This is a genomic window from Limnohabitans sp. INBF003 (assembly GCF_055396645.1).
The window spans coordinates 53,685-150,000 of sequence record NZ_AP029222.1; the positions used below are offsets into that span (position 1 = coordinate 53,685).

Sequence of the window (96,316 nt, forward strand, 5' to 3'; positions counted from 1 at the left end):
GCCTTGCGGTGTCTGGCGCAGCACATCGGCCAGCGCCATCAGGGTGGACTCGGGGCCGCTCAGCAGTTCAAGTTCCAGCTCCAGCAGCGGCTCACTCAAATCGGTGCCGGGCACATGAATGCGGCCCTGGTCGAGGGCGACTTCTATGCTTGCCGCCGCGTGGGTGATGACCCAGCGCTGGCGTTCAAAGTCGGTGCAAAACAGCGCCCGCAAGTCGGGGCGCAAGGCCATCAGGTCGGCAGCCAGCGCGGCGTCGTCCATCAGCGTGTCGAAGGCCAAGGTGCCCGGGGTGGTTGGGCCTTCCCATTCCTGTCTGCGCGACAAGTCGTTTTGGCTTTGCCCGGCAGTCTTGACGGTCAGCAACCACTGATCGCCCGCCAGCCGTTCGCGCACCGCCATGCGGCGGCGCTGCAAGGCCAGATCGGGCGTGTCGAAATAGGTGTTGAGCAGGCGTTGCGTGCTGCCTGCCTCCGCCAGCAGCGGGTGGGCCAGCAGGCGCGGCAGGTCGGGTGCGGACAGGCTCAGTTTGAGTTCGGTTTCCATCCTCGGTGATCATATTAAGCGGCGAGCGCGGTAAAGCGCTCGCGCAGGTAAGCCACGATCGCCCCCGAATCTTGCAGCCAACGGGTTTGCCCGTTGGCGTCAGTGATTTGGAGGCAAGGCACTTTGGTGGCTCCACTGCCTTGCAACAGTTGTTCGCGGTTGGCCGCGTTGTGTTGCGCGTCACGCTTTTCAATGGGCAGCGACAGGCGGCGCATTTCCTGGCGCACCTTGATGCAAAACGGGCAGGTGCTGAACTGGTACAGCGTCAGGCTTTGGCATTGCAGATCCACCGCAGCTTGTGCCGTTGGCTCACGCTGCACACCTGCGGGTTGAGTCAGACGCTCTTTGAGCAGCATGAAAGGGCCCAGCACAACGCGCAGGGTTCTGAAAAAGGCACGGATCACGGTTTTCATAGGGGTATTCAAAAATTCGAAAATGGGTTGGACAAACAATGCAAAGGATCTGGGCAGTCGGATGTCATGACAGCAAACGCGCCAAATAATGCCCCGTGAAGCTGGCCTTGTTCTTCGCCAGCTGCTCCGGCGTCCCCTCGCCCAGCACCGTGCCACCGCCAGCGCCGCCTTCCGGCCCCATGTCGATCAGCCAGTCGGCGGTTTTGATCACGTCGAGGTTGTGTTCGATGATGACAATGGTGTTGCCCGCATCGCGCAGCTGGTGCAGCACTTTGAGCAGCAGGTCGATGTCGGCAAAGTGCAGGCCGGTGGTGGGTTCGTCCAGGATGTAGAGCGTGCGGCCGGTGTCGCGCTTGGACAATTCGAGAGCGAGCTTGACGCGCTGCGCTTCGCCGCCTGAGAGCGTGGTCGCGCTTTGGCCCAGGCGGATGTAGGTCAGGCCCACATCGAGCAGGGTTTGCAGTTTGCGGGCGATGTTGGGCACGGCGCTGAAGAATTGGTGCGCGGCTTCCACCGTCATGTTCAGGATCTGAGCGATGTTCTGGCCCTTGTATTGCACTTCCAGCGTTTCGCGGTTGTAGCGCATGCCGTGGCACACGTCGCAGGGCACATAAACATCGGGCAAAAAGTGCATTTCCACCTTCACCATGCCGTCGCCTTGGCAGGCCTCGCAGCGGCCACCGGTCACGTTGAAACTGAAACGCCCTGGGCCGTAGCCGCGCTCGCGTGCAGCAGGTACCTCGGCCATCAGCTCGCGGATGTGGGTGAACAGGCCCGTGTAAGTGGCCGGATTGCTGCGCGGGGTGCGGCCAATCGGTGACTGGTCGACGTTGATGACCTTGTCGAAGTGCTCCAGCCCTTTGATCTCTTCGTGGGCGGCTGCTTCGTCGTGTGCGCGGTGGATCTGGTGCGCCGCAGCGGCATAAAGCGTGTCGTTCACCAAGGTGGACTTGCCCGAGCCCGACACGCCGGTCACGCAGGTCAGCAGACCCACGGGGAACTTCACGTTCACGCCCTTGAGGTTGTTGCCCGATGCACCAACGATCTCGATGAAGTCCTTACCCGCCTTGTGACGCTTAGGGATCTCGATCTTTTTGCGGCCCGACATGTATTGGCCCGTCACCGAATCTGGCGCGGCCAAAATGTCGGCGCAGGTGCCTTGCGCCATCACGCGTCCGCCGTGCACGCCCGCGCCCGGCCCCATGTCGATCACGTGATCCGCCACGCGGATCATGTCTTCGTCGTGCTCGACCACCAGCACGCTGTTGCCAATGTCGCGCAGGTGTTGCAAGGTGCCGATCAGGCGGTCGTTGTCGCGCTGGTGCAGGCCAATGCTGGGCTCATCCAGCACATACATCACGCCCGTGAGGCCCGAGCCGATTTGGCTGGCCAGGCGGATGCGCTGCGACTCGCCGCCCGAGAGCGTGTCGGCGCTGCGGTCTAGGCTTAGGTAGTTCAGGCCCACGTCGTTGAGAAACTTCAGGCGCAGCGCAATTTCGCGCACCACTTTGTCGGCGATTTCGGCTTTGGCGCCGTGCATTTTCAGGCCTTGAAAATACTGTTGAGACTCCCCCAGCGTGATGTGGCTGATTTCGTAAATGGCGCGAGCTTGCGCGCCTTCGCCGATGCGCACATGGCGCGCTTCGCGCCTCAAACGCGTGCCTTGGCAATCGGTGCAGGCCTGGGTGTTGCGGTAGCGGGCCAGGTCTTCGCGCACGACCGACGAGTCCGTCTCGCGGTAGCGCCGCGTCATGTTAGGAATGATCCCTTCAAACGGGTGCTTCTTGCTGACTTTTTTGCCTTGCGAAGCACCGGACTCCATCACGTAGCTGAACTTGATCTCTTCGTCGCCAGAGCCGTGCAGCAAGACCTGCTGGTGTGCGGGAGCGAGTTTTTCAAACGGGGTTTCGATGTCGAACTGGTAATGCCTGGCCAGGCTTTCGAGCATGCTGAAGTAAAAGCCATTGCGTCGGTCCCAGCCCTTGATGGCCCCACTGGCCAGACTGAGTGAGGGGAAAGCGACGACCCGCTCGGGGTCAAAAAATGCCATGGTGCCGATGCCGTCGCAGGTGGGGCAAGCGCCCATGGGCGAGTTGAACGAGAACAGGCGGGGCTCCAGCTCGCTGATCGAGTAATGGCACACCGGGCAGGAGAACTTGGCGTTGAACAGGTGCTCGGTGCCGGTGTCCATCTCCAGTGCCACAGCCCTGTGCTCGGCCAGGTGCAGTGCGGCCTCAAAGCTTTCGGCCAGGCGTTGGCGCAGGGCGTCTCTCGCCTTGGCGTCCTCTTCAGATCGGATCTTGATGCGGTCTACCACCACATCGATGTTGTGCTTCTCGGTCTTCTTGAGCGTGGGCAGGTCTTCCACCTCAAAGGTCTGGCCATTGATGCGAAAGCGCACATAGCCCAGCGCCTGCATCTGCTCAAACACCTTCTCAAACTCGCCTTTTTTCTCGCGCGCAATGGGCGCCAGGATCATCAGCTTGGTGTCTTCGGGCAGGGCCAGCACGGCGTCCACCATCTGGCTCACGGTCTGCGCCTGCAAGGGCAGCTCGTGGTCGGGGCAGTACGGCGTGCCTGCGCGGGCGTACAGCAGGCGCAGGTAATCGTGAATTTCAGTGACCGTGCCCACGGTGGAGCGTGGGTTGTGGCTGGTGGCTTTTTGCTCGATGGAAATGGCGGGCGACAGGCCCTCGATCAGGTCCACATCGGGCTTGTCCATCAGCTGCAAAAACTGCCGCGCATAGGCCGACAGGCTTTCCACATAACGGCGCTGGCCTTCGGCGTACAGCGTGTCAAAGGCCAGGCTCGACTTGCCCGAACCCGACAGCCCGGTGATCACCACCAGCTGGTTGCGCGGGATGTCGAGGTCGATGTTTTTCAGGTTGTGGGTGCGGGCACCGCGCACGCTGATGTGGGTTTGCCGCAGCGCTGACGCCAGATACCGCGCTTGTTCGGGTTCGTCGGGCAAGGAAGGGGGGGCAACAAGGTTCACGGTGGGCGGCCAGATCAGCAAAACCTTTGATTATCCCCGTCGGGGCTGTTTTTGGCACCGGGGCTGGCCAATCAGGGACAATCACCCCTTTCCTGACCCACCGCCGCTGGCTGTTCCGCGTGACCGAAACCCCTGAAAAGCAATCTGCTCCCTCGTCCGTGTCCATGACGCCCATGGAGCGGCGCGCCAGCGCTTCGCTGGCGGCCATTTTTGCGCTGCGCATGCTGGGCTTGTTTCTGGTGTTGCCGGTGTTTGCCCTGGAGGCACGCAAATACCCGGGCGGCGATGACCCGGCCTTGTTGGGTTTGGCCATGGGTATTTACGGCCTGACACAAGGGGTGTTGCAGTTGCCTTTCGGCATGGCGTCGGACCGCTTTGGCCGCAAGCGGGTGATCGTGTTGGGCTTGATCATTTTTGCGCTGGGCAGTTTTTGGGCGGCGGCCGCGACCGATTTGACGGGTTTGCTGGTGGGGCGCAGCTTGCAGGGCGCAGGGGCTGTGTCTGCTGCGGTCACGGCTTTGCTGGCCGATTTGACCCGCGACGAGGTCCGCACCAAAGCCATGGCCTTGGTGGGGGCCAGCATCGGCCTGATGTTTGCCTTGTCTTTGGTGGTGGCACCTGCTTTGGTGGTGGTCATTGGTTTGTCCGGCTTGTTCGGCTTGACGGGGGTGCTGGCTTTGTTGGGTGTGGCCGTGGTGGTCTGGGGTGCGCCCCCGGCACCGCCCCAGATGAAGGGCCAGGCGCGGGGCCGTCTTGCAGATGTGCTGCGCCATGCGGGCTTGATGCGCCTGAATTTCGGGGTGTTTGTGTTGCATGCGGTGCAGCTGGCCATGTGGGTGGCGGTGCCGGCCTTGCTGGTGCAATCGGGTTTGCCCAAGGCCGCGCATTGGCAGGTTTATTTGCCCGCCGTGCTGGCGTCGTTTGTTTTGATGGGCGGTGTTTTTGCCCTGGAGCGGCGGGGGCACCTCAAAAAAGTGTTTTTGGGTGCGATTGCCTTGATCGCGTTGGTGCAAGTTGGCTTGCTGGTGCAATCGTCGGGCACCTCCAGCGTGACGGCCATGGCGGGGCTTTTGTTTGTCTTTTTCTGCGGTTTCAATGTGCTGGAAGCCACGCAGCCCAGCATGGCGTCGCGCATGGCACCCCCGGCGGTGCGGGGCACGGCATTGGGCGTTTACAACACTTTGCAGTCGCTTGGCTTTTTTGTGGGCGGCTGGTTGGGCGGTTGGCTGGTGAAAAGCTGGGGCAGCCCGGCGCTGTTTGCTTGCTGCGCTGTGGCCATGTTGGTGTGGTGGCTGGTCGCGCTGTCCATGCAGACGCCAGGGCGTGCTGCACCCGTTCAGGCCAGCGCGTAAAAGCCGCATAATCCGGGTCTTATCGAGGAGTTTTCATGGCATCCGTCAACAAAGTCATCATCGTCGGCAATCTGGGCCGCGATCCCGAAACCCGCTATTTGCCCTCTGGCGATGCTGTGAGCAACATCAACGTGGCCACGACCGACCGCTACAAGGACAAAGCGACCGGCGAGATGAAGGAAGCCACCGAGTGGCACCGCATCAGCTTTTTTGGCAAATTGGCCGAAATCGCAGGCCAGTACCTGAAAAAGGGCTCGCAGGTCTACGTTGAAGGCAGCTTGCGCACACGCAAATACACAGACAAAGACGGCATCGAAAAATTTGCCACCGAAATCCGTGGCGAAACCATGCAGATGCTCGGTGGCCGTCAAGGCATGGGCGGCCCGTCTGATGACGGCGGTGGCGGCGGCGGTTATGCGCCTCGCCAGTCGGCACCGGCTGCACGCCCGGCGGCAGCACCTGCCCAGCGCCCAGCGCCCGCACCCAAGCCAGCGGCCAGCAGCTTTGACGACATGGACGACGACATCCCGTTCTGATTGCACTGAACCGATGGTTTCCCCAACCCGTGGCCAACACCACGGGTTTTTTTACGCCAATGAAAGACCACCACGCCATGATTGAAAGTCGCTCTGCGTCATCTGTGCAGCATTTGAGTTTTGCGTGGTTTGCCATGGTCATGGGCTTGTGCGGTCTGTCGCTGGCTTGGCAGCGTGCGGTGCCCCATTGGGGGCCTGTGGCCCTGCAGGTGTCGGTGGGGGTTGGCGTGTTGGCAGGCTCGGTGTTTCTGGCCTTGCTGCTGGCTACGCTGTGGCGGGCGATCCGCTTTCCTGCGGCGGTGTGGGACGATGCGAGCCATCCGCTGCGGCACGTGTTTGTGGCGGCCCTGCCCTCGTCTTTTGTGCTGATCGCCACCGTGGGCGTGGTGCATGGCGGTGCCAGTGGGTGGGCCAACGCTTTGTGGATGCTGGGTTCGTCGGGCTTGCTGTTGGTGACCGTGGGGGTGGTTCAGCGGTGGTTTCAGCCGGGGCTGACAGCGGCCCATTTTTGGCCGGCCATGACGCCGGCCTTGTTCATTCCGGTGGTGGGCAATGTTCTGCCCGCTTTGGCGGGGGTGAGTTTGGGGCACCCGGTGTGGGCGGCTGCGCAATACGGCATTGCGGCGGTGCTGTGGCCGGTGGCTTTGGCGCTGGTTTTGGTGCGCATTGGCACCGTGGGCATGTGGCCGCAGCGCTTGTGGTCCGCCACTTTCATCACCATCGCACCGCCTTCGGTGCTGGCTTTGTCGGGTTTGCAGTTGGGCGCGCCCGAGGTGCTGGTGCACATGCTGTGGGGCGTGGCTTTGTTGTTCACGCTGGTGTCCATGACGGTGTTCAAGCGCTGTTTGGCGCAAGCTTTTGGCATGCCTTTTTGGGGCATGTCGTTTCCATTGGCCGCTTCTGCGGCATTGTCTTTGCACTTGTCTCCTGCGCAGGGCGGGGTGCAGGCCCTGGCCTTGGGCTGGCTGGTCTTTGTCTCGGGCGTTATCGGGGGCCTGCTGCTGGCCACACTGCGTGGCTTGTGGCTGGGTCGTTTGTTGGTGCCGGAAGCACCTGCACAACCGCCCGTGCTGCCTTGAGGGCCTGTGCCGTGGTGCATGGCCAGTGGCTTGCCGCGTTTATGTCTGTGCGGGTTGAAACTGTTTCGTTCCGGGTACGTTGACCGTTTGGCAATGCAGCGGTTCAAAATGAGGGCATGAACGAAATCACCTCGCGCTATTTGCCGGTGGACGATGCCCAGCGGCGGGCTTTGCACAACGAAGTGCATGCCCGACCATCGGCCCGGGTGCGCTTGCCTGCCTTGATTGTTTATGTGGCGGTGCTCAACGAGGGCATCAGCCGCGAACAGGAATGGCAGCACCTGAGAAATTTGCCCGGTCATGCCGACTTGGCGCTGGACCAGTTGAACGGCAACTTTTTGCGTTTGCGCTGCGATGGTTTCACCGTCAAGTGGGAGCGCCACACCGAGTTCACCCGCTATTCGATTGTTCAGGCCTTGCCGGCGCATGCCGGGTGGGGCGCAGCTTCGCCGGAGTTGGCGTCGCAAGTGGTGACGGGCAGCGAGTGGCTGCGGTCCATCCCGGGCAAGACGGTGGCCGCCATCCACTTGGGTATGCTGGCGGCCAATTTGGATGCACCTGATACCGTTGCGCGAGCACAGGCCTGGTTGGGCGAGGGCGCTGTGGTGGGCTCCCGCATGGGCAACACCACCGAAGGTTTGCCGCATTCTTGCGTGTTGACCCATTTCCGGCTGGGTGCCGATGGCTTTGAGCGCATGCTGGTGCTGGCCCCGGCGGACACCAGCGAGGCCCGTGCCGGGCGCATTTCACAGCGTTTGCTGGAGCTGGAAACTTACCGCTTGATGGCGCTACGGGGTTTGCCTGTGGCCAAAGCCTTGTCGCCTGTGTTGTCCGATGCCGAGGCCCAACTGGCCGACATCACGGCCAGGCTGGAGCGCAAGGGCGACAGCGACCAGGCGTTGCTGGATGTGCTGGTTTCGTTGGCGGCCCGCATCGAACGCGCCACGGCCGAGCACGGTTACCGGTTCTCGGCCACGCGGGCGTATGACACTTTGGTGAGCCAGCGCATTGCCGAGTTGCGCGAACGCCCCATTGCAGGCACCCAGACGGTGGGCGAGTTCATGCAGCGCCGTTTGTCGCCCGCCATGGCCACGGTGGCGGCCACGGCGCATCGTCTGGCGTCTTTGTCTGAGCGGGTGTCACGCACCAGTGCCTTGCTGCGCACGCGGGTGGACATTGCCACCGAGTCGCAAAACCAAGTCTTGCTGGAAAAGCTCACCAAAGGGCAGGCGCTGCAACTGCGTTTACAAAGCACGGTGGAAGGCCTGTCGATCGCAGCCATCTCTTATTACGTGGTGAGTCTGTTGCTCTATGGTGCCAAGGCCCTGAAGGCGATGGGGGTGCCGATTCAGCCGGAAGTCGCCGTGGGTGTGATGGTGCCCTTGGTGCTTTGGGGTGTGTGGCGCACCACCCGCAAAATCCACGAGAAGCTGAAGGCTTCAGACGCTTGAACATGTGCTGACCAGCGCGGCCCATTCAGGCCGTCAAAGTGGGTGCGCTGTGGATCACGCCACCGCCCAGGCACACGTCGCCATCGTAGACCACGGCGCTTTGTCCGGGCGTGACTGCCCATTGGTTCTCGCTGAAGTTCAGCTCAAAACCGGCTTGTCCATCGGCCATGTGCATGTTTTGCAAACTGCAGGGCGCATCGGCCTGGCGGTAACGCGTTTTGGCGGCGTAGCGGCCAGGCTCTGGCGCTGTGCCTGCACACCAGCTCACGTCGGTGGCTTGCAGCATGGGCGATTGCAGCCACGGGTGGTCGTGGCCTTGCACCACCCAGAGTGTGTTTTTTTCGATGTCTTTGCGGGCCACAAACCAGGGCGTGTGTTCGCCGCCGCCACGCTGCGCCCCCTTGGCCTTGATGCCGCCAATGCCCAGGCCCTGGCGTTGGCCCAGGGTGTAAAAACTAAGGCCCACGTGTTGGCCGATGGTGCGACCCATGGGGTCTTTGATGGGGCCGGGCTCTTTGGAGATGTAGCGGTTGAGGAACTCCCGGAAAGGCCGCTCGCCAATGAAGCAGATGCCGGTGGAGTCTTTCTTTTTGGCGTTGGGCAGGCCGATTTCTTCGGCGATGCGGCGCACCTCGGTCTTGTGCAGTTCACCCACCGGGAACAAGGCTTTGGACAGCTGTGCCTGGTTCAGTCGGTGCAAAAAGTAGCTTTGGTCTTTGGAGGCGTCGAGCCCCTTGAGCAGCTCGTGCCGACCTGTGGAAGTGTTCAGCCGCACGCGGGCATAGTGCCCGGTGGCGATTTTTTCAGCACCCAGCCGCATGGCGTGGTCCAGGAAGGACTTGAACTTGATTTCGGCGTTGCACAGGATGTCCGGGTTGGGTGTGCGCCCGGCCTGGTATTCGCGCAAAAACGCCGAGAAAACGCGGTCTTTGTAATCGGCCGCAAAATTGACGTGCTCGATTTCAATGCCCAACACATCGGCCACGGCCGCTGCATCGACAAAATCGATGTTGGAAGAACAGTATTCGCTGTCATCGTCATCTTCCCAATTTTTCATGAAGATGCCAATGACGTCATAACCTTGTTGCTTGAGCAAATAGGCGGTGACAGCTGAATCGACGCCGCCGGACAGGCCGACGACCACGCGAGGGAGTTGGGACATGCCCCAATTATCCCGTGTATCCCGTGACTGCCCACGCTGTCTGTCGGGGGCAAAAATTTATAATGCGAAACTGGTCAAAATTCATGAGCCGAACCTGCACTTGGTGCCAACACTTCAGAACATTCTTGCGCGATGTCGCGCATGGCCTGTTCGTCATCACCCACAGTGGTTTGGCCATGGTGGGCCTGACCGTGGCTGCCTTGGTGATGGCGTTGTGGCTCAGGCCGGACTGGTTGCGTGCTGCAGAGGGCGAGGTTTTCAACTGGCTGCGTGAACGGCAGGTCTTGCTTTCGTGGTTGCCAGAGAACACGGCCGAGCGGGCCACGGCCGTCGAGCTCAAGGATTTGCCGGCCGACCAAGCCGCTGTGGCGCAGTGGCTGGGTCAAAAATACCGCATCGCACCTGAGCCATTAGCGGCCTTGGTGGCCGAGGCGCACGTGTTGTCGAAGACGCACAAGTTTTCCCCCTACCTGATTCTTGCGGTGATGGCGATCGAGTCAGGCTTTCACCCGTATGCCCAGAGTTCGGCAGGGGCCCAGGGGTTGATGCAGGTGATGACCGAAATTCATGTTCAGCGGTATGCCGCGCATGGCGGTCGGATGGCTGCTTTTGACCCCATTGCCAACATGCGTGTCGGGGCCGATGTTCTGGCTTATTGCATCCGCACCAAAGCGGGCGTGGTGGAAGATGGCTTGCGCTATTACCTGGGGGCAGCAGAGTCCACGGACGATGGGGGCTATGTCGCCAAGGTCTTGTTGGAGCAAGACAGGCTGACCCAGGTGGCGAACGGGGTCAAGAACGTTCCGATTCAATGAGTGGTGCTTGGCACCACATTCAGAATCGGGCGCCGCGGGCCAGCAAGGCGTTTTGCGTCGACATCCAGGCTTGTTGTTGATCGGCGCTTGGATAAGGGGCAACGTTCGGGATGGCGGCTTGAGCTGGGCCAGGCTGACTCAATAAGGGCGCAAGGCTGTTGGCGATGGCCGAGTAGTTTCTGGGGTGGTAGCGGTCTGCGGGCTGAAATTGGGCCAGATCAATGGTTTTGTCCCCATGCTCCCGAGCAACAGACTGCACCAGTGCCCGTGCTTTTGGGTCATAGGGCAAGACCCAAACCCTTTCTTTGGCATTGAGCTCGGTGCGAATGCGTTGCAGGTTCTTGGTGATGCGTTCAGGCGTGTAATACCCATTGACCGGGCTGTTGACAAAATCATTGGTGCCCACAGAAATGATGGCCAACTCGGCGTTCTTGACCCCGGGGTTCTTGTTCAGTTGGTCCAGAATTTGAGGGCTGCTGTGACCACCCACGGCGTTGATCGCGAAGCTGCCTTGGATTTGTGTCAGAAATTTTCGACCCGGCGCAAATTCGGGGGTGATGCCACTTTGCTGCAGCACGGCACCGCCAATGCCCACGGCGATGCTGTCTCCTACGACGGCGACTTTGGGGCCTGTGTTTGCAGTCCATGCGGCGCTTGGGGTTGGCATGGGCGCAGGTGTTTGCAATGTAGCCTTGCCCGCTGAAGTGGCGTTTGCCGTGGGGGTGGTCACGGTTCCCTTGGATGTCAATGCCGAATGGGCTGCAGAGAATTTGAGGGTTTGACCCGTGTGGATCAGGTCGGGGTTGGCGAGTGCATTGTTTTTGGCCACGGACATGGCCATTCGATGGACTTCCGAGGCTTTCGGTGCCTGTCCGTGCTCGTTCAGATACTTTCGGGTGAGTCCGATGAGGGTGTCTCCGCGTTGAACCTGAACCCGTTCACTGGCCGTAGAGGCCGAGGGCTGGATTTGAGCGAGGGTTTCCCGGAAGTTGGTGCGCTGGGGATTGCTGCTGGCGTTGTGGGCTCTTGTTTCGGCGCGCGCAGGTCCTCCTGCGTCCGCCATGGCGGGCGCGGTAGCTTGAAATGGCCCCACGGACTTCATAGAAAGAGATTCAGTTTCGTTTCAACGCAGGAACATCGTTTTTTTGACACCTGAACACAGGTAAAGCAATATGTGTGCCCAAGTTTGGTGTGCTGTGATGCTATGGGGGCTCAAAATAACGATGCCCACTTACAATGCCTTGCCACAGGGGCCATGGGGCCCGAAGGTGTTTTGCCCATTGATCATGCTGTCCTTATGTCCCGCGATCATTTTTTATCAAGCTGGATGCATCGGTTTTTGAGGCTGTGCATCTTTGGCGCTCTGTGTCTGATGCACCAGCCATCGGCCTGGATCGATGCGCTTGATGGGGCGGTGCCTGACCGGTTTGATGTGGTTTCAGATGAGTTCGAGGCCCGTGGCCCTGTGGATGCGGCTTTCGTTGAGCGTGTTTTCGAGACCATTTGCAAGTCCGGGGTCCGCCATCCACGGATCGTCATGCGCCAAGCCATTCTGGAGACGGGCTGGTTCCGTAGCCCGTTCTTGATGACGCGCAACAACTTGTTTGCGTTCAGACGCGGTCATTACCTGCGTTTTGACCAATTCGGGCACAGCATCCTGTTTTACAAAGCATGGCAAGACAAGAATATGCCGGGCGTTGTGGGCGACTATTATCTGTTTCTGGACCGCATTCAATATGGCAGTCCCGACTACACTACCCATCTCAAAAATATTACCTGGAACAGGGATTGCTGATATTCCTTGGTTCCGATAGAGCAGTGACATGGTTTTTTCGAGCCTGACGTTTCTTTTTTTCTTTCTTCCCGCTTGCCTGATTTGCTACTACGCCTTTCCCCAAAGGCCGGTCCGCAATTTTATTTTGACGGTGTTTTCGCTCATCTTTTATGCATGGGGTGAGCCGATCTGGGTGAGTTTGCTGATCATTTCCTGTGTCTGGGATTTCTTCAACGGGCTGTTCATTGATCATTTCAAAAACAGGAAGGCGATTGCGCGCTTCGGTGTGATCAGTTCCCTGACGGTCAATCTGGCATTGCTGGCCTCTTTCAAATATGCCGACTTCATTGTCGAAACGGTGAATGCCTTGACGGGCATGGGTTTCAAGGCGCCAGGAATCTTGTTGCCTATCGGAATTTCTTTCTACACCTTCCAAACCATTTCGTACACCATTGATGTGTATCGGGGTGAGGTGCCTGCGCAGAAAAATTTCCTGAACTTCATTCTTTTTGTGGTGTGCTTTCATCAGTTGGTGGCAGGACCTATCGTGCGGTACTCACACATCGCCCGTGAAATCGAAGAGCGTGTGTTCAGCTTGCCTGACTTCAGCAACGGGGTGACCCGCTTTTGCAAGGGCTTGTTCAAAAAGGTGTTTATCGCCAACACCGCAGGGGAGTTGTGCTTGCGGTTTTTGGGCCAGGACATGAGCCAGACCACGGTCGCAGGTGAATGGTTTGGCCTGTTGATGTACAGCTTGCAGATTTATTTCGATTTTTCCGGCTACTCCGACATGGCCATTGGTTTGGGCTGGATGTTCGGTTTTCATTACCACGAGAACTTCAAGCACCCCTATACGGCGACTTCCATCACCGACTTCTGGCGCCGCTGGCACATCTCGCTCGGCACATTTTTCAGGGACTATGTTTACATTCCGCTGGGCGGAAACCGGCGGTATCCCATTCGCAACATGTTCATTGTTTGGGGGCTCACGGGCATCTGGCATGGGGCCAGTTGGAACTTTGTGCTTTGGGGGCTGTACTTCGGCGTGATCCTCTGGCTCGAAAAGCAGCTGTTGTTGCGGGTGCTGGAGGCGTTGCCGAACTTCCTCAAGCACGTGTATGCCATTTTCTTCATTGTTTTGGGCTGGGCCATCTTCTTCTTCACGGATTTGGGCCGTCTGGGCAGCACCCTCAAAATCCTGTTCGGGATGGCCGATGTGCCCCTCTACAGTTTTGAGCTGGATGCGGCGTTCTGGGCCAATGCCTATTGGCTGGCATTTGCCTTGATCATGTGTGCTCCCTTGTATGCGCGCATGCATGCCTGGCTCAAGCAACGCCTCACCGTGATCACCTACCAATGGACCGTGGCTGCCCAGAACCTGGTGTTCCTTGGGGTCAGTGTGGTGCTTCTGGTGGGGCAGACCTACAACCCCTTCATTTATTTCCGATTCTGACCATGCAGCACCATCATTCCACCCCTTTCATGGACTGGACGCAAACGATTGTGTTCTCAGGGTTGTTGATTGGTTTGGGCGTTTTCTTTGTGATGTCACCCAAAGATGCGGTCTCTGAAGGTGAGAAGCGCAAACTCGCACAGCTCCCGGAATTTTCTTGGTCAGCCATGGGTCAAGGGACCTACATGAAGCAGATCGACGACTTTGTGGCCGACAATTTTGTCTTCAGGTATGTTTTGACCGATGCGGCCGGACAAATCAAGCAATGGCGAGGCTGGGCTCAAGACGATATCCAGGTGTTCTCGGACAAGGGTGCTCACCAAGGCGGTGCCACATCGGCCTCTGCGTCGTCTGCAGCACATGAGCAGCATGTCGCCCCGGCACGCTCACCTGCTGGCGTCGCTGTTTCAAGCCAGGCACCGCAGTCACAGATGGGGGGGGATCGCGCGGGCAACCCTCGCCCGGCTGAACGAGCCGTTGGCCATGCGGACGGAGAAGCCACTGCTGTGTCTCAGGCAGAAGATGCGCCCTATCAGAACATTGAGTCCGTCATCATCTACAAGAACCGGGCGGTGCAAATGCTGGGGGGCTCTCCCCAAATGGCGGCACCCTTTGCCTCGGTGATTGGGCGCTACCAGCAGGAGTTGCCGCAGACCACCATTTACTTCATGCCCATTCCCATTGGGGCGGACTATTACTTGCCGAGCAAAGTCAACAAAGGGGTGATGCGTGAAAAGTTGGTCATTGACCATGCGTTGAGCTTGTTGCCATCACAGGTGCGGCCTGTGCATGCGTATGAAAAACTCGCGCAGCACACATCCGAGTATGTGTATTTCAATACGGACCACCATTGGACAGGCTTGGGCGCTTACTACGCCTATACCGCTTTTGCCGAGGCCGCCCACATCACCCCCTTGCCCTTGAGTGCCCTGACCAAAAAAGAAATCCCCCATTTTCTGGGAACTCTTTACCATCGCACGCTGTCTCCAGTGCTCAAAAGCAAGGGCGATACGGTGGAGTACTACAAGGTGCCGGTTCATACCGGTGTCAAGTTTTATTCAGCGGGCTCACGTCAGGGACAGCCGACGCAGTTGTATGCCGAATACGCGCGCGGAGCGGGGGCTTACGGCGTCTTCCTGGGCGGTGATTACCCCATGATGAAAATCACCAGCGACGTCAAGAATGGGCGCAAGATCGTGATGATCAAGGACTCGTATGGTAATGCGTTTGCCCCTTATCTGGCATCCCACTACGAAGAGGTTTATGTGCTTGATTACCGTCATTTCAACGGCAACATCAAGACCCTGATTCAGGAAGAGGGCATTCAGGAGTTGTTGTTTGCCCACAATTCATATGTATTCCTCAGTGGTTACACGGCTCAACGTGAGCGCGGGTTCTTGAGTGGCGGAGCGCCTGTGGCCCGCAAGGTGTCAGTTTCTGAGGCTGCGCGATGAAAAGGAGTTTTTCCATGTCGTTTTTGATTCGAACCCTGCCGGTTCGTGGTGTGGTCGGTGCGGCGCTTTGCGCCTTGTTGGCGGCGTGCGCGACCCATCAGGCCGAGCCTGTGAAGGTTGCCACCACGCTACCAGCGATGCCTGTTGCGCCTGCACCTTCGCCCATGGTTGCTCAGGTGCCCAAGAGCGTGTCTGCTGTTCAGATCCAGCGTCGTGCGGTGCTTGCTCCTGGGCAAGAGGGGGCCCCCAAGCCCGCCTTTGCATGGAAAACATTGCCTGACCTCATTGGCGGCGAGAAAGCCCAGCTTTTGACAGCATTCGTGACGGCAGATGTGAACACGCTGGAGGCGGCCAACCCGCAGCTTTTGCAACGTTTGAAAAACAAGTGGGAGGGTGCAGCGCAGGGGCGTTTCACGGTGCTGCATTTTGGTGACTCTCATGTCCAGGGCGGCTACGGGGCTCAAATCTCTCGCCACAAATTGCAGTCGCTTGCGGGCAGCGCGGGGCGAGGCATGGTGTTTCCCTATGCCATCGCCAAAACCTATTCGCAAAACGACTACAAATCGAGTTTCGAAGGCGAGTGGATCACAGCCAACAGCATTCAGGTCTACCCCAAACTGCCTTTGGGTGTGTCTGGTTTTGTGGCGCGCACGGCCAGTGCAGAGGCCTCGTTCACACTACAGTTCAATCAGCAGTTCGAGTCAGGACCCAAGGTGCTCAAATTCATGTACCGGACCAGCTCTGCAGCGTACCGCTTGCGGATGCAGTCGGGAGATTTGTTGTGGGAAAGTGAGCTCCAAAGCGATGACGGGTCTCAGGGAAACTCCCGCATGGTCGAGATTGCCGTGCCCCAGCTGTCTGACACCATCCGCTTTGATGTCGTCAACGCCGATCCCAAGCCGGAAGACACCTTCGAGTTGCACGGTGTGAGCATCGAGAACAAGACGCCGGGCGTGATTTATCACAACCTCGGCGTGGGCGGAGCGGCTTATGGTTCGCTGCGCTCACAGGCCTACTTTGAGGCACAGTCCAGCTTGTTGGCGCCAGATCTCGTGATCTTGGATTGGGGCACGAACGACCTGATTTATAAAAACACGGTGCCGGAACAGTTGGAGGCCACGATGGTTGAAACCATCCGGAAAGTGCGTGCAGAGCACCCGGATGCCCTGATCTTGCTGACCAGCGTTCAAGACACCTACTTTCGAAAGCAGCCCATTACGGCGGCTTGGGATTTCGCGCAGCTGGTTCGACGTCTTGCCAAGGAAAACGATTGCCTGTTTTATGACTGGTACCGTGTGGCCGGCGGTGAGGATGCCATGCGCACTTGGTATGCCTATGGCTTGGCCCTGCCTGACCATGTGCATTTGAGTGGCACGGGCTATGCCATCAAGGGCGATTTGTTGGCGCAGGCGATGCTCAATGCGGTGGCCTGGCGCATGAAATACCCTGAAAAGACCAGTCTGTGGATGGATGCGCAGAAAGCCGAAGTGCCAAGATCGGTTTCTGCCTGGCTCAAGGCTTTGCAACCTTTTCAGCGGCGCCCTGATCTGATTCGTGTGAGTGCGCCAGCCAAGGCCAAAGCCACGACCGCAGGCGGCAAGTCGGCTGCACGCAGCGGGGCCAAAGAGCCCCAGGCCAAATCGCGTACTGCGACCAAGTCAACCGCCAAGTCCAAATCTGTCAAACCCAAAAAGGCCCATTGAAGCCGCCTCGAAAGAGGTGGTGATGACCGACAACACACTTCAATCGTTGGCTGTCGCCGTCGATGGGGTTTCGACCCCAGGGCTTGTCTCATCGCTGCCTGAGGGTGTTTCGGGGCATGGTTTTTCCCACTGTATCTTGCCCAAGTGGGCCATGTAGCCAGGGCTCGCATATCGGATGCTTTTCAGAAATGCAGCGTAGTCCTTGTGCGCTGTCGCGGTGTAGTTTTTGTCTTGCCATGCTTTGTAATAAGCGATGCTGTCTTTCCAGTGATTGAAAATCAGGTATCTGGAATTTCTGAAGCCGAAAAGGTTTTGTCTTTGCATCAGAAAGGGGGCTCGCATCCAACCGGTTTCTAGGATGGCCTGGCGAATCACCGTTTGCGGTTGTTGAATTTGTAGCCTGCAAATTTCGATGAACACGGCTTCAACCAACGCAGGGTTGACCTTGCCCAGTCGTTGGACTTGTGCACAGGTCGCGGCGATGGGCAAGACCCCCAAAAGGCAAGCCAAAATGCGTTGACGCCAATCGATCACGTGCATGACTCCTGTGAATGGGGTGTCGTGGCCGCAGTGCATGTTGCGCTTCGGATGGGGGACCACCGGGGTAATTCGCACAGTCGCCTGGTTTCAGATGCGGATGCTGATGGGAGTGGTGACTGCGGCATCGGTGTAGATCAGGTCAAGTGGATAACGGCGACCGGCCAAGTGGTCTTCAATGCAACGCAACACCAAAGGGCTCCGATGGCGGTCTGCACTGGCGCGCACTTCCTCCGGGGTCATCCAAAGGGTCCGAACGATCCCCTCATCCAGGCTCAAATGGGGCTGCAAGTCGCCGATGTCGCCGCAAAAAGCCATCCGCACATAGGTGATGTCCTCACCTGTGGCAGCGCGCTGAAAGCGTGACAAATAGATGCCGACCAAGGCGGTTGGCTTGAACGGGTGGGCTGTTTCCTCCAGGGCCTCGCGGGCGCAGCCATCGGCGGGTGATTCGCCTTCGTCCAGGTGTCCGGCCGGGTTGTTCAGGCGCAAGCCTTCCTGGGTGTGTTCTTCGATCAGCATGTAGCGGCCATCTTTCTCAATGATGGCGGCCACGGTGACATTGGGTTTCCAGCGTGTGTCCATGGGGTGATTATCGGTGTGGTGCCGAATGGCGATGCCTGGGATTGACCTGATCCGGCGCTTGTAAGTTTCGGTATATATTTAAGCGCTGATTTGCCCTGCCCGGTGCAAGGCCTGCGATTTCTATCATCATCTGGAGACAAACCATGCGCATAGGCGTGCCGCGAGAGATATTCCTCGGTGAAAAACGGGTGGCCACTGTGCCCGATGTGGTGACCAAACTGGTCAAGCTTGGATTTGACGTGTCGGTGGAGCAGGGTGCAGGCGAACTCGCTGACCTGTCTGATGGTGCATATGTCGAAGCCGGTGCGACCATTGCACCGAGCGCTGCTGAGCTTTGGAGTGGCAGCGACATCGTCTTCAAGGTGCGAGCCCCCACAGCCGACGAAGTGGCCCTGATGCACGAAGGCCAGACACTGATCGGTTTTTTGTGGCCGGCCCAAAACTCCGATTTGATGCAGCAGCTGGCGGCCCAAAAGGTCACGGCGCTGTCGATCGACTCGCTGCCCCGCACATTGAGCCGCGCCCAGAAGATGGACGCCCTGACCTCGATGGCCGGTGTCAGCGGCTACCGCGCCGTGGTCGAGGCGGCCAATGCTTTTGGCCGTTTCTTCAACGGCCAGATCACGGCCGCAGGCAAGGTGCCTCCGGCCAAGGTGTTCATCGCCGGTGCCGGTGTGGCCGGTTTGGCCGCCATTGGCGCGGCCGCCAGTTTGGGGGCCATCGTGCGTGCCAACGACACCCGGGCCGAAGTAGCCGACCAGGTGGTGTCGCTGGGCGGTGAGTTCGTCAAGGTGGACTACGAAGAAGAAGGCTCGGGCGGAGGCGGTTACGCCAAGGTCATGAGCGAAGGCTTTCAGGCCGCGCAGCGCGAGATGTACGCGCAGCAGGCCCGTGAGGTGGACATCATCATCACCACGGCGCTGATCCCCGGCAAACCCGCGCCCAAACTGATCACCGCCGAGATGGTGAAAAGCATGAAGCCCGGCAGTGTCATCGTGGACATGGCCGCCGAGCAAGGCGGCAACTGCGAACTGACCGAGCCCGGCAAGGCGGTCGTCAAACACGGCGTGACGATTGTGGGTTACACCGACCTGGCTTCGCGCATGGCGCGCCAGTCGTCCACGCTGTACGGCACCAACCTGTTCCGCTTGACGGAAGAGTTGTGCAAGACCAAGGACGGTGTCATCAACGTCAACATGCAAGACGATGCCATCCGGGGCCTGACGGTCATCAAGGACGGTGAAATCACCTGGCCCGCGCCGCCGCTGGTGGTGGCCCCCAAACCTGCGCCCAAACCCACGGTGGCGGTCGCCGAGAAAAAAGGCGGCCACGGCCACGGCAGCAGCGGGCCCATGCCCGCCAAAACCCTGGCGGTGGTGTTTGGCTTGGGTGCCTTGGCGTTTTGGGCGATTGGTGCTTACGCGCCAGCGGCTTTTCTGGGCCACTTCACGGTGTTTGTGCTGGCCTGCTTCATCGGCAACATGGTGGTGTGGAACGTGACGCCTGCGCTGCACACGCCGCTCATGAGCGTGACGAATGCCATCTCCAGCATCATCGTGATCGGTGCGCTGGTGCAGATCCTGCCGCCCGAGGCGGGCACCAACGGGCGGCCCGATCAGCTCATCCAGTGGCTGGCTTTTGCCGGCATCGTGCTCACGGCCGTCAACATGTTTGGTGGCTTCGCCGTGACCCGCCGCATGTTGGACATGTTCCGCAAGTGAACTGAGACCATAACAACAAGGAATCATGAACATGTCTCAAAGTCTCATCTCTCCCAGCCTGGCCACAGCCGCCTACCTCGGCGCAGCCATTCTTTTCATCCTCAGCTTGGGTGGTCTGTCCAACCCTGAAACCTCGCGCCGAGGCAACCTGTATGGCGTCATTGGCATGGCGTTAGCGGTGCTGGCCACCATCGTGGGGCCACGTGTGGCCGCTGCGGGCATCCCCTGGATCATCGGTGCCTTGCTGATCGGCGGCAGCGTCGGTCTGTACGCCGCCAAAACCGTCAAGATGACCCAGATGCCCGAGCTGGTCGCGCTGATGCACAGCCTGGTGGGCCTGGCGGCTTGTCTGGTGGGTTTTGCCAGCTACGTCGACACCTCGGTCCAGTACCAAGGTGCCGAGAAGGCCATTCACGAAGTCGAGATTTACGTCGGCATCCTGATCGGTGCGGTCACTTTCTCCGGCTCGCTCATCGCGTTTGGCAAGCTCAACGGCAAGATCGGCGGCAAGCCGCTCTTGCTGCCCGCCCGTCACTGGCTCAACCTGCTGGGCTTGTTGGTCGTGGTCTGGTTTGGCCGCGAGTTTGTGAACGCGCACGATGTGCAAAGCGGCATGACCCCGCTGATCATCATGACCGTGATCGCCTTGTTGTTCGGTATCCACATGGTCATGGCCATTGGCGGTGCCGACATGCCGGTGGTGGTGTCCATGCTCAACAGCTATTCCGGCTGGGCCGCTGCGGCCACCGGCTTCATGCTGAGCAACGACCTGCTGATCGTGACCGGCGCGCTGGTGGGCTCGTCGGGGGCCATCCTGTCTTACATCATGTGCAACGCGATGAACCGCAACTTCATCAGCGTGATCGCTGGGGGCTTTGGGGGTGGGGCACCTGCCACGCCCAAAGCCGATGGCGCTGCGGCCGAGCCGCAAGGCGAAGTGGTGCCGGTGAGCGCCAGCGAAACAGCGGAGCTGCTGCGCGACGCCAAGAGCGTGATCATCGTGCCGGGCTACGGCATGGCGGTGGCGCAAGCCCAACACACGGTCAACGAAATCACCAAGACCCTGCGCGAGCGCGGCGTGACTGTGCGCTTTGGCATCCACCCGGTGGCGGGCCGCATGCCGGGCCACATGAACGTGCTGCTGGCCGAGGCCAAAGTGCCTTATGACATCGTGCTGGAGATGGACGAGATCAACGACGACTTCCCGGACACCGACGTGGTCATGGTCATCGGGGCCAACGACATCGTCAACCCTGCGGCGCAGGAAGACCCGACCAGCCCGATCGCCGGCATGCCCGTGCTCGAGGTCTGGAAAGGCCGCACCAGCATCGTCATGAAGCGCTCCATGGCCAGCGGCTATGCGGGCGTGGACAACCCGTTGTTCTACAAGGACAACAACCGCATGCTGTTTGGCGATGCCAAGAAGATGCTCGACGAAGTGCTGGTGGCTTTGAAAATGTGAACCCGGGAAATCCAGTAGCTCTGCGAGTCAGTTTGCCGTCAGTAGTGCGGTAGACTGACCCGCAGGAGAATCTGAAATGAACTTGAATCCCGTTTGGCTGAACAGTTATCCCGAGGGTGTTCCAGCTGACATCGATCCCACCCAATACAGCTCTCTGGTGGGCTTGCTTGAAGAGAGTTTTTCCAAATATGCCGCCCGTTCTGCCTATAGTTTTTTGGGCAAGGACATCACTTACGCACAGACCGACCGGGAAAGCCTGGCCATGGCGGCCTACCTGCAATCTTTGGGTCTGAGCAAAGGCGATCGCGTCGCGATCATGATGCCCAATGTGCCTCAGTACCCTGTGGCTGTGGCTGCCATCTTGCGTGCAGGCTTTGTGGTCGTGAATGTCAACCCGCTCTACACTGCTCGCGAACTCGAGCACCAACTCAAGGACTCTGGCGCCAAAGCGATCGTGATCATCGAGAGCTTTGCCGCCACGCTTGAAAAGTGCATGGCGCAAACTCCCGTGCAACACGTGGTGTTGGCATCCATGGGCGATCGCCTGGGTTGGCTCAAGGGCAGCTTGGTCAACTACGTGGTGCGCAATGTCAAGAAGATGGTGCCTGTCTTCCATTTGCCGCAGGCGGTCCGGTTCAATGATGCTTTGTCCAAAGGCCGTCAGCAGGCGTTTCGCAAACCCGAACTCTCGGCCCATGACATTGCAGTTCTTCAATACACCGGTGGCACCACCGGCGTGTCCAAGGGCGCGGTGCTGCTGCACCGCAACCTGATTGCGAATGTGCTGCAATCCGAGGCCTGGAACGAACCGGTGATGAAGCGCGTGCCGACAGGCGAGCAACCCACCTCCGTGTGTGCTTTGCCGCTGTACCACATCTTCGCGTTCACGGTGAACATGATGCTGTCCATGCGTTCGGGCGGCAAGACCATCCTGATTCCTAATCCGCGTGATTTGCCTGCAGTGCTCAAGGAGTTGTCCAAGCACACGTTTCACAGCTTCCCTGCGGTGAACACCTTGTTCAACGGCTTGGCCAACCACCCGGATTTCAACACCGTCAATTGGTCCAACCTCAAGGTGTCGCTGGGCGGCGGCATGGCGGTGACCCCCAACGTGGCCAAGCTTTGGCTTGAGAAAACCGGTTGTCCGATTTGTGAGGGCTATGGCTTGTCCGAAACCAGCCCTTCGGCCAGTTGCAACCCGACCACCAGCACCGAATTCACGGGCACCATCGGGGTGCCCTTGCCGGGCACGTTCATGAAGCTGCTGGATGACGATGGCAACGAAGTCACCACCTCCGGCACGCCAGGCGAGATCGCCATCAAGGGCCCGCAGGTCATGGCGGGTTATTGGCAGCGTCCGGATGAAACCGCCAAGGTCATGACCGCTGACGGGTTTTTCAAATCGGGCGATGTGGGCATCATGGATGCGCGCGGCTTCTTCAAAATTGTGGACCGCAAGAAGGACATGATTCTGGTCAGTGGCTTCAACGTCTATCCCAACGAGGTGGAAGAGGTGGCATCTGCCTGCCCTGGCGTGATGGAGTGTGCCGCGATTGGTGTGCCCGACGACAAAACCGGTGAGGCGGTGAAGTTGGTGGTCGTCAAGAAAGACCCGGCGTTGACGGAGGCGCAAATCCTGGCCTATTGCCGTGAGAACATGACCGGCTACAAGCAGCCCCGTGTGATCGAGTTCCGTGATGAGTTGCCCAAAACGCCAGTGGGCAAAATATTGCGGCGCGAATTGCGCAACAAAACCTGAGGTGCTTGCCAGGCTTCATTGGGGCTGTCTGCCCGATACACTTCAAAGCGGTCCGCGTGGCCGCTTTTTCAATCCAGCTGCAAAGGAAGCCCCATGGCGGTGATCGGCATCATGAGTGCCATGCACGAAGAATTGGCCGCTGTGCTGGCACAGATGCCGCACGAGCAACGCGTGTCGGTGGCGGGTCGTGATTTTTGGGTGGGGCACTGGCATGGGCACGAGGTGGTTGCCGTGCTCTCGCGCATTGGCAAGGTGGCTGCCGCCACCACCGCCACGGTTTTGTTGGAGCGTTTTCATGTGGACACCTTGGTGTTTACAGGTGTGGCCGGAGGCCTGGGTGCGGATGTGCATGTTGGCGATGTGGTCGTGGCGACCGGCTTGGTGCAGCACGACATGGACGCATCGCCCCTGTTTCCCCGCCACGAAGTGCCCTTGTATGGCCGTGCCCGTTTTGAGACCGATGTGGAACTGGTGGCGCAGCTGGCTTCGGCCACCCGGCAAGTGCTGGGTGATGCCCGGCAGCATTTGGGTGCAGAAACGGTGACCACATTTGAATTGAGCGAAGCGCAAATGCACCAGGGTTTGGTGATCAGCGGTGACCGTTTTGTGGCCACATCAACCGAAAGCAGGGCGTTGCGTCAAGCCTTGCCCGATGCCTTGGCGGTCGAGATGGAGGGCGCCGCAGTGGCGCAGGTCTGCCATGACTATCGGGTGCCTTTTGCTGCGGTTCGCACGGTCTCAGACCGTGCCGATGACGAGGCCCACACCGACTTCAACCGCTTCATCCGCGAAGTGGCCAGCCGCTACAGCCTGGCCATCTTGTCGCAGTGGCTTGCGAGCCGTCAGCCTGGCTGAGTGGGTTTTATTTGAGCCAGCCGCGCCGGCGGAAATACCACATGGGCACCACCGCACTGGCCACCATCAAGGTCAGGGCATACGGGTAGCCCCATTTTTGTGACAGCTCGGGCATGTACTGAAAGTTCATGCCGTAGAGACTGGCGATCAGGGTGGGCGGCAGCAAAGCCACGCTGGCCACCGAGAAGATCTTGATGATCTTGTTCTGGTTGATGTTGATGAAACCGACGGTGGCATCCATCAAGAAGTTGATCTTGTCAAACAAAAAGGCCGTGTGCGAATCGAGCGAGTCGATGTCGCGCAGAATCTGGCGAGCTTCCTCGAACTGCTCGGCGTTGAGCATTTTGGAGCGCATCATGAAGCTCACCGCGCGGCGCGTGTCCATCACGTTGCGGCGGATGCGGCCATTCAAGTCCTCTTGCCGTGCAATGGCGCCCAGCACTTCACCGGCCATGGCGTCGGTCACATCGCCCGACAGCACTTTTTTGCCAGCGGTTTCGAGCTTGTCGTAAATGCCTTCGAGCGTATCGGCCGAGTATTCGGCATCGGCATCAAACAGCTTGAGCAGCACTTCCTTGGCGTCTTCGATGAGACCTGGGGCGCGGCGCGCACGCATGCGCAGCAGGCGGAACACTGGCACGTCTTCGTCGTGGATGGAAAAGAGCACACCCTGGCTTTTCAGGTCGGGGTTGTGCTGGTTCAGGATGAAGGCGCAGCGCACTGTGCGGGGCTCGTCTTCGTCGGCGATCAAAAAGTCGGAGCGGATGTGCAGCTCGCCGTTGTCTTCTTCGTAAAAGCGCGCGGATTCCTCGATGTCCTCGTCCATCGCGTCTTCCGGGATGGACAGGCCGAAGTACTGTTTGATCCAGCGTTTTTCTTCCAGCGTGGGCGACTCCAAGTCGACCCAGATGGGCTGGAAACGGGAGAGTTCTTCCAGCGATTCGATCTCTTCTTGAAAGAGACGACCGTTGGCGAGGGTGAAGATGTTGAGCATGGCGAATCCAAAAAATGGCCAGATGCCAAAAGTTCAAAGGGGCGGCGAAATGGGGTTTGCTGCAGCTTTCGAACGATGGGCCAAGTGCTCAATGCGTCCGAAAGCTACCGACTCGGGGTAGTTTCCACGGCAGTGTGTCTCCAGAATGAATCGGCGGATTATCGCACCGGTTGGCTGGGCTGGGGGCTCAAAAAAGCCAGGATTTCATCGGCTTTGGTGTGCACGTCTGCTTGGCCGAGTGCCATCAAGGCCTGGATGAAGCCGGGTTCAAACAACAAATAACTGGCCAAAGCGGCACCGCTGCCTCGCAGAGCCCCCAAGCCCTCGAGCACCCGGATGATCGGTTTGGGCAAGGCGTGGGCGTGTTCTTGAGCCAGTGCATCCAGTGAGGCGCTGGGCTGCAGCGCCAAAACCTGCACCGATCTGAAAGGCAACTCGGCGCGGACAGGGTCAGGCAGCCTGCTCAGTGATTGGTTGACGCGGTTGATTTGCGCGACATCGGCATCCAGGGTGTCATGGAAAACGCTGGCCATGGCGTGTCCTGCAATGGCGCCCAACGAAGGCCGTCCGTGGGTCGGGAATGGGGTGCCAAGACCTGTCCGTTGAGGCTGCCCCACGCCAATGGCCAATATCCGGTCTGCGCCCAGGTGCACGGCAGATGACAAAGGCGACAGCTGTCGCATGGAGCCGTCCCCAAAAAACTCCATGCCGCCATCCACCCACAGCGGCGTCGACGGAAAAATGAAGGGGATGGCGCTGGAGGCCATCAGGTGCTCAATGGTGATGGGTTGTTGCTCCGCTCGCCGACCGGGGCGGCTCCATGGGATGGGCTGGCCATCGCGGGTTTGGCAAAAGGTCCAGTGGGCCCCACTGGAGTAACTGGAGGCGGTGACGGCCAGCGCCTGCAACACCCCGTGTTGCAAGGCTGTGTCAATGCGTTCGAGTGCAATCGCACCATGCAAGGTGTTGACCAAGGCCAGGCTGTCCATGAGCGCGGCAGATTCCCGGGCCGACAGCACCAGGCCCAGGGCGGTGGCCCATCGGCTGAGTTTGGCCAAGGGGGTTTGGGGCAGGTGGTAGACCGCCTCTGAGCGCAGGCCTTTCCAAAATCGGGCCAGGTCATCCAGACCGCTCAGTCCATTCATCGCCTTGCTGGCCAGAAATGTGGCGTTCAAGGCCCCAGCCGAAGTGCCCGCCAGCACCTGAAATGGGAAGGTTTGGGTTGCGCTGCCGCCCTGGTTCCCCAACAGTTCGCCGATGGCCTGCAGTGCGCCAGCTTGGTAAGCGGTGCGTGCACCGCCCCCCATCAACACCAAGCCATGGACGGGGTGGGTGTTTGTTGCATGGGGCTGGGGCGTCAGGCTGTCGAGGGGCATGGGCTGGGGGTTTTGACGCAGGGTGTTAGATTCAGTCAATTCACTTGCATTGTTTCATGACCCCACATTTGACTCCACGGCGAGAGCGCTGGCTGCTCTTCACGCTGGCCGGCATCCAGTTCACTCACATCCTCGACTTCATGATCATGATGCCGCTGGGGCCGCAGTTCACGGCCCTGTTTGGCATCAGCAACGCCCAGTTCGGCCTGCTGGTGTCGGCTTACACCTTGTCGGCGGGCCTGTCCGGCCTGATGGCCGCCACCTACATCGACCGTTTCAGCCGCAAACGCTTGCTGCTCGTGATGTACATCCTGTTTGGATTGGCCACCCTGGCTTGTGGTTTGGCGCCCGACTATGTCTGGTTGATGCTGGCCCGTGTGGCCGCAGGTTTGTTTGGTGGCGTTTTGTCCGCCTTGTCCCAGACCATCGTGGCCGACGTGGTGCCATTTGAGCGCCGGGGGCGCGCCATGAGTGTGGTCATGACCTCGTTTTCCGTGTCCACGGTGGCGGGGGTGCCCCTGGGTTTGTTTTTGGCAGCGCATCTGAGCTGGCACGCGCCGTTCTTCGGCATAGCCGCACTGGTGGGCCTGCTGGCGCTGGGGGCCTGGCAAACCTTGCCCCGTCTGGACGCGCACCTGCACCACCCCGAACGGGTCAGTGTGTGGCGCGGCATCGGTCAGGTGCTGGCCGAGGCCAATCACCTCAAGGCCTTCGGGGTGTCGGGGTTGATGATGTTCGCTGCGTTCACCGTCATTCCTTACATCACCATTTATCTGCAGTCCAATGCGGGCATGCAGGCGGCGCAAGTGCCCTGGATTTACCTGTGCGGTGGCGTGGCCACCTTGTTGAGTGCGCGCCATTTTGGCCGCCTGACGGACCGGGTGGGCAAGGTCAGGATGTTTCAGCGCCTGGCTTTGGCCGTGACTGTGCCCTTGATGGCCACCACGCTGTCGCAAGGTTTGCCGCTGTGGGGTTTGCTCACCATATCGACTTTGTTTTTTACCGTCATGAGTGGCCGCATGATTCCCGGGATGGCGATGATTTCATCGGCCGTCGAGCCACGTTTGCGCGGCACTTTCATGACCCTCAACTCGGCGGTGCAATCCGCCTCTATGGGCATGGCCGCTTTGGTGGCGGGCCTCATCATCGGGCGCGATGGCCAAGGACAACTCACGTTTTACTGGGTGGCGGGTTTGCTGGGGGTGGTGGCCAGTTTGCTCAGCGCCTGGCTGGCAGGGCATTTGCGCTTGCATGGCGCGCCCGTCAAGGCAGCTTGATGATTGCCCGAGCGGCCTTCGGGGGCGTGAAGGCGGTGGTGTTGAGAGTCTCGCTTCAAGTCGGACGATAGCACCGAAAAGTCGGTTCCGGGGCAATGGCCCGGGCCTCTGGGGGTTTACCTTGGGGTGTCTTGCTTTTCAGTGATGGGCGGCGCATAGTGGGGTTGAATCACCTGAACAGGTGGTTTCGGAGCCCCGCTTCGGCGGGGCTTTTTCTACCCTGAATCTATGGAGGCGACGACTATGAATTTAACCATCAGCGGGCACCATCTGGAAGTGACCCCGGCCTTGCGCCAGTACGTCACAGGGAAGCTCGACCGCATCACCCGGCATTTCGATCAGGTGGTCGACGTCAAAGTGCTGCTGACCGTCGAGAAGCAGAAAGAAAAGGAAAAGCGCCAGCGCGCTGAATGCAACATCCACGTGAAAGGCAATGACCTGTTTGCAGAAAGCGCCCACGAAGATTTGTACGCCGCCGTCGATGAACTGGTGGACAAACTGGACCGCCAAGTGGTCAAGCACAAAGACCGCATCACCGATCACCATCACAGCGCCCCCAAGCGCATGATGTGACGGGGTTAACCGATCTATTGAAGGCCGCCAAGAGCGGCCTTTTTCATGCATAAACGGGGCGGTGGGGTTGGCCTGGCGGCTGGGTATGCCGGCTTGGGCCTGAGGCCAGATACATCTTGCAACCTTTGCGCCCCGGACGGGTGCATAATCCGGCCTCGACCATGAATCGCCTCTCATCCATATTGCCTGTTGCCCAAGTTCTTGTGGGGGTGGAAGCCACCAGCAAGAAACGTGCATTTGAAGAAGCCGGACTTCTCTTTGAGAACCTGCATGGGCTTTCCCGTGCATTGGTCACAGACAGCCTGTTCGCCCGGGAGCGTCTGGGCTCGACAGGTCTGGGGCACGGTGTGGCCATTCCGCATGGCCGCATCAAGGGCCTGAAAGCCCCCATGGCCGCTGTCTTCCAGTTGGCCCAGCCGATTGGTTTCGATGCCCCTGATGAGCAACCCGTCAGCCTGCTGATTTTCTTGCTGGTCCCTGAGGCCGCCACCCAAAAGCACCTGGAAATTCTGTCCGAGATCGCCGAGTTGCTGAGCGATTCCGCGCTGCGCGAGCGCATCAAGAGCAGCACGGTCCAAGAGAGTCTGCACCAACTGATTGCCCAATGGCAGTCGGCTCAAACCGTCTGAGCGGGCCAAAGCCTGGGCTTTTGCGATGAAACCTTCCGTCATCAGCGCCGATGTCTTGTTTGAGGACCACCGCGGCAAACTGAAGTGGCAATGGGTTGCGGGCTTGGGCGCTTCGGAGCGTCGGTTTGACGAAGTGGCCGTGCGCGAAGCCCGTTCGGGTGCCGATTTGGTGGGCTACCTGAACTACATCCACCCTTATCGGGTTCAAATTCTGGGGCCGCGTGAAGTGGCCTACCTGAGCAATGCCACGCCCGAAGACTGCGCACGCAGAATCGCGCGGATTGTCACGCTGGAGCCGCCCGTTCTGGTGTTGGCCGATGGCCAGATTGCACCAGACGCGTTGCTGTCGATGTGCGAACGGGCTCAGATTCCGATGTTCTCGACCGAGCAGTCGTCGGCGTTTGTCATTGACGTGTTGCGTGCTTATTTGTCCAAGCACTTTGCCGACCGCAGCACCATGCACGGCGTGTTCATGGACATTTTGGGCATGGGCGTGTTGATCACCGGCGAATCGGGGCTGGGCAAGAGCGAGCTGGGCCTGGAGTTGATTTCGCGCGGCAACGGTTTGGTGGCCGACGATGCGGTTGATTTGTACCGCATCAACCAAACCACCATCGAGGCGCGCTGCCCCGATTTGCTGCAAAACCTGCTCGAAGTGCGTGGCATCGGTCTGCTCGACATCCGAGCCATCTTTGGCGAAACAGCGGTGCGCCGCAAGATGCGCCTCAAACTCATCGTTCACCTGGTGCGCCGTGAGACGCTGGAGCGGGATTACGAGCGCATGCCTTCAGAACCCCTGGTGCAAGATGTGCTGGGCATCCCCGTGCGCAAAGTCGTCATTCAGGTGGTGGCAGGCCGCAACATCGCCGTGTTGGTGGAGGCCGCTGTGCGCAACACCATTTTGCAAATGCGCGGCATTGACACCTACCAGGACTTCATTGAGCGCCAGCGGCGGGCCATGGAATAAGCGTCCTGCGTCAGCTCAGCGCTGGCGGTGAGGGCAGGGGTTTTGTGTGCAATGGGCATACAGGCTCAAAGCGTGGTCTGCGATCACAAAACCTTTGGCTTGGGCCACTGCCTGCTGGCGTGATTCGATTTCCGGGTCATAGAACTCTTCCACCCGTCCGCAATCGAGGCAAACCATGTGGTCATGGTGCTGGCCTTCGTTGAGTTCATAGACCGCTTTGCCGCTTTCAAAGTGGTTGCGATTCAAGATGCCGGCTTGCTCAAATTGGGTCAGTACCCGGTACACCGTTGCCAGGCCGATGTCGATGTTTTCGCGCAGCAGGTGGCGAAAAACATCTTCTGCCGTCATGTGGCGTTGAGCGCCGCTCTGAAAAACCTCCAGAATTTTTAGCCGGGGCAGCGTGGCTTTCAGACCATTGTTTTTCAGTTCGTCGATTTGGGTCATGTGAAGGGTATCTGGGTATTCAAAACCGATGTGGGCGTGAAGCTGCCGCTACAATGACCCGATCATATCGGCCAGCCCTCAATCATGACAGCATCCCTGACTTTTTCCTTGACAGGCAACCGCCTGGCCATGCTCTTTGTGTGCGCAAGTTTGGCGGGTTGCGGGAGCATGTCCGGCTTCACCAGCGACACGTTCAAGCCTTATGTGCCTGAGGTGGTGCAAGGCAACTTCGTGTCCAAAGAGCAGCGTCAGACCATCAGCCCGGGCATGGCCCGCGCGCAAGTCAAAGACATTTTGGGCACCCCCTTGGTCACCAGCTTGTTTCATGCCGACCGCTGGGATTACGCGTTCAGCATTCGCCGCCAAGGTGTGCCGCCCCAGAGTTTCCAGCTCACCGTGTTTTTCAAGGGTGATGTGGTGGCCTCGGTCGAAGGCGGCGACTTGCCCAGCGAGTCTGAGTTTGTCGAGCGCTTGGTGCAACAGCGACAGGCCGCCAGCGTGCCCAACTTGCAAGCCAGCGAAGAAGATCTGAAGAAGTTTGCGGTTCCCAAAGCGCCCGGTGACACCCCGGTGTCTGTGCCGCTGCCGGCCAGCTACCCCCCTCTGGAGCCAACACCCCGTTAACGGGTGTTCGGGTCATGTGCCCGATGGCGTGCGTATCTTTCATTCAAAAATGACATGACTCAATTGACCGACTTGCCCATCACCGTTGCCGGGGCCTCTGGCCGCATGGGGCACATGCTCATCGAAGCCATCATGGCCTCTGGCGATTGCCGCCTGGCAGGCGCGCTCGACATCCCCGCCAGCCCGGCACTGGGCCAAGATGCCGCAGCCCCCTTGGGCAAATCCAGCGGCGTGCAGGTCACGTCTGACCTGCACGCCGGTTTGAAGAACTCGGGTTGCCTGATCGACTTCACGCGCCCCGAAGGCACTCTGGCGCACCTGAAGGTGTGCCGCGAACTGGGTGTCAAAGCGGTGATTGGCACGACCGGTTTCACCGAAGCCCAAAAAACCGAAATTGCCGAGATCGCCAAAGACATCGCCATCGTGATGGCCCCCAACATGAGCGTGGGGGTCAACGTCACGCTCAAGCTGCTGCAAATGGCCGCGCAAGCCATGTCGACCGGCTACGACATCGAAATCATCGAAGCCCACCATCGCCACAAGGTGGACGCGCCTTCGGGCACCGCCCTCAAGATGGGCGAAGTCATTGCCGAAGCCATGGGCCGCGACTTGAAAGACTGCGCGGTGTACGAGCGCTACGGCCACACGGGCGAGCGCGATCCGTCCAGCATCGGTTTTGCCACCATCCGGGGCGGCGACATCGTGGGCGATCACACCGTGCTGTTCGCAGGCATTGGTGAGCGCATCGAAGTGACCCACAAATCCTCCAGCCGCTCCACCTACGCCCAGGGCAGCCTGCGCGCCGTGCGTTATCTGGCCACCCAGCAGCGCGGCCTGTTTGACATGTTCGACGTGTTGAGCCTGCGTTGATGGCCCAAGGCCTGCTGCCATGAACCTCAACGACTTTTTGCTACACAGCGACCTCGTCAGCCGTGTGCTGGCGCTGGCCTTGCTGGTGCTGTCGGTGGGCAGCTGGGTGGTGATGGTCTGGAAATGGCGTTTGCTGTCGCGGGTAGGCCTGGACATGCGCCGCAGCATCGCGGCCTTTTGGCAAGCTCCTGCATTTGACGACGGCCGCCAGCGCGTGGCCCAGTTTGACCGCGATGCCTGCATCACCCCCTTGCTCGAAGCCACCTTGTTGCCCGTGGGCGGCACCTTGGCCTCCGCCGGAAACCGCCACCCCCAGCTGACGCGGGTGTTGCGCGATGCCCTGCAGGGCGTGGTGCGCCGCTTGCAGTGGGGCCAGGTGTGGTTGGCTACCGCCGGGTCCATCTCGCCTTTTGTGGGTCTTTTGGGCACGGTCTGGGGCATTTTCAACGCCCTGACCGGCATGGCCGAGGCCGGGCAGCTGACGATTGACAAGGTCGCAGGCCCCGTGGGCGAGGCTCTGATCATGACTGCGGCGGGCCTGGCTGTGGCCATTCCGGCGGTGCTGGGCTACAACGTGTTGGGCCGCAAAGTGAACCAGATTGAGGCCGAGCTTGAAGGCTTTGCCCACGATCTGCGCGGCTTGCTGGCCGATCCGCAGGACTGAGCCATGGCCTTCGGTCGCCTGGAATCCCGCCAACCGGACGCCCCCATGAGCGAGATCAACGTCACCCCCATGGTGGACGTGATGCTGGTTTTGTTGGTCATTTTCATCCTCACCGCCCCCTTGATGACCAGCGCCATCCGGCTGGACCTGCCCCAAAGCGAAGGCGGCGAGGCCGGTGCCGTGCCGCAGGCCGTGTCTTTGGTGGTGGACGCCCGGGGGGACTTGTTTCTGAACGACAAGCCCATCACCCCTGAAGCCCTGCGTCAGCGTTTGTCGGACGCCGCCCGGCGCAACCCCAACACCGAGCTGGAACTGCGCGCTGACCAGTCTGTGCCCTATGGCCGTGTGGTCGAGGCCATGGGCCTGGCCCAAAAAGCAGGCTTGTCGCGCATCGGCTTTGTGGCGCAAACAGCCCCGGCACCTGCCCGCTGACATTCTCTGGGGGAGGCCGCCCCTCTACAATCGCAGACTATGCAAGACAAGTACAACCACCTCGAAGTCGAACCCGCAGCACAGTCCCGCTGGACGGCCCGCGATGCCTACCGCGTCACCGAAGACGCCAGCAAAAAGAAGTTTTACGCCTGCTCCATGCTGCCCTACCCCAGCGGCAAGCTGCACATGGGTCATGTGCGCAACTACACCATCAACGACATGCTCACGCGCAGTCTGCGCATGAAGGGCTTCAACGTCCTGATGCCCATGGGCTGGGACGCGTTTGGCCTGCCGGCCGAAAACGCCGCACTCAAGAACAAGGTGCCGCCCGCTAAATGGACCTACGAAAATATCGCTTACATGAAAAAGCAGATGCAGGCGATGGGTTTGGCGGTCGATTGGTCGCGCGAAGTGGCCACTTGCGACCCGACTTATTACAAGTGGAACCAGTGGTTGTTCCTCAAGATGCTCGAAAAAGGCATCGCCTACCGCAAGACCCAGGTCGTCAACTGGGACCCGGTGGACCAGACTGTGCTGGCCAACGAGCAGGTGATTGACGGCAAAGGCTGGCGCACCGGTGCCCCGGTCGAAAAGCGCGAGATCCCGGGCTACTACCTCAACATCACGCAGTACGCGCAAGAGTTGCTGGACCATGTGCAGATCGGCAACGACAAGGCCACGCTGAACGGCTGGCCCGACAAAGTGCGCCTGATGCAGGAAAACTGGATCGGCAAAAGCGAAGGCGTGCGTTTTGCGTTCCCGCACAGCATCACAGGCGCTGACGGCGCTTTGATCGGCGACGGCAAGATGTACGTCTTCACCACCCGCGCCGACACCATCATGGGCGTGACCTTCTGCGCCGTGGCGGCAGAACACCCGCTGGCGCTGCATGCCGCGGCCAGCCAGCCCGCCTTGGCGGCGTTCCTGGAAGAGTGCAAGAGCGGTGGCACCACCGAGGCCGAAATGGCCACGCAAGAGAAAAAGGGCATGGCCACGGGCCTTTTCGTCACGCACCCGCTCACGGGCGCGCAGGTCGAAGTCTGGGTGGGCAACTACGTGCTCATGAGCTACGGCGATGGCGCGGTCATGGGCGTGCCTGCGCACGACGAGCGTGACTTTGCGTTTGCACTCAAGTACCAGCTGCCTATTAAGCAGGTTGTTGAACAACTTGACAATATTGCCAACAAAAAAGCATTGAAAGATGGCGATGCAAATGTCAACGATCCTGATGGGGTCAAAGATCCCGTTCGTCATTCCGAACGTTGGCTTATGGCAGAACCATTGGCTGCTAATCAATTCTCCAGTGAAACTTGGAAAGACTGGTACTCCACCAAAGACGGCGTGTGCGTCAACTCGGGCGACCTCGACGGCCTGAACCAGAAAGCCGCCGTCACCAAAGTGGCCGAGCTGCTGGCTGCCAAAGGCTTGGGCGAGAAAAAGACCACCTGGCGTCTGCGCGACTGGGGCGTGAGCCGCCAGCGCTACTGGGGCACACCGATCCCGATCATCCATTGCGACGAGCACGGTGCCGTGCCCGTGCCCGAAAAAGACCTGCCCGTGGTGCTGCCGCAAGACTGCATCCCCGACGGTTCCGGCAACCCGTTGCACAAGCACGAAGGCTTCCACGCGGGCGTGACTTGCCCGGTGTGCGGCAAACCCGCCCGCCGTGAGACCGACACCATGGACACCTTTGTGGATTCGTCCTGGTACTTCATGCGCTATTGCGACCCGAAGAACACCGAGAAGATGGTGGCCGAGGGTACCGATTACTGGATGCGTGACCAGAACCAAGCCACTGGTGGCAGCGGCATGGACCAGTACATCGGCGGCATCGAGCATGCGATCCTGCACTTGCTGTACGCGCGTTTCTGGACCAAGGTCATGCGCGATCTGGGGCTGGTCAAGGTCGATGAACCTTTCACCAAACTGCTCACGCAGGGCATGGTGCTGAACCACATCTACTCGCGCCGCACCGCCAAGGGGGGCAAAGACTACTTCTGGCCTCACGATGTGGAGCATGTGCTCGACGAGACCGGCAAGATCGTCGGCGCCAAGCTCAAGAACGAAGCCGACAGTGGAGATGGCCGCTTGCCCGTGGGCACCGCCATCGACTACGAAGGCGTGGGCACCATGTCCAAGTCCAAAAACAACGGCGTTGACCCGCAAGACCTGATTGAAAAATACGGCGCCGACACCGCCCGCCTGTACACCATGTTCACCGCGCCGCCCGAGGTGACGCTGGAGTGGAACGACGCTGCCGTGGAAGGCAGCTACCGCTTCTTGCGCCGTGTGTGGAACTTCGGCGTCAAACACGAAGCGGCTTTGAAGGCTGGTATCGCGGTGGACCGCAGCCAACCGGTGGAGTTCAGCAAAGCCGCCAAAGCGCTGCGCCTGGACATTCACACCGTGCTCAAGCAGGCCAATTACGACTACGAGCGCATGCAATACAACACCGTCGTCTCGGCGGTGATGAAGATGCTCAACACGCTGGAAGACGCGGCCCTGTCTGGCAGCGCCGAAGACGCAGCCGCTCTGGCCGAAGGCTTCTCCATTCTGCTGCGCGTGCTGTACCCCGCTTGCCCGCACATCACCGAGCAACTGTGGACCGAGCTGGGCTACGCCGCTTGCTGCGGCGAACTGCTCGATGTGGCCTGGCCCGGCGTGGACGAGTCGGCCCTGCAGCGCGACGAGATCGAGCTGATGCTGCAGATCAACGGCAAACTGCGTGGCTCGATTTTGGTACCCGCTGCGGCAGACAAAGCGCAGATCGAGGCCGCAGCCTTGGCCAGCGAAGCTTTCATCAAACAAGCCGAAGGCGCTGCACCCAAAAAGGTCATCGTGGTGCCGGGCCGCTTGGTCAACGTGGTGCTTTGAGAGAACGCCCCGAATGAAACCCTCACGCCGACTCTTTTTGACTGCTCTGGGCCTGGGCACCATGCCCGCTTGGCTCGCGGGCTGTGGGTTTCAGCTGCGCCAAACCAACGACTTCGCGTTCAAAACCCTGTATGCCAATTTCTCGACCACGTCGCCTTTGGGTGTGGAGTTGCGGCGCAATTTGTTGGGCTCAGGTCGCATTGAGCTGTTGACCGAGCCCAAGCAGATGCTCCAAGCCGATGCGATCCTTGACATCCTGGGTGAAGAGCGCCAACAAGTGGCGGTGGGCGTGAACGCGGCGGGCCAAGTGCGCGAACTGCAGCTGCGCTTGCGCGTGCAGTTTCGTTTGCGCACGCCGCAAGGGGTGGACCTGATCGAGCCCGTTTCATTGGCCCAACAGCGGGACTTGAGCTTCACCGAAACAGCGGCGTTATCCAAAGAAATCGAGATGGGCATTTTGTACCGCGACATGCAGACCGACATCGTGCAGCAGATCATGCGCCGTTTGTCGGCGGTCAAGCCGCGCAGCTTGCCTGTGCCTGCGCCGGTCACAGCGCCAGAGGCGGTGCCTGCCCCAGCCCCCGATTCGGTGGCCAAGCCCTGATGCCCATTTTCTGAACGCACCCATGCAATTGGCCCTTCCACAGTTGGCGGCGCACCTGCAAAAGGGCTTGCGCAGCCTGTATGTTTTGCATGGCGACGAGGCTTTGCTGATCCAGGAGGCGGCCGATGCCATCCGGGCGACTGCCCGCGCCCAGGGTTACACCGAGCGCAGCGTGCACACCGTGTCGGGTGCGCATTTTGACTGGAGCGAAGTGTTGGCTGCAGGCGGCTCGCTCAGCCTGTTTGCCGACAAACAAATTGTGGAAGTGCGCGTGCCCTCCGGCAAGCCGGGCAAAGAAGGCAGCACGGCCATTCAGCAATTGGCCGCGTCTGCCCAGGGCAACGACAGCACGCTGACCCTGTTTTTGCTGCCGCGCTTGGACGCTGCCACCCGCAAGGGGGCCTGGTTCGGGGCTTTGGAAAACTCGGGTGTGTCGATCCAGGTGGACCCGGTGGACCGCAATGCCTTGCCCCAGTGGATCGCGCAGCGCCTGCAGCAGCAAGGCCAGCGTGTGTTGGCGGGCGAAGAAGGCCAGCGCACTCTGCAGTTTTTTGCCGACCGCGTGGAAGGCAACCTGCTGGCCGCACACCAAGAGATTCAAAAACTCGGCCTTTTGCACCCGCAGGGCGAACTCAGCCAGGAACAGGTGGAGTCCGCCGTGGTCAACGTGGCCCGCTACGACGTGTTCAAGCTGTCCGAGGCCGTGTTGTCGGGGCAGGTGGCCCGCGTGCAGCGCATGCTGGACGGCCTGCAGGCCGAGGGCGAAGCTGCGATGCTGGTGCACTACACCTTGGCCGAAGACATCCGCGCCTTGAAACGCGTGAAAGACGCCATCGCCAGCGGCAAACCCATGCCCATGGCGCTGCGCGAACAGCGCGTGTGGGGCCCGCGTGAACGCCTGTTCGAGCGCGTGTTGCCCCGCATGACGGAAGCCCGCCTGAACGGCCTGCTGCAAGCGGCGCACCAGGTGGACGGCATCGTCAAAGGCCTGAAAGTGCCCGAATGGCCGACCGATGGCTGGCAAGCCTTGCAGCGGTTGGCGGTGCGTTTTTCACGGTTTTGCATCGTCCGCTGATTCGGCCCGCCCTTCTCTTACCCGGTTTGACCGGGTATCCATGACAGCCGAAGGCATGGACCCCCGATCAAGTCGGGGGTGACGTCTCTGTGGGAGATGGTATGGATGCCTCCCTCCTTCGGGAAGGGGCAGTGGATTGGGGCAGATGACGGCAACCAGATGGGGTGGACCCTCTGGCGGATACGGCATCAAAGTGCCCAAATCGTGATAGACCAGAGTCTTCACTAACACCGCAGAGGATCCGACATGAATCGTAATACAGGTATGTACGCAGGCCAAGTCATTGGCTGGATGGGTGGACTCCAAGTCGTGGGCATGGACATCGCCAAAAGCGTGTTCCAGCTGCACACGGTGGACATGCACACGGGCGAACTGCAGGACAAGCGTCTGTCGCGCGACAAGGTGCTGGCGTTCTTCAGCAACCGCCAGCCCTGTGTGGTGGCCATGGAGGCATGCGGCGGGGCCCACCACTGGGGGCGCAAGCTCCAGCAAATGGGGCACCAAGTCAGGCTAGTGCACGCCAAAGCGGTGCGCCCCTTTGTGCTGGGCAACAAGACCGATGTGACGGACGCCCGGGCGATCTGGCTGGCGGCGCAGCAATCGGGCATGCGCTTTGTGGCCGTCAAGACCACCGAACAGCAAGCCACGCTGGTGCTGCACCGCCAGCGCCAGTTGCTGGTGAAGATGCGCACGATGGAGCTCAACGCGCTGCGGGGCATGCTCTACGAGTTCGGGGCGGTGTTTCCCAAGAGACGTGATGCGTTGCTGGGGGAGGTGCAGCAGGCGCTGGACAAGTTGCACGATGTGCTGCCCCAAGCGGTGCGAGACAGCCTGAGCGAGCAAGTCCAGCGCATCCGCTGCTGCAGCGAGGCCATTGCGGCCACGGAAATCCGCCTGAAGCAACAACTGGCTGCAGACGAGCAAATGCAGCGGTTGGTAAGTATCCCCGGGGTGGGGTTGCTGACCGCGACGGCGGCCATTGCCACGATGGGCCAGGCCAGCCAGTTCAAGTCGGGGCGGGAGTTTTGCGCCTGGCTGGGGTTGGTGCCAAGGCAAGAGGGCACGGGAGGCAAGGTGCGACTGCTGGGCATCAGCAAACGGGGAGACAGTTACCTGCGCACGCTGCTGGTGCACGGGGCGCGTTCGCTGGTGTGCCGAGGCAAGACACCCAGTGCGTGGCAAAGCGAATTGCTAGAGCGCAGGCACAAGAACGTGGTGATCGTGGCGCAGGCGGCCAAGACGGCGCGGATCATTTGGGCGGTGACGGCCAAAGGACAGGCGTACCAAGGGGGGCATCAAAGCAGCAGGCCAGAGCAAAAGCAGGCTGAACAGGAGAGTGCGATGGCGCAGAGCTGAGAACCTGAAGCCTAAAAATCGAAGCAAACAAAGCGATACAGCCTTGAAAGGCTGACGGGCAGCAAAGCAAGATCATGTGAAACAGGTCAGACCGGGGCAGGCCAAACCTGAGAGGCTCGCGGGACGAGAAAAGTCCGGGTGGGAGATTAAGGCGCTTGCCAGCGGATATCCATGAGGGCCACGGACGAATGTTCGAAACAAGGCCGAATATAAGGATGCAGCCGACTTCTTTACAGAAATCATGCAAAGGTGCTTGTCAACCGGGAGGCATCCATATAAGCGAGCCCCCGCTCGCGAATGTGTGCCTGGCTCAGGCGGGTCTGTGTGGCCATGCAGACATTCGGCCGCAGGGGCAGCCTCCCACAAAAAACCGGTCCGCATCTGCGAAAATGACCCAATGACTGAATTGAACACTGCCGAACACGTCCAGACCCTGGGCCAGCAGGCCAAAAAAGCCTCCGCCCTGATGGCCAAGGCATCGGCTGCCACCAAAAACAAGGCTTTGCGCCATCTGGCCGCCTTGTTGCGCGCCAACACCGACGCCTTGCAACTGGACAACGCCAAAGACCTGGAGCGTGCCCGCGCAGCCGGTTTGGCCGAGCCGATGGTGGACCGCCTGAAACTCAGCCCCCAAGTGCTGGAGACTTGCGCCCAAGGCTGCGAGCAGTTGGCGGCCATGCCCGATGTGATCGGCGAGATCATCGGCATGAAGCAGGTGCCCAGTGGCATCCGCGTGGGCCAGATGCGCGTGCCGATTGGCGTGTTCGGCATGATTTTCGAGAGCCGTCCCAACGTGACCATCGAGGCGGCGAGCTTGTCGATCAAGAGCGGCAACGCCTGCATCTTGCGCGGTGGCTCCGAGGCCATTGAGTCGAACAAGGCCTTGGCCAAGCTGGTGCAGCAGGCGCTGACGGACAGCGGTTTGCCGGTCGATGCGGTGCAGCTGGTGCAAACCACCGACCGCGCTGCCGTGGGCCAGCTGATCACCATGCCTCAGTTTGTGGATGTGGTCATTCCGCGTGGCGGCAAGGGCCTGATCGAGCGCATCAGCGCCGAGGCCAAGGTGCCGGTCATCAAGCACCTGGACGGCAATTGCCACACCTATGTGGACGATCCGTGCGACATCGACATGGCCGTGAAAGTGGCCGACAACGCCAAAACCAACAAATACAGCCCCTGCAACGCCAGCGAGAGCTTGCTGGTGGCACAGGGCGTGGCCGCCGAGTTCTTGCCCAAGATCGGTGCCATTTATGCGTCCAAAGGCGTGGAGATGCGCTGCTCCCCCAAGGCCAAGGCCATCCTGAGCCAAGTCCCCGGGGCCAATTTGAAAGACGCCACCGAGCAGGACTGGTTCGAGGAATACCTGGCCCCCATCATCAGCATCAAGGTGGTTGAAGGCGTGGATGAAGCGATTGCCCACATCAACCACTACAGCAGCCACCACACCGACGCGATCATCACCCGCGACCACATGCACGCCCAGCGTTTTTTGCGCGAGGTGGACTCGGCCAGCGTCATGGTCAACGCCAGCACCCGCTTTGCGGATGGTTTTGAGTATGGTCTGGGGGCCGAGATCGGCATCAGCACCGACAAATTCCACGCCCGTGGCCCGGTGGGCATCGAAGGACTGACCTCACTCAAGTACGTGGTGCTGGGCGAGGGCGAGGTCCGCGGCTGAGCCCGGTCTTTTTGTGGCGTGGTGCACAAGCCCTTCGCTTCTGTCTGGTCAGTGCTTGCAATGGCGCCGACCGGCCCCATATGATTCCTTTGTTTTTGTCATTTCAGCCCCATAAAGGTCGCCCATGGTTCCCCATCTTGTCACTGCCCTGACCGGCCCCATCAATGAGCTGGAGCAGCGCATCCTCGACTCCATGCCCGCGATCGAACGCTGGTTCCGGCTGGAGTGGATGGAGCACACCCCACCGTTTTACACCTCGGTCGACATCCGCAATGCCGGCTTCAAGCTGGCCCCGGTGGACACCAACCTTTACCCCGGCGGCTGGAACAACCTGACCCCCGAAATGCTGCCTTTGGCGGTGCAGGCAGCCCAAGCGGCCGTCGAAAAGATCTGCCCCGAGGCCAAAAACCTGCTGATCATTCCGGAAAACCACACCCGCAACACCTTCTATTTGACCAATGTGGCGCAGTTGCAGCGCATCTTCCACATGGCCGGTCTGAATGTGCGCCTGGGCTCGATCAACCCTGAGATCAAGGAGCCCACCACCATCGAGCTGCCCAATGGCGAAAGCGTGACGCTCGAACCCGTGGTGCGCAGCAAGCACCGACTGGGCCTGAAAGACTTCGACCCCTGCACCATCTTGCTCAACAACGACCTGTCCGCCGGTGCCCCGGGCATTCTGGAAGACCTGCACGAGCAATATCTGCTGCCGCCCCTGCACGCGGGCTGGAGCGTGCGCCGCAAAACCAAGCACTTCCAGAGCTACGAAGAGGTGGCCAAGCGCTTTGGCAAGCTGCTGGGCATCGACCCGTGGTTGATCAACCCCATGTTCAGCCAATGCGGCGATGTGAACTTTGCCGAAGGCACGGGCATGGACTGCCTGCGCAGCAATGTGGACGCGCTGCTGACCAAGATCAAGCGCAAATACAAGGAATACGGCATCAACGAGAAGCCGTTTGTGGTCGTCAAGGCCGACAACGGGACGTATGGCATGGGCATCATGACTGTGCGCGATGTGGCCGACCTGGATGCGCTCAACCGCAAAACCCGCAACAAGATGAACGTCATCAAGGATGGCCAGACCGTCAACGACGTGATCATCCAGGAAGGCGTGCTGACCAACGAACGCATCAACGACGCCGTGGCCGAACCGGTCGTTTACATGATGGACCGCTATGTGGTGGGCGGTTTTTACCGCGTGCACGCCGAGCGCGGGGTCGATGAAAACCTGAACGCCCCCGGTGCCAGTTTTGTGCCCCTGGCCTTTGCCGACACCCCGCACCTGCCCCAGCCCGGCGTCAAACCCGGTGCCAGCGTGCCCAACCGCTTTTACATGTATGGCGTCATTGGCCGTCTGGCCATGCTGGCGGCCAGCTACGAGCTGGAAGCGACCGACCCTGAGGCTGAGGTGTACGATTAAAGTTGCTGCACTGCAACAAAATCCCCAAAAGGACGGTGACACGGGGCTGTAATCGGGCGCAAAATAGCCCACTTGTTTCCCATCCGGCTTGACCCGCGTCAGGTCATTGCCCGTGTCTTCTACCCGTTCCTCACTCGTCGCACTGACTTTGGGCGCCATTGGCGTCGTTTATGGCGACATCGGCACCAGTGTGCTGTATGCGATGAAAGAGGTCTTTGGCTCCGGCCATGTGCCTTTCACGCATGAAAACGTCTACGGCGTCCTCTCCATCTTTTTCTGGACGCTGACCACCATCGTCTCGGTCAAATACGTGGTGTTGGTGCTGCGGGCCGACAACCACGGAGAGGGCGGTCTGGTGGCCATGCTGGCGCTGGCGTCTCAATCGGTCAAAGACCGGCCCCAGTTGCGCAAAGTGCTGCTGGTGGTGGGCATCTTTGGCACCTGCCTGTTTTATGGCGACGGGGTGATCACCCCTGCCATTTCCGTGCTGTCGGCGGTCGAGGGCCTGGAAGTCATTTCCCCCACCTTCAAGAAATCGGTAATTCCGCTCACCTTGGTGATTTTGTTCCTGCTGTTTTGGGTGCAAAAGCGCGGCACAGCCGGCATTGGCAAGTTCTTCGGTCCCATCACGCTGGTCTGGTTCGCAACCATTGCGGTGCTGGGGGTTTCGCACATCGTGCAGCACCCCGAAATCCTGTTCGCCATCAGCCCGCATTACGCTTTGGGCTTCATCTGGCACAACCCCGGCATCACCTTCATCATCTTGGGTGCTGTGGTCTTGTGTGTCACGGGCGGCGAAGCGCTGTATGCCGACATGGGCCACTTTGGGAAAAAGCCGATCCGCTTGGCCTGGTTCAGTGTGGTCATGCCTTGCCTGACCTTGAACTATTTTGGCCAGGGGGCCTTGTTGTTGACCAATCCCGATGCCAAAAGCAATCCGTTTTTCATGATGGCCCCCGATTGGGCCTTGGTACCCTTGGTCGGTCTGGCCACCATGGCCACGGTCATCGCCTCGCAGGCGCTGATTTCGGGCGCTTTCAGCGTGACCAAACAAGTGATTCAGCTCGGTTACCTGCCCCGATTGCAGGTGCAACACACCAGCGAAACCGATACCGGCCAGATCTACATGCCCTTTGTGAACTGGGGCCTGTTCGTCGCCATCGTTTTGGCGGTGGTCATGTTCAAGTCGTCCAGCAACCTGGCGGCCGCTTACGGCATTGCCGTGTGCACCGACATGCTGATCACCACCGTGCTCACTTTCTTCGTGATCCGCTACGCCTGGAAGCTGCCGCTGGCGCTGTGCATCGGCGCCACGGGTTTTTTCTTCGTGGTGGATCTTGCTTTCTGGGCCTCCAACCTGCTCAAGCTGTTTGACGGCGGCTGGTTCCCCTTGTTCATCGGTGCAGCCGTGTTCACCCTCATGCTGACCTGGCACGATGGCCGCCGCTTGCTCAACGACTCTTTGCGCTCGGACGCCCTGAAACTGAGCGATTTTTTGGAAGCTGTGTTCATTGCACCGCCCACCCGCGTGGAAGGCACGGCGGTGTTTTTGACCGCCGAAACGGGGGCCGTGCCCAATGCTTTGCTGCACAACCTCAAGCACAACAAAGTGCTGCATGAGCGCAACCTGTTTGTCACCGTGCGCAGCCATGAAGTGCCCCGCATCGACGCAGACCAGCGCCTGGAGGTCACACCGCTGGGCAATGACTGCTGGCAAGTCATCGTCAACTACGGCTTCAAGGACAACCCCGACTTGCCATCTGCACTGGCCAATATCCAGGATGACGGCTACAAGCTCGACCCGATGATGACCAGCTATTTCCTGTCACGCGACATCGTGATCCCGACCATTGGCGGCGGCATGGCCACCTGGCGCGAAAAGCTCTTCGCCCAGATGCACCACAACGCCAGCGCTGCGGCCGAGTTCTTGAACCTGCCCACCAATGCGGTGGTCGAGCTGGGCTCCAAAATCGAAATCTGAGTGCGTGCGTGCAGCGCCTCTGCGCAAGCAGGCAGTGTGGCTTTTGTGGGAGGCCGCCCCTGCGGCCGAATGGGCGCTGTGGCTCATCAGTCATTCGCGAGCAGGGGCTCGCTCCCACAAGCCATCGGGCTCAGTACCTGATTAATTCAAGGCGCCCATCGCCTCACCCATGCATATGGGCCGTGTCGGGGTCCAGTCCTTGTTGAACTGCATCACCCCTTGGGGGAACAGCATCACCACGGTGGAGCCGAGCAAAAAGCGGCCCATTTCTTCGCCTTGGGCCAGGCTGATGTTGCCCATCTCATAAGCCCATTCGCGCACCGTGCCCGGACGCGGTGGGTTGACCACCCCGTGCCACACGGTCGCCATGCTGCCCACAATGGTGGCACCCACCAGCACCATCACAAACGGTCCGTGCTCGCCTTCAAACACGCACACCACACGCTCGTTGCGGGCAAACAGGCCCGGCACACCGCGTGCGGTGGTCGGGTTGACCGAAAACAGGTCGCCCGGCACGTAAATCATGCGCGTGAGCCGCCCTGCGCAGGGCATGTGGATGCGGTGGTAGTCGCGGGGGCTCAGGTAAAGGGTTGCAAATTCGCCATCCCGGAACTGCGCCGCCAGCGCCGCATCACCCCCCACCAGGGCTTGCGTGCTGTAGCTGTGACCTTTGGCCTGAAACACCCGGTCCCCCACGACGGGGCCGCACTGGCTGATCGCACCGTCCACCGGGCTGACGAAGGCCGCCGCCGCCAACGGGCGGGCGCTGGCTTTGAGCGGGCGCGTGAAAAATTCATTGAAGCTCTTGTAGCTGGCCGTGTCGGGGTTGGCCGCCTCCATCATGTTCACGTTGTAGCGCTTCACGAACCAGTCGATGATGCCGGTGGTCGCGCCGCCCCACTGGCTGCCCGCCACCCAGCCTGCAAAAGCGGTCAGGGCTTGTTTGGGGATCAGGTACTGCGGCACGACCGCCAAGCGGTCAGAAAAGGAACTGGACATGAGGGTGCCGCCGGGGCGGTTCAAGAGAATGCCCTGATTTTATCGGGCAGCCCGCTCGGGTTTCCCCTTGTGGGTGCCCGCCCCTGCAGCCGAAAGCGTGCAGTTGACGGATCAGTCATTCGCGAGCAGGGGCTCGCTCCCACAAAAGTCTGTGCTGTCCCTGTGGGAGGCTGCCCCTGCAGCCGAATGTGAGGGCCACAGCAGGCACAATCCAGCCATGAACACCCCTTTGCTTTCGGTCGAACACCTGGTCAAGCGCTACGGCGACGCCACGGTGGTCAATGACCTGTCTTTTCACATCGAGCCCGGCGAATGCCTGGGCGTGATCGGCCCCAACGGCGCGGGCAAAACCACCACCTTGCGCATGTGCCTGGGTCTGTCGCAGCCCGACGGCGGCGACATCGTTTATTTCGACGACCAGCAAATGCCGCGAGACGCGTTGGCCATCAAGGCCCGGCTGGGCGTGGTCGCGCAGATGGACACGCTGGACCCGGACTTCACTGCCGAAGAAAACCTGCTGGTGTTTGGCCGCTACTTTGGCCTGCCCGACGCCGTGATCCGCGAGCGCATTCCGCAGCTGCTCGAATTTGGTGCCCTCAGCCACAAAGCCCAAGCCAAGCCCGGCGAGCTGTCGGGCGGCATGAAGCGGCGCTTGAGCCTGGCCCGTGCCCTCATCAACCATCCCCAACTGTTGATGCTGGACGAGCCCACCACGGGCCTGGACCCGCAGGCGCGGCACCTGATGTGGGAGCGCCTGCAAGTGTTGCTGCAAGAGGGCAAATCCATTTTGCTGACCACCCACTTCATGGACGAAGCCGAGCGCCTGTGCAGTCGCCTGTTGGTGCTGGACCAGGGCCGCAAGATCGCCGAAGGCAAACCCCGTGACCTGATCGCCGAGCACCTGGAGCCAGAAGTGGTGGAAGTGTTTGGCCAAGGCGCGGTGGCGTTGGCGCACGAAGCCAGCTTGAAAGCCCTGGCCGGGCGCGTTGAGGTCAGCGGCGAAACGGTGTTCTTCTACACCGAGGACAGCCGCGCCTTGATGCACGCCCTGGAGGCCTGGCCCGCGCTGCGCACCTTGCACCGACCTTCTAATTTGGAAGATCTGTTTTTGAAATTGACCGGACGCCAGATCCGGGAGGAAGGCTGACCATGAGCCAAATTCAAAACAACATCTGGGCTGCGCCCCGCCTGTCCATGCGCTGGTGGCCTGTGTTCCAGCGCAACTGGCTGGTCTGGAAAAAGCTCGCCATTCCCAGCCTGGTGGGCAACATTGCCGAGCCGCTCATGTGGTTGGTCGCCTTTGGTTACGGCCTCGGGGCCTTGGTCGGGCAGATCGAGCTGGGCGGCGAAAAAGTGCCTTACATCCTGTATCTGGCCAGCGGCAGCATTTGCATGAGCGCCATGAATGCAGCCACCTTTGAGGCGCTGTACTCGGCGTTTTCGCGCATGCATGTGCAAAAAACCTGGGACGGCATCATGAACGCCCCGGTGCGGCTCGATGACGTGGTGCTGGCCGAAATGCTCTGGGCCGCGTTCAAGGCCCTGTTCACCGTGACCGCCATTTTGGGCGTCATGCTTGCCTTGGGCATCAGCCACAGCTGGAAGCTTTTGGTGGCCTGGCCCGTGCTGCTGGGCGTGGGCATCACCTTCAGCTGCATGGCGCTGATCTTCAACGCGCTGGCCAAAGGCTACGACTTCTTCACCTACTACTTCACCCTGTTCCTCACGCCCATGATGTTCCTCTCGGGCATCTTTTTCCCACGTGAGCAGTTGCCCGGTTTCGTGCGTGTGATCGCCGATTGGCTGCCGCTGTCGGTGGCGGTGGACTTGGTGCGGCCCCTCTTCATGGACCGCTGGCCAGACCAACCGCTGCGTCATGTGATGGTGCTGGCGGGGTTTGCGGTCGTGTCGTTTTGGGTGGCGTTGGCGTTGACGCGCAAGCGGTTCAGGAGCTGACCAGAAACCTGGCCGATGCGGCGCGATCAATGGGCGCGCTTGAAAGGCAATAACAGGTTTGCCCTGTCTTTCAGCTCAGGCATGCGGCTGGCGTTTTGACCGACATGTACAGCACCCACAACAAGATCATGCGTGCTAGCAGGAGCACGGTGAATAAAGGTGTGGGATTGGCCAGTCGCTCTGGGTAGACCATGAACATGTCAGAGACCAAATTGGTTAGGCCGGCTAGCAAGGCTGCACTGAAAAAGATCGCTGGGTACCAGTTCCTGAGGTATGAATAAGAACCCAGCGCCAAACCACAGATCATGAACCATCCTCTGAAGTACAGGAAATTCTGCAGACGGGCCTGGTTGAGTGGGTCTGCGGTGAGCGATTGGGCCAAACGATTGGTATCGAAAAGCAACCAAATTGCGGCGGAAAAAATAACCAAAAACGCATAAAAGAACCGGGCTGGAAAAAACTTATCCACCGATTGACTGGGCATTTCTCCCCAGCCTTGTATGAGCGCTTCCAGTTCTTCTGCGCTGACCAGCGGTTTTGGCTCTCTCATGGCATAGAAATTTTAAATTGATATTTATTTATTATATAAGATTAATTTGTAGCTATTGTCAATTTGATGACTGTGTGAATTGTTAACTCAAGACCCTGAATGACAAGGTTGTGCATGTTTCGTCAGTGATCTACCAGCCCGTTAAGCCACGCCATCTGCCTCGGCAAACACCGAGTCTCCAGATCGTAGTTTTCCACCGCAAACGCCCGCGCCTGCGCGCCCAGCCGCACCCGCTCTGCCGGGTTCTTGCACAAGTCAATCACCTGCTGCGCCAGCGCCGCAGCATCAAAGAAGTCCACCAGTCGTCCGGTCTCACCATGGCGAATCGCTTCGCGCACCGGGGCGGTGTCGCTGGCCACGATGGCGCAGCCTGCACTCATGGCTTCCAGCAGGCTCCAGCTCAGCACAAAGGGGTAGGTCAGGTACACGTGCACGGTGGACACCTGCAGCACCCGCAAGAAATCGGCATAGGGCACCTTGCCCACAAAGTGCACGCGTGACAGGTCCAACTCGCCTTTGACTTCGTTCAGGAAAATCTCGCGCCACGTTTGAGGTTGGCCATCGGGCCCTGGAGGCGGCGCAGCGCCGTAGCTGACTTCGTTTCCACCGATGATGACCACGCGGGCTTGGGGGCGGGCTTTCAGGATGGAGGGCAGTGCCCGCATGAATTGGTGGTAGCCGCGGTAGGGCTCCAGGTTGCGGTTGACGAAGGTGATGACTTCGTCGTCACGGCCTAGTTGCAAAACGCCTTGCGCGGTTTGCACCCTGATGTGGGCACTGGGGTCGGGCTTGATCTGGTCGGTGCGGATGCCGTCGTGAACAACGGCGATGCGCGAGGCAAAAGGCTCGGGGAAGAGCGAGGCCTGCCAATGTGTGGGTGCGATGCCCGCGTGCGCACGCGCGAAGTGCAGTTCGTAGTTGGCGTTTTTCATCTGCAGACGGCAAGCGCTGTCGGCCTCAGGTGGGTTGAACTCCGGGTCAAACCCGGTGTCGGCTCCTTGGGCTTGGTAAAAAAACTCGCAATAAATGCCCAGCCGGGCTTGCGGCCAGACATGCTGCAAAAACAGGCTTTCGCCCCAACCGGGGTGGGCCACGATGACATCGGGCGCAAAGCCTTGTTCGCGCAGCTTCAGGGCGGCTTGCCAGGCGGCTTCGCCCCGCAAGGTTTTGACTTCCAGGTCGGCCAGCCAGCGGTGTGTGCCTTGCCCGGGGCGAGCTGTGACGCCGTAACGTACCAGCTCCACGCCCGGCACAGGCGGGCAGGCATTGATGTGCAGGGCCGCCACGCGGTGACCCTGGCGTGCCATGGCGGGGGCCAGGTGCTTGAACTGGCCAGGGAAATTCTGGTGGACGAAAAGAATGTTCATGGGGTCTTGTTTGAGCGTGAATCATCGCATGTTGACAGGGTGTCAGGGAGGTGTGAAGCCGTCCCGTTAAGATGGCTGTTGAACCCATTTATCCAGTTTGAAAGGAAGAACATGAGCATCCAGACCGTAGGCATTATTGGCGCAGGCACCATGGGCAATGGCATCGCACAGGCGTGTGCGGTGTCGGGCATTCAGGTGGTGATGGTCGACATCTCGGACGCGGCCGTGGCCAAAGGTGTGGCCACCGTGGCCAGCAGCCTGGACCGTCTGGTCAAGAAAGAAAAAATCAGCGAGGCCGACAAGGCCGCTGCGCTGGCCCGAATCCAGGGCTCTAGCAACTACGATGACCTCAAAAGCGCCCAGCTGGTGATCGAAGCCGCCACCGAGAACCACGAACTCAAGGTCAAGATCCTGAAGCAGCTCGACGCACTGCTGGCCCCCAATGTGATCATCGCGTCCAACACCTCGTCGATCTCGATCACCCAGCTGGCCGCCGCCACCCAGCGTGCGGACCGCTTCATTGGTATGCACTTTTTCAACCCCGTGCCCATGATGGCGCTGGTCGAGATCATCCGTGGCCTGCAGACCAGCGACGCCACGCACGACGCGGTGCACGACATGGCGCTGGCGCTGGGCAAGACCCCGATCACCGTGAAGAACGCCCCCGGCTTTGTGGTCAACCGCATCCTGGTGCCCATGATCAACGAAGCCTTCTTTGTGCTGGGCGAGGGCCTGGCCGAGGCCGAAGCGATTGACGCGGGCATGAAGCTCGGCTGCAACCAGCCCATTGGCCCGCTAGCGCTGGCCGACATGATCGGTCTGGACGTGTGCCTGGCCGTGATGGAGGTCTACCTCAAGGAGTTCGGCGACAGCAAGTACCGCCCCAGCCCGCTGCTCAAAGAAATGGTGGCCGCAGGCCGTTTGGGCCGCAAGACCGGACAGGGCGTTTACAAGTACTGAGGCACCAACAGACGGTTCTTTGTCCCCTGTGGGAGCGAGCCCCTGCTCGCGAATGTTTGACACGCCCAGACCATCGATCGTCCAAGCGTTCGGCCGCAGGGGCAACCTCCTACAGAAACCCAACTGAGAGAGCGCCATGACAACCACCCCCCACCCCGAAGGCCAGATCGACTGCACCGTGCACGGTGCAGTCCTTCAGATCAGCATCAACCGCCCTGCCAAGCGCAACGGCTTCACGCCCAAGATGTTCCGTGAGCTGGGCGAGGCCTACACCCGGCTCGACGATGACCCCGCCCTGCGCGTGGGGGTGTTGTGTGCGGCGGGTGACCATTTCACCGCCGGGTTGGATTTGCCGACGATTGCGCCGCTCATGCAACGCGGCGAAAAAGCTGTGCCGCTGGGTTTGGTGGACCCGCTGAACCTGGGCATGGAAGGGTATCGGCGACGCACCAAACCCATGGTGGTGGCGGTGCAGGGCATCACCTACACGCTGGGCATTGAACTCATGCTGGCCGCCGACATCGTGGTGGCGGCCGACGACTGTCGGTTTTCGCAGCTGGAGGTGCAGCGCGGCATCATGGCCACGGGCGGTGCCACCCTGCGCATGGCCGAGCGTGCCGGCATGGGCAATGCGCTGTTGCACTTGCTCACGGCCGATGTGTTTGACAGCGCCGAAGCCCTGCGCCTGAACTTTGTGCAAAAGGTGGTGCCTGCCGCGGGTTTGCTGACCGAGGCCATGTGCATTGCCGACATGATCGCGGCGCAAGCGCCGCTGGCCGTGGTGGCCACGCGGCAAAACGTGCTCAAAGGCGTGGAGCAAGGGCCATTGGTGGCCATGCACGACTTCATCGGGGTACAGCAGCGCTTGTCGACCAGTGACGATGCAGCCGAAGGCGTGCGCTCGTTTGTGGAAAAGCGCGCAGCCCGTTTCACCGGACGCTGAATCGGGTCAAGCGCTCGGTCACAATCGGCGCATGACCGAACCGAACGCTTTGCACCCTTACGCCGAACTCACCCCTGACCGGGTGATGGACGCTTTGACCGAGCTCGGGCTCTGGCCCGATGGCCGTTTGCTGGCGCTCAGCTCTTACGAAAACCGCGTGTACCGTGCGCATTTGGATGAACCCGTGCAAGGCGCGTCGGCGGTGGTGCTGAAGTTTTACCGGCCCGGCCGCTGGAGCCGTGCGCAGATTCAAGAAGAGCACGACTTTGCCGCTGAACTGGTGGCTGCCGAAGTGCCCGTGGTGGCGCCGATGGCCCTGAATGGGCAGACCCTGCACCAAACAGCAGGCTTTGATTTTTCGGTCAGTCCTTTGCGCGGTGGCCGCCCGCCGGAGCTGGACGACTTTGAAGTGCTGGAGTGGATTGGCCGCTTTCTGGCACGCATTCACACCGTGGGTGCGGCCAAGCCCTTTGTGCACCGCCCCACGCTCGACGTGCAGACTTTTGCGCTGGAGCCTGCCCAATGGCTGCAAACCCACCAGATGATTCCGTTGGAGGTGGAGCGTGAATGGCGCGATGCGCTGGTGCCCGCGCTGGCTTTGATTGAGGCAGCGTTTGCGCAAGGGGCCGCTGACCGCAAGTTGCTGCGCCTGCACGGCGACTGCCACCCCGGCAACATCTTGTGGACGCCTGCCGAGCTGCCGGGCGGTGGCCCGCACTTTGTGGACCTGGACGATGCCCGCATGGGTCCGGCGGTGCAAGACCTGTGGATGTTGCTGTCCGGCGACCGCCGTCAGCGCACGCAGCAACTGTCGGCCTTGCTCGATGGTTATGAACAGGTGCGCGACTTTGACCGCGCCGAGTTGAACCTGATCGAGCCGCTGCGCACCTTGCGCCTGATCCACTACAGCGCCTGGTTGGCGCGGCGTTGGGAAGACCCGATTTTTCCGATCAACTTTCCGTGGTTCGGCACGCCCGACTATTGGCGCGGTCAGGTGCTGATGCTGCAAGAGCAGGTCGAGCAAATGCAGGAAGCGCCGCTCAGCGTTTGAATTCAGCGCCGCGCAGGCTGCACGCCCAGCGCCATGGCGCAGCCAATCAGCGCGGGTTGTTCGGCGCGGATGACGTAGGTCGGGATGCGCTTCATGTAGCTTTCAAAGCGGCCTTTGGCCTCAAACGCGGCCCTGAAACCCGACTGCGCAAAGTAGTCGCCCAAGCGCCCGATCACGCCGCCGCCAATGTAGATGCCGCCGCGTGCGCCCAGCGTCACGGCCAGGTTGGCGGCGGTATGGCCCAGCAAACGGCACATGCGCTCCAGTGCTTCTTCGCAGGCCACATCTTTTGCGGCCAAGGCGCGTTCGGTCACTTGTGCGGCCACCAGGCTTTCGGCCTCGGTGCCGTTCAGTTCGCAAATGGCGCGGTACAAATTTTCCAGGCCCATGCCCGAGATGACGCGTTCGGCGGACACATGCGGGTAGGTGCGCCAGAGTATGCGCAAGATGTCGGCCTCGCGTTCACAGCTGGGCGACAGGCTCACATGCCCGCCTTCACCGGCAACAGGCACCCAGTCGCCTCGGCGCGAGCGCACCAAAGACGACACCCCCAGGCCCGTGCCCGGACCGATCAGGCCTTTGGGTGCATCGGGCACGGGTTCGCCCGAGCCGATTTGTTGCAGGTCGCTGCCATCCAAGGCCGGGGCCGCCATGGCCATGGCTTCCCAATCGTTGAGCATCAAGAGGCTGTCCAGCCCCAGTGCCTGGCGTGTGGCCTCAATGGAGAATTGCCAGTGGTTGTTGGTCATCTTCAGCACATCGCCGTCAATCGGGTTGGCAATCGCGATGCAGGCTTGACGCACCTCGGCTTGGCCCACTTGCTGCAGATAGGTCTGCGCGGCCGCGGCCAGATCAGGAAACTGCCCAGTGGGCAAGGTGACTTCTTGCATGATGGGGGCGCCGTCGCCGTGCACCAGGGCGAAGCGGGCATTGGTGCCGCCGATGTCGCCCAGCAGGCAAGGGGTTTGAGCGTGACGTGAATTCATGAAGCAGGGTTCAAGTTGAAGGTGTGGGAGACAGGGGCAAGCGGATTGACACGCACAGGCCGTGGGGCTGCACCGCATCCAGCTGGACCTCGCCTTGGTGGCGCTCCACGATTTCCTTGACGATGGCCAGGCCCAGACCACAGCCTTGGCCCGCATCGCTGGCGCGCACAAAGCGCTCAAACACCCGTTCGCGGTCGGCAGGTGCCAGCCCGGGTCCGGTGTCGGAAACTTGCAGCAAGGCGAGTGGCGTGGCGCTGGTGTGGTCAGCTGTGACCCGCACCGTGACCTGGCTGCCGGTGCCAGCGTAGTGCAGTGCGTTGTCGATCAGGTTGGTCAGTGCCTCGCGCACCAGCAGCTCGTTGGCTTCGATCCAGACGGGCGCGGTCGCGCTGTCGTCCAGACCCAGGTCAATGCCCGCGCGCAAGGCACGCGGCACCCATTCGGCGGTGAGGGTTTGTGCCATGCGGTGCAGGTCAAAGCGCTTGCGGTCCTGTGCCATCACAGATTCAGGTTCGGCCCTCGCCAAAGTCAGCAGCTGGTTGACCAAGTGGGCGCTGCGGGTGGCGCTGTCGTGCACCCGCTGCAGCCGGGCGCGCAGCTCGGGGTCGGTGGTCGATTGCAGGGCGATTTCGGTTTGGCTTTTGAGGCCCGCCAGGGGTGTTCGCAGCTGGTGCGCGGCGTCGCCAATGAAGCGCTTTTGTGTGGCCACATTGTTTTGCACCGCTGCCAGCAAGGTGTTGAGCGCGGTGGCCAGCGACCACAGCTCACGCGGGGCCGAGGCCAGTTGCAAAGGGGCCAGGTCGGTCGGGTTGCGGCCCTCAACCTGCTGGCGCAGGCGGCCCAGCGGGGCCAACCCGGCCCGGATGCCCAGCCACATGATCAGCGTCATCAGCAGCACCAGGCTCGACATGGGCAGCAGCATGTCCACCAGGATGCGCCGCGCCAGCTCTTCGCGGTTCGCGCTGCTGCGGGCCACTTGCACCAGCATGGTTTGCGGTGCATTGGCCTCGTCACCAAAACGCAGGTACAGCGCCACCAGCCGCAAGGCTTGGCCTGGCGGCGCGTGCAATGCGGCGCGGCCATTCACGGGCATGGTGCCATCGTAAAAATAAGGCGTGTTCAGTTCGGGGTCGATCGGAACGCTGTCTTCGGTGGGCAGGACCGGGGCGGGCAAAGACTGGTTGCCCAAAATGAATTGGCCGGGGGGAGCGCTGACCATGTAAAGCAGCTTGTCTGCCGGGTCGGCTTCGAGCACGTCTTGCGCGGCACGCGGGAAGTCGATCAGCAAGCCATTGCCAATCGGTTTGAGTTGCCGCGCCAGCGCGCGGCTGGCTTGCAGCAAGCTCGCATCCACCGCTTGGTTGGCGTAGCCCGCAGCAAATTTGTAGGTGGCCACGCCCCCGGCCATCCACAGCACCAGTTGCGGCAGCAGCACCCACAGCAGCAACTGCCGCGCCAGCGAGACACCCGCCTGGCCCGAAGCCGCCGATGGGTGGCCGTGGCCCGTCACGCCTGCGCTTCCATCAGGTAGCCCAAGCCGCGCACCGTGCGAATGACGAGACCCGCATCTTCGAGTTTGCGGCGCAGGCGGTGGATGTAGACCTCGATCGAATTGCCGCCACTGGTTTCCCCGCCTTCGGCGCTCCAGGCTTGGGTGATTTGTTCTTTGGTCACCACCTGGTCGCGCTGACTGGCCAAGAGCGCCAGCAGCGTCCATTCGCGCCCGCTCAAGTCGAGCACCAGCCCGGACACCATGGCGCGACGTGAGGTGTGGTCCAGTGTCAGTTGACCCAACAAGGCCGAGGCACTGGCAGGCTGGGTGCGCCGCAACAGGGCTTGCAGGCGGGCCAGCAGTTCCGGAAAGTCAAACGGTTTGGTCACGTAATCGTCGGCACCTGCTTGCAGGCCTGCGACCCGGTCGTCCAGGGCATCGCGTGCCGACAGCAGCACCACGGGCAGTGTGGGGTGGGTTTGGCGCACATGCTGGAGCACGGCCAGGCCATCCATCATCGGCAGGCCGATGTCGAGCACCGCGATGTCAAAGCTGTGCTTTTGCAGCAAATAGTCGGCCACAGCGCCGTTGGGCGCGTGTTCCACCTCAAATCCGGCCCCGCTCAACTGGGTTTGCAGGGCGTCGGCCAGCATGGCATCGTCTTCGGCAAGCAGCAATTTCATGCGCGAAGCTTAATGGATTGTTCAGGCTTTGCCCTCAATTCAGCCTATTTTGGCATTGGGGTTTAACCTAGTGTTAATTTATTAATAGAATATTAATATTCGGTCCGTCGAGGTTCATGTGGGCGATTTCGCCACCTCGCACATCCACACCGGCCCTGCGTGGCCTCTAACGGGAGACTCTCTTGAAAGCTATGAAATTGTTCCAGCGTTCGATCTTGGCCACAGCCGCCGTGCTGGCCGTTGCCGCCTCTACGGCACAAGCCGGTGAAGTCGAAGTGCTGCACTACTGGACCAGCGGTGGCGAAGCCAAAGCCGCTGCTGCCCTGAAGGCCACCTTGCAAGCCAAGGGCCATGTCTGGAAAGATTTCGCCGTGGCTGGCGGCGGCGGCGACAACGCCATGACCGTGCTCAAGTCGCGCGTCGTTTCGGGCAACGCACCTGCTGCAGCCCAGATCAAGGGCCCTGCTTTGCAGGAATGGGCTGCCGAAGGCGTGTTGGCCAACATCGACGACGTGGCCAAGGCCGAAAAGTGGGACAGCCTGCTGCCCCCCGTGGTCGCCAACGTCATGAAATACAAGGGCAACTACATTGCCGCCCCGGTGAACGTGCACCGCGTGAACTGGCTGTGGGCCAGCAATGACGCGTTCAAGAAAGCCGGCACCAAAGTGCCGACCAACTGGGACGAGTTCTTTGTGGCCGCTGAAGCCCTGAAAAAAGCCGGCATCATTCCTGTGGCCCACGGTGGCCAGAACTGGCAGGACTTCACCGTGTTCGAAAGCGTGGCGCTGGGCGTCGGTGGCGCTGACTTCTACAAGAAGGCTTTGGTGCAACTGGACGCGGGCACACTGAACGGCGCGACCATGACCAAAGTGCTCGACACCTTCAAGAAGGTCAAGGGCTACACCGACAAGAACGCCGCTGGCCGCGACTGGAACCTCGCGACTGCCATGGTCATCAAGGGCGAAGCTGGCATGCAGCTGATGGGTGACTGGGCCAAGGGCGAGTTTGTGGCCGCTGGCAAGACGCCCGGCAAAGACTTCACTTGCGCCGCAGCCCCTGGCACTGCCAAGTCCTTCACCTTCAACGTGGATTCGTTCGCGCTGTTCAAGCTGAAGAATGAAGCCAACGTCAAGGCCCAGAAAGACCTGGCCTCGGCCATCATGTCCACCGACTTCCAGGAACTGTTTAATCTGAACAAGGGTTCGATCCCTGTGCGCCTGAACATGAACCTGGCCAAGTTTGACGACTGCGCCAAACTGAGCTCGAACGACTTTGTGGCGACCGCCAAGAGCGGCGCGCTGGTGCCTTCCGTGGCGCACGGCATGGCCATTGGTTCGGCCACATCGGGTGCCATTCAGGACGCGGTCAGCCAGTTCTGGAACGACGACAAGATGGCTACCCGCGACGCTCAGGCCAAGATCGCTTCGGCGGCCAAGGTCAAGTAAGTCTTTGAACAGGCCTGCCGCAACGCGTGGCGGCCTGTTGTCTTTTTAGCCACGGGGTTGCGGGCCACAAGCTCGCAGCCTGCGTCGGCCCCTGATTGGATCACCCATGTCTGCATCATCCCCCCAACAAGCCGCATGGCTGCCCAAGCTGGTCATTGCGCCCAGCTTTGTGGTGTCGCTGCTGTTCATCTATGGCCTGATGGCCTGGAACGGCTACCTGTCCATGTCCGCGTCGCGGATCTTGCCCAACTACGATTTTGTGGGCCTGCAGCATTACGCCGCCCTGATGGACAGCGACCGCTTCCAGGTGGCCATGCGCAACATGGCCGTGTTTGGCACCTTGTTCATTGGCGGCGCGATGGCGCTGGGTGTGTTGCTGGCCATCTTGCTCGACCAGAAGGTGCGCGGCGAAGGCGTCTTGCGCACCATTTATTTGTACCCCATGGCGGTCTCGTTCATCGTGACCGGCACCGCCTGGAAATGGATCATGAACCCGGGCCTGGGGCTGGAGCACCTGATGCACAGCTGGGGCTTCACCAGCTTCAGCTTTGATTGGCTGATTCAGCAAGACATGGCCATTTACTGCGTGGTGATTGCCGGTGTCTGGCAAAGCGCGGGCTTTGTCATGGCGCTGTTTTTGGCGGCGCTGCGCGGCATTGACGATTCGATCATCAAGGCCGCGCAAGTCGATGGCGCGAGCTTGCCGACCATCTACTGGCGCATCATTTTGCCCAGCCTCGGCCCGGTGTTTTTCAGCACCTTGCTGGTGGTTTCGCACCTGGCCATCAAGAGCTTTGACCTGGTCATGGCGCTCACCGCAGGTGGCCCTGGTTATGCGACCGATTTGCCCGCCACCTTCATGTACGCCACCGCCTTCACCCGTGGCCAGATTGGCGTGGGCGCGGCCAGTGCCACCGTGATGCTGGCCACCGTGGCCGCCATCGTGGTGCCTTACCTTTATTCCGAATTGCGAGGCAAACGATGAGCCGCCTGAATTTTCATCGCCTGATCCTGTGGGCCATGTTGCTGTTGTTTGCCGCCTGGTTTCTGGTGCCGCTGTATGTGATGCTGACCACCTCGCTCAAAGACGCCGAGCAACTGCGCGCAGGCAACCTGCTGAGCCTGCCCACAGCGCCCACGCTGGACGCGTGGTTCAAGGCCTGGGACACCGCCTGCACAGGCGTGCAGTGCGAGGGCCTCAAGCCTTATTTCTGGAACTCCATGGTCATGGTCGTGCCTGCGGTGCTGACGTCGACGCTGATCGGCTCGCTCAACGGCTATGTGCTCTCCAAGTGGAAATTCCGTGGCAGCGAGACCCTGTTTGCCTTCATGCTGTTTGGCGTGTTCATGCCCATGCAGGTGGTGCTGCTGCCCATGAGCCAGGTGCTGGGCTGGCTGGGTGTGGCCAGCTCGGTGTGGGGCTTGATGCTGGTGCATGTGGTGGCCGGCATCCCGTCGACCACGCTGTTCTTTCGCAACTACTACATCGGCTTGCCCGATGAATTGATCAAGGCCGCTCAGCTTGATGGTGCGGGCTTCTGGATGATCTTTCGCCGCATTGTGCTGCCGCTGTCGCTGCCGATTTTGGTGGTCACACTCATCTGGCAATTCACCAACATCTGGAACGACTTTTTGTACGGCGTGGTGTTCTCGGGTGCCGACAGCAAACCGATCACGGTGGGCCTGAACAACCTGGCCAACACCTCCAGCGCCGTCAAGGAATACAACGTCGACATGGCCGCAGCCTTGATCGCGGCATTGCCCACCCTGTTTGTGTACGTGGTGGCTGGTAAATATTTTGTGCGCGGCCTGACGGCTGGCGCCGTCAAGGGCTAAAGGGAAAAACATCATGGGCGCACTTGCCATTCGCAACATCCACAAGACCTACAACGACACGGTCCACATCTTGAAGGGCATCGATCTGGAGATCGAAGCCGGAGAATTTTTGATTCTGGTCGGCCCGTCCGGCTGCGGCAAATCGACGCTGCTGTCGATGATCGCGGGCCTGGACCACCCCAGCAGCGGCAGCATCCACATCGGTGAGCGCGACGTGACGAACCTGCCCAGCAAGGACCGCGACATCGCCATGGTGTTCCAGAGCTACGCGCTCTACCCCAACATGACGGTGGCGCAAAACATCGCCTTCGGTTTGGAGATCCGCAAAGTGCCCAAGGCCGAGCGCAAAGCCGCCGTGGACCGCGTGTCGGCCATGCTGCAAATCGGCCACCTGCTCGACCGCAAGCCCGGGCAACTCTCGGGCGGCCAGCGTCAGCGCGTGGCCATGGGCCGGGCCTTGGCGCGTGACCCCAAGCTGTTTTTGTTTGACGAGCCGCTGTCCAACCTGGACGCCAAGCTGCGCGTGGAAATGCGCGCTGAGATCAAGCTGCTGCACCAGCGCACCAAAACCACCACGGTGTACGTGACGCACGACCAGGTCGAAGCCATGACGCTGGGCGACCGCATCGCGGTGATGAAAGACGGCCTGGTGCAACAGTTCGGCACACCTGCCCAAATCTACAACCGCCCGGCCAACCGCTTTGTGGCCGAGTTCATCGGCTCACCGGCCATGAACATGGTGGACGCGCAGCGAGCAGGGAATGCCTTGACCGCCCACGGCGTGGAACTGGCCATCACCGACGCGCAACGCGCCGCCCTGCAAGCGCACGGCAACGCCGAGCTGGTCTATGGCCTGCGCCCCGAGATCATCAGCTTTGCGGCCCAAGGCTTGCCCGGCACGCTCAGCATGATCGAGCCCACCGGCCCCGAAACCTACGCCACGGTGGACACCGCCGCAGGCAAGCTCACGGCCCGCGTGCCGGGCGTGCTGCAAGCGAGTGTGGGCGATGCGGTGCACCTGCAATGGTCTGCCGAGCAGTCGCATTTGTTTGACCGGGTGAGTGGCGACAGAGTGGGGTGAGCATCGGCACAAACGGTGGGCATGGTAGGAGCCAGCCCTGCTGGCGATAAGACGCATGTGGACCAGAGGCTTTTCGCTTGCAGGGCCAGCTCCTACAGAACCAGGATACGTTCACGTCACATCACGTCAAGTCACGTCGACCGTGAGAGCGCCACATACCTTCGTGCTGCATCCACATTGAAAAAGCTCCGCCAGACTTGCGTTTGGCGGGGCTTTTGACTGGGGCGGTCGCCGATCAGCTCAGCAACGCATTGACCCGCTTCACATAAGCCGCAGGGTCTGCGGGCAAGCCGCCTTCGGCCAGCAGGGCCTGGTCAAACAGGATGTGGGCCAGGTCGTGGAAGTGGACCGAGCCGTCGAGTTTTTTGACCAGCGCGTGCTCGGGGTTGACTTCCAGTAGGGGCTTGACTTCAGGCGCTTGCTGTCCGGCTTGTTTGAGCATGCGGGCCAGTTGCATGCTCATGCCGTCGTCTGTCACCACCAGGCAGGCGGGGCTGTCCACCAGGCGGCTGGTCACGCGCACGTCTTCGGCTTTGTCTTTCAGCGCCTCTTTCAGCTTGGCCAGCACGGGCTTGAAGGTTTCGGCCGCGTCTTCGGCCGCTTTCTTTTCTTCTTCGTCCTGCAGCTTGCCCAGGTCAAACGCGCCCTTGGCCACGCTTTGCAGCGGGGTGCCGTCGAACTCGTGCACGAAGTTCAGTGCCCACTCGTCCACGCGGTCGGTCATCAGCAGCACTTCGATGCCTTTTTTCTTGAACACTTCGAGTTGCGGGCTGTTCTTGGCTGCCGCCAGCGTGTCGGCGGTGATGTAGTAGATCGCGTCCTGGCCTTCTTTCATGCGGGCTTTGTAGTCGGCAAAGCTCACACTCACGGTGTCGCTGGTGGTGGATGCGAAGCGCAGCAGCTTGGTCAGGCGGTCTTTGTTGCCGAAGTCTTCGCCCAGGCCTTCTTTCAGCACCGCACCGAACTCGGCGTAGAACTGGGTGTATTGGCCGAGCTTGGCTTTGTCTTCTTCTGACAAGACATCCGTCACACCGTCCGTGCTTTCAGGTGCCTTGTCGTGTTTGGCCAAGTCTTCCAGCATCGACAGCACGCGCTTGGTGCAGCCTTCGCGGATGGCTTTGACGTCGCGGCTTTCCTGCAGCAGTTCGCGGCTCACGTTCAGGGGCAGGTCGGCGGAATCCACCACGCCCTTCACAAAGCGCAGGTAGCTGGGCATCAGCGCTTCGGCTTCGTCCATGATGAACACGCGCTTGACGTAGAGCTTGATGCCGGCCTTCTTGTCGCGGTTCCACAGGTCTTGCGGCGCTTTGCCGGGGATGTAGAGCAGCTGGGTGTATTCGGTGCTGCCTTCCACGCGGTTGTGCGTCCAGGTCAGCGGGGCTTCAAAGTCGCGGCTGATCTGTTTGTAGAAGTCGGCGTACTGCTCGTCGGTGATGTCTTTCTTGGGGCGGGTCCACAAGGCGCTGGCCTTGTTGATGGTTTCCCACTCGCCGGTCTTGACCATGGCGCCGGGCTGGCGGCCACCTTCTTCATTGTTCGGGTCGATCAGCTCGCCGTCTTTCCACTCTTCCTTTTCCATCAGGATGGGCAGGCTGATGTGGTCGGAGTATTTGCCGACGATCTCTTTCAACTTCCAGGTGTTGGCATATTCCAGCGCCTCTTCGCGCAGGTGCAGGATCACGCTGGTGCCGCGTTCGGCACGGGTGATGGTTTCGACCTCGAAGTCGCCCGTGCCACCGCTGATCCAGCGCACACCTTCCGTTGCTGCAGCGCCTGCGCGGCGGGTTTCGACGGTGATTTTTTCCGCCACGATGAAGCCCGAATAAAAGCCCACACCGAACTGGCCGATCAGCTGCGCGTCCGACTTCTGGTCGCCGCTCAGCTTGCTCATGAAGTCCTTGGTGCCGCTCTTGGCAATGGTGCCCAGGTGGTCAATCGCTTCTTGCGCCGTCATGCCGATGCCGTTGTCGGTGATGGTCAGTGTCTTGGCGGCTTTGTCGAAGGATAAACGCACCTGCAGCTCAGGCGCGTCTTCGTACAGCGCGGCATTGTTGAGCGCTTCAAAGCGCAGCTTATCGCAGGCGTCCGAGGCGTTGGAGATCAGCTCGCGCAGAAAAATCTCTTGGTTGGAATACAGCGAGTGGGTGACCAGGTGCAACAGTTGTGCGACTTCGGCCTGAAAGGCATGGGTTTGTTTGCTCATAGCGGTTTTCAAAAAGTTCAGGGGTCAAAAGGATGAATAACCAAAACGCTGCTTAGCTGAGGGCAGGCGTTTGCATTTCAAGGGGGGTGCGTATTGGCAGTGGCTGGCTTGGGGTTTGTGGGAGGCTGCCCCTGCGGCCGAATGGTCAATGGGGTGCATGGCTTGAATCAAATCAGTGATCTTTGCAGACATTCGCGAGCAGGGGCTCGCTCCCACCAGATCGTGCTCCCGCAAGCCAGCTGCTGACCAAGCTCGTCGTGCTTCAGAACGATTCGTTCGGACCCAAATAGCGCCATGTTCCCGCAGGCATCTGGCCCAGCTGCACATGGCCCATGCGGATGCGCTTGAGGCCCACCACTTTCAGGCCCACTTGTTCGCACATGCGGCGGATCTGGCGCTTCTTGCCTTCGGTCAGCACAAAGCGCAGTTGCTCGGGGTTTTGCCATTCCACTTTGGCGGGCTTGAGGGGTTTGCCGTCCAGGCTCAGGCCGTGGCGCAGGCGCTCGAGCATCGCTTTGGGGAACACGGCTTGCACGTTGGCGCTGACGCGATCGAAGTCGCCAATGGCGGTCAGTTGGTTGGCTTTGCCGCCATAGGTGGCCGATGCGGCCGAGGCAGCAGCGGTGTTCTCGTGGCCGGTGTAGGCCACGCGCACCAAATATTCCTTCTCCATCTCGGAGTCTTCGCCGATCAACTGGCGCGCCACGCGGCCGTCTTGCGTCAGCACCAGCAGGCCGGTGGAGTCGATGTCCAGCCGCCCGGCGGGGGCCAGGCCCCGCAGGTGTGGCGGCGTGAAGCGCAGTTTGGACGGGTCACCGCCCCAGTGGCTGCGCGGGTTGATGAGTGTGATGGCAGGCTCGTGCCCGTCTTCGGCTTGGCCGCTCACATAGCCCATGGGCTTGTGCAGCAAGATGGTCACTTGCCGCTCTTGTTGTTGTTCGGCGGCCTTGTCGACCGTGATGCGGTCCGACAGCGTGACCTGTTGGCCCATGCTGGCGGGCTGGCCGTTGACCAAAACCCAGCCTTGCTCAATCCAGGCATCGGCTTCGCGGCGCGAGCACATGCGCAGCTCGGCCATGCGCTTGTTCAGGCGCGAGGTGCCGGTGGGTGTGGCGGTCTCGCCTTTGCCTTCGGGGCGAGGGGCACGTTTGAAAGCCGGTGGCTGGGTCATGGGTTTACAGGGTCAGAAATGCGCCGGATCGGCAGGTCGCCAATTGTCCCTCTTTTGTTCATTGAAACTGTGCGGTGCGCAGCCCGTTCAAATCCAGAATGCGCAGCCCGCCGTATTCCACACGGATGAGCTGACGCGCTTCAAGCACGCGCAGGGCCTCGTTCACGCGCTGGCGCGACAGGCCCACCAGATAGGCAAGCTCTTGCTGGGTGATGCGCAGCACCTCGCCCACACCCGAAAACAGCACCGGGTTGAACAAGGTGGCCAGGTGCCGCGCCAGGCGCAGTTCGGGGTTGTTCATGCGGTCCAGTTCGCGGGCGGCGATGAACTGCCCCAGCCGTTCATTGAGCTGGTGCATGATGAAACGGTTGAAGCCCAGTGAGTGGTCGATCAGCCAGTGAAAGGTCTCCAGCGGCAGACCTGCCACCACACTGGGTCGCAGGGCCTGGATGTTGTAGCGGTAGACCTCGCGCTTGAGGGCCGTGCCCTCGCCAAACCAGCCACCTGGGGGCACGCCGGTGAAGGTCATGGTCTGGCCGCTTTCGCTGTCGGTGCTCATCTTGAGCAAGCCCGAGATGACACCAAACCAATACGTGACAGGGCGTCCGACGCGGCAGACGTGGTCGCCTGTTTGGGGGTCGCTGACCACCAACTGGGGCACGATCCGATCGCGTTCGTCGCCTCTCAGCAAGGCCAACCAAGGGATTTCTTGCAGCTCGGTGGGGGTCGGGGCGCGTCGGCGCTGGTAAACGCTGGGTTCGGTGGTCATGGCAAGGCGTGCGCGTCAGGAAGTGGTCAGTTGTGCTAGGGGTCTTCCCTGAATTGTCGTTGAAACGACAACTTGACGTCAAACTGGGCCATAGCATCCGTTCTCGAATCAAGACGCATCCGTGTGGGTGTGCCGTTTCAGTTCAAGTTTTGGAGACAGGTCCGGTCATGCAAACAACGTTTCCCCGATTGATGCTCAAGCATGCTGCAGAGCGCCCGAGTGCGCCTGCGCTGCGTGAAAAGGAATACGGCATTTGGCAAACCACGAACTGGGCCGACCTCGCCAGCTTGGTCGAGGCCGTGGCTTGCGGTTTGCACCAGGCGGGCTTGCAGCGCGGTGAGCACCTGATCGTGGTGGGCTCCAACCGCCCACGCCTTTACGCCACCATGTTGGCCGCCCAGTCGTTGGGGGCGATTCCGGTGCCGCTGTACCAGGATGCCGCTGCCGCTGAATGCGTGTTCCCGATCACCAATGCCGAAGTGCGGTTTTGCGTGGTCGAAGACCAAGAGCAGGTCGACAAGATGCTGGAGGTGCGCGAAAAGTGCCCGCAGTTGACGCACATTTATTACGACGACCCGCGCGGTCTGCGCAAGTACACCGAAGACGGCCTGGGCTCGCTCGAAGAGCTGATCGCTGCGGGCGCGGTGTTTGCCAAGCAGCACCCCCAATTTTTCTCTGAAGAAGTCGAAAAAGCCCAACACACCGATGTGGCGGCGATGTTCTTCACATCAGGCACCACCGGCAACCCCAAAGGCGTGGTGCACACGCATGGCTCTTTGACCGACCGTGCCGAGGCCGGTGCCGAGTTTGACAAGCTGACCAACGCAGAAGACGTGCTGGCCTACATGCCCCCGGCTTGGGTGGGCCAGAACATCTTCAGCTACGCGCAGTGGTTGGTCTGCGGCTATGTGGTCAATTGCCCCGAGTCGGCAGCCACGGTGACCATTGACCTGAAAGAGATCGGCCCGACTTATTACTTCGCACCGCCCCGTGTGTTCGAGGGCATGCTGACCAGCGTGATGATCCGCATGGAAGACGCGGGTGCCTTCAAGCGCAAGATGTTCCACGCCTTCATGAACGTGGCCAAAAAAGTGGGCCCCGCCTTGATGGATGGCGAGTCGGTGGGCCTGGTCGATCGCCTGAAATACGCCCTGGGTAACCTGATGGTTTATGGTCCGCTGCGCAACAACCTGGGTTTCAGCCGCGTGCGCGTGGCTTACACCGCAGGCGAGGCGATTGGCCCCGACTTGTTCACCTTCTACCGCTCGATCGGCGTGAACATCAAGCAGCTGTATGGCTCCACCGAAACAGCCGTGTTCGTGTGCCTGCAACCCGACAACGAAGCGCGTGCCGACACCGTGGGTGTGCCTTGCAAAGGCGTGGAGATCAAGGTGGCCGACAACGGCGAAATCCTGGTCAAGTCGCCCGGTTTGCTCAAGGAGTATTACAAGAACCCGGCAGCCACGGCCGAGGTGCTCACGGCTGACGGCTGGTACCACACCAGCGACGCGGGCTTCATTGACTCGCATGGTCACCTCAAGATCATCGACCGCGTGAAAGACGTGGGCCGCATCCAGGGTGGCGCGAATGACGGTGCGATGTTCGCGCCCAAATACGTCGAGAACAAACTCAAGTTTTTCCCACACATCAAAGAGGTCGTGGCCTATGGCGACCAGCGCGAAAAAGTGTGCGTGATGGTCAACATCGACTTCGACGCCGTGGGCAACTGGGCCGAGCGCCGCAACCTGCCTTATGCCGGTTACACCGACCTGGCGCAAAAGCCCGAGGTGTATGAACTCATCCAGGAGTGTGTGGAAAAGGTCAATGCCGATCTGGCCGAAGACGCTTTGTTGGCGGGTAGTCAGGTGTCACGCTTCTTGATCCTGCACAAAGAGCTGGACGCTGACGATGGCGAATTGACCCGCACCAACAAGGTTCGCCGTGGCTTCATTGCCGACAAATACAAACCGCTGGTGGATGGCCTTTATGAAGGCAAAACCGAGCAGTTCATCGAGACGGTGGTGAAGTTTGAAGACGGTCGCAGCGGCAGCGTGAGCGCGACTTTGAAGATTTCCGACGCCAAGACATTCACACCCGTGAAGGCAGCAGCATGACCAAGAAAATCGGCGACGTCATCCTTGACGTCAAGAACATCAGTTTGCGATTCGGTGGCGTCAAGGCGCTGACCGACATCTCTTTCAATGTGCGTGAACACGAAGTGCGCGCCATCATTGGCCCCAACGGTGCCGGTAAAAGCTCGATGCTCAACTGCATCAACGGTGTTTACACGCCGCAAGAGGGCAGCATCACTTTCCGGGGTCAAACCTTTGACCACATGAACAGCCGCCAAGTGGCTGAGATGGGCATTGCCCGCACCTTCCAGAATCTGGCTTTGTTCAAGGGCATGAGCGTGATCGACAACATCATGTCGGGTCGCAACCTCAAGATCAAAAGCAACTTGCTGATGCAGGCTTTGCGCGTGGGCCCAGCCCAGCGCGAGGAAGAAGAACACCGCCAAAAAGTCGAACACATCATTGACTTTCTGGAGATTCAGGCCTTCCGCAAAACCGCTGTGGGCCAGCTGCCTTACGGCTTGCAAAAACGGGTGGATTTGGGCCGCGCTTTGGCCATGGAGCCGCAGGTGCTGCTGCTCGACGAGCCCATGGCCGGCATGAACCTCGAAGAAAAGCAGGACATGTGCCGCTTCATTCTCGATGTGAACGACGAGTTCGGCACCACCGTGGTGCTGATCGAGCACGACATGGGTGTGGTGATGGACATCTCTGACCGCGTGGTGGTGCTGGACTACGGCAAGAAGATTGGCGATGGCTCGCCCGACGAAGTGCGCAACAACGAAGAAGTGATCAGTGCCTATCTGGGCACTTCGCACTGACCGAACCCGCACGAACAAGGATTTAAAGATGGCATTCTTTCTTGAAACATTGCTCGGTGGCCTGATGGCGGGCATGTTGTATTCGCTGGTCGCTTTGGGCTTTGTGCTCATTTTCAAAGCGTCCGGGGTGTTCAACTTTGCCCAGGGCGCCATGGTGCTGTTTGGCGCTTTGTCGATGGCGCGGTTTTCCGAATGGATTCCGCAGTGGACGGGCGTGAACAGTCTGCTGATGGCCAACGTGCTGGCATTTGCCATGGCGGCGGTCGTGATGTTTGTGGTGGCTTGGGCGGTGGAATACCTGGTGCTGCGCCATCTGGTCAATCAGGAAGGCGCGACCTTGCTGATGGCCACCTTGGGCATTGCCTATTTCCTGGAAGGCTTGGGCCAAACCCTGTTTGGCAGCAGCATCTACAAGATCGACATTGGCATGCCCAAAGACCCGGTCTTCATCCTCGAAGGCATGTTCCAGGGCGGTGTGCTGATCAACAAGGAAGACTTTTATGCGGCCTTGATTGCTGCGGCACTGGTCACGTTGTTGACGATCTTCTTCCAGAAAACATCGACAGGCCGCGCCTTGCGTGCGGTGGCCGATGACCACCAGGCCGCGCAGTCGATCGGCATTCCGCTCAACCGCATCTGGGTGATCGTGTGGTGTGTGGCCGGCATCGTGGCTTTGGTGGCCGGCATGATCTGGGGCAGCAAGCTGGGTGTGCAGTTCTCGCTGGCCACGGTGGCCTTGCGGGCCTTGCCTGTGGTGATTTTGGGCGGCTTGACTTCGGTGCCCGGCGCCATCATCGGTGGTCTGATCATCGGTGTGGGTGAAAAACTCTCCGAGGTGTATTTGGGCGGTTTTGTCGGCGGCGGCATCGAGATCTGGTTCGCCTATGTGTTGGCGCTGGGCTTCTTGCTGGTCCGTCCGCAAGGTCTGTTTGGCGAAAAGATCATCGACCGCGTGTAAGGAAAAAATATGTTCTACAGAGAAAACGGTCAATTCAAAACCTCGTACCGGGCGGACCAGCAAATCCTGCCTATCCGGCAAGACCGGGTCGTCATGGCGCTGCTGTTGGTGTTTGCTGTGGCGGTGGTGCCCATGCTGGCTTCCGACTACTTTTTCCGCGCGATCCTGATCCCCTTCCTCATCATGTCGCTGGCGGCTTTGGGTGTGAATATCCTGGTGGGTTACTGCGGTCAGATTTCGCTGGGTTCGGGCGCCTTCATGGCCGTGGGGGCTTATGGCGCTTACAACTTCTTTGTGCGCATTCCGGGCTTGCCTTTGATTCCCGCCTTGATCTTGGGCGGCTTGTGCGCCACGGTGTTCGGCATCTTGTTTGGCTTGCCCAGCTTGCGCGTCAAAGGGCTTTATCTGGCGGTGGCCACATTGGCCGCGCAGTTCTTCAGCGACTGGATGTTCTTGCGCATCAAGTGGCTGACCAACGATTCGCCATCGGGCTCGGTGTCGGTGTCCGAACTGCAAGTGTTTGGCTTGCCGATTGACAGTGCCTTGAGCAAATACTGGTTGTGCTTGGGCGTGCTGATGGTGGTCGCCTTGCTGGCCAAAAACCTGGTGCGCAGCGCCGTGGGCCGCGAGTGGATGGCCATTCGCGACATGGACGTGGCCGCCGCCGTGATTGGCATCCGCCCCATGTACGCCAAGCTGAGTGCGTTTGCGGTGAGCTCGTTCATCGTGGGTGTGGCCGGGGGGCTGTGGGCCTTCATTTACCTGGGTGCCTGGGAGCCAGCGGCTTTCTCGGTGGACATTTCTTTCCGCCTGTTGTTCATGGTGATCATTGGCGGCCTGGGTTCCATCTTGGGCGGTTTTCTGGGCGCGGCCTTCATCACCTTGCTGCCGATTGCGCTGAGCCAGATCCTGCCTGCTTTGGCGGCCTTGGTCGGGTTTGAAATTTCCACTGCCGGTGTGTCGCATGCCGAGTTGATGATTTTTGGCGGCTTGATCGTGTGGTTCCTGATCGTGGAACCGCATGGCCTGGCCAAGCTGTGGTCGATTGCCAAGCAAAAGCTGCGCTTGTGGCCATTCCCCCATTGAGTTTGTGGATGGTTTTTGGTTTTGTGTGTGGGTTTTTATTTTTCTAAGGAGACAAGCATGAAGATGCGTGATTTGATTTTGGCCGTGGCCGCTGTGGCAACCGCTGCATCGTCGCTGGTGGCGACATCCGTTCAGGCGCAAGCCAAGGAACAGTTTTTTCCGTTGCTGTCTTACCGCACCGGTCCTTATGCCCCCAACGGCATCCCATGGGCCAACGGCAAGCAGGATTACCTCAAGCTGATCAATGCACGCGATGGCGGCATCAACGGCGTGAAGATCACTTTTGAAGAGTGCGAAACCGGCTACGCCACCGACCGTGGTGTGGAGTGCTATGAGCGCCTGAAAGGCCGCCCTGGCGTGGCTTTGTTTGACCCCCAAGCCACCGGCATCACCTTTGCGTTGACCGAAAAAGCGCCTGCAGACAAGGTGCCTTTGATCACCTTGGGTTATGGCCTGTCGATCGCCCAAGACGGCATGGCCTTCAAATGGAACTTCCCCTTGATGGGCAGCTACTGGACCGGTGCTGACATTTTGGTGCAGCACTTGGGCAAGAAAGAAGGCGGCCTGGACAAGCTCAAAGGCAAGAAGATCGCCTTGGTGTACCACGACTCGCCATTCGGCAAAGAGCCTATTCCTTTGTTGCAAGAGCGCGCCAAGATGCACGGCTTCGAGTTGCAACTGATCCCCGTGACCGCGCCTGGCGTGGAGCAAAAGTCGGCCTGGTTGCAAGTGCGCCAAAGCCGTCCTGACTACGTGATGCTGTGGGGCTGGGGTGTGATGAACTCCACCGCCTTGAAGGAAGCACAAGCCACAGGCTACCCCCGCGAAAAAATGTATGGCGTGTGGTGGGCCGGTGCCGAACCTGACGTCAAGGACGTGGGCGAAGGTGCCAAGGGCTACAACGCGCTGGCTTTGAACACTTCGGGCACACAACCCAAAGTCATTCAGGACATCCTGAAGAACGTGCACGCCAAGAGCCAGGGCTCAGGTCCCAAAGACGAAGTCGGTCAAGTGCTCTATACCCGTGGCGTGATCATCGGCATGTTGGGTGTTGAGGCGGTGCGCCGTGCGCAAGAGCGTTTTGGCAAGGGCAAGGTCATGACCGGTGAGCAAGTGCGCTGGGGTCTGGAGAACCTGAACCTGGACCAAAAGCGTCTGGACGCCATGGGCTTCACAGGCATCATGCAGCCGCTGTCGACATCGTGTGCCGACCACATGGGTTCTACCGCTGCCCGCGTGCAAACCTGGGACGGCAGCAAGTGGAACTTCACTTCGGACTTCATTCAGGCCGATGAGCAAATCTTGAAGCCCATGGTCAAGGCCGGTGCTGACAAGTACCTGGCCGACAAGAAGATGACACGCCGCGCCCCTGCGGATTGCCAGTCTTAAACCACTGAGGTTGATGGCTCGCGCTTTGGCGTGAGCCGTCAACTGAAAGACCAGCCTTGGTGACTTGTCTTTCAGTTGATTCAAACAGGCCGCACATGAACGATTCAAACATCATTCTCAACGTCAATGGCATCGAAGTCATTTACAACCACGTCATCCTGGTGCTCAAGGGCGTGTCCCTGCAAGTGCCCGAGCGGGGCATTGTGGCCTTGCTGGGGGGCAACGGTGCTGGCAAGACCACCACGCTGCGGGCCATCTCCAACTTGCTCAAGGGTGAGCGGGGCGAAGTCACCAAAGGCTCCATCGAGCTGCGGGGCGAGCGCATCGAGAACCTCTCGCCCGCTGACCTGGTCAACCGGGGCGTGGTGCAGGTGATGGAAGGCCGCCACTGCTTTGCCCACCTGACCATCGAAGAAAACCTGATGACCGGCAGCTACACCCGCACCGACAAGGGCGAGATCGCGGCCAACCTGGAAAAGGTCTACAACTACTTCCCCCGCCTCAAAACCCGCCGCACTTCGCAAGCGGCCTACACCTCGGGTGGCGAGCAGCAGATGTGCGCCATTGGCCGAGCCCTGATGTCCAACCCGAACATGGTTTTGCTGGACGAGCCCTCGATGGGCCTGGCCCCGCAGATCGTCGAAGAAGTGTTCAACATCGTGAAGGATTTGAACGAGAAGGAAAAGGTCACCTTCCTGATTGCCGAGCAGAACACCAACATGGCCCTGAAGTACGCCGACTACGGCTACATCATGGAGTCGGGCCGGGTGGTGATGGACGGCGCGGCCGAAGACCTGCGCACCAACGAAGACGTGAAAGAGTTTTACCTGGGTGTGGGCGGCGGTGAGCGCAAGAGCTTCAAGGACGTGAAAAGCTACAAACGCCGCAAGCGCTGGTTGGCTTGAGGGGTTAGGAAGTCCGAGACTTCTTCCCCTGTGGGAGCGCGCCCCTGCGCGCGAATGCCCCACCCGCACAACCGTTTTTCGCGCGCAGGGGCGCGCTCCCACAAAGATCTGTCTGCACCCATGACGCACTACGACGCCCTCGAAACCCGCAGCCCGCATGAGCGCGAAGCCGCCCTGATGGCCGCATTGCCCGCGCAGGTCGCGCATGCCAAAGCCCACGCACCGGCCTTTGCCGATGTGCTCAAGGACGTGGATGCCGCCAGCATCAACAGCCGCGCTGCGCTGGCCCGTTTGCCGGTGATTCGTAAATACGAATTGCTCGAACGTCAAAAAGCCGCTCGTGCTGCGGGCGGTAATGTGTTTGGCGGCTTCAGCACGCTGGGTTTTGGCCAAGGCATGACCCGCGTGTTTGCCAGCCCCGGCACGATTTATGAGCCCGAAGGCACGCGCGCCGATTACTGGCGCATGGCGCGAACCATGTTTGCAGCTGGCTTTCGCCCTGGCGAGTTGATCCACAACTGCTTCAGTTACCACTTCACACCCGCCGGCTCAATGATGGAAACAGGTGCACACGCATTGGGTTGCACCGTGTTTCCGGGCGGCATCGGCCAGACCGAGCAGCAAGTGGGCGCCATGGCCGAGTTGCAGCCTGCGGGCTACATCGGCACGCCCAGCTTTTTGAAAATCATCCTCGAAAAAGCCGCCGAGATGGGCGTGGCCCTGCCCAGCGTGCGCAAGGCGCTGGTGTCGGGGGAGGCCTTTCCGCCCAGCTTGCGCGACTGGATGACGGCCCATGGCGTGGACGCCTACCAGTGCTACGCCACGGCCGACGTGGGATTGATCGCTTATGAAACCGCGTCGCGTGAAGGCCTCGTGCTGGACGAGGGCGTGCTGGTTGAGATCGTGCGCCCCGGTACGGGCGATCCTGTGCCCGAAGGTGAGGTGGGTGAGTTGGTCATCACCACGTTCAATCCCGATTACCCGCTGATCCGTTTTGGCACGGGCGACTTGTCGGCCATTCTGCCGGGCACTTGTCCTACGGGTCGCACCGGCCAGCGCATCAAAGGCTGGATGGGGCGGGCTGACCAGACCACCAAGATTCGCGGCATGTTTGTGCACCCCGGTCAGGTGGCCGAGATCGTCAAACGATTTCCTGAGGTCACCAAAGCCCGTTTGGTGGTGACGGGCGAGATGGCCAATGACCAGATGGCCCTGCACGTCGAGACCGATCGCTTGAGCGACGATACACTCAAGGCCCGGGTGTCCGACGCCGTGCGCGATGTGACCAAATTGCGTGGTGAAGTCCACCTGGTGGCGCAGGGCAGCCTGGCCAACGATGGCAAGGTCATTGAGGACGCCCGCAGTTACCAGTGAGCGCGACGGGGTCACATGGTTGGCCCATGACCTTGTTTTCGGCGGGAAATTAGGGAAAGCGTCTAAGTATTTTCCGCCATGGCAAGCCCTAACTTTGGTTCTAGACTACACAATTAATTTTGGGGTTTAGAAATGAAAAAAATGCTTGCTTTGGCCGCACTGGCTGCTGTTTCTTTGGGCGCTCAAGCCCAAACTTACCCTGGCACCAAACCGATTTCGATTGTGGTGCCTTTCACCGCCGGTGGCCCGACGGACCGTGTGGCCCGTGACTTGGCCGAAGCCATGCGCAAACAAATTCCCGGCAGCAATTTCGTGGTCGAAAACGCTGCAGGCGCTGGCGGCACGATCGGTGCCACCAAGGTGGCCAAAGCCGCGCCCGATGGCCACTCGCTCTTGTTGTTTCACATCGGCATGGCCGCCACGCCTGCGCTGTACCGCAAGATCGCCTACAAGCCACTGGAAGACTTCGAGTTCCTGGGCATGGTCAACGATGTGCCCATGACCTTGATCGGCAAGCCCCAGTTGCCTGCCAACACTTACCGCGATTTTGAAAACTACATCCGCACCAATTCAGGCAAGTTGAACATCGCCCACGCTGGCTTGGGTTCTGCTTCGCACATTTGCGGCCTGCTGTGGCAAGCCAACCTGCAGACCAAAGATGCGATGACCACCATCCCGTTCAGCGGCACGGCACCCGCCATGACCGCACTGATCGGCGGCCAGGTCGACGTGATGTGCGACCAGACCACCAACACCACCCAGCAAATCGAATCGGGTCGCGTGAAGGCGTTTGCCGTGACCACCGCCAAGCCTTTGACGACGCACGCGGTGCTCAAGCACTACCCCAGCTTGCAAGAGATGGGCTTGAAGGGTTTCAACCTGACCATCTGGCACGGTTTGTACGCCCCCAAAGGCACACCGGCTGCGATCACCAAGACGCTGAACGATGCCTTGAAGAAAGCCTTGAAAGACCCCGAGTTCATCAAGAAGAACGAAGGCCTGGGCGCTTTGGTGGTGACGGACAACCGCACCGACCCGGCTGAGCACAAGAAGTTTGTGGCCGCCGAAATGGTCAAGATCAAGACCGCTGTGGATGCTGCAGGCAAGTACGCCGACTGATGGTTGGTTTGACCTCATGAAAAAGCCGCTCTAAGGAGCGGCTTTTTCTTTGGGCACTCGGGCCAGTCATGGGCGCAGCCGTCAATACGCAAACCGTTCGCTGCCCACAATGCCCAGTTGGGTCAGGCCGGCGCGTTGGGCCCCGGCCAGCACGGCGGCAGCGGCTGCGTATTTGGCCTTGGCATGCGAGCGAATGTGCAGCTCCGGCTGGGGCTGCAAGGCGGCGGCTTCTGAAAGCTTGGCTTCCAGTGCGGCCCTGTCAGCCAGCACTTGACCGTTCCAGCGCATGCTGGCGTCCGCTTCGATGTCGATCCGGATCACCACGGGGTCGGTTTTTTGGGGTGTGGTGGTGGCCACGGGCATGTCCAGATTGACCGAGTGCAATTGCGCCGGGATGGTGATGATCAGCATGATGAGCAGCACCAGCATCACGTCGATCAGTGGCGTGGTGTTGATGTCCATCATCACTTCAGGTTCGTCGCTGTTGCCAGTGCCCAGATTCATGGCCATGTGTGTGTCCTTGGGTTTCTCAGGCCTTAAGGGGCCGGGTCGGTGATGAAGCCGACTTTGGTGATGCCCGCGCGTTGCACCGCATACATGACCCGACCGACCGATTCAAAGTCACTTTGTGCATCGCCCCGGATTTGCACTTCGGGCTGCGGCTTCATGGCTGAAAACTTCTTCATCCGTGCCAGCAGATCGGCGGGGTTTTTGACTGGCGTGTCGTACAGGTAAATCTGCCCCGCCTTGCTGACCGAGATGATCACGTTTTCTGGTTTGGTTTCGCGCACCACATTCGCCTCTTTGGGCAAATCCACCTTGATGGACGTGGTGACCACCGGGATGGTGATCAGGAAAATGATCAGCAGCACCAGCATCACGTCCACCAGGGGCGTGGTGTTGATGGTGCCCATCACCTCGTCTTCGTCGCTTGACCCCAGGCTGGGGCCCAGGTTCATGGCCATGGTGGATTCCCGTTCAAGAGCATGGCAGGTGTCACTTCTTGGCCGATGCCAACAACACAGCGTGCAGGTCGGAGCCAAAGGCGTTGACTTCTTCCATCGCCGCCTTGTTGCGGCGCACCAGCCAGTTGTAGCCCAGCACCGCAGGCACGGCCACGGCCAGACCGATGGCGGTCATGATCAGGGCTTCGCCCACGGGGCCGGCCACTTTGTCGATGCTGGCTTGGCCGGACATGCCGATTTTGACCAACGCATGGTAGATGCCCCACACGGTGCCAAACAAGCCGACAAAGGGGGCTGTCGAGCCCACGGTGGCCAGCACCGCCAAGCCATCCTGCATGCGGCTTTGTACCGTGCCCATGGCCCGCTGGATGCTCATCGTTACCCAGGTGTTGAAGTCCACCGTGCCCAGCAAGCCATCGTGTTTGGAGGCACCTTCGAGGCCTTTTTCGGCAATGAACCGGAAAGGGCTGGCGGCGTCCAGCGCATCGGTTGCCTGTCGAAGCGAGCCCGCGTTCCAGAAGTTGGCCTGGGCTACTTTGGCCATTTTTTGCAATCTCGATTGCTCACGGAATTTGGTGACGATCACATACCAGCTGCCCATGCTCATGAGCACCAAAATCAGCAGTGTGCCTTTGGCGATGGCATCGCCCTGGGACCACAAGGCACCCAGGCCGTAGGGGTTGTCTTCGGTGGGGGCGGTGGCTTCGGGGGTTAAGGTGGTGGTGGCAGGGGCCACCGTGGCGCTGGATGTCGGCGCTGCGGTATCGCTGGTGGGGGCGGCCCCGCTGTGACCTGCCAGCAGCAAACCGGTCAGCAAAGCGGCACCCACCAAGGTGTTTTTAAAAGCGGTGAACATGGGTGAAATTCCTTTTCGCGGTAGTCATGGTGCGTATGGGGTGCGTGTGGGGTGCAGTGTGTTCGGTGGCGTCTGGGGGGCGCGTGGCCTTATTCCAGACGCCAAACGTATCGGATGGTGGTCCAGGCTTGCTCGGGTTTGCCGTCCAGCGTGGCTGGACGGAACTGGCATTTGGACAAACCGGCGCGGGCCGCTTCGTCGAGGCGTTTGTAGCCCGAACTTTTCTCAATTTCGGACTGGATGACCTTGCCGTCTGTGCCCACGAGAAAACGCAGAGCCACAGTGCCTTCTTCTTCCATGCGCTTGGAGGCGCTGGGGTATTCGGGTTTTTCACACTGTGCGACGTTGACGCCCGCTGCCGTGCGCGTGGGTGCCGTTGCTCGAGCGGGGGCTGCGGGCGCAGGGACAGATGGGCTTGCTGGCGTCTGAGGTGCAGCGCTCACGGCCGCAATCGCATTGGGTGAGGCGGGTGCGACCGGCGCTTCGATGGGCGGCACCACGGTGGGCTGTGGCGGGCTGTTCTTCGGCGGCGTTGGCACAGGTGGTGTGGGCGGGGCCGGGGGCGGCGGCAAGGGCGGCAGTTGGGGGCGATTTTCTTCCAGCAAAAGGGCCTGCACCACGGTCGGCATTTTTGGGGGCGCGGTTTGGTTCAAGCCCATTTGAATGGCACCCAACAACACCCCATGCAAAACCACGACGACCGTCAAACCGACCAGCTTGCGCTTCGGTGGGGTGGGACGGTAAGTGGCTGCGTTCATCAATCAAATGCCCTGGATATTGAACCTGTATTTTGCGGGATAAATCCCCTGCCATAGCGCTGAAAACAGGAATCCTTTACCGCATGGAGCATCAGGGGGCGCGGGTGATTTGAAAGTCTTGACGGGCTTGCCCTGCCCGCACCCTTTGGCCTTGAATTTGCTGCCCGCAGCCCCGGGCGGGCAGGCTGCCCAGCCAGGTGGCGGCGATGCGCTGGCCATCGTGTGATTCTTCGAGGGTGAACTCGCCATCGTCCAGATCCGCGACCACGGCGTAGCGCAGCTGGCCTTGTGTCAATTCGCCGCGCAGGCTGCCTTGGTGTTCCGGGTGCGGTCCCAGGGCCAGGGCCCACGGGGCTTCGTTGCCCACTTGAGCCACCCACTGGCCATGCAGCATCTCGGCCGATATGTCTTGTGCCGACGGGCAATCGGTGCGCGTGGGCAGTGCATTGCAAGCGCTCAGGGCCAGCAAGGCCACCAGGCTGAAAAGCCCAGCAAGCGTCGTGCGTGGTGTCATGGTTTGGCCTCCGCTGCGGCATCGGCTGCGCGTTTGGCAAATTCGGCACGCAAGGCCTTGAGCTTTTCGCGCGGGTCTTCTTTGACGGTGTTTTCGTCCAGCCGCATTTCGGCAATGAAGCGGCTGGGCAGGGCAGCCACGGTTTCGCGTCCTTTTTTGCGACGCTTGGTCCAGCTCACGGCCAGGCTGCGCTGGGCGCGGGTGATGCCCACGTACATCAGGCGGCGCTCTTCTTGCAGGCGCAGCAAAATGCCCTCGCTCATCGGGCCGTCGGCCTTGCCCGAGTGCGCTTCGTCGTCCCCCAGCTTGAAGGGCAGCAAGCCTTCGTTCACGCCCACCAGGATCACATGCGGCCACTCGAGACCCTTGGAGGCATGCAGGGTCGAGAGCGTGACCACGTTCTGGTCTTTCTCGCGTTCGCTCAAGGTCGAGATCAAAGAAATGGTTTGCGCCACATCCAGCAGGTTTTTGGTCTCGGTGGCCTGGGCACCCGTGGCGTCTTCGATCTCGCCGCCGCAGCGCCCGGCCATCCAGTCGCAAAATTCCAGCACGTTGGTCCAGCGGGCCGAGGCTACTTTTTCGTTCTCTTCGCCGTCATACAGGTGCGACTCGTAGCCAATCTCTTTGAGCCATTCCAGCAAGAAAGCCAGTGCGTCCGTTTTGCCCAAAGTGTGGCGGGCGCGGTGCTCCAGGTCGTTGATGTAGCGGCCAAACTCGTGCAGGCCGTCCACGGCGCGGGTGTTCACCGCGCTGGGCAGGCTGCCCGCAAACAAAGCCTCGAACAGGCTCAGTTTGTATTGCGTGGCAAAGGTGCCCAGCTGGCCCAGCGTCTGGTGGCCAATGCCGCGTTTGGGGCTGGTGATGGCCCGCAAAAACGCCGGGTCGTCGTCGTTGTTGATCCACAGGCGAAACCAGGCGCACAAGTCCTTGATCTCGGCCTTGTCAAAAAAGCTCTGCCCGCCCGACACCTTGTAAGGGATGTTGGCGCGGCGCAGCGCCTGCTCGAACGGCCGTGCCATGTGGTTGGCGCGGTACAGGATGGCAAAGTCCTTGAACTCGCGGTGTTTGGACGGGTTGACCTGGCCGCCGCGAATCGATTGGATGCGGGCAATGGCTCGGTCGGCTTCGTGCTCTTCGTTGACCGCATCGACCACGCGCACCGGTTCGCCCTCGCCCAGCTCAGAAAACAGCGTTTTGGGGAACAGCTTGGGGTTGGGCTGGATCACGTTGTTGGCCGCCCGCAAGATCGCGCTGGTGGAGCGGTAGTTCTGCTCCAGCTTGATCACCTTCAGGTTCGGAAAATCCACCGGCAGCCGTTTGAGGTTGTCCAGCGTGGCCCCGCGCCAGCCGTAGATCGACTGGTCGTCGTCGCCCACCGCCGTGAAGCGGGCCCGTTCGCCCACCAAGTGTTTCAGCACCTCGTATTGGGTGGCATTGGTGTCCTGGTATTCGTCCACCAGCACATGGCCCATCTTGGCCTGCCAGCGCTCGCGCACCTCGGGGTAGTCGGCCAGCAGCTTCAGGGGCATGCCGATCAGGTCGTCAAAGTCCACGCTCTGGTAAGCCGTCAACCGCTCTTGGTACAGCGCCATGATGCGGGCGATCACCCGGGCGTTGTCGTCAGGCGCTTGGGCTGCGGCCTGCTCGGCGTTCAGCCCCATGTTCTTCCACAGGCTGATCGTCCATTGCCACTGGCGGGCCGTGGCCGCGTCGGTGGTGCCGCCGCAATCTTTCAAAATGCTGGTCACATCGTCCGCATCCATGATGCTGAACTGGGGTTTCAGGCCCAGCACCGCCCCGTCTTCGCGCATGATGCGCACGCCCAAAGCGTGGAAGGTGCAGATCAGCACATCCTTGGCGGCGCGGCCAATCAGTTGCTTGGCGCGTTCGCGCATTTCAGCGGCGGCCTTGTTGGTGAAGGTGATGGCCGCAATGCGCTTGGGCTCCAGCCCGGCTTCGATCAGCCGTCCGATCTTGTGCGTGATCACGCGCGTCTTGCCCGAACCCGCCCCGGCCAACACTAGGCAGGGCCCTGAGACATAGTTCACGGCTTCGAGTTGGGCGTTGTTGAGTCCGGCTGACATGGGTGTGGGGTGGGGGAAATGGGGATGCGAAGCAAAGCGGGCCATCATAGCGGTCCGCGATGGCATGACGGCCAGAATGGCGCAGAGGAAGCCCCGCCCGCTTGAACTTGTCGGCCCGGCGACCTGTTGAGCCCTGCAATTGCCACGACAATCCACGCATGCTTGAAGTCTTGCGCGTCACTTTCCCCTTCTTTGCTTTGGTTTTGTGCGGCTATGCAGCGGCCCGCAAAGGCCTGTTGCCGCTGGAGGCCATTCCTGGCTTGAATGGTTTTGTGCTGTTCTTTGCGCTGCCGTGCATGCTGTTCCGCTTTGGTGCCAGCACGCCGATTGCCCAGTTGCTCGATGCTGGGGTGTTTTTCACCTATTTGTTGTGTGCTTTGGTCATGGTGGCGTTCAGTGTGGCCATCAGTCTGAATGAGCGCATTCGCTGGAACGATGCGGCCTTGGGTGCACTGGTGGCGGCTTTTCCCAACACCGGTTTCATGGGCGTGCCTTTGTTGGTGGCCTTGTTGGGGCCGGAGGCTGCAGGCCCAGCCATCGTCACCATTTTGGTGGACATGGTGATCACATCCTCGCTGTGCGTGGCCTTGTCGCGCATGGACGCGGCGGGGGAGCATGGCGTGGCCGGTGCGGCCCGCAAGGCCCTGGCCGGGGTGGTGCGCAACCCCATGCCTTGGGCCATTTCTTTGGGCGGCGCCTTTTCTTTTTGGAACCTTGAGCTGATCGGCCCCGTGGCCAAAACCGTGGGTTTGCTGGCCGATGCGGCCTCGCCCGTGGCTTTGTTCACCATCGGTGCGGTGCTGGCCCGGTCACAAATGCTGGCCCATCAGCGGCCGCATGGCCCGCTGCGCGTGGGGGACTATTTGCCTATCTCGCTCATCAAGCTGCTGCTGCACCCGGTGCTGGTCTTGCTGGTGGCGGGCACGGCGGTGCGAATGGGCGTGCCGATCACGCCATTCGCCTTGATGGTGATGGTCTTGGTGGCCGCTTTGCCCAGCGCCAGCAATGTGTCGCTGCTGGCCGAGCGCCTGGGTGCCGACAACGGGCGCATTGCCCGCATCATTTTGGTGACCACTTCGGCCGCGTTTTTGACTTTTTCGGGTGCGGTGGCTTTGCTCAAGCCTTGAGCGCCACGGCGCACATTCGCGAGCGGGGGCTCGCTCCCACAAAGCCCCCCCCTTCATGCCACACTTGGCCATGTGGCTGTTCCTGTGGGAGGCTGCCCCTGCGGCCGAATGCCTGAAGTGGCAGGGCAAACATTCGCGAGCGGGGGCTCGCTCCCACAAAGAATGGCTCAGCCTCAACTCTCAGCCGCGATCAGATCGATTGCGGGTCCACATCCACCAGCCAACGAATGACGCCTTTGTGTTCCGGCTGGCTGCGCACCTGGTGCAGCACGCCGTGCAGGTGCCACAGCATTTTTTGCAGGGCCATGCGGCTGGGGCTTTCCAGCAGCATTTGGGCGCGTTCCACATCGGCCACGCGCTGCATGCTCATGGGCACGGCGGGGTAGACGCTGACCTGCATGACCAGATCGGCGGTGGCGGGGTCGGCGCTCAGTTGCGCTTCCAGTGTTTCGCGGGCGGCGTTGAGCAGCGCTTGGGCGGCCTCTTGGGTGCGGGCATCGGCGCGCAGCAGGGCCTGGTGGCTGATGGGGGGCAGGTCGGCGGCGGTGCGTTCGGCCAACTCGCTGGCGGCAAAGGCCGGGTAGTCGTGTTTTTTGAGCGCTTCAAACAGCGCGTGTTGCGGGTGAAAGGTTTGCACCCACATTTCGCTGGTGGCGCTTTGGGCGGCGTCGCGTCCGGCGCGGCCAGCCGCTTGCATGAGCAGCGCAAACAAACGCTCGGGCGCCCTGAAGTCACTTGAAAACAGCGCTGTGTCGGGGTTGACTGCTGCCACCAGCGTGATGCGCCGGAAGTCGTGCCCCTTGGCGATCATTTGCGTGCCCACCAGAATGTCCACCTCGCCCGAGTGCACCGAGGCCAACTGGCTTTCCAGTGTTCCTTTTAGTCGGGTGGTGTCGGCGTCGATGCGGGCGATGCGGATGGGCGAGCCGTCCGGGCGCTTCACGTGGGCCAGCAGTTCGCCCAAATGTTCTTCTAGCTGCTCGGTCCCCCGGCCAATCGGGGCAATGTCGGCGTTGCCGCACTCGGGGCAGGCGCGCGGCACGCGCTCGGTCAGGCCGCAGTGGTGGCAGCGCAAGGTGCGGTCAATTTTGTGGAACACCCGAAACGCGCTGCAGTGCTTGCATTCGCTTTTCCAGCCGCAGTCGGCGCAGTGCAGCACCGGGGCATAGCCTCGGCGGTTGAGCAGCAACATGCATTGTTCGCCGCGCTCCACCCGCTCTTGCAAAGCGGCCACCAAGGGCGCTGACAAGACCGTGCGGCGCGGTTGTTTGGACATGTCGACCCGCCGCACTTTGGGCAGCAGGCCGGTGCCGATGCGCGAGGGCATCAACAAGCGTTGGTAGCGACCGCCTGGGTCATCGGCATGGGCCGGTCGGCTCAGGTGCCAGCTTTCGAGCGAGGGCGTGGCCGAGGCCAGCAGCACAGGGGCGTTTTGCAAGCGTCCCCGGTACACCGCCAGGTCGCGGGCCGAATAGCGCGCGCCTTCTTGCTGCTTGTAGCTGGGGTCGTGTTCTTCGTCGACCACGATGAGCTTGAGGTGCGGCATGGACGCAAAAATGGCCATGCGCGTGCCCAGCACGATGCGGGCGTGGCCTGCATGGGCAGCCAACCAACCCTTCAGGCGCTGGGCGGGCGTCATGCCGCTGTGCATGGACACCACGGCGTCCTCGCCAAAACGGGCTTGCACCCGCTCTTCGAGCTGGGGCGTGAGGTTGATCTCCGGGACCATGAGCAGCGCCTGGGCCTGCGGGTCGGCCGCCAACATGCGTTCGACGGCTTGCAAATACACCTCGGTCTTGCCGCTGCCTGTGCTGCCAAACAACAAGAACGGCCCTGTGCCTGCGGCCATCTGTGCCAGCACGGCGCTTTGCTCGTCCGACAAGGCGGGGCCGGGCGTGGTCTGCACGGCGCGTTCGGTGTTTTGCTTTTTGAGGCGGCGGGCCAGTTGTTCGCTGGTCAGGTCGCGCAGCTGCGGTGGCAGGGCTGACAAAGCGACCTCGCCCAAAGAGCGCTGGTAATACTGTGCCGAAAACTGCACCAGCTGCCGCCAAGCGCTGTCCAGCGGGGCCAGGCCTTCGAGCACGCCCAAGACATCGCGCACCGCCGACTCGGGCATGCCTTCGGGCGCAGCATCCAGCACCGCCCACACCACCCCCAGCACGTCCCGCTTGCCCAAGGGCACGCGCACCAGTTGCCCCGGCCGCACCAAAAAGGGGCTGCGGTAGCTCAGCAGCCCCCCCACTTGGCTGTGGGCCGGGGTCTGAACGGCAACGTCAATCCAGTGGAAGGTGCTCACATTGTTTCCGCAAGTTTGGGTGAAATTGCCAGTATTGGAGGTTAGTTGAAATCTTGAAACAAGATGTAAGTTGTTGATTTCACAGCACTTTGAGCTTGATCCAGAAAATCTGTGGATAACTTTGTTGAAAACTCGGTCTGGATGCCCTGGAAGCCTTGAAAATCAAGCCTTCCGCTAAATTGCCCATCCAATGGGCAAGATAAAAAGTTCAATGAAATCAATCACTTGCAAAATGGGTGATACACCGGTTTTGCTGCTTTGCAACAAGCGAGGTGGGCTTGAGGGGAGGTTTGCTTTTGTGCATAAGTCAAGCGGCCAAAGCCATTTATTTTGCAAAAAAAGCGCTTGGCATGCCGGTTTTTTATGCTAAGAGCCTGACGCCGTCAGGCCCATAGGCTCATTTTTGGCGCTGCGCCCGTGAATGCGCGTGCACCGTCTCGACCAGCGCCGACACATGCTCTGGGGGCGTGAACTGGCTGATGCCGTGGCCCAGATTGAAGATGTGGGTGGGGCCGGTAGTGCCCAAGTCGGTGTGCGGCGTGCCAAAGCTGTCCAGCACGCGGCGGGTCTCTTGGGCAATCTGGTCTGGCGGGGCAAACAGCACATTGGGGTCGATGTTGCCTTGCAGCGCTTTGCCGGGGCCGCCGACTTCGCCGCCCACCAGGGCGCGGGCTTTGCCCAGGTTCATCGTCCAGTCCAGGCCCAGCACCTCGCAGTCCAGGCTGTTCATCTCGGGCAGCCACAAACCGCCGCCTTTGGTGAAGACGATGCGCGGGATGCGTGCGCCTTCGTGCTCGGTTTTGAGCTGGGCCAGCACGCGGGCGGTGTAGGCCAGGCTGAACTGTTGGAACGCGCCGTCGGCCAGCACGCCGCCCCAGCTGTCAAAAATCATCACGGCCTGGGCACCGGCTTCGATCTGGGCGTTCAGGTACTGGGCCACCGAGTCGGCGTTGATGGCCAAAATGCGGTGCATCAGGTCGGGGCGGCTGTACATCAGGCTTTTGACCTGGCGGTAGTCGTCTGAGCCCGCGCCCTCGACCATGTAGCAAGCCAGTGTCCAGGGGCTGCCCGAAAAGCCAATCAAAGGCACGCGCCCATTGAGCGCCTTGCGGATGCTGGTGACGGCGTCGAACACATAGCGCAGCTTGTCCATGTCGGGCACTGCCAGCTGGGCTACGGCGGCTTCGTCGCGCACATTCTTGGCGAACTTGGGGCCTTCTCCCAGCGCAAACGACAGGCCCAAACCCATCGCGTCGGGCACGGTCAGGATGTCGCTGAACAAAATGGCGGCGTCCAGCGGATAGCGCTCCAGCGGCTGCAGGGTCACTTCGGTCGCGTAATCGACGTTGGTGGCCAGGCCCATGAAACTGCCCGCTTTGGCGCGTGTGTCGCGGTATTCGGGCAGATAGCGGCCCGCTTGGCGCATCAGCCACAGGGGGGTGTAGTCGGTGGCCTGGCGCAGGCAGGCGCGCAAGAAGGTGTCGTTTTGTAGGGGGGCAAAAGAAGAGGTGCTCATGCCCCGATTGTCGCAGGCCGAACCGGGCATTCGCGAGCGGGGGCTCGCTCCCACAGAGGGCGGTGAGGCTTGGGGCTATTGGGGCAGCTTTTGCAGCGCCGCCTGCACTTCGGCCACGCTGGGCAACTCCGACAACAGCACGGGGGGGGGGCCAGGCGCGTACAGCGCATAGACGGGCACGCCGCTGCGTCCCAGTGCGGTGAGGGCCTGGGTGATGGACGGGTCGCGGCGGGTCCAGTCGGCGCGCATCAGCACCACTTGGCGGGCCGCAAAGTCGGTCAGCAAGGCGGTATCGGCCAGGGTGGTTTTTTTGTTGTACTGGCAGGTCACGCACCAGGCGGCGGTGAAGTCCACAAACACAGGACGACCGGTGCTCAGGTGGGCTTGCTGGGCCGAAGCGCTCCAGGTTTGCCATGCGCTGGTGTTGTTGCCTGGCGCGTTCACGCTGGCATTGGTGTGGTTGTTGCTGTTGGTGCTTTCAAGGGCGCTGACCGGGGTGTCACGCAAAGCCAGCGGCAACCAACTGCTGCCCAGCCACACCAGGACGCCCACGGCCAAGCCGCTCATGACCCAGCGGGTGCGGCCCGTCAAACCCAGCGCCCATGCCAGCCAAGCCACGGTCAGCAACAAAGCCAGCAAGCCGCTGGCAGCGTCGATGCCGGTTTGTTGGCCCAACACCCACAAGAGCCAGATGACGGTGGCAAACATGGGGAAGGCCATGGCCTGGCGAAACACCACCATCCAGGCGCCGGGGCGCGGCAGTGCGCGGGCGATGCCCGGCCACGCGCTGGCGGCCAGATACGGCAAGGCCATGCCCACACCCATCGCGGCAAACACCACCAGCGCCTGCCAAACCGGCAGTGCGATGGCCAAACCCAAAGACGCCCCCATGAACGGCGCGGTGCAGGGCGATGCCACGGCCACGGCCAGCACGCCCGACAAACCCGCGTTCACCGTGGGGTGGCGGCTTTGCAGAGACGCCAGACGGTTGGGCAGCATCTGCCCAAACTCAAAAACGCCTGCCAGGTTCAAGCCCAGCAGGGTGAACAACAAGGCCAAACCCGCCACCACAGGGGGCGACTGCAATTGAAATCCCCAGCCCAGTTGTTCGCCAGCGGCCCGCAGGCCCAGCATGAGGCCACCCAGCAGCATGAAAGACAGCACCACACCGATGGTGTACGCCAGCCCGGCGGCGCGGTGTTCGCGGTCATGGCCGGCTTGCGCAAACCCCATCACCTTGATGGCCAGCACCGGAAACACGCAGGGCATGAGGTTGAGCAGCAGCCCACCCAAAAACGCCCCCAGCACGGCCAGCAAGAGGTTCAGCGGGCTGGCGCTGGTGGCGGGCAGGGGAACGCTTGAGGCGTTTTCGGCGTTGAGGGCCAGCGCCTTGGCCAGCTCGGGCGATACGCCTGCGGGGGGCGCTTGCGCCAGTGCAGGCCACGTGCCTTGGACAGGGGTTTCAATCTCAAAGGCCGGGGCCTTGGGCGACGACTCGGGGCCGATGGCGATCACCCAACGCAGGGACTGGGGGCTGTCGCTGCGTTCATCCGAGACGGGGATGCTGGCGTTCCAGACGGCCCCTTGCCAGTTTTGCGTCCAGCCCTGGCCTTGCGCGGCAGCGTTTTTGACAATGCCCGTTGTGACCGGAAAGGCGCTGAGCGTTTGGCCGCGCCAGTTCACGGGCAAGCCATGCACGCGCAGCTGCAGCTGTTGGCCATCGTCGCTCAGGCGGGTTTGCCCCCCGGTGATCCAGGTGCCTGCTTGTTGCAGTTGGGGCAGTGTTTGGGGCGTGTGTTGACGGGCGGTGTCAAAGTCCGCGCCATACAGGGCGGTGGCGCTTTGCGCGGGCAGGCTCAGGCTGAACTGGCCTTCTTGCGGGATGCACTCCTGGCGGCAAACCAGCCATTCAGCGTGCAGCGCGATCTTGAGGGGGCCAACCACTGGAGGCTTGAAATCGGGCCCCGCCGTGACCGGCACGCTCAGCAGCACCGTGCCCTCGTAGCCGTAATTGGCCAGGGTGCCGATCGGGATCTTTTTGGGCAGCGGCCAGGCGATGTCGCCCGCGGTCAGGCCAGCGGGCAAGCTCCAGTGCAGCTGGGTGGGCAAGCCCGAGTCGCCCGGGTTTTGCCAATAGGTGTGCCAGTGGGGCTGGTGTGTGATTTGTAAGCCCAGCCAAAAGGTCTGGCCTGCTTGCACGCCTTGCGGTGCATGGGCCACCAGTTCGGCCCGCACCTGGTCGGTTTTGACGGTGGCGCTGCCCGTCTGGGCGTGGCTGGCGAGGCCCAGCGTCAGCAGCAGGGTGATCAGGGCAAAACGGATGAACAAGGTCGGCATGCAGTGCAAGGGGTTCCATGAACCGGTCAAAAACAGCTGGCACTGTACACCCGCACCCAAAGCCCCGGGGGCGGCGCTCCATTAAGATGCCGGACATGAACACACCTGTCCGTTTCTGGGCCGATTTGAGCACCGCCGACTTTGCCAGGCTTGACCTGTCGCGCACCATCGCGGTCTTGCCAGTGGCGGCCACCGAGCAGCATGGCCCGCATTTGCCCTTGTCGGTGGACACCGATTTGGTCAACGGGGTGGTGGCCGCTTGTTTGCCGCATTTGCCCGCGGATGTGCCAGCCTTGTTTTTGCCCACCCAAGCGGTGGGCCTGAGCCCCGAGCATGCCCGCTTTGCCGGCACCTTGACGCTGAAAGCCGAAACCGTGATCCGGCTGTGGACCGAAATCGGTGAGTCGGTCGCGGCCAGCGGTGTCAAGAAGCTGGTCTTGCTCAATGCCCACGGCGGGCAGGTCAGCGTGATGGACATCGTGGCCCGTGACCTGCGTGCCCGGCTGGGCATGTTGGTCTACAGCGTGAGCTGGTTCAATTTGCCCCTGCGTGATGCGCAGGGCGGTGATGTGAATGCGCTGTTCCGCGCCGAAGAACACCGTTTTGGGGTGCACGCAGGCGACACCGAAACATCGATGATGCGGGCGCTGCGCCCCGAGCGGGTGCGCATGGACTTGGCGCAAAACTTCCGATCCACCGCGCAAGACCGCGCCGAGCGCTTTGAGATTCTGGGCAATGGTAAGAGCGCCAAGCTGGGCTGGCAAATGCAAGACTACAACCGCCACGGTGCGGCTGGCAACGCCCTGGCCGCCACTGTTGAAAAAGGCCAAGCCTTGCTGGAGGCCTCGGGTCGGGCACTGGCGCAGTTGCTGGGTGAAATTGACCGGCTGCCGTCCGATACGCTGACCGATCAGGTCGGCTGAACCGACCCGGCATCCAAAAACCGGGGCAGCACCACCTCGCAGTGGTCGCGGCTCACGTTGCGGTGGTATTCGCGGGTGGTGTCGATGCAGCCGCCCTGGGCGTATACGCCTTTGGGGTCGCGCATGCGCAGCATCCGTTCCAGCACTTGGGCGGTGGCTTGGGGGTCGGCCTGGGTTTGGGCCACATGCGCCTCGACCACCGATTCGTCCATTTGCAATTCACCCTGTGCATCGGTGTAGACGCCGTCTTGCCAGTGAAAGATTTCGATCGCTTTGGATTCCAGCGTGTAGGGCCGATCGCGTTGCCAGAAATTGCTGAACAAGCCGCCCCCCATGTAGATGACCCAGGAGCCTTCGTAGCCGGTCACATCCGATGAGTGCGCGTCGGGGTTGCGAAACCACAGCCGGTCGCCGGGCACATAGAAGCGCGCAGGCAAGGGGGCTTCCATGCTGCCGTATTCCACCAGATAGACCTCATGAAACTGGGCTGAGCGAACAGCGTGGCCCTCGTTCAGGCTTTGCAATTGGGCCAGCAGTTCGGGGTGGTGCGTTTTAAGTTCCAGGGCAATGCCCAGCAAAATCACGTATTCGGTGGCCCGGTAGCAAGAAAAATCGTAGAGTTTGCCGGTGGCGTCGGGCTGGGTGGCCGCGATCAGCGCATCGACCAGGCAACGCCCCGGCTGCAAGATGAAGCCGGCCTCGTCGCCGCCATCGCGCCAAAAGGCTTGTGGCCGCTCGGCCGCTTCGGTCTTGAAGGCCAGTGCGGTTTTTTGGGCGGCTTGGGCGATGTGCCGACGCACCCGGATGTGCGAGGCCAGTGCCGCCACGCTGGGAAACGCCAGCCCCACAGGGCACGCCAACAAGGCCACCAGAATTTCGCGCACCAGTGCGCTGTCGGGGCCCAGACCCGAGGAGGGCAGGCGTTGCTGCAGGCCCAGTGTGTCGTGTGCTGGAACCCATGCATTCTCTGCGTTGGGCTTCAAGCGCGCCTGGATGAGCGTGGACTTGCCCACTTGGGTTTGGCTGAGCGTGCAGGCCGAGGCCAACTGGTGTTGCGCCAGCAGGTCTGACAAGTCACGCTGTGTCTGCGACGTGTTGGATGTGGAGGAGAGGACGACCTGAATGCCGCCTTGTGACGACAGACACGCCGCACGTGCGGCAGAACAATTCATGCCGTCTATTCTGTCGGAGGTTTACACAACTTTACGTCAGGGATTGCACCAAGACAGTGCAAAAAAAGGGGCCGCAGCGGCTTCAACACGGCTTCAAAGCGGTTTCAGTTTGCCGTGCGCGTCACGCGAAGGTGACCCAGCTTTGGTGTTCGTCGCTGTCTAGGTGCGGCAAGGTGTTGTAGGTCAGCAGCATGTGCCGTTTGGGGTTGAACACAAACTCGGTGAGCGCCGTGTTGCGGATGCGCAGGTTCAGCTCAATGGTGGTTTCGGGCGGGGTGCCCAGCACGCGGCCTACGGCAGTGGAAATGGGGCCGCCGCTGGAGACGATCATCACATCGCCCGAATGGTTTTGCCGCACATGGTCGAGCGCGGCCTCAATGCCGCCAACAAAGTCGGCATAGCTGGGCATGTCACGCGGCTGGGTGTGTCCGGCCATCCAGGCCTGCAGGGCGTCGCGCAGCAGGCGAAAGTGGTGGCGATACAGCTCGGGTGTGTCGGGCTTGGCCAGCGGCTCAGGGTGGATGGCCTCGATCAGCGCGTGGCTGTCGTATTCGTTCAGGCCAGGCCACACCGATGGGGTGTGCGGCAGCCCAGCGCCTTCGGCAATGCCTTCCCAGGTTTGGCGGTGGCGCTTCAGGCTGCCCATGAGCACGGCTTCAAGGGGTTTGTCTTGCAACTTGGGCCGCAGGTATTGGCCCAGACGCATGGCCTGCTGGCGGCCTAAAGCGCTGAGTTGATCGTAGTCATCGGCCCCGAAAGAGGCTTGTCCGTGGCGGACCAAATAAAGTGTTCCCATGGCCTGCGATTGTGCGCAGCCCGGGGCTTTTCGCCTGTCGCTGGGGTGATCAGAGGGTCACGGAACCCTGGATGCAGCCGACCACATCGCCGCCCACCCAGACTTGGCTTTGTGCGTCTTGTGACAAGAACACTTGGCCTGCGCGGCCCAGCACCGTGCCTTGGCGGGCGCTGTAGTGCTTGGGCATGTGGCCTTCGGCCATCAGCCATTGCGCCAGCGACGCGTTCAGGCTGCCAGTGACCGGGTCTTCGGCCACCCCTACGGGGGCGGCAAAGGCGCGCACTTCCAGATCGGTGGGGTCGTTGGCCATGCGGGTTGACGACGCAAAGGCGCGGGCCTCGCGGTTGGCGCGGCGGATCAGGCCGCTGGGGCTTGTCTCACGCTTGGCCGCGACGCCGACTTTGACGTTCAGGCGCTTGAGCGCCGCGTGGTCCGGCTCCAGCGCGAGCAGGCTGTCCACCGAGTCGATCAAGAGGCCCAGCCAGTGCGGGCCGTTGTTCAGGTCTTGCGCGGCCAGCACCTCGTCGGCGTGCAAGCCCAGCGCCGCCAGCACCTCGGCCAGTTGGGCTGGCGCGGGTGTCTGGCGCTGCAAGTTGGGCGCAGCAAAGGCCCAGCGGCCGTCTGTCGCAGTCAAGGTGACCAGGCCCACGCCGCATTCCTGCACCAGTTGGCCGCTTTTGCGGGGCTGACCGCCTGCCTTCAGCCAGGCGTGGGCGGTGCCCAGCGTCGGGTGGCCTGCAAAGGGCAACTCGGCCCCGGGCGTGAAAATGCGCACCCGGTAGTCGGCACCACCAGCGGCCCCTTCGGGTGTGGGCGGGAGCACAAAGGTGGTTTCGCTCAGCTGCGTCCAGGCGGCAAAGGCCTGCATCTGCGCGTCGCTCAGGCCCTCGCCGTCCAGCACCACGGCCAGCGGGTTGCCCAGAAAAGCGGTGTCGGTGAAGACGTCGACTTGTTGGAAGGCGCGTGTTTTCATGGCGGTGGTGGGGTCAGGTGTTGGGCAAGGGGCCATGGCCAAGCCAGCCGCGCGTTCGCAGCGTGCTCGGCACAGGGCTTGGCGTGAGGGCTTTAAAGCGATTCGCGAATGGCAGCAGCCAGTGCCGTCATGCCGGTGTTGATCTGGTCCACCGTGGCGGTCACAAACGACAGGCGCAGCGTGCTTTCGTTGGCGTCTTGCGCGTAAAAGGCCGAGCCGGGCACAAAGGCGACGCCTTTTTCCACCGCTTTGTCCAGCAGGGGAATCGCCTTGAGGCCTTTGGGCAGTTGCACCCACAGGAACATGCCGCCCACCGGACGGTTCCACGTCAGGCCCAGGCCCGCCATTTCACGGTCCATCGCGGCCAGCATGGCTTCGCATTGCTGTTTGTAGAGGGCGCGGATGGTGGGCACATGGCGGTCGATGAAGCCGTCTTTGAGCACTTCGGCCACCACGCGCTGGTTGAAGCTGGGCGTGTGCAGGTCGGCCGCTTGTTTGGCTTGCAGCAACTTGGGGTAGAGCGCCTTGGGCGCGACCAGATAGCCCAAGCGCAAGCCGGGGGCCAGGATCTTGGAAAACGAGCCGAGGTAAACGCTGCCTTCGGGGTGGCGCGAACTCAGCGAGGGCGCGGGCGGCGCGTCAAACCACAGGTCGCCGTAGGGGTTGTCTTCGATGATCGGCAGGCCGGTTTCGATGGCCACTTGGGCCACGGCGGCGCGGCGCTCTTCGGTCATGGTGCGGCCGGTGGGGTTCTGGAAGTTGGGCAGCAAATACACAAAGCGGGCTTTGTCAGCCCCGGTGCCGACTTTGGCGCGCAGGTCGGCTGCGTCGACGCCGTGGTCGTCGCTGTTCACACCCACGGCCACTGGCTCCATCGGGGTGAAGGCTTGCAGCGCGCCCAGATAGGTGGGGGTCTCCACCAAAATGCGGCTGCCCGCGTCGATCAGGATCTTGGCCAGCAGGTCCAGGCCTTGCTGGCTGCCAGTGGTGATCAGCACCTGGTCGGGGCTGACGTTCATGCCTTGCTTGCGCAGGTCGTGCGCCACCCACTCACGCAAGGGCGCATAGCCTTCGCTGGCGGCGTATTGCAAGGCGGCTTTGCCGTCATCCCTCAGCACGCGTTCGCTGGCTTCGCGCATGGCGTCGATGGGGAAGGTCAGGGGCGAGGGCAGGCCACCGGCAAAGCTGATGATGCCGGGCTTTTCGGTGACTTTGAGGATCTCGCGGATCACCGAGGGGTTCATTTTGTCGGCACGTCGGGCCAGGTTCCAGTTCATGTTTTGCTCCGTGAAGTTGTGTTTATCGGGTGGCTGGGGTGCTGGCCATGCGCCGCCCCATGAAGACGGTGAGCACCACCAGCAGGGCAAAGCCCAGCGTCATCGCATCCAGCGATTCTCCCAGCAAAGGGACGGCGGCCAGGATGGAAATGAAAGGTTGCAGCAATTGGGTCTGGCTCACGCGCAGCGGGCCGCCCATCGACAGGCCGCGAAACCAGGCGAAAAAGCCTGCCCACATGGAGAACACGCCCACATACAGCAGGCCCAGCCACGATGCCGGGGCAATGGCGTGTTCGGGCCAGGTGAGCCAGGCCCCGGGCAGGGTGATGGGCAGAGCCATCACGCAGACCCAGCTGATGACCTTTTCCGCCCCCAGGCTGGCCGTGACTTTGGCCCCGGCCACATAACCCAGCGAGGCGGCCACCACCGCGCCCAGCAGAAGGGTGTCGGCCCAAGTCAGGCCAAAGCCGTGTCCTGACTGCGCTGCACGCAGCAGGCTGTAGACCGCGACCAATGCGCTGCCCAAACCGGCAAACACCCAAAACCCCAGCCGCGCCCGTTGGTGCATGAGCCAGGCGGCGGCTGCCGCCGTGGCCAGTGGCAGCAAGGCGGTGATGACGGCGGCATGGCTGGCCGTGACGTGGCGCAGCGCCCAGCCCAGCAGCAGCGGGTAGCCGATGGCATTGCCCGCCAGTGACAGCAGCAAGGGGCCGCGTTGGGCCGCTTGCGGCCAAGGCGCACGCACCGCCAGCAGGTAGATGGCCGACAGGCCGCCCGCGAGCGCAGCGCGCCCGAAGGTGACAAACCAGGGTGACAGCTGCGGTGCATCGACCGTGCCGGTGGCCAAACGGGTCATGGGCAGGGTGAGCGCAAAGATCGCCACGCCCAGCAGGCCTAGCCACAGGCCCCGGGTCTCGGGTGTCATGTGTTTCATGGCGTGCCTCGCAGGCCGAGCAAAAGCCAGACCACGGTCGCCAGCAATGCGCCCGCCATGCACCGGTTGAACACCAGCAGGCGCTGGCCGTGTGCCAGCCAGTGCCGCAGCATCGAGCCGGCCACGGCATAGCTCAGGTTGCTGACAAAACCATAGGCCACCATGATCGGCAAGAGCAGCAGCGTGCGCGCCGCAGCGTCTTCGCGTCCGGCGATCCAGCCGGCCACGATGGCCAATGCCAGCATCCAGGCCTTGATGTTGAGGAACTGCAGGCCCACGCCCTGAAAGAAGCCCACCTGCAGCCTGCGGCTGTCGGCTTGTTGCAGGCTGCCGCTTTGCCACAAGCGCGAAGCCAGCCAGAGCAGATACGCACTGCCCAGCACCACAATGCCCCAGCGCAGCGGCGGCCAGGCCACCACCAAGCCGCCCAGGCCTGTGGCGCACAAGGTGAACAGCAGGCCCCAGCCCACCGGCACCGCACACACAAAGCGCAGGGCATGGCGCAGGCCGTGGTTGGCGGCCATGGCGGTCGACAAGGTGGTGTTGGGCCCTGGCGTGAAGCTGCTCACGGTGGCGAGCACCAGCAGGGCGCTGAGTTCGGCAGAAGTCATGCCCTTGAATGTAGTGCCAGAATGAGTACAGTATCGGTACAGTTTGCAAGATCATTCTGGAAACTGTATTGCCCTGCTTGGCGACACACTGCTTGCCCATTTCATCCTGAATCTGCCCATGTCTTTGCTCAGCCGCGAATCCAGCCAACCCCTGACCGAACAGCTCGCGCAGCGCTTTGTGACGCGCATGCGTGACCAGTTGTGGGTCTCGGGGGCGCGTTTGCCTTCGGTGCGGCAATGCGCCCAGATGCATGGCGTGAGTGCCTCCACCGTGGTGGCCGCTTACGACTGGCTGGTGGCGCAGGGCTGGGTGGAGGCGCGCCCGAACCGGGGCTTTTTCGTGCGTGACCGGGTGCAACGCACGCCGCCCGCATCTGTTGCTGCCGGTGGCGGTGTGGCCAGTCCGCCGCCTGTGAATGCGTCGAGTTTGATCCGGGGCATGTTCCACCAGCCCAGCGCCGAGCCACAACCAGGCATGGGCGTGTTCCCGCCGGACTGGCTGGATGCCGACTTTTTGTCGATAGCCTTGCGCAAGGTGGTGGCCAGCCCGGCTTTGCGCGAGTCTTCTTTGCGCTACGGTGAGCCGCAAGGGGACACGGGTTTGCGCGAAGTCTTGTCGTCCAAGCTGGCCAGTCTGGGCTTGCATGCGACGCCAGGGCAACTGATCACCACGGTGGGGGCGACGCATGCGCTGGACATCATCAGCCGCACCTTGTTGCGCCCGGGCGATTGCGTCATGGTCGAAGAGCCCGGCTGGGCCATCGAATTCGCCCGGCTGCAAAACCTGGGTGTGCGCATCCTGCCCGTGCCGCGACTGGAAACGGGGCCGGACCTGGATGTGGTCGAGCGCTATGCGCAGTTGCATGCGCCCAAGATGATGGTCAGCGTGTCGGTCTTGCACAACCCCACGGGTTACGGTTTGTCCTTGCCCGTGGCGCACCAGTTGGTGAATCTGGCTCACCGCTACAACTTCCATGTGGTCGAAGACGACACCTACGGGCACATGGCCCCTGCGCATGCGGTGCGCTTGTCGGTGCTCGATGGCCTGCAAAAAACCATTTACGTCAGCGGCTACGCCAAGATCCTGGCGCCCAGCTGGCGTGTGGGCTACCTGGCGGCTCCGGCCGATTTGAAGGACGCGTTTTTGGACACCAAGCTCTTGTCCACGTTGACCACCCCGGTTTTGTTTGAAAAGGCGCTGGCGCTGTGCCTGGAGCAGGGCGCCATTCGGCGGCACACCGAGCGTTTGGCGCAGTTGCTGGACGCCGCCCGCAGCCGCAGTGTGAAGCTGGCGCTGGCGCACGGCTGCCAATTTGTGGCGCCGCCTCAGGGCCTGTTTGGCTGGGTCGATGTGGGTGTGGACACCGATGTGCTGGCCTTGCGCATGCACGATGCCGGGTACCTGTTGGCACCCGGCTCCTTGTTCCATGCCGACCGCAGACCGGGCTCGTTCATGCGGGTGAACTTTGCCAGCACGCAAGATGACAAGTTCTGGCGCGCCTTGGTCAAGACGCGTGCTGAGCTGTTGTGAAAGCGGCTGACTTTCAGCGTGCCGACAAGATTTCCCAGCGCTCCATGGCCGCCAGCAACAGATCGTCGATCTCGGTGTCGCGCCGAAACAGTTGCTGTGCCAGCCCGGGGTCGCGCTGGTAAACGCTGCCATCGGCCAGTTGCGCACGGGTTTCGGTTTGTTCTTTTTCTAAAGCCTCGATTTTGCCGGGCAGCTCGGCCAGTTCGCGTTGCTCTTTGTAGCTGAGCTTGCTGCGGGCTGTGCTGGCAACCGCGGGTGCGGCCGGCGCTGCTGGGCTGGCTGGTGCGGCGGCCTGTGGTGTGGCTGCGCCGCGCTGTGCGGCTTGCGCCCGAATGGCCTGAGCGCGTTTGGACTGGACCAGCCAGTCTTGCACCGAGCCTTCGTATTCGCGCCAGAAGCCGGGCTGGTCCGGGGCGCTTTCGCAGGCGATGATGCCGGTGACCACGTTGTCCATGAAGGCGCGGTCATGGCTGACCAGGAACACGGTGCCTTCGTAGGTTTGCAGCAGCTCTTCCAGCAGTTCCAAGGTTTCGATGTCTAGGTCGTTGGTGGGTTCGTCCAGCACCAGCACGTTGGCGGGGCGCGCAAACAGGCGCGCCAGCAACAGGCGGTTGCGCTCGCCTCCTGACAGCGAACGCACAGGCGATGTGCCACGAGCAGGCGAGAACAAAAAGTCGCCCAAGTAGCTTTTCACGTGTTGGCGTTTGTTGCCGATCTCGATCCACTCGCTGCCGGGGCTGATGAAGTCTTCCAGCGTGGCGTCCAGGTCCAGCGCATCGCGCATCTGGTCAAAGTAGGCCACTTCCAGCTTGGTGCCACGGCGCACTTCGCCGCTGTCGGCTTCAAGTTCGCCCAAAATCAGTTTGAGCAAGGTGGTCTTGCCGGCACCGTTGGGGCCGAGCAGACCGATCTTGTCGCCCCGCAGCAAGGTGCCAGTGAACTGCTGGATCACGGTGCGCACAGAACCATCGGGTTGGGTGAAGCTCTTGCTGACATCGGTCAGCTCGGCCACCAGCTTGCCACTGGGCACGCCAGATGCCACTTCCATCCGCACGTTGCCCACTTTTTCGCGCCGTGCCGCACGTTCGCCGCGCAGGTTTTGCAAGCGGGTGATGCGGCTTTGGCTGCGGGTGCGGCGTGCTTCCACGCCTTTGCGAATCCAGATTTCTTCCTGGGCCAGCAACTTGTCGGCCTTGGCCTGAATCACGGCTTCTTGTGCCAGTTGTTCTTCTTTTTGAATTTGGTATTGGGCAAAGTTGCCGGGGTAAGGGCGCAATTTGCCCCGATCCAGTTCCACAATGCGGGTCGCAATCCGGTCGAGGAATGCCCGGTCGTGCGTGATGGCAATGACGCTGCCCTTGAAGTCAATCAACAGGTCTTCCAGCCAAGTGATGGCGTTCAGGTCCAGGTGGTTGGTGGGCTCGTCTAATAAGAGCACATCAGGACGGGTCACCAAGGCCTGTGCCAGCGCCACGCGCTTGCGCATGCCACCGGACAGGGACTGCACTACCGCATTCGGGTCCAGCTGCAGGCGTTGAAGGGTTTCATCAAGCCGCTGCTCCCAGCCCCAGCCATCTCTGGACTCGATTTGTCCTTGCAAAGTGTCCAGATCTCCACGGCTGTGGGTGTAATCGTCGATCCACTGCACCACCTCGGCCAAGCCTTCGCGCACGGACTCAAAGATCGTGTGCTCTGGAATCAAGAGCGGTTCTTGCGCCACGTAGGCAATGCGAACGCCTTGTTGCAGGTGTAGCGTGCCGTCATCGGGGCGCTCCATGCCTGCCAATATCTTGAGCAAGGACGATTTGCCTGTGCCGTTGCGACCAATTAAGCCGATGCGTTCGGACGTCTCTAAAGAGAAGTCAGCGTGATCGAGGAGTGCGACGTGGCCAAAAGCCAGAGAAGCGTTCAGGAGTGTGAGTAAAGCCATAGGCCCATTATCCGGGCGGGGCCTGTAAAAAATACCCGAAAGCTTCAAAAAACTTGCCAGAGTCAAAAAAGATGTGCCATAATCGAGGGCTTCGCTGCACACAAGTGAGGTTTTCGAAAGAAGCCAAGCAGGCGCAACGAAGAGGTTGATGAAATGATCTTGGTGATCTAAGAAATTTTCAAAAACTTGACGCAGTGCTAAAAACTGTGTCATAATTCAAGGCTTCGCTGATCGCAGCGTAGCAAAACAAGGTGATGAAAGTTGCCTGGGTTCTTTAAAAATATACAGCCGATAAGCGTGGGCGTTTGATGGTGATTGCCAAGTTCTTCGGAACTTAGCTTTAATTAGCTAACAAACGCTCATGAAGTAAAAAAGATGTGGAAATCAGAGATGGTGACCACGTCGATTCCAATTTATGAGTTGGTCGAAAGGCCGAAAAAAATCAAGATCGAACTATAGAGTTTGATCCTGGCTCAGATTGAACGCTGGCGGAATGCTTTACACATGCAAGTCGAACGGTAGAGGGGGCAACCCCTCGAGAGTGGCGAACGGGTGAGTAATATATCGGAACGTGCCCAGTCGTGGGGGATAACGTAGCGAAAGTTACGCTAATACCGCATACGATCTAAGGATGAAAGCGGGGGATCGCAAGACCTCGCGCGATTGGAGCGGCCGATATCAGATTAGGTAGTTGGTGGGGTAAAGGCTCACCAAGCCAACGATCTGTAGCTGGTCTGAGAGGACGACCAGCCACACTGGAACTGAGACACGGTCCAGACTCCTACGGGAGGCAGCAGTGGGGAATTTTGGACAATGGACGAAAGTCTGATCCAGCCATTCCGCGTGCAGGATGAAGGCCCTCGGGTTGTAAACTGCTTTTGTACGGAACGAAAAGGTTTCTCTTAATACGAGGAGCTCATGACGGTACCGTAAGAATAAGCACCGGCTAACTACGTGCCAGCAGCCGCGGTAATACGTAGGGTGCAAGCGTTAATCGGAATTACTGGGCGTAA

General features: G+C 61.0%; 84 protein-coding genes and 1 rRNA gene (2 of these 85 only partly in view). 49 read left to right on the forward strand and 36 right to left on the reverse strand.

Going from position 1 to position 96,316, the window contains the following annotated elements:
- The 3 genes from ACZ5VE_RS00290 to uvrA form a co-directional block, all read right to left on the reverse strand.
- Positions 1-543 carry the 5' portion of a CYTH domain-containing protein gene (locus ACZ5VE_RS00290; RefSeq protein ID WP_464456114.1) on the reverse strand. It extends 72 nt beyond the left edge of the window, so the window shows 543 of its 615 coding nt (coding positions 1-543); it begins with the start codon at positions 541-543; its stop codon lies beyond the left edge, outside the window.
- Positions 544-557: 14 nt separating this feature from the next.
- Positions 558-956 carry a glutaredoxin family protein gene (locus tag ACZ5VE_RS00295; RefSeq protein ID WP_464456115.1) on the reverse strand — a complete coding sequence of 133 codons (399 nt, stop codon included), beginning with the start codon at positions 954-956 and terminating at the stop codon, positions 558-560.
- Positions 957-1,020: 64 nt separating this feature from the next.
- Positions 1,021-3,951 (reverse strand): excinuclease ABC subunit UvrA, encoded by a 2,931-nt coding sequence (gene uvrA, locus ACZ5VE_RS00300; RefSeq protein ID WP_464456116.1) that lies wholly within the window; start codon positions 3,949-3,951, stop codon positions 1,021-1,023.
- Between the two features lie 164 nt (positions 3,952-4,115).
- Here uvrA and ACZ5VE_RS00305 point away from each other — a divergent pair, with 164 nt between their 5' ends.
- From ACZ5VE_RS00305 to ACZ5VE_RS00320, 4 genes are all read left to right on the forward strand, one after another.
- Positions 4,116-5,303 carry an MFS transporter gene (locus ACZ5VE_RS00305; protein WP_464457525.1) on the forward strand — a complete coding sequence of 396 codons (1,188 nt, stop codon included), beginning with the start codon at positions 4,116-4,118 and terminating at the stop codon, positions 5,301-5,303.
- A gap of 35 nt (positions 5,304-5,338) precedes the next feature.
- On the forward strand, positions 5,339-5,839 hold the full coding sequence (gene ssb, locus ACZ5VE_RS00310; protein ID WP_464456117.1) for a single-stranded DNA-binding protein: 501 nt from the start codon (positions 5,339-5,341) through the stop codon (positions 5,837-5,839).
- 77 nt (positions 5,840-5,916) lie between these two features.
- Complete coding sequence (locus ACZ5VE_RS00315; RefSeq protein WP_464456118.1) at positions 5,917-6,918, forward strand: SLAC1 family transporter; 1,002 nt, start codon at positions 5,917-5,919, stop codon at positions 6,916-6,918.
- Positions 6,919-7,034: 116 nt separating this feature from the next.
- Positions 7,035-8,369, forward strand: a complete 1,335-nt coding sequence (locus ACZ5VE_RS00320; protein WP_464456119.1) for a DUF3422 family protein — start codon at positions 7,035-7,037, stop codon at positions 8,367-8,369.
- Between the two features lie 25 nt (positions 8,370-8,394).
- On the opposite strand, the gene mnmA is transcribed toward ACZ5VE_RS00320, so the two are convergent.
- Positions 8,395-9,531 carry a tRNA 2-thiouridine(34) synthase MnmA gene (gene mnmA / locus ACZ5VE_RS00325; protein WP_464456120.1) on the reverse strand — a complete coding sequence of 379 codons (1,137 nt, stop codon included), beginning with the start codon at positions 9,529-9,531 and terminating at the stop codon, positions 8,395-8,397.
- Positions 9,532-9,614: 83 nt separating this feature from the next.
- On the opposite strand from mnmA, the gene ACZ5VE_RS00330 reads away from it, so the two are divergent.
- Positions 9,615-10,346: a transglycosylase SLT domain-containing protein gene (locus tag ACZ5VE_RS00330; RefSeq protein ID WP_464456121.1), complete on the forward strand. Its 732-nt coding sequence runs from the start codon at positions 9,615-9,617 to the stop codon at positions 10,344-10,346.
- 19 nt (positions 10,347-10,365) lie between these two features.
- Here ACZ5VE_RS00330 and ACZ5VE_RS00335 read toward each other — a convergent pair whose 3' ends face one another.
- On the reverse strand, positions 10,366-11,409 hold the full coding sequence (locus ACZ5VE_RS00335; protein ID WP_464456122.1) for an SGNH/GDSL hydrolase family protein: 1,044 nt from the start codon (positions 11,407-11,409) through the stop codon (positions 10,366-10,368).
- 192 nt (positions 11,410-11,601) lie between these two features.
- On the opposite strand from ACZ5VE_RS00335, the gene ACZ5VE_RS00340 reads away from it, so the two are divergent.
- Positions 11,602-12,141 (forward strand): hypothetical protein, encoded by a 540-nt coding sequence (locus ACZ5VE_RS00340; RefSeq protein WP_464456123.1) that lies wholly within the window; start codon positions 11,602-11,604, stop codon positions 12,139-12,141.
- On the opposite strand, the gene ACZ5VE_RS00345 is transcribed toward ACZ5VE_RS00340, so the two are convergent.
- Entirely contained in the window at positions 12,119-12,646 is a 528-nt protein-coding gene (locus ACZ5VE_RS00345) for a hypothetical protein (protein ID WP_464456124.1), read from the reverse strand. The two genes, ACZ5VE_RS00340 and ACZ5VE_RS00345, sit on opposite strands and share 23 nt — an antisense overlap.
- Positions 12,647-12,667: 21 nt before the next feature.
- On the opposite strand from ACZ5VE_RS00345, the gene ACZ5VE_RS00350 reads away from it, so the two are divergent.
- The 3 genes from ACZ5VE_RS00350 to ACZ5VE_RS00360 are packed head-to-tail and all read left to right on the forward strand — an operon-like array spanning position 12,668 to position 16,730.
- Positions 12,668-13,573 (forward strand): MBOAT family O-acyltransferase, encoded by a 906-nt coding sequence (locus tag ACZ5VE_RS00350; protein ID WP_464456125.1) that lies wholly within the window; start codon positions 12,668-12,670, stop codon positions 13,571-13,573.
- 2 nt (positions 13,574-13,575) lie between these two features.
- On the forward strand, positions 13,576-15,027 hold the full coding sequence (locus ACZ5VE_RS00355) for a DHHW family protein (protein WP_464456126.1): 1,452 nt from the start codon (positions 13,576-13,578) through the stop codon (positions 15,025-15,027).
- A 14-nt stretch (positions 15,028-15,041) separates the two neighbouring features.
- Positions 15,042-16,730 carry a GDSL-type esterase/lipase family protein gene (locus ACZ5VE_RS00360; protein ID WP_464456127.1) on the forward strand — a complete coding sequence of 563 codons (1,689 nt, stop codon included), beginning with the start codon at positions 15,042-15,044 and terminating at the stop codon, positions 16,728-16,730.
- 39 nt (positions 16,731-16,769) lie between these two features.
- On the opposite strand, the gene ACZ5VE_RS00365 is transcribed toward ACZ5VE_RS00360, so the two are convergent.
- Together ACZ5VE_RS00365 and ACZ5VE_RS00370 are read right to left on the reverse strand one after the other, a co-directional pair.
- Entirely contained in the window at positions 16,770-17,219 is a 450-nt protein-coding gene (locus ACZ5VE_RS00365; RefSeq protein WP_464456128.1) for a glucosaminidase domain-containing protein, read from the reverse strand.
- Between the two features lie 138 nt (positions 17,220-17,357).
- The gene (locus tag ACZ5VE_RS00370) at positions 17,358-17,852 is read right to left on the reverse strand and encodes an NUDIX hydrolase (RefSeq protein ID WP_464456129.1); all 495 of its coding nucleotides are present in this window, start codon (positions 17,850-17,852) and stop codon (positions 17,358-17,360) included.
- Positions 17,853-17,995: 143 nt separating this feature from the next.
- On the opposite strand from ACZ5VE_RS00370, the gene ACZ5VE_RS00375 reads away from it, so the two are divergent.
- From ACZ5VE_RS00375 to ACZ5VE_RS00390, 4 genes are all read left to right on the forward strand, one after another.
- On the forward strand, positions 17,996-19,573 hold the full coding sequence (locus ACZ5VE_RS00375) for a Re/Si-specific NAD(P)(+) transhydrogenase subunit alpha (RefSeq protein WP_464456130.1): 1,578 nt from the start codon (positions 17,996-17,998) through the stop codon (positions 19,571-19,573).
- 46 nt (positions 19,574-19,619) lie between these two features.
- Complete coding sequence (gene pntB / locus ACZ5VE_RS00380) at positions 19,620-21,035, forward strand: Re/Si-specific NAD(P)(+) transhydrogenase subunit beta (protein WP_464457526.1); 1,416 nt, start codon at positions 19,620-19,622, stop codon at positions 21,033-21,035.
- 76 nt (positions 21,036-21,111) lie between these two features.
- On the forward strand, positions 21,112-22,794 hold the full coding sequence (locus tag ACZ5VE_RS00385) for a long-chain-fatty-acid--CoA ligase (RefSeq protein WP_464456131.1): 1,683 nt from the start codon (positions 21,112-21,114) through the stop codon (positions 22,792-22,794).
- A 93-nt stretch (positions 22,795-22,887) separates the two neighbouring features.
- Entirely contained in the window at positions 22,888-23,649 is a 762-nt protein-coding gene (locus tag ACZ5VE_RS00390; RefSeq protein WP_464456132.1) for a 5'-methylthioadenosine/adenosylhomocysteine nucleosidase, read from the forward strand.
- A 7-nt stretch (positions 23,650-23,656) separates the two neighbouring features.
- On the opposite strand, the gene corA is transcribed toward ACZ5VE_RS00390, so the two are convergent.
- Positions 23,657-24,643, reverse strand: coding sequence for a magnesium/cobalt transporter CorA (gene corA / locus ACZ5VE_RS00395; RefSeq protein ID WP_464456133.1), 987 nt, complete (start codon positions 24,641-24,643; stop codon positions 23,657-23,659).
- 158 nt (positions 24,644-24,801) lie between these two features.
- A complete protein-coding gene (locus tag ACZ5VE_RS00400) occupies positions 24,802-26,058 on the reverse strand; it encodes a patatin-like phospholipase family protein (protein WP_464456134.1) in 1,257 nt (418 codons plus the stop codon).
- 17 nt (positions 26,059-26,075) lie between these two features.
- Between ACZ5VE_RS00400 and ACZ5VE_RS00405 the strand changes: the two genes are divergently transcribed.
- The 4 genes from ACZ5VE_RS00405 to hprK all read left to right on the forward strand — a co-directional run bounded on the left by ACZ5VE_RS00405 (position 26,076) and on the right by hprK (position 29,465).
- Complete coding sequence (locus ACZ5VE_RS00405; RefSeq protein WP_464456135.1) at positions 26,076-27,296, forward strand: MFS transporter; 1,221 nt, start codon at positions 26,076-26,078, stop codon at positions 27,294-27,296.
- A gap of 243 nt (positions 27,297-27,539) precedes the next feature.
- Complete coding sequence (gene hpf / locus ACZ5VE_RS00410) at positions 27,540-27,869, forward strand: ribosome hibernation-promoting factor, HPF/YfiA family (RefSeq protein WP_019429675.1); 330 nt, start codon at positions 27,540-27,542, stop codon at positions 27,867-27,869.
- Between the two features lie 161 nt (positions 27,870-28,030).
- Entirely contained in the window at positions 28,031-28,498 is a 468-nt protein-coding gene (locus ACZ5VE_RS00415; protein WP_464456136.1) for a PTS sugar transporter subunit IIA, read from the forward strand.
- Between the two features lie 25 nt (positions 28,499-28,523).
- Entirely contained in the window at positions 28,524-29,465 is a 942-nt protein-coding gene (hprK, locus tag ACZ5VE_RS00420; RefSeq protein WP_464456137.1) for an HPr(Ser) kinase/phosphatase, read from the forward strand.
- Between the two features lie 15 nt (positions 29,466-29,480).
- Here the strand turns inward: hprK and fur are convergent, their stop codons facing one another.
- On the reverse strand, positions 29,481-29,909 hold the full coding sequence (gene fur / locus ACZ5VE_RS00425) for a ferric iron uptake transcriptional regulator (RefSeq protein ID WP_464456138.1): 429 nt from the start codon (positions 29,907-29,909) through the stop codon (positions 29,481-29,483).
- Between the two features lie 84 nt (positions 29,910-29,993).
- Between fur and ACZ5VE_RS00430 the strand changes: the two genes are divergently transcribed.
- The 11 genes from ACZ5VE_RS00430 to ACZ5VE_RS00480 all read left to right on the forward strand — a co-directional run bounded on the left by ACZ5VE_RS00430 (position 29,994) and on the right by ACZ5VE_RS00480 (position 43,487).
- On the forward strand, positions 29,994-30,533 hold the full coding sequence (locus ACZ5VE_RS00430) for an outer membrane protein assembly factor BamE (protein WP_464456139.1): 540 nt from the start codon (positions 29,994-29,996) through the stop codon (positions 30,531-30,533).
- Positions 30,534-30,587: 54 nt separating this feature from the next.
- The gene (gene dapB / locus ACZ5VE_RS00435) at positions 30,588-31,403 is read left to right on the forward strand and encodes a 4-hydroxy-tetrahydrodipicolinate reductase (protein WP_464456140.1); all 816 of its coding nucleotides are present in this window, start codon (positions 30,588-30,590) and stop codon (positions 31,401-31,403) included.
- Positions 31,404-31,422: 19 nt separating this feature from the next.
- A complete protein-coding gene (locus ACZ5VE_RS00440) occupies positions 31,423-32,067 on the forward strand; it encodes a MotA/TolQ/ExbB proton channel family protein (RefSeq protein ID WP_464456141.1) in 645 nt (214 codons plus the stop codon).
- Positions 32,068-32,070: 3 nt separating this feature from the next.
- Positions 32,071-32,499, forward strand: coding sequence for an ExbD/TolR family protein (locus tag ACZ5VE_RS00445; protein WP_464456142.1), 429 nt, complete (start codon positions 32,071-32,073; stop codon positions 32,497-32,499).
- 39 nt (positions 32,500-32,538) lie between these two features.
- Positions 32,539-35,373: a leucine--tRNA ligase gene (locus ACZ5VE_RS00450; protein ID WP_464456143.1), complete on the forward strand. Its 2,835-nt coding sequence runs from the start codon at positions 32,539-32,541 to the stop codon at positions 35,371-35,373.
- A 13-nt stretch (positions 35,374-35,386) separates the two neighbouring features.
- Entirely contained in the window at positions 35,387-35,977 is a 591-nt protein-coding gene (locus ACZ5VE_RS00455) for an LPS-assembly lipoprotein LptE (protein ID WP_464456144.1), read from the forward strand.
- 22 nt (positions 35,978-35,999) lie between these two features.
- Complete coding sequence (gene holA / locus ACZ5VE_RS00460) at positions 36,000-37,052, forward strand: DNA polymerase III subunit delta (protein ID WP_464456145.1); 1,053 nt, start codon at positions 36,000-36,002, stop codon at positions 37,050-37,052.
- Between the two features lie 291 nt (positions 37,053-37,343).
- Entirely contained in the window at positions 37,344-38,408 is a 1,065-nt protein-coding gene (locus ACZ5VE_RS00465) for an IS110 family RNA-guided transposase (RefSeq protein WP_464457420.1), read from the forward strand.
- Positions 38,409-38,805: 397 nt separating this feature from the next.
- Positions 38,806-40,086, forward strand: coding sequence for a glutamate-5-semialdehyde dehydrogenase (locus ACZ5VE_RS00470; protein WP_464456146.1), 1,281 nt, complete (start codon positions 38,806-38,808; stop codon positions 40,084-40,086).
- 124 nt (positions 40,087-40,210) lie between these two features.
- Complete coding sequence (gene gshA, locus ACZ5VE_RS00475; protein ID WP_464456147.1) at positions 40,211-41,506, forward strand: glutamate--cysteine ligase; 1,296 nt, start codon at positions 40,211-40,213, stop codon at positions 41,504-41,506.
- A gap of 112 nt (positions 41,507-41,618) precedes the next feature.
- Complete coding sequence (locus ACZ5VE_RS00480) at positions 41,619-43,487, forward strand: potassium transporter Kup (RefSeq protein ID WP_464456148.1); 1,869 nt, start codon at positions 41,619-41,621, stop codon at positions 43,485-43,487.
- Positions 43,488-43,628: 141 nt separating this feature from the next.
- Here ACZ5VE_RS00480 and asd read toward each other — a convergent pair whose 3' ends face one another.
- The gene (gene asd / locus ACZ5VE_RS00485; RefSeq protein ID WP_464456149.1) at positions 43,629-44,486 is read right to left on the reverse strand and encodes an archaetidylserine decarboxylase; all 858 of its coding nucleotides are present in this window, start codon (positions 44,484-44,486) and stop codon (positions 43,629-43,631) included.
- A 217-nt stretch (positions 44,487-44,703) separates the two neighbouring features.
- Between asd and ACZ5VE_RS00490 the strand changes: the two genes are divergently transcribed.
- Both ACZ5VE_RS00490 and ACZ5VE_RS00495 read left to right on the forward strand, forming a co-directional pair.
- Positions 44,704-45,633 carry an ATP-binding cassette domain-containing protein gene (locus ACZ5VE_RS00490; protein ID WP_464456150.1) on the forward strand — a complete coding sequence of 310 codons (930 nt, stop codon included), beginning with the start codon at positions 44,704-44,706 and terminating at the stop codon, positions 45,631-45,633.
- Between the two features lie 2 nt (positions 45,634-45,635).
- Entirely contained in the window at positions 45,636-46,442 is an 807-nt protein-coding gene (locus ACZ5VE_RS00495) for an ABC transporter permease (protein WP_291924185.1), read from the forward strand.
- Between the two features lie 70 nt (positions 46,443-46,512).
- Here ACZ5VE_RS00495 and ACZ5VE_RS00500 read toward each other — a convergent pair whose 3' ends face one another.
- On the reverse strand, positions 46,513-46,992 hold the full coding sequence (locus ACZ5VE_RS00500; RefSeq protein ID WP_464456151.1) for a hypothetical protein: 480 nt from the start codon (positions 46,990-46,992) through the stop codon (positions 46,513-46,515).
- A 122-nt stretch (positions 46,993-47,114) separates the two neighbouring features.
- The gene (locus ACZ5VE_RS00505; protein WP_464456152.1) at positions 47,115-48,359 is read right to left on the reverse strand and encodes a glycosyltransferase family 4 protein; all 1,245 of its coding nucleotides are present in this window, start codon (positions 48,357-48,359) and stop codon (positions 47,115-47,117) included.
- A gap of 111 nt (positions 48,360-48,470) precedes the next feature.
- On the opposite strand from ACZ5VE_RS00505, the gene ACZ5VE_RS00510 reads away from it, so the two are divergent.
- The 3 genes from ACZ5VE_RS00510 (at position 48,471) to ACZ5VE_RS00520 (ending at position 51,313) form a co-directional block, all read left to right on the forward strand.
- Positions 48,471-49,319: a 3-hydroxybutyryl-CoA dehydrogenase gene (locus tag ACZ5VE_RS00510; RefSeq protein WP_422169251.1), complete on the forward strand. Its 849-nt coding sequence runs from the start codon at positions 48,471-48,473 to the stop codon at positions 49,317-49,319.
- Positions 49,320-49,455: 136 nt separating this feature from the next.
- Entirely contained in the window at positions 49,456-50,262 is an 807-nt protein-coding gene (locus ACZ5VE_RS00515) for a crotonase/enoyl-CoA hydratase family protein (protein WP_464456153.1), read from the forward strand.
- Positions 50,263-50,293: 31 nt separating this feature from the next.
- Positions 50,294-51,313 carry a serine/threonine protein kinase gene (locus ACZ5VE_RS00520; RefSeq protein ID WP_464456154.1) on the forward strand — a complete coding sequence of 340 codons (1,020 nt, stop codon included), beginning with the start codon at positions 50,294-50,296 and terminating at the stop codon, positions 51,311-51,313.
- Between the two features lie 2 nt (positions 51,314-51,315).
- Here ACZ5VE_RS00520 and ACZ5VE_RS00525 read toward each other — a convergent pair whose 3' ends face one another.
- The 3 genes from ACZ5VE_RS00525 to ACZ5VE_RS00535 are packed head-to-tail and all read right to left on the reverse strand — an operon-like array spanning position 51,316 to position 54,474.
- A complete protein-coding gene (locus ACZ5VE_RS00525) occupies positions 51,316-52,299 on the reverse strand; it encodes a glucokinase (protein ID WP_464456155.1) in 984 nt (327 codons plus the stop codon).
- 10 nt (positions 52,300-52,309) lie between these two features.
- Positions 52,310-53,809: a sensor histidine kinase gene (locus ACZ5VE_RS00530; protein ID WP_464456156.1), complete on the reverse strand. Its 1,500-nt coding sequence runs from the start codon at positions 53,807-53,809 to the stop codon at positions 52,310-52,312.
- A complete protein-coding gene (locus tag ACZ5VE_RS00535) occupies positions 53,806-54,474 on the reverse strand; it encodes a response regulator transcription factor (protein WP_464456157.1) in 669 nt (222 codons plus the stop codon). The genes ACZ5VE_RS00530 and ACZ5VE_RS00535 overlap by 4 nt, the downstream gene beginning before the upstream one ends.
- A gap of 191 nt (positions 54,475-54,665) precedes the next feature.
- On the opposite strand from ACZ5VE_RS00535, the gene ACZ5VE_RS00540 reads away from it, so the two are divergent.
- From ACZ5VE_RS00540 to ACZ5VE_RS00555, 4 genes are all read left to right on the forward strand, one after another.
- Positions 54,666-55,919, forward strand: a complete 1,254-nt coding sequence (locus tag ACZ5VE_RS00540; RefSeq protein WP_464457527.1) for an ABC transporter substrate-binding protein — start codon at positions 54,666-54,668, stop codon at positions 55,917-55,919.
- Positions 55,920-56,025: 106 nt separating this feature from the next.
- Positions 56,026-56,904 (forward strand): carbohydrate ABC transporter permease, encoded by an 879-nt coding sequence (locus ACZ5VE_RS00545; protein ID WP_464456158.1) that lies wholly within the window; start codon positions 56,026-56,028, stop codon positions 56,902-56,904.
- The gene (locus ACZ5VE_RS00550; RefSeq protein WP_464456159.1) at positions 56,901-57,755 is read left to right on the forward strand and encodes a carbohydrate ABC transporter permease; all 855 of its coding nucleotides are present in this window, start codon (positions 56,901-56,903) and stop codon (positions 57,753-57,755) included. Before ACZ5VE_RS00545 ends, ACZ5VE_RS00550 begins: the two co-directional genes overlap by 4 nt.
- A gap of 13 nt (positions 57,756-57,768) precedes the next feature.
- Positions 57,769-58,836, forward strand: coding sequence for an ABC transporter ATP-binding protein (locus tag ACZ5VE_RS00555; protein ID WP_464456160.1), 1,068 nt, complete (start codon positions 57,769-57,771; stop codon positions 58,834-58,836).
- A gap of 235 nt (positions 58,837-59,071) precedes the next feature.
- On the opposite strand, the gene htpG is transcribed toward ACZ5VE_RS00555, so the two are convergent.
- The 3 genes from htpG to ACZ5VE_RS00570 all read right to left on the reverse strand — a co-directional run bounded on the left by htpG (position 59,072) and on the right by ACZ5VE_RS00570 (position 62,979).
- A complete protein-coding gene (gene htpG / locus ACZ5VE_RS00560; protein WP_464456161.1) occupies positions 59,072-61,039 on the reverse strand; it encodes a molecular chaperone HtpG in 1,968 nt (655 codons plus the stop codon).
- Positions 61,040-61,301: 262 nt separating this feature from the next.
- A complete protein-coding gene (locus ACZ5VE_RS00565; protein ID WP_464456162.1) occupies positions 61,302-62,210 on the reverse strand; it encodes a pseudouridine synthase in 909 nt (302 codons plus the stop codon).
- 58 nt (positions 62,211-62,268) lie between these two features.
- On the reverse strand, positions 62,269-62,979 hold the full coding sequence (locus ACZ5VE_RS00570; protein ID WP_464456163.1) for a Crp/Fnr family transcriptional regulator: 711 nt from the start codon (positions 62,977-62,979) through the stop codon (positions 62,269-62,271).
- A gap of 167 nt (positions 62,980-63,146) precedes the next feature.
- On the opposite strand from ACZ5VE_RS00570, the gene ACZ5VE_RS00575 reads away from it, so the two are divergent.
- The 8 genes from ACZ5VE_RS00575 to ACZ5VE_RS00610 all read left to right on the forward strand — a co-directional run bounded on the left by ACZ5VE_RS00575 (position 63,147) and on the right by ACZ5VE_RS00610 (position 72,703).
- Entirely contained in the window at positions 63,147-65,093 is a 1,947-nt protein-coding gene (locus ACZ5VE_RS00575) for an AMP-dependent synthetase/ligase (protein WP_464456164.1), read from the forward strand.
- Positions 65,090-65,872, forward strand: coding sequence for an ABC transporter ATP-binding protein (locus ACZ5VE_RS00580; protein WP_464456165.1), 783 nt, complete (start codon positions 65,090-65,092; stop codon positions 65,870-65,872). The genes ACZ5VE_RS00575 and ACZ5VE_RS00580 overlap by 4 nt, the downstream gene beginning before the upstream one ends.
- 28 nt (positions 65,873-65,900) lie before the next feature.
- On the forward strand, positions 65,901-66,830 hold the full coding sequence (locus ACZ5VE_RS00585; protein ID WP_464456166.1) for a branched-chain amino acid ABC transporter permease: 930 nt from the start codon (positions 65,901-65,903) through the stop codon (positions 66,828-66,830).
- Positions 66,831-66,839: 9 nt separating this feature from the next.
- The gene (locus ACZ5VE_RS00590) at positions 66,840-67,916 is read left to right on the forward strand and encodes a branched-chain amino acid ABC transporter permease (RefSeq protein ID WP_464456167.1); all 1,077 of its coding nucleotides are present in this window, start codon (positions 66,840-66,842) and stop codon (positions 67,914-67,916) included.
- A 57-nt stretch (positions 67,917-67,973) separates the two neighbouring features.
- Positions 67,974-69,305: an ABC transporter substrate-binding protein gene (locus ACZ5VE_RS00595; RefSeq protein ID WP_464456168.1), complete on the forward strand. Its 1,332-nt coding sequence runs from the start codon at positions 67,974-67,976 to the stop codon at positions 69,303-69,305.
- Between the two features lie 95 nt (positions 69,306-69,400).
- The gene (locus ACZ5VE_RS00600) at positions 69,401-70,210 is read left to right on the forward strand and encodes an ABC transporter ATP-binding protein (protein WP_108285282.1); all 810 of its coding nucleotides are present in this window, start codon (positions 69,401-69,403) and stop codon (positions 70,208-70,210) included.
- 120 nt (positions 70,211-70,330) lie between these two features.
- Positions 70,331-71,584 (forward strand): phenylacetate--CoA ligase family protein, encoded by a 1,254-nt coding sequence (locus ACZ5VE_RS00605; RefSeq protein ID WP_464456169.1) that lies wholly within the window; start codon positions 70,331-70,333, stop codon positions 71,582-71,584.
- Between the two features lie 132 nt (positions 71,585-71,716).
- On the forward strand, positions 71,717-72,703 hold the full coding sequence (locus tag ACZ5VE_RS00610) for a tripartite tricarboxylate transporter substrate-binding protein (protein ID WP_464456170.1): 987 nt from the start codon (positions 71,717-71,719) through the stop codon (positions 72,701-72,703).
- Between the two features lie 81 nt (positions 72,704-72,784).
- Here ACZ5VE_RS00610 and ACZ5VE_RS00615 read toward each other — a convergent pair whose 3' ends face one another.
- The 6 genes from ACZ5VE_RS00615 to ACZ5VE_RS00640 all read right to left on the reverse strand — a co-directional run bounded on the left by ACZ5VE_RS00615 (position 72,785) and on the right by ACZ5VE_RS00640 (position 77,880).
- Positions 72,785-73,213 (reverse strand): ExbD/TolR family protein, encoded by a 429-nt coding sequence (locus tag ACZ5VE_RS00615; RefSeq protein ID WP_464456171.1) that lies wholly within the window; start codon positions 73,211-73,213, stop codon positions 72,785-72,787.
- Between the two features lie 26 nt (positions 73,214-73,239).
- Positions 73,240-73,668, reverse strand: a complete 429-nt coding sequence (locus ACZ5VE_RS00620; protein ID WP_464456172.1) for an ExbD/TolR family protein — start codon at positions 73,666-73,668, stop codon at positions 73,240-73,242.
- A 31-nt stretch (positions 73,669-73,699) separates the two neighbouring features.
- The gene (locus ACZ5VE_RS00625) at positions 73,700-74,524 is read right to left on the reverse strand and encodes a MotA/TolQ/ExbB proton channel family protein (protein ID WP_464456173.1); all 825 of its coding nucleotides are present in this window, start codon (positions 74,522-74,524) and stop codon (positions 73,700-73,702) included.
- Positions 74,525-74,613: 89 nt separating this feature from the next.
- Positions 74,614-75,282: an energy transducer TonB gene (locus ACZ5VE_RS00630; protein WP_464456174.1), complete on the reverse strand. Its 669-nt coding sequence runs from the start codon at positions 75,280-75,282 to the stop codon at positions 74,614-74,616.
- A gap of 91 nt (positions 75,283-75,373) precedes the next feature.
- Complete coding sequence (locus tag ACZ5VE_RS00635) at positions 75,374-75,796, reverse strand: hypothetical protein (RefSeq protein ID WP_464456175.1); 423 nt, start codon at positions 75,794-75,796, stop codon at positions 75,374-75,376.
- Positions 75,793-77,880 carry an ATP-dependent helicase gene (locus ACZ5VE_RS00640; protein WP_464456176.1) on the reverse strand — a complete coding sequence of 696 codons (2,088 nt, stop codon included), beginning with the start codon at positions 77,878-77,880 and terminating at the stop codon, positions 75,793-75,795. The genes ACZ5VE_RS00635 and ACZ5VE_RS00640 overlap by 4 nt, the downstream gene beginning before the upstream one ends.
- A gap of 158 nt (positions 77,881-78,038) precedes the next feature.
- Here ACZ5VE_RS00640 and ACZ5VE_RS00645 point away from each other — a divergent pair, with 158 nt between their 5' ends.
- The gene (locus ACZ5VE_RS00645; protein WP_464456177.1) at positions 78,039-79,007 is read left to right on the forward strand and encodes an AEC family transporter; all 969 of its coding nucleotides are present in this window, start codon (positions 78,039-78,041) and stop codon (positions 79,005-79,007) included.
- A 190-nt stretch (positions 79,008-79,197) separates the two neighbouring features.
- On the opposite strand, the gene priA is transcribed toward ACZ5VE_RS00645, so the two are convergent.
- The 3 genes from priA to ACZ5VE_RS00660 all read right to left on the reverse strand — a co-directional run bounded on the left by priA (position 79,198) and on the right by ACZ5VE_RS00660 (position 85,156).
- A complete protein-coding gene (gene priA, locus ACZ5VE_RS00650) occupies positions 79,198-81,303 on the reverse strand; it encodes a replication restart helicase PriA (protein WP_464456178.1) in 2,106 nt (701 codons plus the stop codon).
- 397 nt (positions 81,304-81,700) lie between these two features.
- A complete protein-coding gene (hemE, locus tag ACZ5VE_RS00655; RefSeq protein WP_464456179.1) occupies positions 81,701-82,819 on the reverse strand; it encodes a uroporphyrinogen decarboxylase in 1,119 nt (372 codons plus the stop codon).
- A gap of 75 nt (positions 82,820-82,894) precedes the next feature.
- The gene (locus ACZ5VE_RS00660; RefSeq protein WP_464456180.1) at positions 82,895-85,156 is read right to left on the reverse strand and encodes a protein-disulfide reductase DsbD family protein; all 2,262 of its coding nucleotides are present in this window, start codon (positions 85,154-85,156) and stop codon (positions 82,895-82,897) included.
- 95 nt (positions 85,157-85,251) lie between these two features.
- On the opposite strand from ACZ5VE_RS00660, the gene ACZ5VE_RS00665 reads away from it, so the two are divergent.
- Positions 85,252-86,079 carry a creatininase family protein gene (locus ACZ5VE_RS00665; RefSeq protein ID WP_464456181.1) on the forward strand — a complete coding sequence of 276 codons (828 nt, stop codon included), beginning with the start codon at positions 85,252-85,254 and terminating at the stop codon, positions 86,077-86,079.
- Here ACZ5VE_RS00665 and ACZ5VE_RS00670 read toward each other — a convergent pair.
- The 6 genes from ACZ5VE_RS00670 to ACZ5VE_RS00695 all read right to left on the reverse strand — a co-directional run bounded on the left by ACZ5VE_RS00670 (position 86,067) and on the right by ACZ5VE_RS00695 (position 91,842).
- The gene (locus ACZ5VE_RS00670) at positions 86,067-87,251 is read right to left on the reverse strand and encodes a hypothetical protein (protein ID WP_464456182.1); all 1,185 of its coding nucleotides are present in this window, start codon (positions 87,249-87,251) and stop codon (positions 86,067-86,069) included. The genes ACZ5VE_RS00665 and ACZ5VE_RS00670 overlap by 13 nt on opposite strands.
- Before the next feature lie 121 nt (positions 87,252-87,372).
- Positions 87,373-88,047 (reverse strand): histidine phosphatase family protein, encoded by a 675-nt coding sequence (locus ACZ5VE_RS00675; RefSeq protein ID WP_464456183.1) that lies wholly within the window; start codon positions 88,045-88,047, stop codon positions 87,373-87,375.
- Positions 88,048-88,096: 49 nt separating this feature from the next.
- Positions 88,097-89,020 carry a PhzF family phenazine biosynthesis protein gene (locus ACZ5VE_RS00680; protein ID WP_464456184.1) on the reverse strand — a complete coding sequence of 308 codons (924 nt, stop codon included), beginning with the start codon at positions 89,018-89,020 and terminating at the stop codon, positions 88,097-88,099.
- Between the two features lie 92 nt (positions 89,021-89,112).
- Positions 89,113-90,297: an aminotransferase-like domain-containing protein gene (locus tag ACZ5VE_RS00685; protein WP_464456185.1), complete on the reverse strand. Its 1,185-nt coding sequence runs from the start codon at positions 90,295-90,297 to the stop codon at positions 89,113-89,115.
- A 22-nt stretch (positions 90,298-90,319) separates the two neighbouring features.
- Entirely contained in the window at positions 90,320-91,231 is a 912-nt protein-coding gene (locus tag ACZ5VE_RS00690) for a DMT family transporter (RefSeq protein WP_464456186.1), read from the reverse strand.
- Entirely contained in the window at positions 91,228-91,842 is a 615-nt protein-coding gene (locus ACZ5VE_RS00695) for a LysE family translocator (protein WP_464456187.1), read from the reverse strand. The genes ACZ5VE_RS00690 and ACZ5VE_RS00695 overlap by 4 nt, the downstream gene beginning before the upstream one ends.
- Positions 91,843-91,966: 124 nt before the next feature.
- On the opposite strand from ACZ5VE_RS00695, the gene ACZ5VE_RS00700 reads away from it, so the two are divergent.
- On the forward strand, positions 91,967-93,373 hold the full coding sequence (locus tag ACZ5VE_RS00700) for an aminotransferase-like domain-containing protein (protein ID WP_464457528.1): 1,407 nt from the start codon (positions 91,967-91,969) through the stop codon (positions 93,371-93,373).
- A 13-nt stretch (positions 93,374-93,386) separates the two neighbouring features.
- On the opposite strand, the gene abc-f is transcribed toward ACZ5VE_RS00700, so the two are convergent.
- Positions 93,387-95,303 carry a ribosomal protection-like ABC-F family protein gene (abc-f, locus tag ACZ5VE_RS00705; RefSeq protein ID WP_464456188.1) on the reverse strand — a complete coding sequence of 639 codons (1,917 nt, stop codon included), beginning with the start codon at positions 95,301-95,303 and terminating at the stop codon, positions 93,387-93,389.
- Between the two features lie 450 nt (positions 95,304-95,753).
- Here abc-f and ACZ5VE_RS00710 point away from each other — a divergent pair.
- Positions 95,754-96,316, forward strand: a 16S ribosomal RNA gene (locus ACZ5VE_RS00710) (it continues 968 nt past the right edge of the window).

Bases quoted from the DNA above. Each gene is read 5' to 3' on its own strand.
- ACZ5VE_RS00295 (WP_464456115.1), bottom strand. From the start codon at position 956: ATGAAAACCGTGATCCGTGCCTTTTTCAGAACCCTGCGCGTTGTGCTG.
- ACZ5VE_RS00305 (WP_464457525.1), top strand. From the start codon at position 4,116: ATGACGCCCATGGAGCGGCGCGCCAGCGCTTCGCTGGCGGCCATTTTT.
- ssb (WP_464456117.1), top strand. From the start codon at position 5,339: ATGGCATCCGTCAACAAAGTCATCATCGTCGGCAATCTGGGCCGCGAT.
- ACZ5VE_RS00315 (WP_464456118.1), top strand. From the start codon at position 5,917: ATGATTGAAAGTCGCTCTGCGTCATCTGTGCAGCATTTGAGTTTTGCG.
- ACZ5VE_RS00320 (WP_464456119.1), top strand. From the start codon at position 7,035: ATGAACGAAATCACCTCGCGCTATTTGCCGGTGGACGATGCCCAGCGG.
- mnmA (WP_464456120.1), bottom strand. From the start codon at position 9,531: ATGTCCCAACTCCCTCGCGTGGTCGTCGGCCTGTCCGGCGGCGTCGAT.
- ACZ5VE_RS00330 (WP_464456121.1), top strand. From the start codon at position 9,615: ATGAGCCGAACCTGCACTTGGTGCCAACACTTCAGAACATTCTTGCGC.
- ACZ5VE_RS00335 (WP_464456122.1), bottom strand. From the start codon at position 11,409: ATGGCGGACGCAGGAGGACCTGCGCGCGCCGAAACAAGAGCCCACAAC.
- ACZ5VE_RS00340 (WP_464456123.1), top strand. From the start codon at position 11,602: ATGGGGCCCGAAGGTGTTTTGCCCATTGATCATGCTGTCCTTATGTCC.
- ACZ5VE_RS00345 (WP_464456124.1), bottom strand. From the start codon at position 12,646: ATGAAAGCACACCACAAAAAGAATGAAGTTCAGGAAATTTTTCTGCGC.
- ACZ5VE_RS00355 (WP_464456126.1), top strand. From the start codon at position 13,576: ATGCAGCACCATCATTCCACCCCTTTCATGGACTGGACGCAAACGATT.
- ACZ5VE_RS00360 (WP_464456127.1), top strand. From the start codon at position 15,042: ATGTCGTTTTTGATTCGAACCCTGCCGGTTCGTGGTGTGGTCGGTGCG.
- ACZ5VE_RS00370 (WP_464456129.1), bottom strand. From the start codon at position 17,852: ATGGACACACGCTGGAAACCCAATGTCACCGTGGCCGCCATCATTGAG.
- ACZ5VE_RS00375 (WP_464456130.1), top strand. From the start codon at position 17,996: ATGCGCATAGGCGTGCCGCGAGAGATATTCCTCGGTGAAAAACGGGTG.
- ACZ5VE_RS00385 (WP_464456131.1), top strand. From the start codon at position 21,112: ATGAACTTGAATCCCGTTTGGCTGAACAGTTATCCCGAGGGTGTTCCA.
- ACZ5VE_RS00390 (WP_464456132.1), top strand. From the start codon at position 22,888: ATGGCGGTGATCGGCATCATGAGTGCCATGCACGAAGAATTGGCCGCT.
- corA (WP_464456133.1), bottom strand. From the start codon at position 24,643: ATGCTCAACATCTTCACCCTCGCCAACGGTCGTCTCTTTCAAGAAGAG.
- ACZ5VE_RS00405 (WP_464456135.1), top strand. From the start codon at position 26,076: ATGACCCCACATTTGACTCCACGGCGAGAGCGCTGGCTGCTCTTCACG.
- hpf (WP_019429675.1), top strand. From the start codon at position 27,540: ATGAATTTAACCATCAGCGGGCACCATCTGGAAGTGACCCCGGCCTTG.
- ACZ5VE_RS00415 (WP_464456136.1), top strand. From the start codon at position 28,031: ATGAATCGCCTCTCATCCATATTGCCTGTTGCCCAAGTTCTTGTGGGG.
- hprK (WP_464456137.1), top strand. From the start codon at position 28,524: ATGAAACCTTCCGTCATCAGCGCCGATGTCTTGTTTGAGGACCACCGC.
- fur (WP_464456138.1), bottom strand. From the start codon at position 29,909: ATGACCCAAATCGACGAACTGAAAAACAATGGTCTGAAAGCCACGCTG.
- ACZ5VE_RS00430 (WP_464456139.1), top strand. From the start codon at position 29,994: ATGACAGCATCCCTGACTTTTTCCTTGACAGGCAACCGCCTGGCCATG.
- dapB (WP_464456140.1), top strand. From the start codon at position 30,588: ATGACTCAATTGACCGACTTGCCCATCACCGTTGCCGGGGCCTCTGGC.
- ACZ5VE_RS00440 (WP_464456141.1), top strand. From the start codon at position 31,423: ATGAACCTCAACGACTTTTTGCTACACAGCGACCTCGTCAGCCGTGTG.
- ACZ5VE_RS00445 (WP_464456142.1), top strand. From the start codon at position 32,071: ATGGCCTTCGGTCGCCTGGAATCCCGCCAACCGGACGCCCCCATGAGC.
- ACZ5VE_RS00450 (WP_464456143.1), top strand. From the start codon at position 32,539: ATGCAAGACAAGTACAACCACCTCGAAGTCGAACCCGCAGCACAGTCC.
- ACZ5VE_RS00455 (WP_464456144.1), top strand. From the start codon at position 35,387: ATGAAACCCTCACGCCGACTCTTTTTGACTGCTCTGGGCCTGGGCACC.
- holA (WP_464456145.1), top strand. From the start codon at position 36,000: ATGCAATTGGCCCTTCCACAGTTGGCGGCGCACCTGCAAAAGGGCTTG.
- ACZ5VE_RS00465 (WP_464457420.1), top strand. From the start codon at position 37,344: ATGGGTGGACTCCAAGTCGTGGGCATGGACATCGCCAAAAGCGTGTTC.
- ACZ5VE_RS00470 (WP_464456146.1), top strand. From the start codon at position 38,806: ATGACTGAATTGAACACTGCCGAACACGTCCAGACCCTGGGCCAGCAG.
- gshA (WP_464456147.1), top strand. From the start codon at position 40,211: ATGGTTCCCCATCTTGTCACTGCCCTGACCGGCCCCATCAATGAGCTG.
- asd (WP_464456149.1), bottom strand. From the start codon at position 44,486: ATGTCCAGTTCCTTTTCTGACCGCTTGGCGGTCGTGCCGCAGTACCTG.
- ACZ5VE_RS00490 (WP_464456150.1), top strand. From the start codon at position 44,704: ATGAACACCCCTTTGCTTTCGGTCGAACACCTGGTCAAGCGCTACGGC.
- ACZ5VE_RS00495 (WP_291924185.1), top strand. From the start codon at position 45,636: ATGAGCCAAATTCAAAACAACATCTGGGCTGCGCCCCGCCTGTCCATG.
- ACZ5VE_RS00500 (WP_464456151.1), bottom strand. From the start codon at position 46,992: ATGAGAGAGCCAAAACCGCTGGTCAGCGCAGAAGAACTGGAAGCGCTC.
- ACZ5VE_RS00505 (WP_464456152.1), bottom strand. From the start codon at position 48,359: ATGAACATTCTTTTCGTCCACCAGAATTTCCCTGGCCAGTTCAAGCAC.
- ACZ5VE_RS00510 (WP_422169251.1), top strand. From the start codon at position 48,471: ATGAGCATCCAGACCGTAGGCATTATTGGCGCAGGCACCATGGGCAAT.
- ACZ5VE_RS00515 (WP_464456153.1), top strand. From the start codon at position 49,456: ATGACAACCACCCCCCACCCCGAAGGCCAGATCGACTGCACCGTGCAC.
- ACZ5VE_RS00520 (WP_464456154.1), top strand. From the start codon at position 50,294: ATGACCGAACCGAACGCTTTGCACCCTTACGCCGAACTCACCCCTGAC.
- ACZ5VE_RS00525 (WP_464456155.1), bottom strand. From the start codon at position 52,299: ATGAATTCACGTCACGCTCAAACCCCTTGCCTGCTGGGCGACATCGGC.
- ACZ5VE_RS00535 (WP_464456157.1), bottom strand. From the start codon at position 54,474: ATGAAATTGCTGCTTGCCGAAGACGATGCCATGCTGGCCGACGCCCTG.
- ACZ5VE_RS00540 (WP_464457527.1), top strand. From the start codon at position 54,666: ATGAAATTGTTCCAGCGTTCGATCTTGGCCACAGCCGCCGTGCTGGCC.
- ACZ5VE_RS00545 (WP_464456158.1), top strand. From the start codon at position 56,026: ATGTCTGCATCATCCCCCCAACAAGCCGCATGGCTGCCCAAGCTGGTC.
- ACZ5VE_RS00550 (WP_464456159.1), top strand. From the start codon at position 56,901: ATGAGCCGCCTGAATTTTCATCGCCTGATCCTGTGGGCCATGTTGCTG.
- ACZ5VE_RS00555 (WP_464456160.1), top strand. From the start codon at position 57,769: ATGGGCGCACTTGCCATTCGCAACATCCACAAGACCTACAACGACACG.
- htpG (WP_464456161.1), bottom strand. From the start codon at position 61,039: ATGAGCAAACAAACCCATGCCTTTCAGGCCGAAGTCGCACAACTGTTG.
- ACZ5VE_RS00565 (WP_464456162.1), bottom strand. From the start codon at position 62,210: ATGACCCAGCCACCGGCTTTCAAACGTGCCCCTCGCCCCGAAGGCAAA.
- ACZ5VE_RS00570 (WP_464456163.1), bottom strand. From the start codon at position 62,979: ATGACCACCGAACCCAGCGTTTACCAGCGCCGACGCGCCCCGACCCCC.
- ACZ5VE_RS00575 (WP_464456164.1), top strand. From the start codon at position 63,147: ATGCAAACAACGTTTCCCCGATTGATGCTCAAGCATGCTGCAGAGCGC.
- ACZ5VE_RS00580 (WP_464456165.1), top strand. From the start codon at position 65,090: ATGACCAAGAAAATCGGCGACGTCATCCTTGACGTCAAGAACATCAGT.
- ACZ5VE_RS00585 (WP_464456166.1), top strand. From the start codon at position 65,901: ATGGCATTCTTTCTTGAAACATTGCTCGGTGGCCTGATGGCGGGCATG.
- ACZ5VE_RS00590 (WP_464456167.1), top strand. From the start codon at position 66,840: ATGTTCTACAGAGAAAACGGTCAATTCAAAACCTCGTACCGGGCGGAC.
- ACZ5VE_RS00595 (WP_464456168.1), top strand. From the start codon at position 67,974: ATGAAGATGCGTGATTTGATTTTGGCCGTGGCCGCTGTGGCAACCGCT.
- ACZ5VE_RS00600 (WP_108285282.1), top strand. From the start codon at position 69,401: ATGAACGATTCAAACATCATTCTCAACGTCAATGGCATCGAAGTCATT.
- ACZ5VE_RS00605 (WP_464456169.1), top strand. From the start codon at position 70,331: ATGACGCACTACGACGCCCTCGAAACCCGCAGCCCGCATGAGCGCGAA.
- ACZ5VE_RS00610 (WP_464456170.1), top strand. From the start codon at position 71,717: ATGAAAAAAATGCTTGCTTTGGCCGCACTGGCTGCTGTTTCTTTGGGC.
- ACZ5VE_RS00615 (WP_464456171.1), bottom strand. From the start codon at position 73,213: ATGGCCATGAATCTGGGCACTGGCAACAGCGACGAACCTGAAGTGATG.
- ACZ5VE_RS00620 (WP_464456172.1), bottom strand. From the start codon at position 73,668: ATGGCCATGAACCTGGGCCCCAGCCTGGGGTCAAGCGACGAAGACGAG.
- ACZ5VE_RS00625 (WP_464456173.1), bottom strand. From the start codon at position 74,524: ATGTTCACCGCTTTTAAAAACACCTTGGTGGGTGCCGCTTTGCTGACC.
- ACZ5VE_RS00630 (WP_464456174.1), bottom strand. From the start codon at position 75,282: ATGAACGCAGCCACTTACCGTCCCACCCCACCGAAGCGCAAGCTGGTC.
- ACZ5VE_RS00635 (WP_464456175.1), bottom strand. From the start codon at position 75,796: ATGACACCACGCACGACGCTTGCTGGGCTTTTCAGCCTGGTGGCCTTG.
- ACZ5VE_RS00640 (WP_464456176.1), bottom strand. From the start codon at position 77,880: ATGTCAGCCGGACTCAACAACGCCCAACTCGAAGCCGTGAACTATGTC.
- ACZ5VE_RS00645 (WP_464456177.1), top strand. From the start codon at position 78,039: ATGCTTGAAGTCTTGCGCGTCACTTTCCCCTTCTTTGCTTTGGTTTTG.
- hemE (WP_464456179.1), bottom strand. From the start codon at position 82,819: ATGAGCACCTCTTCTTTTGCCCCCCTACAAAACGACACCTTCTTGCGC.
- ACZ5VE_RS00660 (WP_464456180.1), bottom strand. From the start codon at position 85,156: ATGCCGACCTTGTTCATCCGTTTTGCCCTGATCACCCTGCTGCTGACG.
- ACZ5VE_RS00665 (WP_464456181.1), top strand. From the start codon at position 85,252: ATGAACACACCTGTCCGTTTCTGGGCCGATTTGAGCACCGCCGACTTT.
- ACZ5VE_RS00670 (WP_464456182.1), bottom strand. From the start codon at position 87,251: ATGAATTGTTCTGCCGCACGTGCGGCGTGTCTGTCGTCACAAGGCGGC.
- ACZ5VE_RS00675 (WP_464456183.1), bottom strand. From the start codon at position 88,047: ATGGGAACACTTTATTTGGTCCGCCACGGACAAGCCTCTTTCGGGGCC.
- ACZ5VE_RS00680 (WP_464456184.1), bottom strand. From the start codon at position 89,020: ATGAAAACACGCGCCTTCCAACAAGTCGACGTCTTCACCGACACCGCT.
- ACZ5VE_RS00685 (WP_464456185.1), bottom strand. From the start codon at position 90,297: ATGAACTGGAACCTGGCCCGACGTGCCGACAAAATGAACCCCTCGGTG.
- ACZ5VE_RS00690 (WP_464456186.1), bottom strand. From the start codon at position 91,231: ATGAAACACATGACACCCGAGACCCGGGGCCTGTGGCTAGGCCTGCTG.
- ACZ5VE_RS00695 (WP_464456187.1), bottom strand. From the start codon at position 91,842: ATGACTTCTGCCGAACTCAGCGCCCTGCTGGTGCTCGCCACCGTGAGC.
- abc-f (WP_464456188.1), bottom strand. From the start codon at position 95,303: ATGGCTTTACTCACACTCCTGAACGCTTCTCTGGCTTTTGGCCACGTC.